Here is a 113365-nt window from a genome sequence, read left to right as displayed (position 1 = left end):
GGTGAAAATATTTTAATCGGGAAAGCCTTGTGATGATTATTATTACAGGGGTTCCCGATTATTTTATGCTTTTATGTTGCGGATATAAGGTTATATAGGAAATTGACCAACGTAAGCAAAAAACAATACTTGATATCAATTTCTTAACTAACTTTCGACGATAAATAGAAATTGACTATTAAACATCTATTTTCAAATGCAGTAGCAACACAACAAATTGCATACATGTATTTAAAGCGAATCCATTGTATTTTCCATAAAAAAGAGTAATTTCGATTTAGACAACAAAACCACTACATAAAACCGCACAAATTATGGATACTAGAAAAATTCTTATTGCAGAGGACGAGGAGGCCAATTTTCTTTATCTAAAGGAAGTTCTTGAAGAGTTTCACCTTGGCATTGTGTGGGCTAAAAACGGAAGAGAAGCCGTTGAATTCACACGCCTCCATAAGCCAATAATTCTTCTATTAGACATAAAAATGCCCATAATGAATGGGCTGGAAGCATTACAGATTATAAAGGCCGAATTTCCTGATATGCCGGTAATTGCACAAACAGCATACGCCATGGATGAAGAGCGAATTAAATGCTTGGAGGCTGGTTGTGACGATTATCTAGCCAAACCTATCCTACCCGATCAAATTATCGAAATGGTTTCTAAATATCTAAAACCCTAACTGACTTATATTTGTAGTTTCTCTACTTTACGCACTTGCCGTTCATAATGAAGTACTTAAAATTTGGGATCATTCTCCTTTTAATGGGATCGTGCCTTACAACAATGGCCTCGACCAGTCATACACCCGATTCCTTATTACCATTTGCACTAAAAGACAAAAAACAAAATATTATCGCAATCCGCAATACTATAAAGCAAATCAATAAAAAGATTGATATAGCGGAGCGCACGAGAGAAACAAAGGTAAAAACGGAGCTGCAACTTCAGCTGAGTGATTTATACCTATCCATTAAAGAGTTTGATTTGGCCCTAATATCAGCCAACAATGCAGCCATTGCAGCTCAAGAAGATGGAGATGATTATCATAGAATGACCGCCTTAACCCAAATGGGAATTTGCTACTATCATCACAACTATAAAACGGAAGCACTCGAATCGTTTTTACAGAGCTTTGAACTGAGCAAACAGCTTAAAGACACCAAACAAATTGCCTTCCTTATTAATGAGATCGGACGTATCCAGCTTGAACTTGGCAACTATGCTGATGCAATGGAGTATGCCCAACAGGCCCTAAATTTCTTTGTTGATGAGAGCAATTTAGAAGGGCAAGGAACATCGCTCATGCTACTGGGATCAATCCATACAAAGTTGGGGAATCTCAAGTTGGCAGAAGATTACCTCAACAAATCAATTTTCATTCTTAAGCGAATCAATAATCCCAATCTGGAAGGAATGGCCAACCTTTACATGGGCGAATTGAAAATATCTCAAAACAAAAACGATGAAGCACTCGAAATTCTCTCTAATGCAGCCAGCCTATTAAGCAAAAAGGATGCCGAGAAAGGAAATCTCGCCATTGTATTGAGACACTATGCAGTGGCCCTTGCCGCAAGTGGCCGCTTAAAGGAAGCCGAAACCATGGCGAGAAATTCATTACTTACACTTGGAAAATCCTATAACATCACTGAACTGGCCAAATCATGGCTAACACTTGCCGACATTCACTTTGATCAAAATAAGATCACTGAATCGCAAAATGCTTACAACCGCTCCCTTGAATACGCCAAGGAGGGCGAATTAAAGGACCAAATGCGCAAGGCCTATTATGGACTCGCAAACGTCTCGGAACAACAAAATCAGCGAGCCAAAGCATTCGAATACCTTAAGGAATATACAAAACTGAATGACAGCATTCTAGGTCTAAACCAACTGAGCCGTGTAAACAATCTAGAAACCCAATTAGCCAGTCTAAAAAAAAATCGGGAATTGGAAGTAAAACAACTTCAGGTGCAGCAAAGGGATTTACAGGTGGTGAAACTCCGAAATAGAATAACCATCTTAATTGCCATCTTATTAATTCTTGCCACAGTTATTTACTATGCTTACCGATTAAATAGGCATAAAAGAGAAGCCAACAGCCGTCTGCTCGAACAAAACTCTGAGATCGAAGCCCAATCGGACGAATTATTACGACAAAACCGTTTGGTTGAAAAACGGAATAAGGATATTACCAATAGTATTGAATACGCAGAACGTATTCAAAAAGCAATTGTTCCTATAATACCAACCCTCGACGGATTACTAAATACATTTGTAGTTTACCTTCCAAAGGATATCGTTAGCGGTGACTTTTATTGGTTTAAACAGCGGGGCGATTTGCTCTATTTTGCCGTTGCCGACTGTACCGGTCATGGGGTTCCTGGAGCCTTTATGAGCATAGTGGGAAATTTCGGTTTAAATAAAATTGTTAGCGAGGACTTGGTCACCGAACCAGCGAAAATTCTTACTTCGCTTCACTCTCTTTTCATAAAAACGCTTATACGAAGAGACCGTTACGACATATTCGACGGAATGGATATTGGCCTATGCGTCCTAAACCTAACTACCCTCGAACTTCAATTTGCTGGAGCGAACATTCCACTTTGCCTAGTGAGAAGCTCAGAGCAAGAAGAACCTTCCGTTTACCATTTGCTAGAAGAATCGCTTAAGCATAAAATGTATATGCTTAAACCAAACAAACAAGCCGTTGGTGCCGATAGTAATTTTAAGCCCTTCGATAATCACACATTGCAACTCTTGCCACGCGATACTCTTTATCTTTACTCCGATGGATTTCCAGATCAATTTGGTGGCGGAAAATTTAAAAAATACCGTACACAAGAATTAAGAAGAAAACTGCTCAACTTTCAACAAAGAACCATGCATAGCCAAAGCGAGATTCTCCTAAAAGAATTCTACAGGTGGAAGGGAAACTGCGATCAAGTAGATGATGTCACTGTTCTTGGCGTCAGGATATCAAAAAGTTACTCCGTTTGACTTACCACAAGATAATCAACCATCACCAAGAAGATCATCAGGAAGGGTACCGATAAAAAATTAATCAAAGTAAACAGCAAACATATCCATAAGGCAATTAAGATATAGTATCTCCGACTCTCAACGCCTTCTATCGCAACTCCAAGTTTTTTCATTTTCCAGAAGTGGCGAGTCTGTACATACAAATATGGACCAAAAGCCAAATCAAAGAGCACCTTACCCGTTAGTGTATCCACCAAATGAAACAAGCCGGACACCGCTATCAATATGGCTGTTAAATAAATAAGGTTCTCACGCTGTTTGCTGCTCATAAAAAAAATTTCCCCAAAATTATCAAATAGAAACGATGGAACACCACACAACCAACCATTTTTTCGAATAATTAATATATACAAATTTCCTATATTTGTCGTTTAACCACCAAAATCAAAACTATGTCGCGCAGTCTCATACTATTGCTTCTACCGCTTGCCCTCGTTACACAATCTTGCAAGACCTCAGAAATAACCATTCCCGACCTTCGGAACCATGTTCAGTTTCTAGCCTCCGATAACTTAAAGGGCAGAGAACCGGGAACTGTTGAAGATCGGTTGGCCGCAAAATATATAAAAGATGCACTACAAGACGATGGTTTAACGATGCTTGGTGAGCGAGGATACCAATTTTTCACGTTTGTTAAGGAACAGAAACTGGGACAGTGTAGCTTCGCACTAGAACAACAAGGCTCACTGGAGTTGGGCAAAGAATTTACCTTATTCCCATTTTCCGGAACCGACTCACTTTCGGCTGAGGCTGTCTTTGTGGGCTTTGGCATAGCCTCAAACTCCCCTACTTTTACATGGGACGATTACCAAACCGTTACCGTAACAGGAAAATGGGTGCTAATACTTCGGGGAAATCCCGGCACAGATACTACCGGCAATCCGTTTGAGCAATATACTGGCGATAGAATAAAGGCATTAACAGCCAAGGAGCACGGTGCTAAAGGTGTAATTATGGTCTCTGGCGTGAGTTTCGATAAGGATGATGCCCTTGTTGATCCGTTAACCAAAGATTATTCGATTGATATCCCTGTAATACAGGTAACACGCTCGGTTGCCAACTCCATCCTGAGTAAGTCGAGCAAAACAATTGAAGCGTTAGAATCCGAAATCAGGCTAAAACAGGAAAGGAATAGTTTCGAGATTAATAGCACTATTTCAGCAAAGGCAGAGTTAAAGAGCATTAAAGAGAAGACCCAAAACGTTGTAGCCATTCTCGAAGGTTGCGATCCTTTATTGAAAAATGAAATTGTAATCATAGGTGGGCACTTCGACCATCTTGGAATGGGTGGACCAAATTCCTCCAGTCGAAAACAGGATACCGTTGCGGTTCATAATGGTGCCGACGATAATGCCTCGGGCGTAGCAGCTATGCTAGAGATAGCCCAAAAAATGGCAAAACAACGCAAACATATTAAGCGAAGTGTAGTGTTCTTAGCCTTTGCCGGCGAAGAGTTGGGCCTGCTCGGATCAAAGTACTTCGTTAACACGCCCATCGTCGACATATCAAAATCACAGGCAATGATTAACCTCGATATGGTGGGCCGAATGAGTCCTGAGAAAATGCTACAAATAGGAGGTGTGGGCACTTCCGATAATGGTCTTAGCATACTTCTGGCCACTGCCAATCCCGACAGTTTAAAATTAGCGACCTCTCCCGAAGGATATGGCCCTTCGGATCATGCCTCCTTCTACGGAAAAAACATCCCCGTATTCTTCTTCTCAACAGGAGCTCACCTCGATTACCACACCCCTTTCGACGATGTGGAGCGTATCAATTTTAACGGGCTCAAGTCAATAACAGAATTTACCTACAACCTAGCGCTTAGCCTTGCAAATGCACCAAGCAAACTTTCATTCAAAGAAGCTGGCCCAAAAGTGAGCAACTATAGTCGCAGCAAAAGATTTAAGGTAACACTCGGTATTATGCCCGATGTTTCAGGGCAGCAAAACAATGGCCTCAGAGCCGATTTTGTAACTGCCGGAAAACCTGCTGCAAGAGGCGGAATGCTTAATGGAGATACGATTATCTCCATCGACGGAAAGGCGGTTAATAATATTCAGGATTATATGGTCCGCCTTGGAGGCCTTAAGGAAGGTCAAACCATTTCGGTGGAGGTGATAAGAAACTCCGAACGCAAAATACTAATTATTAAACTTTAGCATGGTGAAGAAATTAATTTTCTGGACACTCGCTGTGGTATTAACCTTATCGGCAGCAGTTTATCAACGAATGACCGGTCCTACTTACCCGAAAAAGGTAAAGGTTACCATCGAAAATGTAGAAATAAAAGGGAAGTTCCTTCGAAGCGGCAACACGGGCGAAAATGCAATTATTGTGCTGAGCAATATCCCCGAAAACGTATCTGCCACACTATTCTATAAAAGATACCCTACTACGGAGGATTTCAGCCCTCAGCCTTTCGAGAGAAAAGGGTCAAACCTTGAAGCATTTTTACCCTCTCAGCCTGCTGCCGGTAAGCTGCAATACTATGTGCAGGTAGAAAATGAAACAAGTTCGATAGAACTCTATAAAGAGGACCCAATAACTATCCGATTTAAAGGTATTGTTCCTGCCATCATACTCATTCCGCACATCATTTTCATATTCTTTGCCATGCTATTTTCGAGCCTTGCAGGAATTTATGCCTTCGAAAAGATGGATGGATATAAATTGTATGGATGGATAGCCCTAGGCCTTCTGACGCTGGGAGGCTTTATATTTGGTCCTATAGTTCAATATTACGCTTTTGGCGAGGCCTGGACTGGCTTTCCATTTGGATATGACCTTACCGATAATAAAACTCTGATTGCTGGAGTTATTTGGGTTGGGGCACTTCTTCTAAACAATAAAAAGGATAGACCAGCCTATGTTGCACTGGCCGCCATTGCGCTCTTGGTGGTTTTCTCAATTCCTCACAGCATATTTGGGTCGGAACTGAACTACGACAGTGGCAAGGTTATTACTGGAATGATTTTACCACTTTTGGAAAGGTAACATAAAGGCAGGTATATTCAGTATAAGATTCAAAACCATTCTATAATAATCTTCTTATTGTTATTACATTACTAACAAAGTGCCCCCAAGAAAACTCGGGGGCGCTTTTATTTATAGAGAAACCTTTATATGTCAAATTTAAACCCACCTTTAAACCATCGGCCGGGCTGATCGATATTGCCAATATCGGCATAATCTTTATCGAAAACATTGGCAACCTCTCCAAAAATCATCAAGTGTTTGAATGTTTTAAACACCCGAATATCGCAAAGAGTAAAAGGGCTGTAGGAGACTTCTTGGTTTGCTGCCGTTGTAAATGAACCAGCCCTATCCTGATAAGTAGCCTTAACAGTGAACCCAATACCCTTATAAAGTGTCGAGGTCAGATTCATGGCCAACTTTTGCTTCAAATAATCGAGGGAATAGGCGGAGATCAAACCACCCGACTCCTTTTCATTCCTATAATAAGAGTAGGTGACTTGTAACTTTGAGGAGTTGTTGGCTTGCAGAAACAATTCACCAAACGAATACGCCCCTCCTACCTCAATCCCATTGGTGGTAACGTTGGTGAGATTTCGTGTTTTATATTTGGCGTCGGCGGGATCTTTAACCCAATCAATGATATCACTTCCCTCTCGCCTAATGAGCGATAACTGCAATATACTATTTTTAAACGACGATTTTATTCCTACTTCATAGCTAAGTGCATGTTCGGGTTTCAGATCCGGATTGCCTACATTGGTAGGCCCATTATAGTAAAGGTCGGTAAAAGTGGGTAATCGTAAACTCTGATTTATAGAGCCAAAAACACGCGTAGTATTTAAAACTGCGTAACTAGCATCTATTCCAAAGGATTTATCCCAGCCAAAATCAGAATTCCAAAGCGCCATTGCTCCTGCCGAAACCACAAATCCCTGAAAATAGAATGTCTGCTCCAGATTGAAATTAACGTTATGTCGTGCTTTTTGTCGATTGAAGAATCCATTAGATTCACCAGGAACATCAAGCGTATCAGCGAATAGAATACCCAGAACGTTGCTATAAATATGCTCATAGCGATACTCTGCGCCAATGGAGGTCCGACTGTACTCGGTGTTGTAGTTGCCGTGCAATTTCCCTCCTATTACATCAGTAAGGTGATAGTTGTGGTTTTTATACCAGGAGGCAGGATTATCACGAAAAAGTTCGAATCGATCCTGATGACGGCGCCAATACGCCTGTGTATTAATCGTAAAATCCCAAATAGTTTTCACTTGGCTTATCGAAGAAAAGAACGATTTGGTTCTTTCATACTGATTCGGATATTTGGGCGTATAGAAACTTGCAGCACCAAATCCCTTGTCCGAAAATCCTGCTTGCAGCGAGGTGGTACCTAGCAAAGAAAAAAGCTGGCCATGATAGAACAAACTCCGGGAATTGAAATCGGTATTTGGCGAATACCCGTCGGAGCGAGCATGCGATACAGAAATAAAACTTCTGAAATTATTTTTAGCCCAAGCGGCTGAACCGAATCCATTTAAATACCCATATCCACCTGCAGTAACGCCAACTTTGGCACCGCTGTTTTTTTGCTCGCCCGTAACAATATTTATGGCTCCGGTAAAGGCATTTGGTCCGTAAACCCTAGTTCCTGGACCTTGAAGAATCTCAATCCGATCAACACTTTCAAGATCAAGCGGAAGGTTTAGGTTATGGTGCCCTGTTTGAGGATCAGTAATATTGACACCATTGAGTAGAACAAGCACCTGATCGAAAGTTCCTCCCCTAAGGCTAACATCAGCCTGAACGCCAAGTGCCCCCCTCGACCGAACATCTGCGCCGAGCACCTGCTCAAGCAAGTCTTGGACAGAATGAACTGGTGCGTTGCCTATTTCGTCCCTACTAATGGAAATTACAATCCGGGAGAGTTCCGAATAAACATTTTTCGTTGCTACTGCATTTATCACCACTTCGTTCATGTCCACATTTTTACTGACGGTTAACGAATCGGTAGATGCGAAAGTAAATACAGGCAATGCAACCAGCGTATAGGTAACCGGAATCATCCCAATTTTCACTACACTTCGAAGACTATCCATAATAGCCCATCCCTTATTCGACCATTTGTGAAATACGGCTAGAGAACTTTTTCTAAACATTTTTTTGTTCATTACACTAAGATTAAGTTAAAAACGCGTCAAAAATAGCCTAATTTTATTTGCTAAAATGGTCTCCTGCCGCACAGCACGTTAATGAAAACAAAGAAGTGCTCAAAAATCGTTTAATTCGCATGCAGCGTAAGTGTCACACTAACGTATTTAAGTCGTATGATGGAAAGCAACGATCAACAATACAACTTGCATCAGCATCTGATTGACCGGTGTCGTCGGGGCGACACAAAAGCATTGGAGGAGATTTACAAACTATACTCCAAGGCGATGTATAACATTAGCTTACGAATAGTTCGGGAGCCAGCCGATGCCGAAGATGCAATGCAGGATGCTTTTATTAAAGCTTTTCAAAAACTAGAAACGTTCATTGACAATTCAAGTTTTAGTGCATGGCTTAAGCGAATCGTCATCAACACATCACTAGATATTCTAAGGAAAAAAAGCCGGGTACCGCTTTTATCCGAGGAAGTGCTCACCAATCAGGTTGCCGATGATCCGCGCCAAGAGGCTGAGAATTGGGCTGAAGTTGAGGTAACCTATGGAAGGATAAAGGAAGCAATCGAAAATCTCCCCGAAGGATATCGATTAGTTGTCAACCTTTACCTTATCGAAGGTCTTGACCATGGAGAAATTGGAGAACTACTCGGCATTTCCGATTCAACCTCCCGATCGCAGTTGACCAGAGCCAAGAAACGGTTACAAGAAGTATTACAGAAGAGACAATAACATAGAAGGACATGGACAGCATTGACAAAATCATTAATCAGAATCGGCATTTGTTGGATAACACCGATCCGCCAAGAGGTCACTTTGATCGGTTTCAGGCTAAACTAAAGGGCCAAACCATATTGATTCCAACAAATCACAATTCGTGGATTTACGCAGCAGCAACAGTAGCAATATTGATTTCAATAAGTTTCTGGGGTGTATCAGTATTTAAAAGCCCCTTGATACAGCAACAGTTTACAGCATCCTACAGTGAAATACACGATGTTGAGCGTTACTATCAAGGCCAACTCGATAATAAGATGCAAGCATTCCAGAAGATATACGCCGGAGATAAAAATATTGAGGGAGATGTCAAGGTGGAAATTCAAGAAATGGAAACCACGCGGAAATCCTTAATATACAATTATCAGGTTAATCCAGGTAACGAAAGAATTTTAAACGAGATTGTAAATAACTATCGCCTGCAGATTGAGATGCTTAATGCGGTAATCAGTATGCAGACGAATTCGGAAAACGATTTAAAACTGTAAAGCAATGAAAGCAAACTTTAGTAAACTCGGATACTTCATACTTCTTACGGTAATAGCGCTCTCGGCAAGTACCACATCGTTTGGAAAACCGAACGAGAAGTATACAAAGACAGTTAGCAAATCATTTGCAGCAACTCCACAAACCTATCTGCGCTTGGAAAACAAGTTTGGAACGGTTGCCATAACAAATTGGGATAAACCCGAGATTAGTATAGAGGTAAGCATAGAGGTACAAACCAACTCCAAGCAAGAAGCAGAAACAACCTTAAATGGTATCACCATTCGGTTGAACCAACAACAAGACACCATCATAGCTACAACTATCTTCGACGAAAAATCAGATAAGATAAAAGGAATCTTCAATCTGGGTCAGAATTCAAAGGAGTTTAGCGTTAACTACACCATTAAGCTTCCTAAAGAGACGAACATCATTGTTTCTCAAAAATTTGGGGATGTTAATGTTGATGAAATCACCGGATACGCCGCAATTAATGTAAAGTATGGCAATATTCGTATAAGAAGCCTTTCGCGCGGAAATGTGCAACCCTTAAATAACATTGTGCTCGGTTACGCCGAAGGAAATATTGAGCATTTAGGTTGGTGCTCCATTGATCTTAAGTTCTCTAAACTTAACATAAATAATGGAAAAGCCGCCGTATTGGTTAGCAAACATTCCAATGTTGAGGTCGAAAACATATCAAGTTTAGTAGTTAAGGGGAAATTTGACACCTACCGAATTGGTAATATCAAGAACCTAGTAGCAGAGAGTTCTTATACCGAATTTAAAGTAAAGACTCTCTCTGGAAAGTTGGCAGTCGAAGGAAAATTTGGCGGAATTCGCATTGATCAACTCGCAAACACGTTCGAGGAAGTTCGCATCGACCTCGAACATGCAGGAGTTCGATTGGGAATTGCGCCCGATATATCTTACAAGATTGATGCTACCTCAAACTTTGGAAGCATTAACATATCAGACGATAGCAAGTTAAGCAAAGTGACGAAAAACACCAGTAGCCACACATACGGTAACGTTGGAAATAATCCAAAAGGAACCATCAACATTGTAACTAAGTTTGGCGATATTGATATAGAATAAATTAAGAAATGAATAACGAAAAAGGAGGCAGTCGCCTCCTTTTTCATCTATACTAGTTAATAATTACTTTTGATATCAACCAGAAATGCAGTGAATGAGAGTCAACCTCAGCGAATGAGCCGCATTCGTTATCTTATAAGAGCAGATTAACCAACAGACATTCAGACTGAAAACAATTAGAGTTTCGACAAATCAGTAGAAACGTCAATAAACGCTTGCATGAGGAGCATTTTTTAATACCTTTGCAGCCGCAAAACAAAGGAGAGGTGGCCGAGTGGTCGATGGCGCACGCCTGGAAAGTGTGTAAGCTTCAAAAGGGCTTCGCGGGTTCGAATCCCGCCCTCTCCGCAAAATAAAATCCCGATAAATCGTAAGATTTATCGGGATTTTTGTTTAAACCCACGTAAGATTGTCTCAAAAAAATCACTAAAAGTTCATTTGAACCATCTTGCAATCATGGCAGACCTTCATCAATGCAACAACATTTGTAAATGCTAGATAAAACTAATGCCAATAGGAATACCCATTCTTGGATTATTCTGTGAATTGTTATAAATTGGCTTCAAATGTTTGATAATATTTCCAACAAATAGCTGCATGGATCTAGCCACCTTTCAAAACAAAAAAATACTAATTGTAGACGATAGCCATGTGGAGGTAGAATTCATTGCAAGCATCCTAAATGAAGTTGGATGCCTAACTGCATTTGCCTGCGATGGAACGTCTGCCCTAAAACGACTAAAAACCCATCGCTTCGATTTAGTTTTACTAGATATCGTGTTGCCCGATATGGACGGCTTTGCAGTCTTAGAAAAAATGCAGCAGGATACAGAGTTAAAGGAGATTCCAACCATCTTTCTTACAAGCATTTCTGATAAAGAACAAGTAGTTTTTGGCTTAAAAAAGGGAGCAGTAGACTACATAGCCAAACCATTCCACCCGGAAGAGTTAATTAGGCGAATAAGCATACACCTCCGCCTTAAAACGACTACCGAAACGCTAAAAGGAGAGCTGGCTCTGAAAGATCAGATTGAAACGGCACTATTCCAGAGCGAACAGCTATTTAAAAACTACTTTAAAAATTCGCCATTTATACAACTAGTAAGCAAACTTGAGGACGGTACCATTTTAGATGTGAACGAAGTGTTTCTTAAGACGACCGGGTATTCTATTGAAGAGGCAATTGGTAAAAAAGCCACTGAAATAATCTGGAAAGAAACGCAACGAAAACAAATTGTGGAGGAGATTCTACAGAAAGGATTCATCTCAAACAAAGAGGTGAAATTCACTATAAAAAATGGAGAAGAGAGAATCGCTATTATTTCGATGAACAAGTACATAAGTGGTAACGAAATACTACTTATGACTTCAGGGGTAGATATTACAGAATGGAGAAAACTAGAACAAAAGGTAAAAGATAAAGAACAAACGCTAAGGCAAATTGCCTTAAATATTCCATTACCATTTGTTACTACCGATAAGGAGGGCGAAATAATCTTTTCGAACGAGCAATTCAACAAACTGTTTGGTTACAACAACACAGAGATAAAGTCAATTTACGATTGGTTTTTACAATCATGCCCCGATCCAGAGTATTGCGAAACAACGTATCTCCGGTTGAAAGAGATAATTACAGCTTATGATCCCAATAGCCCAATTCCAACAACAAAGCAAGAGTATAGTATCAAAGCAAAAGATGGTTCAATCCATACGGTTGAACTATACTTGACCAAAGACGAAGAACACGTTTATACCATTTTCAAGGACATAACAGAGGACAAGCAATCCATTCTCCAAATTAAAAAACTATCAGAAGCCATTTACCAAAGCCCTTCCGCCATAGTAATAACCGATCAAAAAGGTATCATCGAATTTGTGAACCCTAAATTTAGTGAGATATCGGGTTTCTCAGCAGTTGAAGCAATGGGGCAAAACCCTCGTCTTTTAAGTTCAGGGAAGACTTCCCTAGAATTTTACAATGAGATGTGGACAACCATTTTGTCGGGAAATACATGGCGCAACGAAATATTGAACAAGAAAAAGAGTGGAGAACTATACTGGGAAGATGTAATTATTTCGCCCGTTTTAAATGAAAACAATAGTATAGTTAACTTTATTGCCATTAAAAACGATATAACTGAGAAGAAAGAGGCCTTGGATGCATTAAAAAACTCAGAGTTAGCACTTAAGGAGGCAAATGCAACAAAAGATAAGTTTTTTTCCATTATAGCACACGATCTTCGAAATCCCATTGGCACCATTAGTAGTTTTGCCGAATTGCTAGTCTCCAATTATGCAACTATGGAGGAAGCAAGAAGAGAAGCAATTCTTGCGCAGATATGCAGCAGCTCCAAGGCGACATTTAATCTACTCGAGAATCTCCTGAATTGGGCAAAATCACAGGTTGGGCAACTCATCGTTAACCGCGATTATTTTTTAGTGTATAACGCTCTGATCGAAGCATTAGAGCCTCTTGCCGACCAAGCAAAAAACAAAGAGATATCCATTTCCACCAAACTCGATAAGGAAATAAAGGCTTATGGCGACAATGATTTGTTTACCACCGTTGTTCGAAACCTTGTTTCCAATGCAATAAAATTTACACCCGTTGGAGGCAAAATAAAAATCGATGTGGTTACCAATGAAGCATATGTTGAGGTATCTGTTGCCGACAACGGGGTTGGTCTGGATCCCCAGAAACTCAATAGCCTCTTTAAGTTGGGAGAGAGTATAACCACCAAAGGAACTGAAAACGAGAAAGGATCCGGAATGGGTCTGTTAATTGTCAAGGAATTTGTCGAGAAGAATGGGGGCGAAATATGGGTAGAGAGCTATCTCAACAATGGATCTACGTTTACTTTCTCTATTCCTCAAGCGCCCATTTTATAACAACTGAAAACCTATAACAGATCATGAAATATATTGGTGCACATGTTAGTGCTGCAGGCGGCGTAGAAAACGCGCCAAAAAATGCTATGGAAATTGGAGCAAAAGCCTTTGCTCTTTTTACAAAGAATCAGCGGCAGTGGAAGGCTGCTCCATTAACACCTGATTCCATAAAAAAATTTAAGGAAGCATGCCAGGCAAATGGTTTTCTGCCGCAGCACATACTACCACATGATAGCTACCTTATAAACCTTGGTCATCCCGATAAGGAGGCGTTGGAGAAATCGCGAGATGCATTCATTGATGAGATGCAACGCTGTGAGCAACTAGGGTTAGATAGACTCAACTTTCATCCCGGAAGCCATCTTAACCAAGTAGATTTGGAAACCTGCATAAAAACTATAGCCGAATCAATAAACATAGCCCTCGACAAAACCAAGGGTGTAATTGCCGTTATTGAAAATACGGCAGGGCAAGGCACCAATGTTGGACACCGATTTGAAGAACTAAAAACTATAATCAATTTAGTAGACGATAAGACGATGGTTGGAGTGTGTATTGATACATGCCATGCATTTACAGCAGGCTACGACCTGCGAACAAAAGAGGAATTTGATGTCACATTTAGCCAGTTCAATAACGTTGTTGGGTTTTCATACTTAAAAGGGATGCACATAAACGACTCCAAAAAAGAGTTGGCCACAAGAGTCGATAGGCACGAAAGCATTGGCAAAGGGTATATTGGCTTTAGCCTATTCGAAACCCTAATGAACGATCCTCGTTTCGACAACATTCCCCTTATCCTTGAAACTCCAGATGATACCATTTGGAAAGAGGAAATTGCGTTGCTTTACGCTATGCAGAAGTAGGAATCATAAAAACCTAAAACAATGAAAAAGGTATACCTTTTGGCATTCGCATTACTAATAGCATCAGCACTTAATGCACAAGAAAAATGGGGAATTGCAATTCACGGTGGGGCTGGGAATATTACTCCTAAAAACCTATCGGGTCCCGATTCTTTAAAGTATAAATCGGCACTCGATTCGGCATTAAGCATAGGTTCTTCCATATTGAAAAACGGAGGTAATTGCGAAGATGCCGTAACAAAAGTAATTTGCTATTTGGAGGATAACCCGCTTTTTAACGCAGGCAAGGGTTCTGTATTTACCTCGGAAGGCAAAAATGAGCTCGATGCTTGCATAATGAAAGGGGAAACGCTTGAATCAGGAGCAGTTGCCGGAGTTGGAGATATAAAAAACCCAATTTTGGCTGCACGAGCAGTAATGGAAAAATCTAGTTCAGTTTTACTTACTGGCATTGGCGCATCCCGTTTTGCGCGTACGGCTGGTCTTGAAATGGTTGATTCCAGCTACTTCTTTACAAAAAAAAGTTGGGAAAGTCTTCAAAAAGCAAAAACAGCTGAAATCAAAGAAAAGCATGGAACAGTAGGCTGTGTTGCCCTAGATATTCATGGCAACCTTGCTGCGGCTACATCAACAGGAGGAATGACCAATAAGCGCCCCGGCCGAATAGGTGACTCACCCATTGTTGGTGCTGGCACTTATGCCGATAACCGAAGTTGCGCCATTTCCTGCACTGGTCATGGAGAATTCTTTATCAGATACACCGTTGCGCGAAGTGTTGCAGCGCTGGTCGAATACCGTGCAATGGACTTAGATGAGGCTGTAAGGCAAATTCTCTGGGAAACGCTAGATCCTGTTGGCGGTAAGGGCGGAATAATTGCCATCGACCGGAATGGGAACATGGTGATGGATTTCAATACACCGGGAATGTTTCGGGGGTATCAATCCTTCAATGGAAAAAAAATCATTGAACTATTTAAGCCATAAAAGATGTAAATGACTAATAGTATGAAACATAATAAATATTTTCAAAAATATATTTTCAAATATTTGGCTCAGAACAGATTTTCTATAACTTTGTGAAAACAATCAGTAATGGTTTTACTGCTACTCAGCATACTATCATCTACAGCAATTTTTGTAGTTTTTAAGCTTTCCGAAAGGCTTAGAGTAAGAGTTCTCCCCATTATCACCATCAACTATACCGTAGCTACATTGCTCGGTTTTTTTTTGGCCAACAAGAAAGAGTTCGCACACAATCCACTATATAGCAATTGGTTGTTAATAGGGATAATCATTGGTGTTTTTTACATTATAATGTTTTTCCTTTTAGCCCGAAGCACTAAGACAGCGGGCATTACTCCCACTACCATTGCCGCTAAGATGTCGGTAATTTTCCCCATCGCCCTTTCAATTGCCATTGAACCCAACGATACGCTAACCCCGATAAAACTATCGGGATTTTTTTTGGCCATTTTTGCGCTAGTTTTAGCAACCTATCGATCGGATAAGAATTCTGGTAAAGAACAAAAACTATGGTTGCCCATTCTAATATTCTTTGGTATGGGGCTCACCGATTCACTCGTAAAGTATGCGCAATCGGTTTATATAACCGACGATTTAAATGCACTCTTTGCCGCCACAGTATTTGCCACCTCAGCAATCATTGGATACACCGTTATCCTATTTAAACCCGAGGATAGAATCAAGCTATTGCAGCCACGAACCATTTTGGTTGGAGCCATCCTTGGAGTGGCAAACTTTGGTTCAGCCTATTTCTTTATTGCAATGCTGAACCACTCCACGCGCTTTCATTTTCTGGATAACTCAACGCTAATAGGCACCAATAATGTTGGGATCGTTCTCGTATCGACCCTCATTGGATTGTTTGTTTTTAATGAAAAATATAGCTGGATTAATAAAGTAGGAATAGCCATATCAATTTTGGCTATCTACACATTAACCATGAACTAAAAATGGCCGAGGATTTATATAAAACCATTTCAAAACCTGCGGAGAGCAACTTCCGCGATCATGCCAGTAAGTTTATTGGTTACCTCTACCCTATTCGAAACGAAGAGGAGGTAAAGCAGATACTTCTGGTATTAAAAAAGCAACACTACGATGCCACACACCACTGCTATGCCTATCGACTAGGTTCGAAAGGCGAAGCTTTCAGGGCCAACGACGATGGAGAACCTTCAGGTACAGCAGGCAAACCAATTCTTAACCAACTACTCTCGGCGCAAATCACCAATGTTTTGGCAGTTGTAGTGCGCTATTTTGGAGGGACAAAACTGGGTGTTCCAGGACTAATAAACGCATATAAGGAAGCCACCAAAGAGGCAATTGGAGCAGCAACGATCATCGAAGAAACCGTAAATGAACGCATGGAGGTTAAGTTCGAATATGCTGCAATGAATGAGGTTATGCGAGTGGTTAAAGATCTAAATTTAACCATTGTGAATCAGGAGATGAACTTGACCTGTATGATGGTTCTGGAAATCAGGCAAAGCCTCTACGCTACGCTAGAGGAGAAGTTATCGAATAAAGAGAGAATAAGTATCAAGAAACTCAAGTAGTTTTTTACCTAAATAATTACACCATGAAAAGTAAGAGCCTTGTTTCGATCACAGACTTCAGTAAAGAAGAATACATCAAAATTCTCAATCTTACCGAAGAATTTGAAAAAAACCCTAAGCAGAAGTTACTCGATGGCTACGTTGTTGCCACCCTTTTCTATGAACCATCTACCCGAACTCGCTTGAGCTTCGAGAGCGCAGTAAACAAGTTAGGTGGTCGTGTGATTGGATTTTCTGAGGCAGGAACCTCTAGCGTTTCCAAGGGTGAAACTATCAAGGATACGATTATGACCGTAGCCAACTATTCCGATCTCATCATCATGCGCAATCCAATCGAAGGAAGCGCTCGCTACGCAAGCGAAGTTTCAAGCGTTCCCATCATAAACGCTGGCGATGGAGCCAACCAGCATCCTACCCAAACCCTACTCGATCTGTATTCCATTCGAAAGACACAGGGTACCTTAGATAATCTAAATATAGTAATGGTGGGCGATCTAAAATACGGAAGAACGGTTCACTCCCTACTAATGGCACTTTCGCACTTCAACCCAACATTTACCTTTATTGCTCCAGCTGAACTTCGGATTCCCTTGGAATACAAAATGTTTCTAGAGAATAAAGGGATAAAATATGCTGAGGAAACTGATCTCCCGGAGAATATAAAGAAGGCCGATATTGTCTACATGACGCGTGTGCAAAAAGAAAGATTCTCCGATCCTATGGAATATGAAAAGGTAAAAAATTCATACATCCTTCGCAATAAAATGCTCGAGGGCACTAAGGAAAACATGAAAGTGCTGCATCCGCTCCCACGTGTAAACGAGATTAATGAGGACGTGGATACCAATCCAAAGGCCTATTACTTTACCCAAGCCCTAAACGGAGTTTATACCAGAATGGCCATTATGTGCTATATACTTGGAATTAAGAAATAGAGTAATTTACCTTTTAAACCAAATCGTCATGAAAATACAAAAACAACTCAGCGTTAGCGCTATTGAAAACGGAACAGCAATCGATCATATACCTGCCGATAGCCTTTTTAACGTAATAAACATACTTGGACTCGATCACTACACAAACCAAATTACCTTTGGAACTAACCTTGAAAGCAAACTCCTTGGACGCAAGGCAATTATTAAGATTGCGGACAAATATTTTGAAGATGCCGATATCAATAAGATATCGCTAGTTGCACCCACCGCAAAACTCAACATCATAAAGGATTATGAAGTAGTGGAGAAAAAAGAGGTACAACTTCCCGAGACCATCGAAGGAATCATTAGATGTGTAAACCCAAAATGCATTACCAATAACGATAAAGTGAAGCCAAAATACTCCGTAGAGTCGAAAACAAAAGTTTCTTTACGGTGCCTTTACTGCGAAAAAATAACCGACCAAGAACACTTCGAATTCTTGTAATCGACCAGTTTGCATAAAGAAAAAGCTCCCAATGGGAGCTTTTTTTATTTTCAAATCAGTTGGGAAAATAGAAAAAATCAGTTGCATTTCTAACGTAATCGATCCATTGATCGAACCATAGCCTCATCGGATGCAATACGGCGTAAAGCCATGAAAGTAAGCAACGCAGCAACTAAGGGAAAAACATCCACATAGCTGAACTTGCTAGCCACGGCAATTGCAGTAGGGGAATTTTGGGCAGCGTTCTCAAAAGCGTTCTTAACCTGAAGTACGAAGTAGGCCAACAACCCAACTAAGCCAATAAGGGCAACAAAATTAAATATACAGAGTCGAATCTGAATCATCCTTCGCTTATACAAAAAGATTGTTCCAACAGAGATAAATGTAGTAAGTGCAGTTAATAACAACAAGGGCCAAGTCCTAATAGAAATGCTTTCGGCGCTATTGCTATGGGTGGAAAAGCCCATTATTCCAAAGGAAAATTCTTGTCCTCCAACAAAAAACGTAGCCAAGGGAGAAAAGAACCAAAATAGAAGAAGAATTGTTGCCCCAGCAAGGTAAAGCGTTTGGATTCTCTGTATCATTTTTCTGTTTTTTTTTACAAATGTAATACAAACCATCGAAACACATTAACCAAACGCTTACACTTTCCCAATATTCATTACAATTTTTTTTATTTTTGAAAATAATGCGATGGTTTTACTATATTTACTGCTTGTTTTAAACCCAAAAATATGAGAGTAATAGAACCATCAGAATTGATTATCAACAAAGATGGAAGTGTATTCCACCTTCACATGCATCCAGAAGATCTTGCTAAAGATGTAATTCTTGTAGGCGATCCAGGACGTGTTGAGCTTGTGGCTAGCTACTTCGAAAAAATTGAGTGTACCAGAAGCAATAGAGAATTCGTCTCAACTACCGGTTATTATAAAGGAAAACGAATCACTGTTCTTTCTACTGGAATTGGAACCGACAACATCGACATCGTAGTAAATGAACTCGATGCCCTGGCCAACATCTCGCTAACCGAGAGAACCGTAAAGAAAGAACACACCAGCTTAAACCTTATCCGCATTGGCACTTCCGGCGCTCTTCAAGGCGATATTCCGGTAGGCTCTTTTGTACTGTCCCAAATGTCCATTGGATTTGATGGCTTGCTAAACTTCTATGCCAACCGCGACAAGGTTTCCGATTTAGAAATGGAGAAAGCATTCACCGATTTCACTTCATGGAACCCGCAGTGCCCTAGCCCATATTTTGTGGCCGCATCGCCAATTCTTTGCGAAAAGATGAAAGCATTCACCATTTCAGGAATTACAATCTCTGCACCTGGTTTTTACGGGCCTCAAGGAAGAGTTCTTCGCCTTCCTCTTGCTGATGGAGAACTCAACGAAAAAATTGAGAGTTTCTCATACAAGGGCCGCAAAATAACCAACTTTGAGATGGAAAGTTCAGCAATTGCAGGCTTATCTCTGCTTTTAGGCCATCAGGCGGTTACAATATGTGCAATTATTGCCAATAGAGTAACAAAAACAGCATTTGACGACTACAAGCCTTCAATAACAAAACTTGTTGAAAACGTTTTGGAAAGTATTGTTTCAAAATAGAGATGAACCCCGAGGCGATTAAAGCTTTAATGACACTTCTTGACGATCCTGAGCAAGAAATTTTTGGCCCAGTTGCCAAAAAGATTCTTGCTCAGGGCGAGGAAGTTATTCCATTCCTTGAGCAAACTTGGGATAGTTCCCTTAATCCGCTTGTACAAGACCGTATTGAGAAATTAATTGCCGATATACAGCAGAAAACGACAGAAGAGGGCCTAAATAATTGGTCAAACGCATTAAATCCTAGACTATTCGATGGGGCTTACTGGACTAGCCGACTAGCCTACCCTGAACTGGATGCAAACCACACCCAACAACTATTAGAAAAAATTAAAAAAGATGTTTGGCTAGAGTTAAACCAAAATCTTACAGCACTTGAAAAAGTTAAGGTGCTAAACTACGTATTATTCGAGGTACATGGTTTTACCAACCACTCCACCAATGTATTCACTCTACCCAGTTCGTTTGTTCACCAAGTGCTCGAAACCCGAAAAGGAAATCCCTACTCATTAGCCGTAATCTATGCAGGAATTGCACAAATGCTCGAACTCCCTATTTATGGAGTAAATCTACCTCGAAATTTTCTTCTAGCGTATAAAGATCCTGTTTACTCACTTATTTCCGATGCACCGAGCAAAAGCAAAGTACTTTTCTACATCAACCCATACAATAAAGGAGCAGTGCTTAGCTATAAAGAGATAGATTACTACCTTGAGCAGCAGAATATGGAAAAAAAGGAGGAATACTATCTCCCCTGCACGAACAAACAAACCATTACACGGCTTATCGAGCATATTATTGCCTCATACCAGAAAATTGGAAATAGTGAAAAGCTGAATGGGATGTTGCGCCTGATCAATATTCTCAATTCTAATTCAATTGATTAGAATGGCAAGCGTAGCTGTGTATTCTTATCCGAACGCTTATCAACCTCCCTTTTCAGAATTTCGAGAACAACTGGTTTGCACCGACCACACCCAGTTGATGCCTTTGTAACCACTTGCACATCAACTATCGATTCCAGCATTTGCTTCCGTATGGCTTTTACCAACTCGGATTTAGATACTTCATAGCATGAACAAATCTTCATTCCTGTTTTTTTTTTTCAAAACTAGATAAATAATTTAGCCATTCCCAAACAAAAAGGGGAAACTTACTTGCCAATTAGAATAATAACAACTACTTTTGCACGCTGTTATTTAATCATTTAATCGCTAAATAGCTATGTTAAACCAGTATGAAACCGTTTTCATTGCCACTCCAGTGCTTTCCGAAGCGCAATTTAAGGAGTTGGTGAACAAATTCCGCGGTGTTATCACCGAGAACGGTGGGGAATTAGTGCATGAGGAGGACTGGGGTCTCCGAAAGTTAGCTTACCCTATCCAAAAGAAATCAACCGGGTTTTACCACCTGATTGAGTTCAAAGCTCCTGGTGAGCTCATTAATACACTAGAAACTCAGTATCGTCGCGACGAGCGTATTATCCGTTTTCTTACGTTTAGAATGGATAAGTATGCAGTGGAGTACAGTATTAAGAAACGTGCGAACAAACAGGAAAAAAAGTTGGAGGAATAAGCCATGAGTACGAACAGTTCAGAAATCAGATATCTTACCCCCCCCACGGTAGAAGTTAAGAAGAAGAAGTATTGCCGTTTTAAGAAAAACAAGATTAAGTACGTTGACTACAAAGATCCTGAATTTCTTAAGAAATTTCTAAACGAGCAAGGAAGAATTCTTCCTCGTCGCCTTACAGGAACCTCTCTGAAATACCAACGTAAGGTTGCTCAGTCGGTGAAAAGGGCTCGTCACTTGGCGATACTGCCATTCGTAACCGATTTGTTGAAATAATAAAATTGGAGGAACTACCATGGAAGTAATATTAAAGCAAGATGTGCTCAACCTAGGGCAGAAGGACGATATTATTAAGGTTAAGGATGGTTATGCTAATAACTTTCTTATTCCTCAAGGATACGCTTCTTTCGCTTCTGTTTCTGCAAAGAAAGTGCACGCTGAGAACCTTCGCCAAAGAGCTCACAAGGAAGAGAAAATTAAGAATGATGCACTCGTAGTTGCTAAAACAATCGAAGGCATTAGTTTAAAAATCTCAACCAAGACTAGCACCACTGGCAAAATTTATGGTTCGATCAACACTCTTCAAATTGCTGAAGCTCTTGAAGAAAAAGGAATTACAATTGATCGTAAGCAAATTATGCTTCCAGTTGACCAAATCAAGGAAATTGGAACATATACTGCAACCATCAAACTTCACAGAGAAGTTAAAATCGAAATCCAAATTGAAGTTATCACAGAATAATTTCAAATGGTTAAATACTAAAAAAGCTGCCCTCGGGCAGCTTTTTTTATTTTAGAGTGCTCTCTACTTCACTGCAATTGTCTCAATTTCGACAAGAACACCAAGAGGAAGACGTACTACTCCATATGCAGCCCTTGCTGGCATTTCCTTTTTATAAATAGTGCCATATACTTCATTCATTGGGGTAAAATTATCCATATCGCTAAGCAATACCGTTGACTTCACCACATCGTCGAAACTGTAACCTGCCGCAGCTAGAATAGCCCCAATGTTCCTAAATACTTGCTCCGTTTGTTCCTTTATTCCACCATCAACTACTTTTCCAGTTTTTGGATCAATCGGAATTTGACCCGAAATGTATAGAGTTCCATTAGCATCCACCGCTTGGCTATAAGGGCCAATGGCCTTGGGAGCACCATCTGTATTAATAATTCGTTTCATAGGTTTATTGATTAGTTTATACTTTATCCGTTAACTATATTTGCTGCAAAATTAACGAAAACTATCCACCTTGCATCAATGAAGATTGTAATTATTGACTGCTTTGACTCATTTACCTATAACCTGCACCACTACCTCGAAGAAATTGTTGACGAGGTAATTACCCTACCCTATTCCCATATTGATAGCAACAGCATTGCTGAGTTTGATCGGATTGTTTTTTCCCCGGGACCAGGCCATATTTACGAATACCCTAAAATCACGGAACTATTAGATCGATTTAAGACCTCCAAACCCATTCTTGGTGTATGTTTAGGCCATCAGATTATTGGAGCATATTTTGGGGCTTCATTAGTCAACTTAGAAACGGTTGTGCATGGTGTTAGCCGACCAACGATTCAAACCATGCCAAATGACTCCCTGTTTCATGGTTTGTCTAACAGTTTCGAAAGTGCTCGATACCATTCGTGGGCAATTCCTTACCCATTGATCTCTGACGATCTATTTGCCACAGCTGTTGACAACGGCCTTGTAATGGCAATAAAGCACAAAGTGTATAACATCAGAGGCGTTCAATTCCATCCAGAATCGATACTAACCCCACAAGGCAAAACAATAATCAGCAATTGGGTAAAACTTTGCTAGAAAACAAAAACGCCCAGAATAGGGCGTTTTTGTGTATACTCTCGACCGAAGACTAAAAGCGTTGATCGATGTTATCGCTCCAGGTCTTTCGCTTATCGTACTTTAAATCCCTAAGCATACCCGATTTTACATTGATTCGGAAGCTATAGCTCTGCCGAGGCCCCATAGGAATCCAATTGAATGACATTTCCCAACAGTGAAGATCTCGATTGATACCCATATTGGTATAGGTAAGCTGGTTGGTTTTAAAATCCCATCCCGAAGAGAAACTCAACTTCCACTTCGGGGTTAGGCTAAGTCCTCCTGAAAAGTTTACAGTCTGATTTATAGTAGACTGAAATTGTGGTTTGGAGTAATTCAAGTTATAATTAAGGCTAATATTCCACGGAACATCAAAATCAGTATAGGCCGATTGTAGCTGGCCATATTGATTATTGTTTTCGCCATACTGTTGCTGAAATGACTCAATTACGGGAGGTACTCCTACCTGACCCTGATTTTGGCCGCTACCTTTCCCCGTTTTACTCTGAAAGGCGAGGCTAAATGATGTGGTGAAATTGGTCAATCGGCCGAGAGACCTGTTCTTTCGATATTGCCATTGATCAATCACGGCACCTTTTTCTGTCAAGGCATAGGGATTAATCAGCCCTCCAAAGTTCAGGGCAAACTCCTTTGTAAGAGATATACGTCCCGAGAAGTTAATGGGAGCCAATTTCATGGAATCAGCCAAAAGGTTATAGGACGATGAAAACCTTAAATTATCAAATATCTTTATCTTTCGCGTCTTCTGGGTTGAATCCTTATCGCTTTTAATCTTCATCTCAAGAATATTATCAAGCGAAAAGCCGATAGCTCCAGATCTATTCGCCGAAGGACCGCCTAATATTCCATTCTGAAAGATAGAATACGTTTGAATTTTCCCCGTTGAATCTTGGACCTGCCCATAGTATCCCCACCCTGGAGTAGAAAAGTCTGGCTTATAGGAGAATGAAACGGATGGCGTCATTAAATGACGAATAGCCTGTACTTTCGATTTTGAGGCAAACATAAACGTTCCATAGATCTTAGTTGACATCCCGGCAGAATAGCTGTATTCCATACCCCTCTTGAAACCAGGAACGGTATCAACTTCGATCAATTTGCTAGTTTCATTATAGGACTTCCGTATAGTCTCGGTATACCAATAATCGGCCATTGAAAGACTAGGCGTAATTGTAAGATACTTTAGCAAAGAAAACGAAGTAGAAACTGGCACTCTATGAACCATTCCATTTTTCATATTTTGCTCCCAATTACCTTTAAAAAGCATCTCCTCCTTGGTTGTATACTGGTTTTGAAGGTTTGTGCTATAGGACACCCCAATCTTCTGGAAAACATTTGGTTTTCCAGCAAAATTCTTTGAACGAAACGGATAAATAGATGCCATATTAAAGGTAACTGTAGGAAAAGAAATAGTTACAGACTCGTCTCTTGTATTCTGGCTATGACTAGCGTTAACCGTCAAACTGAAAGGAGTTCCCACAAAAACTCGTTGATATGCTATACTGGAACTAATTGTGTTATTTAAATAAGCAGATGGATTATAGCTGGCGTAGGTATTATACTTTGAAGTGGTAAAGTTTACGCTGGCATTAAAGCTTGAGTTTGGCTTAAACTTAGCATCCTGAGTATGTGTCCAACGTATGCTATATGTTCCGGTGCTCATGTAATCGGAATCGCCTTTGCTTCCAACAACAAGTTTAACACCAGAGAGGTCGAATGAACCCGAGTATTTATAGCGAATCTTATATGCCGACCTCGCATTCAAATCCCATCCGCCAAAAGAGTAAATACTACCAGTAAGGGCCAGGTCAAAAAATTCGCTCATGCCAAAATAGTATCCACCCTGTTGCAGAAAAAAACCACGGTTATTCTCTTCACCATAGCGTGGGATTAAAATTCCAGAGTGTCGGCCCTTTCTATTGGGGAAAAAACCAAACGGAATTCCAATGGGCATAGGCACGTCTTCAATAACTAAGTAGGCAGGACCAGTAATAATTTGCTTATTTGGAATTATTTTAGCCTTAGTAAGAGCAATGTAGAAGTGAGGATGCTCCGCATCGCAGGTAGTATACTTGCCACCAATAACGTTTACGGTATTATCGGGCATTTTTTTTGTCATCTCACTATGCAGAAAGCCCTCCCCTTGCTTACTAATTACACCATAAATTTTTGCCTTTTTGGAATCAAAATTGTACCGAATGGAATCCATGTTGAACGATTCACTCCCCTCCTTGAAAACAGGTTTTCCAACGATTTTTCCTGTACTGTCGGGTAAACCGTAAGCAAATGCCTCTTTGGTCTCCATATTAAACTCAATGCGAGAGGCCGATAACTCAAGATTCTGATAATTCACCTTAGCGTCTCCGTAAAGAAAGACCTTTTTATTATCAAGAGAGTAGAGAATTGAATCTACAGCCGTAGACTTAACCGGATCTTCAATAAGGGGTTTACTCTTTTGAGTGAGGGTATCCTTGGCGGTACTGTCAACAGTAGAAAGGTTACTGTTGAGTTTTTCTTGAGCATAAACTCTTGCTTGCAGGCTATAAATTATGCAAAAGCCAACAATTATGTAGCAAAAAAGCCTTTTCAATCGAAAATCGTTTATTAATGAAGGAACGATAAAAATATTCGTGCTATTTTTGTGTAGCATTTAGAAATGCCAAATGAAGGTTCAAAACTAGCTAAAAAATACAATTCAACCGCAGAATATAGAATGGTATCCCTTAAAAAAAGTTATAAAGTCAAAACTTACTGGCTGCTTGTAGCTGGATTAATGCTCTTCTTGAACGGAAACGGCCAAGACTATGTATCGAACTATCGATTAAGCAAGGTAGTTATAGACGCTGGTCATGGTGGTCATGATCCAGGAGCTACAAGCAAAAATCTACAAGAAAAAAATGTCACCCTAGCAGTGGCACTCAAGCTCGGCAAGCTCATTGAAACGAATTGCCCTGATGTTGAGGTCATTTACACTCGTCAAACGGACATCTTTGTTCCGCTTGACGAACGGACGCAAATAGCAAATAAGGCAGAAGCAGACCTATTCATTTCCATTCACGTAAACGCAAATCCCAGTTCGAAACCTACGGGAGCAGAAACCTATATTATGGGACTAAGTAAGTCTGTCAGTAACCTTGATGTGGCTATGCGCGAAAATGCGGTAATCACCTATGAGAAAGACTATACTTCAAAATATGAAGGATATGATCCGAACTCGGCTGAATCGTTTATTATTTTTTCGCTGATGCAAAATGCATACTTGGATCAGAGTTCCGATTTTGCAGCCTTAATTCAGAAAACCTTCTCCGATAATGCCCAGCGCAAGGATAGAGGAGTAAGACAAGCTGGATTCTTGGTACTCTGGAAAACCTCTATGCCCTCAGTTCTGATAGAACTTGGCTTTTTATCCAATCCTGAAGAGGAAAAATTCCTCCGCTCCGATGAAGGCCATAATGTGTTGGCGTCGGCCATTTTTAATGCATTCAAAAGTTATAGAGTTCAAAAAGAGCAAACTAGCCGTTTTGTTACGAAACAGCAAAATGCAGAAGAGGCAAAACCGGAAACTGCAATCATTCCCGACAGCTGTTTGCGGTTCCAAATTCAAATCTTCGCCACCTCTCGGCTGCTGAAACCAAATGCTGCCGACTTTAAAACATATAACAATGTATCCATCCTAAAGGCAGGAAACGTATATAAATACACGGTAGGAAACAAAAGCACTTACAAGGAGATCCTTTCGTTGATAGTTGAAGTGAAAAAACAATTCCCCAACTCCTTCGTAATTGCAGTTAAGAATGGGAATCAAATCCCTCTTGATATTGCCATTAAGCAGGCTACGAACTAATGCGCTCACACCTGAATGTATATCACCACTGAAAAGGGCAAATACACGAATCAAAGCATCAAAGTTAAACTAACAAGAAAACCAATGAAGATTGCTAAAGAGATTAAAATAGGCCTATTTGCCGTGGTAATGATAGGAGCCCTCGTTTGGGGACTAAACTTCCTAAAGGGGCGTCAATTATTTCAAAGCGCGCGAGTCTACTATGGCGTTTATCAACGAATTGATGGTTTACAAGAAACTGCACCAGTATTTCTTAATGGGTATCGCGTGGGTACTGTGGAAAAGATTAGTTTGCGCGACCAACAACCAACGTCACTACTTGTCCAGTTCTCCCTCGATAAAGAGGTAAACCTCCCGGTAGAAACAATAGCCCAGATTTACAGTTCCGATTTAATGGGTTCCAAAGCAATTAGGCTTGTTCCCTCATTGCTACCAAATATCTTGCACCCAGGCGATACCCTTATCACCTCAATCGAAGGAGACTTAAAAGAGCAGGTAAGCCTACAAGTGCTTCCCCTCAAGAAAAAAGCAGAAGACCTTATGGCCGATATGCAAGAGGCCATTGAGATGATCAAGCTTATTTTCAACGAAAAATCAAGGAAAAATCTCGAAATGAGTATTTCCAACATAAAACTAACTATGGATAACCTGGAGAGTGCCACCGGTACCATCGATACGATCCTTCGCAATCAACAGGGAAAAGTAGAACGGATAATTATTAACGCTGAAAGTATAAGCAGTAACCTTAAGAACAAAAATGCCCAACTCTCAAACATAATAAACAACTTCTCCGCAATCTCTGATACTCTTGCAAAAACAAGCTTTTCCAGCACAATTACAGAGACAAATAATGCACTCAGGAGTTTCAATGGGGTAATCTCGAAAATATCGAATGGAGAGGGCTCGCTAGGCCTCCTTATAAAAAATGATAGCCTCTACAATAACCTCGATAGCGCAGCAAAACACCTAGATTTACTCTTAAAAGACATCAATAAGAATCCAAAGAGATACGTTAATTTCTCTGTTTTTGGCAAAAAAGACAGTAAATAAAAATTAAAATAATAGGCCCTAATTAATTCTTAATTCCCACTTGAGCCAGAAGCAATCAAAGAATTAATTAACAAGTTATTAACAAACATATACTAATCAAAGCACTGTTTATCAGTGTTTTAATTTTTAGTCAAAAACAAAAAAAATAACTACACAGATTACAAGCAGGTTAAACTATAATTGAAAAATTCAAGTATAAAACTCTTTTTTTTTTAGTTTTTTTTTTACAAACTTGAACTGCTAAAAATATCCAGAGAAAATTTTCGAATACAATGAGTAAGCACGGGGAAGTGTGGAGTAGCTGTCTCAAAATCATTAGGGATAATGTTCCAGCAGCTAGTTATAAGACATGGTTTGAACCAATAGTACCAGTAAAAATCGAGAATAAGATTTTGACCATTCAGGTACCAAGTCCGTTTTTCTACGAGTATCTAGAGGAGCAATACATTGATATCCTACGCAAAACGATTAGGAAAGAACTTGGCATTGAAGCCAAGTTGGAGTATAGCGTTGTTATGGATAACTCTGCAATGGTTGCAGGTACACAAACACCTACAACCGTTAAGTTCCCAACTCAGAGCAAAGGTGACCTAAAAAATCGCCCCATCTCCGTTTCTACTCAGCCATCAGGCGAAAACCAGATTAAAAATCCATTCATAATCCCCGGCCTCAAGAAGTTACAAATCGATCCCCAGCTCAACTCAGACAACTCATTTAGCAACTTTATCGAAGGCGATTGCAATCGCTTGGCAAGGTCAGCAGGATTAGCCATTGCCAATAACCCCGGAAAAACTGCCTTCAACCCGCTCTTTATATATGGAAATAGCGGCTTAGGAAAAACCCACCTAGCCCACGCAATTGGAATCGAAGTAAAAGAGCAATACCCCGATAAGGTTGTTCTCTATGTCAGCGCCGTTCATTTCCAAAATCAGTTTGTTGACGCAATTAAGAATAACTCAAAAAATGACTTCCTGCACTTTTACCAAATGATTGACGTCCTCATTATCGATGACGTTCATGACTTTGCGGGAAAAGAAAAAACGCAGGATACCTTTTTCCATATTTTCAACCATCTGCATCAAACCGGCAAACAACTTATCCTAACCTCCGATAAAGCTCCTGTTGAACTACAAGGGTTGGAACAACGACTTCTATCGCGGTTTAAATGGGGCCTGTCGGCCGACTTACAGGCACCCGATTTGGAAACACGAATTGCCATCTTACAGAAAAAGATTTACAACGACGGAATTAATATCCCCGACGATGTCGTGGAATATCTAGCCTCAAACATTACGGCAAACATCCGAGAACTCGAAGGTGGACTTATATCTCTTCTCGCTCAAGCAACGCTTAATCGAAAAGAGATAACCTTAGATTTAGCGCGCCAAATGATCAATAAACTCGTTAAAAACACCCGAAGAGAAATTTCTATCGATTATATTCAAAAGAAGGTTTGTGAATACTTCAGCCTACCCACGGATGTTCTTCAAACAAAAACGCGCAAAAGGGAGATCGTTCAGGCACGCCAAATTGCCATGTTCTTTTCCAAAAGTATGACTAAGGCATCCCTCTCCTCTATCGGATCTATTATTGGAGGCAAGGATCATGCAACCGTACTCCATGCTTGTAAAACAGTATCTAATCTTATAGAAACGGATAAACAATTCCGGGGTCAAATAGAGGAGTTGGAAAAGAAAATCAAGACCTCATAGTCTTACCTATAAAAAAACAGGGGCGTAACTCAATCAGTTACGCCCCTGCTTTTTTTAAAGAAATAATGACTATAAAACCATCTCGAAAGTAGACGATTCACCCATATCATCAACTTTAACAAAGCCCATTTTTATCAAATAATTGGAGTGCTCCTTATTCCGCGTCTCGGTAATTAAACGCTTAATTCCGTTGGCATCAAAAAAACTTGCATTGTCACGGTAAACAAACCTACCTAACTTAAGGTCGCGATACTCTGGAATTGCAAAGTCAACCGAAATTCGTAGGGTATTATTTGGCAACTTTTCACCGATAAACACACCTGCCACAGCCATATTTCTAAGGACTAGAAGAGAAACGCTTTCGCTTCCCATATTATCGGCCGAAAAGGATGGAAAGTACTTGTTGAGTTCTTCTTTATAGAACTGAAAAAATGCGCCGAGATATCCGTCGGTTGTTTCCACTATTTGTAGCTTAAAAAATTCTTTTTTGTTATAGATTTTAAACAGGTAGTAGATATTTACGAAAACGATAAAACCATTAAATAAACCTACTGGATAGGCATTAATGACAAATCCATAAACGCAAAAAGTTAATGACCCAAAGAGATTAAACCATCGGAGCTTAATAATTGAACTCATTAACAAGGATATAGCCGTAATTACGGAGGCTAAATATCCTAACCATTCTACTAAAGGGATTGTTTCCATCATAAAGGTTAAAATTAAAGTGGACGGCAAAGATAGAAAAAGAGTCTTTCTTTACGCTTTTATGATTAAAAAACTACGTCGATTGCTTAAATGTTTCCATTAAAGCGATTAACTTTTTGGCAGAATTCGACCACTGATAAACCATGGAACGCTCTACCCCTTTTTTGCTAAGCCCTAAAACACAACGCTTATCAATCAAAACTAGCCTTCCTGCTTCAGATACTTCTATAGGATTTTTAGGATCAACTAAAATAGCCGCACCTTGCGCAATTTCAGAAAGAGATGAATTGGCGGTAGTAACAATTGGTACTCCGCACGAAATAGCCTCCATGATATTCAAACACCACTTTTCGTAGTATGAAAGTGCAAAAAATAGTATTGCACCCTTAATCAGGATTGTTTTCTCATTGCCTGTAATCTGACTAATTAAAATAAATTTCTCCGAATTTGCAGAGAACCAATCTTTCCCAACATAAGAAATTACTTCACTCTTTGAAACACCAACCAATACGATAGGTATCCTAACGGTTAACTCTTTAACCATTCGCTTATAACCCAAAATAACCGACTGAGTATTGCACAATGGATTTGGATTACCAATCATCAAAATGTATTTTTCTGGGAGATCAAACCGCTGTTGTACTTGAGCCACCTCAGCCTCAGTAAAACTATCACTCTCACATTGCGTAACTCCAGCCTGAATAACTACTAATTTATCCGTAGGTAAATCCGTAAAATATCGCTTTACAAGATGGTCCATTTCAAAATGGGTCGAGAGAATCAATCGATTACAAGAATAGATTAAACTTTTAGAAACGTAACGCTGGTAAACCGAAGGCTTATTATATGTAAAGTTACCAAACCCATAAAGACTATCCCACAACAGATTACCCCAGTAATAGGGCAGAATATAGAGGTCAGGAATTCCCGGCTTCAAAGGACCTGTAAACCCCAAGTTTAAAAGGACATCACACTTCTCGCGCTTAATGGCTTTAGGCAAGGCCAGCTGATCCCAGAACCAACCACTAATACCGCCCACACGAACATTTTTTAAACGTGCACGATCACTAAATTCAATGGACGGAACATGCCTCGAAAATAAGACATAACTGTTGGAACTATCGCCAGCTATGAGCGCTCTTACAAACTCTTTGGCGACATTTTCTCGAGGAGCATTAATGCTTGAAAATATCTCAGCTGCTGCAATACCGATCACCATGATATAGCGTTTTAAATGTTCTTAGTTTAGAGAACAGATTCAATAATTGTTGGTTCAAAACCAATCCTAAAAATAGGAAAATATTAAACAAAAAAGGCTTATCCAGATGGAAAAGCCTATTTTGCTGAATTGCTTTATTTATTTGGTCTTTTTCTGGACAACAAACCAGGGATTCTGAAGAACAACCTTATTATACATTATTCGCTCTCGAGAATCGAAATCGACAACCTCACAACCCGCAGCCTCGGCAACAGCCTGGCCCGCGGCAGTGTCCCATTCCGATGTAGTGGCCAGTCGAGGATACACATCGGCTTTCCCTTCCGCTACCATACACATTTTTAAACTGCTTCCACGGGATAAAAAGGATATTTCCCCGTGTTGTTCCTTTAACTTCCCCATAAACTGCTCGGTCTCCTTCGACATATGCGAGCGGCTTCCTACAACCGTATAAACCGGTGGGGTTTCACTACAGGGTAACACCATAGACCCATTCAACAACTCTTCAAAAGTAAAAGATGCGGTTAAACTTGGCGTTACTCCCTCCTTTTTATATGCCCCATGAGTATTTTGCCCAAAGTAGAGTTCGCCCGAAACGGGCACGTAAACGATTCCCATTATGGGAAATTGCTTATAAATAAGGGCGATATTTACGGTAAACTCACCATTACGCTTGATAAACTCCTTGGTTCCGTCAAGAGGATCAACCATCCAAAAGTATTCCCATCCCCTACGCTCGTCAAAGATAATATCCCGGCCTTCTTCACTCAATACGGGAATTCTAGTCTTGCCCAATAGGTTTTTTATCTCCTCATGAGCCTTTCTATCGGCAAGGGTTAGCGGGGTAGCATCAGATTTTAAGTTAACCTGAAAGTCGTCGGAGTTGTATACCTCCATTATTAGATATCCCGCTCTAACAGCTGCTGTAGCAGCCGCTGAAGCTAAAAGTTGAAGCTCTTTTTCTTGAATCATGCAATCGTTTTTTTGCTTCTTCGATTAAATTGATCGCAAAGTTAGAACTAATTTACCTAACCAACAATCCTTGTATGAGCGCCCATCTTTAGTGCATATTTATAACAACTTCACAATTAATACTATTGGGAAGAAAAGATAAACCAAGCCCTTTACAAATAAGTACAAACTCAAACCCAAGTATCTGTATACATCTAACTATCTATTACATATAAGCAGATCGTAAAAAGTATGCTGCAAAACAATTTAAATAAGCATTCGGAAGGTTGGAAGAGAAGGCATATTCGGTTAAGTTTACGAGTCTATTTTAATTAAAAAACCATGTCAAATCTATCAAGCCTCAAACCATCAGATGTTTGGAAATATTTCGATCAAATATGCCAAATACCTCGTCCCTCTAAACAGGAAGAAAAAATAGTTGCCTTCCTTATGCAGTTTGCCCAAGAGCACAAACTTGAAGCAAAGTGCGATGAAGTTGGCAACGTTGTCATCTTCAAACCAGCAACACCTGGAATGGAGGGTAAAGAAACGGCAGTTCTTCAAAGCCATCTCGACATGGTGTGTGAAAAGAACAGCGATGTATCCCACAACTTTGAAATGGATCCGATTCAGGCTTACATCGATGGTGCTTGGGTAAAGGCGAAGGGAACTACCCTTGGTGCCGATGATGGAATTGGTGTTGCTGCCCAACTTGCGCTTCTTGCCTCTACAAACGTTCCACACGGCCCAATAGAATGCCTATTTACTATTGATGAAGAAACAGGGCTAACTGGTGCATTCGAGCTTAAAGAAGGATTCTTTACAGGTAAATATCTATTGAACCTTGACTCCGAAGACGAAGGTGAACTTTTCATTGGATGTGCTGGCGGACTAGATACCGTCGTAACTTTTGACTATGAAAAAGCACCAGTGCCAACGGGTAGTATTTGCTTTAGAATTAGTGTTAGCGGACTAAAAGGTGGGCACTCCGGAGACGATATTGACAAAGGCTTAGGAAACTCAATTAAGCTACTTACTCGCTTCTTGTGGAGAACGAATACCAAATACGATCTTCGTCTTGCCAAACTCGAAGGCGGAAACCTAAGAAACGCAATACCTCGAGAAGCTTATGGTGTTTTTACTATTCACCAGGAAGATGTTGAGAGCATGCAAAATGATTTCGCCACCTATTTTACTGACGTAAAAAATGAGTTAAAGACCACCGAACCCAACATTGACCTTAAGTTGGAGAAGATTGCATTACCCGAAATGGTAATTGACGAAACCACACAATATGATCTGTTAAACTCGCTATACGCGTGTCCTCATGGCGTGATTGCAATGAGTCGAGACATTCCTGGCCTTGTGGAAACCTCAACCAATCTTGCGGCGGTTAAGTTTATACAGGACAATCAAATACTTATATCCACAAGCCAACGCAGTTCGGTAAGTTCATCCATTAAGGATATTGCCTACATGGTGGAGAGCGTTTTCCGTTTAGCCAATGCAAAAGTTGTGCATTCGGATGGCTATCCTGGATGGGCCCCAAATACTAACTCAGCAATCATGGGAATTACAGTAGAAGCCTACAAGCGTCTATTTAAAACCCAGCCACAGGTAAGAGCGATACATGCTGGGCTCGAATGTGGATTATTCCTTGAAAAATATCCAGTATTGGATATGATTTCTTTTGGACCTACCATTAAAGGAGCTCACTCTCCCGATGAGCGCTTGGAAATTGCTACCGTTGAAAAGTTTTGGCTGCTTATGCTCGAGGTTTTAAAAAATATGCCCTCAAAAAAATAATTTGCCTATATTGCAAATATAGCGAAGCAACGCCTAACATGATAATGCCCGGAATCTTCCCTAGACTCCGGGCTTACTTTTAGCAAAATGGAATGGATTAACAGTTACTGGATATATTTGCACCAAGCATACCTTACCGGTAATCTTTACCAGTGGGACATCATATCCATTCTCATTATAGCCGGTTTTTTAGTAGGTTTTATAAACACCATTGCCGGGAGTGGAACAGTAATCACCTATTCGCTATTTATGGGAATGGGCATGCCTGCCAACATTACCAATGGAACCATCCGGTTGGGAGTTATACTTCAAACCCTTGCTGCTACATTCAACTTTAAACGGCAAGGTATTCTAGACTACAAGCGGGGACTAAAACTATCGATACCCGTCGCTATTGGTTCCATAATTGGAGCACAATCGGCAGCCTTAATCGACACTAAAATTTTCGAAAAATTGCTAGCATTCATTATGCTTTCTATGATTTTCTTTCTTTTTAGAAGCCCCGACAAATGGATATATGGACAAGTAGCGAAGCAAGAGTTAAAGATAAGCTGGAAACAATGGATCCTGTTTCTTTCCATAGGGTTTTACGGTGGCTTTACACATATTGGCGTAGGAATATTTCTTCTTGCAGGCCTGGTCCTTTCTGCAGGTTATGATCTAGTACGGGGAAATGCTATTAAAATTTTAGCCGTTCTCGTATACAGTCCACTAGCCCTCATTGTATTTATGGTGAACAATCAGGTCGATTATCGAATTGGGCTGATTTCTGCAATTGGAAATGTTTTTGGAGGCATTCTGGCATCCAATGTTGCTGTCACTTGGGGCGCTGGGTTCATTCGATGGTTTCTGACTTCAATAATCTTGCTCTTTGCAGCAAGCAAACTCGGAGTAATTCACTGGATCCAATTGATGCTTTAAAGCGCAAAGAGTGGCTTCAGTTTCCACTCTTTAATAATTATTACTGGCCATTTAATCGTCCAAAGCAACAAAATCGCACTTTCTCACACCACATATTGGGCAAACCCATCCATCAGGAATCTCCTCGAAAGGGGTTCCTGCATCAATTCCACCGTCGGGATCACCAAACTCAGGATCGTATATAAATCCACATACCTTACATCTATATCTCATCGGAAAAGAAAGATTTGTTTTTACAAATATAAAAAAACAGTTGAAAGCATCGTTACTAAAACAGTTTTCTTAAATTGCTTCCAATTTCCACGATGGAAAGCATAGATATATTTTCTAAAAAAAGATAGAAAATAGTATCTATAACCGAATGTTTTTAAAAATACGCACTATGAGATTCTACTACATTATTGCGGTTTTACTGCTAACTGCACTGAGTTTGTCCGGCCAAAGCAAGAAAAAAATTCGAGCCGCTGAGATCCAAGTGAAAATAACGTGGAAAATAGATTACGTCGGAGGTCAAGAAGTTAAGCGTAAAGAAAAAGAAGAAACATTTACCACAAGTGGAGAAATTGCTGAATATATTGAATATGAAAATGATGGATCTACAAAATCACATATTAAATATACGTATTCAGCAGAAGATAACCTTCTTAAGGAAGTAACGCTCGATAAAAATGGGTCGGTAGAGCAAACTATCGAATACACATACAAAGGAAAATTAAAAACGGAGAAGAGAACATTAAATCCAAAGGGAATCCCAATTAGCAAAAAATTATATGAGTATAAGTTCTTCAAGTAAAACGGAGCAATAATGATTCCCCTCGAAGAAAAGTTGCATTGCTTAAACCCAGTAAGATTGTCTGAGATCGACAATCTTAAGCTACTCAATAGAGTTGATAAGAAATACTTGCTTACTGAAACAGAGTTTGTGCAACTTTCGGAAAGGGTTGCAAAAATGGGATACAATGTGCTCACCATCAATAGTAATATTCTTCAGGCATATGAGACGACCTATTACGATACACCAAATCTTCAGTTCTACCTAGACCACCACAATAAGCGATTGAACCGAGTAAAAATCAGGATCCGTAAGTATAACACTACGGGCGATATATTTCTTGAGATAAAGAAGAGGGTAAATAAAGGTGGCGAAACCCAAAAAAAACGGATGCTCCTTGAGGAATGCAACATTGGCGGAGATAAGCAAAATAGATTCATAACAAAGCACTCAGGCCTTCTAGGAATCCAACTTCAACCAGTTGCCAAAACAAATTTCGAACGCGCCACCCTTACCTCAGAGCAATTTATGGAGCGTATTACAATCGATTTCAATTTAACAGTTATTGTCCAAGACCTCTCCTTTAGTTTTAAAGACTTAATCATTCTAGAGGTAAAGCGAGCCAAAGATTCTGGTAACAATGGCATTTCCAATTATCTTAAAGAAAAGCACATACATCCAATATCCTTTAGTAAATATTGCTTAGCAGTGGCAATGTTTCATCCCACCATTAAGCATAATGCATTTAAACCGTTACTTCAAAAACTTAAAACAAACTTTCATGGAAACATTGCTTAGTATGGTCCTACCCACTGAACTCTTTGGCATAAAGCTGTTTGAATTCAACGATTTCTATACCCTATTAATCAAACTTGCTATTACTTTGACAATGCTGATAGTTGTAATAAGGTATATGTACTACCCTACAAACCGCCGTCAGGATTACTTTTTCACCTTTTTTATTATCGGATTTCTGACATTCTTGATGTCATATCTTCTTTCCAGTGTTAAGCTACAGCTGGGATTTGCATTGGGCCTATTTGCGGTTTTTGGCATAATCCGATATAGGACCAACCCCATACCTATTCGTGAGATGACCTACTTGTTTTTGGTAATTGCCCTATCACTTATAAATGCAATAGCCAATAAGAAGGTTAGTTATGCGGAATTACTCTTTTCTAACGTAGCTATTCTTTGTGTAACCTACACGTTAGAAACCATTTGGAGAAACAGCCACGAAAATCAAAAAGAGGTAATTTACGAGAAGATAAACCTCATTCATCCCGAAAAAAGAGGTGAACTACTCGAAGATCTTCGCAACAGAACAGGCCTCAATGTGGTTAGAGTTTCAATAGGAAACATTGACTTTATGCGAGATATTGCTAAGATCACCATATTCTATGATGGCAATGAGCAACAGCATATTCAGGAAGAGAGTGGAGCTGATCAGGATGATGATTAGCCCACAGTTTCGACTAATTTGAACGGAATCTCGAGGAGTGATGCAAAATCCTTCCCGAGATTTTTTATGGTATCGTCATCCTCTTCGTAATACCAATTGACAATTACACTACCGCCAGATTTATGGCACTCTTCAAACGATTTCAGTATATTGAATACAAACCGATTTGATCCACTATTGATGTACTCCAACCGAAAATCAAGACGAGTTAATGGCTCAGGCGATTTAATATACTCCTCAATCCACATCATTACTGGTTGATAAAAAACTATTCCATCTTCGGGAATGGACCGACCACTCATTTTAAGGAGCCCTCGAGAAAAGTTAATACCTGGAGTCTTTGAGGTTTCCTTTATTACTAAGTCGTTTGCAGATGCCATAGCGTTATTTTTTACCTGAACTAAAAATACGAAAAAAGTACAAAAAAACAACAATGCAAAGGTGAGAATTGTTTTTGTTGACCAAACAAAACAATAACAGGATAAATGAAAATAGAAAAGTTCTGCCTAAGCAGAACTTTTCATTGATTTAGCAAAAACTAAATACCTAATTTTTTTCGAATATCGGCAGGAATAGCATTCTTATGTACCATGATATTCATCGTTTTATAGAGAACAAAGGCTTCGGAAGCATAAAAATTACCATTATACTTTCCTTCGGCGCCCCACGAATTCTTAACCATATAATATAGTTTTCCGTTTTGATCCTTTGCACTACCATAAATTAACATGCCATGGTCGTCGGTAGTCTGATAGTTATCAAAAGCTTTTTGGCGAAGCTCTTGAGTAATTGTCTTCTCCATAGCTGGCTTATCGAATGAGTAAAGCATTGCTTGGCGTTCCTTCTCGGTTTTCGAAGACCACTTCAACTTCTCGGATTCATTCATTTCGGAAGTGTTTGCTTCAGGAACAACGGCAACCCCATTATTATAGGAGAAACCCTTTTCACTCACATCCGATCCCCAAGCAATAGTATAGCCATTCTCAATGGAGGCAGAAAAAACACGCTTTAAGTCTTCCAAAGGCAAATTATAGGACTCTTCCCAAATCCAGTTATCAGGAACCTCAAGAATAAACTTTGAGTAGAAAGGGTGATGGGTATAAGATGTTAATGAAATATAGTCGTCTGGGTTAAGACCCAACGATTGTCCGAAACTTTTTGGAGAATACTCCTTTCCATTATAGGTGAATTTTTCAGGTACAGGGCCCAAATATGCATCGAGAATACCATCAAATCCCTTATGCCATGCTGTTGAAAGTTGTTTGTTAGGGTTCTTTATAACGCCGTCGACATAGTCCTTAAGCAAAGCATCTAATTCGCCATGAACATGCTTATCCTGTCCATACTGTAAACCTGAATATGCCACTTCGGGAACATAACCATAGTTCCGAAGAACATAAATGACATCGGCAAAACTTCCACCACCACCAAAATTTAGTCCACCTTGTAGACGGACAAACTTGGTTGCCTTATCGGAATAAGCGTACCTAACAGCCCACATCTCCGAAAGATCTACCTCTGGTTTGCCCATGCGCAAAAGCTCAGACTCAAGAAAAGCAACCGTTGAAAAACTCCAGCAAGTGCCCGAACGGTTCTGGTCTTTTACTGGAGTTATTTTTAATTCCTTAATGGGAGAAAACTGATACCCAGCAGGTGGGGTCGTTTCCTTTTCCTGTCCTACTACAAGTAGTGCAAAGAAACAGGCAATAATTGTTAGCGATAGACTTCTTTTCATGGCATTGAAAAATTGAGTTATTTTTTAGATAATCAGCTGTTGTTGAAAATTATTAATTTGATAGCGTAATCGTGTAAAAGTTTAACCAACGGAGAAAAAATGCAGTCGATAGCAGATCGTTCATTTATGCAGGCTGAATACTAGAATAAATGCTAAATTAGAACCAAAAGCATGACTTCCATAAGCTTATATTTTATAAAAAAGGCCAATCCCTTGCAGGTTTGGCCTTTCAATATCGACGTAAAATACTTTACTTCTTTGCAGGAACTTCTGTCTTGGCTGATTTATCGCAGCAAGGCTTTGCGTCTTTGGTTTCTTTCTTATCGCAAGCCTTTACATCTTTCTTATCACAAGCCTTAGCATCCTTCTTATCACAGCAAGCCTTAGCGTCTTTGCCTTCCTTCTTCTGGCAGCACTCTTTCTTAGTTTCCTTTTTTGCATCGGCTTTGGTATCCTGAGCCGAAGCAGAAAGGCTTAAACTTAAAACTAACATTGCAGCAGAAGCGAAAATTACGATTTTTTTCATAGTAGCGAATTTATTAATTAGTAAAACGTTAAAAATCAAACCTAGTAATTACTTATTAAGACCCAATAAAAATAGTGTTTTTTTTTGATGTCAACAAAATTAAATCGTTTTTACGCAAATATTTCTTATAATCGAAAAATAAATGCGATGACTAACCAATAAAAAAGCACTATAATGGTTCAAATATATGTGTTCTATTCCACATATTCTATTCAGTTCCGTTAATAATTGTTAACAATAAGGGCACTGGAAATAACCCTTAATTATTTCCAGTGACAATATTCGGTTATTTTGATTTATCCGGATCAGAAGGAACCGCTGGCACATCTAATCGAGACTCTATTTCTTTTAATATCAATTCAATGGCTTTATTGAGTTGTTGATCATTACCGGCATACTCTTGAGCAGGATCATTTACAATCTCCACGTCAGGATCAACACCATGACCTTCTATTATATACTGGCCTTTATCTGCTGATATAGACGTAAATTGAGGCACGCGAAGATCGGCTCCATCAACAAACGGAAGCGATCCACTAATACCAACAACACCACCCCAGCTGCGCTGACCCACTAGTTTTCCAAGACCAAGTTGACGGAAACCATAAGGAAAAAGGTCACCATCGGAGGCGGAATACTTATCGATTAGGGCAATTTTAGGTCCAACCAAGGTTTTGTCAGGAACCGGATTCACTTGGGTTGAATTTCTACGCACCGTATACCGGTATGGAACTCGGCTAAGTCGTTCCAGAATCATTGGCGACACGTTTCCACCGCCATTGCCTCTATCATCAATTATCAGCGCCTTTTTGTTCAGTTGAGGGTAGAAATACTTAATGAACTCATTGAGTCCCGCAACGCCCATATCTGGAATATGAATATAACCCACCTGGCCATTCGTTGCCTTATCAACTTTACGAATATTATCCTGAACCCATCTATAGTAGTATAAATCGGATTCATTATCGATAGGTACAACGATAACCTTTCTGGCACCCTCAAGCATTGGCTTACTATTTACAGAAACCTCAACCTGCTTATTGGCCAACCCTACGAGCAAAGAGTAAATGTCCTGAACTGAATTTGTTGGAGTACCGTTAACTGCAACAATGAAGTTTCCTGTAGCAACATTCACACCAGGCTCCATCAGTGGTGACCTCAACGATTCACTCCAGGTTGCACCCTCTAAAATTTGATCGATACGAAAAAACCCGCTTGCATCGCGCGACAATTTAGCACCCAGCAATCCCGTATTAATTCTTGTTGGCTTAACCATATCACCACTGTTGGTATAGGCATGCCCAATGCTTAATTCACCAATCATTTCTCCAATAACATAGGTAAGATCGGCCCTTTGATTTACGTAAGGAAGTAATACCGCATATTTGTCGTGCATATGCTTCCAGTCCACCCCATGCATATTTTTAACGTAGAAGAAGTCGCGCATTTGCCTCCAACTCTCATCAAATATTTGCGTCCATTCCTGATGGTAGTCCACTACCATTTTCATACCCGACAAATCAACTGTCTTATCAATAGATATGGGCAATGAAGGAAGGTCAATTACAGCATAGGTATTGCCCTTTATAACGAGCATTTTTTTATTATTGGCGGATATTTGGTAGCGATATTCTCCTAGGGTGGTTTCCTTCTTCTTTTTTAAATCGAAAAATTTAAGAACACCCTTGTCATCCTCGTAAGTATTATAGTAAACTTTACCATCAACACTACTAATGCCATAATAGTTAGATGGTTCAATGGGAAGTTGAAGAATGCGGGAAGCGATACCAGAAAAATCGATTTTCACCAATTCTGCTGCATTTTGGGCGTCCGATGAACTCTCCTTATCCCCAGTTTTCTTATTCTTGGTTTGTGTCTTAGATGCCTCGGCAGTTGGAGCAGAATCAGGCTTTACTTCACTGTTTTCGGGAGCAAACGGCGATTTAGTATCTTTGGAGAGAAGAACAAGGTAAACCCTACTCATCTTCTGGTAGATATGGTTCCACTCGGTATCGCTATAAGTTGGATTAAAATCCCGATCGGAAATAAATAGAAGGTATTTTCCATCACTCGAAAATGTGGGACTATAGGAAGTATACCAACTGTCGGTAATTGCAGTGATTTCTTTCGATTCGACGTTGTAGACAAAAATTCGATTCATATCGTTTGCCTCACCATCGGCAAGAGCAATCCAGCGTGAATCGGGACTCCATGAATAATCACCCAATCGGCCAAATTCAGTTTTTCGAACTAACGTTACCAATCGCGATTCGATATCGATAAGCTGGAGTTGCCCCTTTTGATCATTCCATAGTATCTTCTTGCTATTAGGGCTCCACTCAAATCCAAATTTGTAAGTGTCGCCGCCGGTAGTAAGTTGATAAGGTGCTGAATGACCATCGGTAGGTTGTAACCATATTTCATACTCGCAGGAAGCATCGGAAAGGTATGCGATCCATCGACCATCAGGTGACCATGATCCGCGGCGCTCGTGAGCATTGGAGGTAGCGGTAAGGTTTCTGGTAATGCCTTCGGTTGCAGGGACTGAAAAGACATCACCTCTTGCGCTGAATAGCACACGTTCCCCATTTGGTGAAACATCAACCGAGAAAATACGCTTGGATGCATCGACCTGCTCCGGCCTACCATTAACGGCATCATCAGCCATTAAAATATTAACCTTTGCAGCAATTTTTGATTTTACATCAAACTTGTAAATAAAACCACCATTCTCAAAAACAATGTTAGCCTTTGAGAAAGAGGGGAACTTAACATCATATTCCGTAAAGTTGGTAACCTTTGTGGTTTGCTTCGTAGAGAGGTTGTAGCAGAATATATTCATGATACGATCACGATCGCTAAGAAAGAAAATCTCCTCTCCTATCCACATTGGGAAGAGGTCTTGAGCCACATTATCGGTAATATTTTCCGTTTTTTTGGATGCAAAATCATAAATCCAGATATCGTCAGCCATACCACCTTTGTAGTATTTCCAAGTGCGGAATTCACGGAAAACCTTATTAAATGCCAGCTGTTTTCCATCGGCAGAGTAGGAGCAAAAACCGCCCTCAGGAAGTGGCAACTCTTCCGAAAGACCACCATTCACAGAAACATTAAAGAGTTGTCCCTTAAAATCGTTAAACGTTTGCTTACGCGAACGATAAACAACACTCTTACCGTCCGGAGTCCACGTCATCACCACATTGTTTGGTCCCATTCTATCCGACACATCGTCACGACCAAGGGTAGCAGTATAGGTTAAACGCTTGGGAACACCTCCAGTGGATGGAATTGTAAACACCTCGGTGTTTCCATCATACTGACCTGTGAAAGCAATTGTTTTGCCATCGGGGGAGAATCGACTGAACGATTCAAAACCATTATGAGAGGTTAACTTTCGGGCTACCCCACCGTTCAACGGAACGGTGAACAGATCGCCGGCATAGGTGAACACAATTTGGTTCTCACCCACAGAGGGGAATCGCAAGAGTCGTCCCTCCTCCTGTCCTTGAGTGCTTAAACCAATTAATATGGCTAAAGCAGATAACAATTGTTTTTTCATACTTGGTTATTACAGTTAGATTTATGAAATTTTAGACTTTAAAAACGAAAATAAGTTTAACAAATTCCAGATCAAATACTAGGTAATGTCCAATACATACCATACATGTTCGAATTACGAAACAATTTACCTATTTTTGTAAAGAATAACCAAACCTAACCACTAATTCATTTTATCATGAAAAGAGTTTTTTTCGTTCTATTTTCAATTGCTATTATTTTTTCGGGATGCAGCAAAGACGACGACGACAAGGCACCGGGAGTTGGTACTATTACCTATAAGGGTGTGACCTATTCAATGCCCCGCGGCTTTATTGATTACTATCCAACCACCCCGTCTTCGACCCCTTACAATTTATCGCTGACCTTACACACAGAAGGACTGAACTATGACGGAATAATTCCAACGGGAACCGGAAGTTATATTGCAGTTGACTTTCTATCAACCTCTTCCAAAGAGATTACCCCAGGAGCATACACAATAAACCATGAAACCATTGCTGGTACAGTCATCGAAGCAGACCTCTACCTCAATGTTGATTTTGCAGATTATGATGCCACTAAGGTTTCAATTGTGAGCGGCACCATAACTGTAGCCAAATCAAATTCTGAGTATACAATTACGCTCAACGGAAAAAATTATAAAGATGAGAGTATAACGGGAACCTATGTTGGTTCGCTAGAATACTTCGTTGTAGAAGATGGAAGAAAATAATCCTCGATGGGCGTGTTTATAAGAAAGCGGTCAATGACCGCTTTCTTTATGTTCATCCTTTACCGATAGCACTTCACAACTAACAATTTATCTGCTTTACAAAAGATATACTCGTAGGTTTGTAATTCAAACACTACATTTGCCCCTCGAAACTGATACCATTTCGATACAAGTATGGTCGATGCATATAGGAACCGGCTACAGAAGGTTGGCACAAAAATAGGCCTTGATGGGTTTATTATTACTCTCCTAGGAATGATTCTGCTGGCCTATATTTGGCCAACGCCCGGAATTAAGCAAGGTATATTTTCATTAAAGGAAATCGCCAACTATGGAGTATCCCTAATATTTTTCTTCTATGGTCTCCGATTAAGCCCGGAAAAGATTAGGGAAGGGCTTGGAAATTGGAGGCTTCACTTGGTTGTCCAGATAACTACCTTCATTCTCTTTCCACTCCTAATTCTGCTACTTGGGACAATTATACCCGTTACGGGTCGAGAAATGTTGTGGCTTGGCGTGTTTTTTGTCGCCGCTCTGCCTTCAACGGTATCGTCTTCCGTGGTAATGGTTTCGTTAGCCAAGGGAAATATCCCTGGAGCGATATTCAACGCAAGTATTTCGGCCCTACTGGGGGTATTTATCACCCCTATTTGGATGGGAGTATTTATCAACACAAGCAATGGGGATCTTGATCTTTCGGTTATTATCTTTAAATTGATACTTCAGGTAATTGTGCCAGTAGCACTTGGTATTCTCCTGCATCCCAAGTTAGGCGCCTTTGCTGACAGGCACAAAAAAACGCTACGAAAATCGGACCAACTCACCATTCTGCTAATTGTTTATACCGCATTCTGCCAGTCCTTTGCCGAAAAGATGTTCAACGGATTTACCATTTTTGAATTATTCTTCCTTGGAATAGGAATGGCCTGTCTATTCTTTCTGATGGCAGGCACCCTCACCGTAATTAGCCGTTTGCTTCGATTTTCGAGGGAGGATAGCATTACTGCACTTTTCTGTGGATCGAAAAAATCGCTCGTGCATGGAACAGTAATGAGCAAGGTCCTTTTTCCTCACTCAGCGGCAGCCGGTATAATTCTTTTACCGTTAATGTTCTACCATGCAATTCAGTTGATTGCCGCGAGTATCATTGCCAAGCGAATGGGAGAAAAAGGGTAAGTTACAAGTGTGGCCATCGAAAAATCCTCATAAACAACTACTCTTCAATAAAAAAAAGATGTATCCGATAAAAGCAGGTGCATAATAACTTCGCTAGATACGGAGGGAAAGCAACATTCGCATTTAAAAAATTACAGTTTAGTAGAGATTATTCTACCTGAAACTTTTTTACCTTGTACGCGAAATCAACCCCCAAACCTATGTATAAAATATTGATAATCGCAGCAAGCACCTTGCTTTTCAGTTGCAATTCAAAACCAAAAACCGTAACAGAATCAGCCCAATTCGTCGATTCTATTACAGTGGTAAACCAAGGTGATGTTTCCTTCGAAACATTCTTTACGCCTAAAACCATGCGGCTGGACTATTTCCACACAGGAAACGCCAAAACCGAGAGTTTTGCCATCGATCAGGCCTTATCGGATGGGCCTTGGGCAGGTAGTAGCAAAATTCTGATTGACAAGTTGGAACTTGGGCCTTACCTATTCGAAGTTATCGATGCTGCATCGAAAGCCCTACTCTACTCCCGCGGATATGCAAGCATTTTTGGTGAATGGCAAACAACACCGGAAGCAGAATCACAATACGGAACATTTCACGAATCTTTACGATTCCCATGGCCATTAAACCCGATCATCGTTAAAATTAAAAAACGGAATACCCTTAACAAATTCGAAACCATATTTACAACAACCGTTGATCCTTCGTCGCGACTTGTGAATCCGGCCGACCGAAAAGCAACAGAAGTTGTTGATGCAATTCAAGTGAATGGCCCTGCTGCCGATAAACTCGATATCGTTATCCTAGGCGACGGCTACTCAAAGGCCGAAATGGCAAAATTCCGAGCCGATGCAAAGCGACTTTCCGCATCCCTAATGAATGCAGAACCGTTTAGAACAAGAGTTCAGGACATTAATATTAGAGCGGTGGAGACCCCTGCCGACGAAAGTGGCGTTAGCCGTCCACACTTTGGAATAAATAAGCGATCCCCACTATCGGTTCGCTACAGCACGTTCGATTCGGAACGATATGCCCTCAGCTACGACAATAAAACTATCCGCGATGTAGCTTCGGCTGTTCCATACGAATTCATGGTTATTCTGATTAACGAAAAGAACTACGGCGGAGGTGGAATATACAATCTATACACAACCGTAGCAGCCGATAATAAGTTTTCGGAATACATTATGATCCATGAAATGGGACATCACATGGCCGCCTTAGCCGACGAATACTATACAAGCAGTGTTTCGTATGAGGCTCCAAACATATCCGTGGAACCATGGGAACCAAATATTACGGCGCTACTTGACAAGCCAAATCTGAAATGGAAAGAATTAGTTTCCGCGACGACCCCCATCCCAACTCCGTGGAATAAAGAGGAGTTTGATAAATTCGGATATGGAATTCAGAAAGTGCGCGATAGTTTACGTAACGCTAAAGTTCCCGAAAACATAATGGAAAATCTGTTTATCCGCCAAATGAATCAGGAGGATGAACTCTTTTCGAAAGAAAAATACCGTGATGTTGTTGGTGCTTTCGAAGGTGCCGGATATACCCCCAAAGGTCTATATCGCTCTCAAATTGATTGCATAATGTATACTAGGCATCAGGTGTTCTGCAAGGTATGCCAGCGAAGTATTCAGCAAGTAATCGATCAATACAGCAAGTAGACAGTCAAAAAAGGAAAGAGTCTCAATGGATATGAGACTCTTTCCTTTTTCATAGTAAATACAGTTTTGCAAAAAAAGAAGGAAAATGCTCGGCTAAATTTTACTAGTTTTGAGTTCATTTTGACACATGGCTATGGATTCAGCAACTGGAACAAAAAAGTTCAAATGGCTCTCGATTACCATTCTCTCAGTATTTCTTATCACCATCTCCTTTCATTACCACCGAAATGAAATAAAAACGTATCCGTCCTATATTCATGCATGGGCTCAGGCCGATCAATACGCGCTTGCACTTGGTTTTACCGAAAACGGTTACGATTTCTTCCATCCCCAAACCTACAACCTCAACAAGCAGTTTCCAAACAATTTCGCCCACCCATATCCTACAGGAGTCACCAGTGCCGATTTCCCAATCCATGCCTATATTCCAGCCCTTTTGATGGGAATAACCGGATCCACATCACCCTTTTGGATGAGAATATACCTTTTGCTATACAGCCTTGTAGGATTGATCTTCCTGTTTCTACTAACTCGTGAAATATCCAAAAATTTTCTTGCGCCCTTTGCGGCAGTAGCATTTGCAATGCTTTCACCAGTTTTTCTATATTACCAAGCGACGTTCCTCCCTACCATACCGTCGTTGGCCAATGCCATAATTGGTTACTACTTCTACGTAATTCATCTTAAGGGAGCCAAAAACCGCCACTTTCTGTTAGCATTAGTTTTCTTCACGCTTGCAACACTAGCTCGAACGCCTTTTGCTATCTTTCTCTTTGCCGTAATATGCCAAGAGAGCTTCTATTTTATTCTAAGAAGAAAGATCGACATACGAAAATGCATTGGATTCCTTACTTCCATACTCTTAATCTTTGGATACTTTCTTTACAACCAGCACCTCCGAAGCCTAAACGGTTCTATCTTCTTAAATCTCCTATCATATACCGAATCATTTGCACAATTTAAATTGCTCCTTTCCGAGGTTATCAATAGATGGGGCAACCACTTCTTTACAAGTTACCACTACCTGTTTTTACTAGGGTTGACCCTAGCAAGTGTCATCATGGTTATAGTCAAGGGACGCGAGAAAGATTCCTTGAGGAATAAATTTGGATTTCAGATTTTAATTGCAAGCGTTGGTTCCATCCTCTATTCATTGCTCATGGCTAAGCAATTTCAATACCACGACTACTACTTTCTGGATTCTTTTTTCCTCCCAATTATCCTTCTCGTAGGATACCTATCGGGGCAATTTCGAATTAAGTCGAAGATCCAAAAAACAATAAGCATAGTAGTAGTATGCATATTTATTGGATTATTTCAGCGCGATGCCCATAAGCGTGTTAAAAGCAGACAGCAAACCGCCATTTGGGATAAAACAGAAGTTTTAGTCCAAGATTTCGCCGATTCAAAGCAGTTGCTCGATAGCTTAAACATTTCAAAAGAGGCAATCATTCTGGTTTTGGAATCACAAACCCCAAACAATGCCTTTGTCCACATGCGGCGGAAAGGGTTCGCCATATTAGGTTCCAATCGAGAAGAAATTCAAAATGCAATAAATTGGAAATACGACTACATTGTGGTTCAGAACTGTATGCTATATCCTGAATTGCTACAGACCTACCCTGAACTATTGGAACAAACAGTGAGAGTTGGAGGAAACGATCACCTAACTGTCCTTAGGAAGACAGTGCCAACAAAAAAGCAGCAGCCATGGGATTTGCTTGGATTAACCAAACGAGTACCAAAACTGCACAGCACTATAAACTTTGACGACCTACCCGAAAGCTATTGGGGTAATTTAGTATCGAAAAGCAATCCATTAGACACAGCAAACAATGTGGGCTATACCGCCCAAAATAACGAATGGAGTTTAAACTTTACCCTAACCGACTCAACACTTAAGTCGTTGCAATCGATTTATCCGGTTTTTAAAGCCAACTTCTTCTCCAATGAAAAAGAGGGTAAGATATTGTTTATTGCCAATTACGAAGTAGGCAATAAATCGGTAAGCCAATATGCATTCTCCATCGAGTTAAATGAACAAGATGCAGGAAAATGGAGATCGATCTCCTATATTTTACCAGCCATACATTATACCAACACAGGAAAACCAAACCGTTACACTGTTTTTCTTTGGAATAGTGATAAGAAAGAATTTTGCTACGATGAAGTATCCATCTCCATATACTAACCATTGCCTCTCTATTGCAAGCGTGCGAGAACGAGTTATGTGGAGCAAAATGTCAACTGTAAAAAACTGCACGCAGAGCCAGCTCTATTCCTGATCGAAAATGGGTGCTGTTTTTAAGTAAGGTTTAGGACACGACACCACGGAAACTTGATTTTTATGGTAAGTCCATATTGCAGGGTAATCTATCGGCGGAAAGGTACAAGTTGCCTAGTAAATCACCAAGGTAAATCTCGAAATAACTCATGCGCATTTGCGAGACTAATCAATCTTCTTAGAGCAATCGATCTAAGACCTTAGGCCAAATCCTTACGACAAGGAAGGTTCTTGTCCAACTATCGACTCTGCATTCGATTTGCCATCGGCATTTTCAGGCTTTGCTTTTAGGGTAAAGAAGAAGGTTGTTCCTTTATCCAATTCGCTTTCGACCCATATTCTTCCACCATTCAGTTCGACAAACTCCTTGGAAAGAACCAATCCTAAGCCGGTACCCATTTCGTTGGAAGTTCCTCTTGTGGTATATATTTGATCGCCGAATATTTTATCAATATCCTCGGGTGCAATTCCAACACCCGTATCCTTCACCGCCACAATAATTTCATCGAACAAAGGACTGGTTGAAATAGAAATTCGATCGCCAGATCTACAAAACTTCACGGCATTCGACACCAAGTTACGAACAACCAGCGAAATCATATCCGTATCGGCATAGACTTCTACATTAGCATTGACTTCATTTACAACTGTAATTCCCTTGTTTTTTGCAGGTTCTATGACCAAGGCTACCTTGTCATCGACAATCTCGAACAGCTCAAACACAACCATCTTAACGTTTATCCGCTGCATTTGGCACCGAGCCCAATTCAGCAGATTCTCGAGCAATGAAGCGGTGTGAGTAACATTCACACTTAGGTCGTTAATGGCATGTTTAAAGTCTTCATCGGAGATAATGCCAGCATTAGCGACATTCATTAGAGTAATGAGCGAACTAAGCGGGCTTCGCAAGTCGTGGGCAATAATAGAAAACAACTTCGTTTTTTGATCATTAATAACGACTAACTCTTTAGCTTGCTGCTCTATCTCTCCCTTTTGCAGCAAAATCTCCTCATTTCGCTGTTTCAAAAGTTTGTTGGCTTTCTTCTTTTCGCGGTAAAAATAGTAGATAAGCGCAGTGAATAGCAAACTGGCAAAAATAATAGCCAAGTATACTCGACGCATCAGCAACTGCTGTGCAATAATTGATTCCTTAAGCAACCTATCCTTATTGAGCAACTCTATCTGAAGTTGCATCTCCTTCGAAATCTCTTGTGCCTTTTCGAGACTCTTCTGGTTCGCGAGTAACTCTTTTTCGGTGAGTTTTTTTTCTGCAACCACTTGTTGAACCTGCAAGTTAGCCAATACTACCTTTTTGGTTGCCTCTTGTTCCTTTTGTCCAACTTCATCTTTCTGGATTTTTTTTGTAATTGCCGAGTAGAGTTCGAAATACTCAGTCGATTTTTTCCTGTTATCGAGTTTGTCGTAAACTTTACTATATACCGAGTAACAAGAACGAAGAAGACGTAAATCGTATAGGGAAGAAGCAATGGTGGTAGCTTCGGAAATGGAATTTAACGCCTCATTATTCTTATTGAGATCGAGATGAACGTTCGCTAGACTGACCATCATGCCTACCACCTCTGCTTTCCGGGTAGTGTTTCGAGCAAGATCGATTCCTTTTGAAAAGTATACAGCAGCATCGGCAGGTCTATTCTGATCGTAGGCCAACATACCCAATTGATTCAGCAAAACAATTACACCCGTAGTATTCCCTCTCTGTTGGTTGTATTTCAGTGCTAACTCAAATAGATCAATAGCTTGCTGTTGGAGGCCATAGTTAAGATAGGTATTTGCCGCCTGATTGTATAACATTACGGCTTGATTAAGATCGCCGCTATTTTTGAAAGCCTCAGCTTTAGAAACAAGTTCAACGGCGGCTTTGCGCTTATCCTCCGGCATGGCACCAACTTGGGCCCAAACACTATCTGCTAAAATAAAAAAAACAAAGATGAAAATAATCTGTACTCGCATATGCACACATCTTTTTACCAAAAGGTAGACTCAATTATTTTAAAAATACTTGCGGCAAATTTAAAACACATTAAGATTGCTCTGGCTTAAGCGATCCTAGTAAGATGGTGTAAAACACAACTTAAGATTCAAAGATAACTATTTTTCATTAGCACAAACCTATTCATCCAATACAAACATTGAAATCAGAGGATGATAGAAAAATCTATTTATTCCACCATTTCGAATAAGCGTATTTAAAAGCCTATCGCATATTCTTAATTCCATTCTGGATTTCAAACGAGAGACGCTGAAAAACCTCCTCTAAAGTTCCAACACCATTCACTTTAATGACTTCATGGAGTTGATTATACTTTTCGATAACTGGAATTGTTTTGTTCTCATATATTTGCAACCGCTTCACAATTTTTGAAGTGGTAGTGTAATAGGACACATCGGCTGTGGAATGGCTTCGCTCGTCAATTCGGCGAATAACCTCGAGAACCGGAACATCCAGTTCAATGCATTGAGATACTGAAGAACCATGCTTTTTAAGCAATCCATCTAAAATGTAGGATTGAACTAAGTTTCGAGGAAACCCTTTAAACAAAAAGCCCTTAGCGTTTTTTGTCTTTGCCAATTTCTTCTCGATAAGCTGAACAACCACCTCATCGGGAACAAATTCGCCCCGCTCAATTATTTCCAAATACTTGAGCGTTACTTCAGGATCATTTTTTAACTCTTCCTTAAGCATTTCACCGGTAGAAACATATTCTAAACCAAATGCTTTGGCGATGGCTTTTCCTTGAGTACTACGCCCCGATCCTGGCGAACCAAAAAGAACAATATTGAATAGACTCTTCGAAAGTTCCGATTGAATGATGTCATCAATATCGGAGGTTACCTTGCCTATTTCTTGACTACCATCCACCTCTAGGTAAACCCCTTTATCCTTGTAAAACTGTAGAACAGGCAATGTTTTCTCCGTATACTCCCTTAATCGCGTGCGAACAACTGTCTCGTTATCGTCGCTGCGTCCTGAAGTAATACCTCTATTTAGCAATCGTTGAACTGAAATTTCCTCATCCAACTTAATGCTTATTAAACGATTGAGTGAAGTATTAAGCTTTATCATCAACCCTTCTAAAATGTAAGCCTGTATGTTGGTTCGAGGAAAACCATCGAAGAGAAATCCATTGGCGTTGGGATTTTCAGTAATGGTATTCTCAATAATCTGAACGATAATTTCATCGCTCACCAACCCACCGGAGGCAATAATATGCTCAGCATCAAGACCGAGTTTAGTCTTGTTGGCCAGCTCATTGCGAAGTAAATCGCCGGTAGAGATATAAAAGAGATTGTACTTTTTTATTAGGAATTCCGATTGGGTTCCTTTACCAGCACCGGGAGGGCCAAAAAGCGCAATGTTTAACATGGGGATTGATTTTTAGGGTTTTCCTTCTGTTGGGTAATTTACTTGCTTACAATTTTTAATAACAGAACAAATCGACACCGAAAATAAGAATTTGTTTTCACTATTTCCTAATAAATTAGTACCCCACACTACAAAATTTAACGTATATATCTATTATTCAAAACATTAAAATGCATTTTAATTCCTAGAGAACAAAATAATCTATCAAATAGTAACTTTAGAAATCGATTGAGTTGTTAACAAATACCCCATGCTGGCTAAACAACTTACAATCTGTAACCATTATTGTAGTAATTATTCATAATCCATTAATTATCTGCCATCAGCATAGTAATAAACTAAAACTATATTTGAACCCGAAAATTATACATGCCACAAACAAGAGTCACCATGAACGCAAAAATATCAGCAATTTCGGCCTATGCCCCTGCAAAACTGGTTACTAACCAAGACTTCGAAAAAACTATTGAAACGAACGACGAGTGGATTGTATCTCGCACTGGTATAAAGGAAAGACATTACGCATCAGAAACTGAATTTACCTCCGATCTCTGCGTGGCAGCAGCTCGCCTGCTCGAAAAAGAGAACAGTGGATCGCTAGCCGATATTGATTTTGTTATTGTTGCCACCATAACACCTGATCAGATATTCCCAAGCGTTGCCAGTCAGGTTACACATCAGCTGGGTCTTAAAAATGCGGGGGCAATAGACATTTCGGCTGCTAGTGCCGGATGGGTTTACGGATTGATCATGGCGCAGAGTTTCATAGACTCGGGTATGTGTAAAAAGATCCTAGTCTTTGGAGGTGAAACCTTAACAAAGATAACCGATTTCACCGATCGTACTTCTTGTATTCTGTTTGGTGATGGAGCCGGGGTAGCAATAGTTGAGAACGGCACCAATGGAAAATTTTATAGAGGCATTACAGGCACCAATGGCGAAGGTGGGAAAGACCTTTATATGACACACCTCTCCAACATAATTAATGGAGAACATGTCATCGATAGTCGCAAGTTAGTTCAAAATGGAAAGGCCGTTTTTAAATGGGCGGTAACAACTATCTCAGAGAAGATTAAAGAGCTTTTGGTTATAAACAACCTTACTATCGAAGAGATAGATTGGTTTATTCCCCATAGTGCAAACATGCGAATTATTGAGGCCATTGGAAGTAACATAGGTATTGGCAGGGAAAAAACGTTGGAAAGCATTCAGCTGTTTGGCAACACCTCCTCCGCCTCAATTCCACTTGCCTTTTATCAAGGAATACGCACTGGAAAAGTGAAAATGGGAGATAAAATTCTATTGTTTGGTTTTGGCGGAGGACTTAGCTATGCTGGCACAATATTGGAAATGTAAATAGATTTTATAAGGGAGAATAAAAGCAGCAAGACGAATCCTTGCTGCTTTTTATCTGAATAGAAGGATGAAGGTTGTTTGCTGAGGTTAGAAATATGCTATGAGGAATTCGAACATGAAGAAGCTCCCAAGTCCTAAATGTATTTGTTCATTGATAGAAGCAGAAACGACTAAAACGGCACCAATCTGAGTCAATACTTTCCAAAAGTATACGCTTGATCAATTAGGAAAAGAACTTCAAATTAATAAAGTGCAATCCGCCATTGAATCTCTATCTTTGTGACGGAATTCATCTCTCAAGCATTCGCATTATGTTCAATACAGCATTTCTACTTTCCCTCCTCACTGCCGTTTCAATTACCTGCTCTGCCAAAGTTGACAATCCAATTAAGTATAAAATATCGTTTCAGGAAAAACAAAATATCCCCTGGGTAGATTCCGTTATGGCCAAACTTACCTTAGAGGAGAAAATAGCCCAACTATTTATGGTTGCCGGGTACTCTTCGAAGAGTCAAGATAACACTGCCCAATTGTTACAACTCGTGAATAAGTACCATATAGGTGGGGTCATTTTTTTTCAAGGTGGTCCAAAGAGTCAAGTGCAGTTAACCAACCGATTACAAAAAAGTTCCAATGTGCCCTTGTTGATTGGCATGGATGCCGAATGGGGCCCATCGATGCGCCTCGATAGCATTATTCGCTTTCCACGTCAGATGATGCTTGGAGCGCTGCAGAACGACAGCCTCGTTTTTGAAATGGGAGGAGAAATTGCAAGGCAACTCAAGCGACTTGGTGTGCATATTAATTTTGCTCCTGTGGCCGATGTTAACAACAATCCAAATAATCCCGTAATCAATACGCGCTCATTTGGCGAAAACAGACAAAACACAAGCAATAAAGCAATTGCATACATGCTTGGCTTACAGGAAAATGGTATTCTTGCATGTGCAAAACACTTCCCAGGCCATGGCGATACCGATAAAGACTCGCACGAGACACTGCCCTCTGTTCTTTTTGAAAAGGATAGACTCGATAGCTTAGAACTTTACCCCTTCCGAAAGTTATTCGATGCCGGAATTTCTTCGGTGATGGTTGGCCACCTCATGGTGCCATCCTTAACCCATTCAAGTACTTTACCCACCTCTCTTTCAGACGAGGTAGTTATCGACCTACTCCAGAAAACGCTAGGATTTAAGGGGCTCATCTTTACCGACGCCATGAACATGAAGGGCGTAAGCAACTACCGAAAACCGAGCAGAGTGAACGCATTGGCCCTTATGGCTGGGAATGATATACTAGTTTACCCCAATGAAATTGGTGAAAGTATCCAGAAAATTGCACGGTATGTTCACCGTGGGAGAATTCCCCATGAGGAAATTGAAGCTAAGTGTAGAAAAGTGCTTACTGCAAAATATTTTGCAGGGCTATCAAAATATACGCCCATCGATACCACCAATATAATCAACGATTTAAACGACACTAAATACTTAGTTCTTAAACGGCGGCTATGCCGCGAAGCGATCACAGTTGTCCGAAACGATTACGATCTGATCCCGTTTCAACAACTCGATACCCTTTCCATTGCCTATGTTGAACTTGATTCCGGAATGGGAACTCCATTTTTAGGAATGCTCAATAACTACGCAAGCATTCATCACTATTCCCTACCGCGCGAAGCCACCAATAATCAAATTGACTCACTGAAGAGGTTACTCCAACCGCATAACCTGATTGTATTTGGCTATCATAACCTTGATGCACGACCACAATTCAACTTCGGAATTCGCCACGAAATGACCGATTTCATATCGGAGACCTCCACCCAAAAAAAAGTGGTTCTTTGCCTCTTTGGATCTCCCTATGCTCTTGAAAAATTCCCGTTGGTAGATTTGCCTGCCTCTATAGTTGTGGGATACGACAATAGCACAGAAGTTCAAGAGATGACTGCTCAAATTCTTTTTGGAGCGATCGGAGCCAAAGGCATGCTACCAGTATCGGCCGGTATAAATTTTCCGGGAGGAAATGGCCTTACAACCGAAGGTGGACTTCGGCTAAGCTACGTAATGCCCGAAGAGATTGGGATTTCAAAAGTAGCAATGGCCAAGATAGATTCCATTGCAAATTTTGCAATTCTTCAAGGAGCAACACCTGGATGTCAAGTATATGCCGCTGTGGATGGCAAAATCTTTTTAAATAAGGGTTACGGAAAGCAAACCTACAACAGTAACGATCAAAACGTTTCATCAGGTACTGTATATGATGTAGCTTCAGTAACGAAAGTAGTGGCGACCCTGCCTATAGTAATGCAACTCTTTGAATCCAAGAAGTTAAGCATTACCGATTCCTTGGGAAAGTTCATTTCATTTCCACGAAACAACTCAAAAAAGAACATTTACACTTGGCAACTGCTTACCCACCAAGGTGGATTAAAAGAGTTTTTACCGTTTCATCTCGATTACCTAACCGCTATTTGGCCAAAGGACAAACTCTATAGCACAGTGCCAAGCGATTCGTTCCCATTGCGTATTTCCTCAGGAAACTACATCAACTTATACTATCAACTAAATCCGACCATCTTTAGTCACCACAACGGTAGAGATTACCCCAACCAAATTGCTCAAAATATTTATGCCATTAAATCACTTAAGGATAGTATCTACAAAAAGATTGACCGCACTCTACAGTATAAAGACATACAATATCGTTACAGCGACCATGGATTCATATACCTACAGCGAATAATTGAAAGCATTACCAAAACTCCGTTGGATTCACTAACCCAAACAAGGTTCTATTGTCCGTTAGGCATGCGCACCACGATGTATAAACCTACGGAGAGTATTTCACCCGACAGTATTGCGCCTACGGAATACGATTTCCTATTTCGAAAACAAGTTGTTAGAGGATTTGTACACGACCAAACAGCAGCATTACTGGGCGGGGTTGCCGGAAATGCCGGAATATTCAGCAATGCCAACGACTTGGGAAAATTGCTACAGGTATTTCTTCAAAATGGTAGCTACGGAGGAAAAACCTACTTCAAACCCGAAACGGTAAAATTTTTCACCTCGGCATTTTCGATATCAAACAGACGAGGATTGGGATGGGATAAGCCCGAGACTATTCCCGGTAAACCCAGCCCAGTTGGATTAACTGTTTCCCCCTCGAGCTATGGTCACAGTGGTTTTACGGGTACCTTAGTATGGGTAGATCCGGAAACTAAGTTAGTGTTCGTATTTCTCTCCAACAGAGTATTCCCCAATGCTGAAAATACTAAGCTTGCAAAAATGAACATTCGAACCGACATGCTGGACGTTTTGGAGGAAGCAGTAAAAGGGAGGAAGTAATAATAGTTGGAAGAAGTTAGACGAAGTCAACGAATATGAGAGGCATTTTAGCTAATTGGTAGTTAGTAATACTACCAAATTAGCAAATGAACTCTCGCCCATTCGAGCCAGTATTTTCAAATTACTAAATCGCCAAATGTGTTTTGAACTTTCAATTACGGCCTTCAATATATAACGAATTACCCTCCAACGCCTCCTCATACCCTTGGATTATTGCCTTTAGTTTCAACTCCATTTTCGAGACAGTATCCTGCATTGGTAAGAGAAGATTAGTCTTCAATAAGCTATCCTTTTTATAATTGAACAGGGAGATTGGCTTATCACCATTAAATTGCAAACAGAAATCACCTTGAATGAGCTGGTATACACCACTCATATAGTTAACCGCAAAGTGAGGATGTTTTGTATCAAAAAGGGATGTTCCATAGCTCACAAATGGCTTAGCATACCCCACTAGGTTAAGAACTGTGGGCATAATATCAGCCTGCTGTGCAACATCATAGCTAATGCCTTTAAAATTGGAATCACCCGGATAGTAAAATATCAGTGGAACATCATAATTACCCACCTTGTTGGCAAAATATGCCCCCATAGGCTGAGCACAATGGTCGGCTGTAAGAACAAAGAGAGTATGACTATACCATGCCTGTTTCTTGGCTTGCTCAAAAAACCGTCTGAGAGCAAAATCGGCGTAACCAATGGTTTTTAGGATAGGCAATTCTCCTTCGGGAAATTTGCCTAAGTATCGGCTCGGAATTGTGTATGGGTGGTGAGACGACAGCGTGAATACAGCAGAGAAAAAAGGCTGCTGGAACGTAGATAGTTTTTCAGCAAAAAACTGTAAAAACTCCTCGTCGTAAATACCCCATCCCCCATCCTCGGCAGCGGGACCTTTATACTCGTTTTTTCCATAGTATTGCCGAATACCTGCAGCACCTGCAAAACTATCGAAACCCATCGTTCCGTTATGCCCACCGTGGAAGAACGAGGAAGAATAGCCCATTTCGCTCAAAAGGCTTGGCAAACTGTTTATTCGGTTGGAACCGTAGCGGGTAGTTATAAAGGCATCGTCGGTAAGGGCCGGTAACGAGGCTAAAATGGAAGGCATGGCTTCAATCGATCGTTTTCCGTTTGCATAAGCATTTTGAAACGACCAACTCTGCGCAGCCAATGAATCAAGAAAAGGAGTATACGATTTTCCACCACCAAAAAAGCCAGTATACTCGCTCGAAAAACTTTCAAGAATTATTACCACAACATTGGGCCTATCCCATCGTGCCAACGACAGAGTGTCGGGTTGGATTCGATGATCAAAATGGGCTAATAATTCATTGGATGTTGAAAAGTATTTCTTCCCACTAATTTCCTTACTATTAAGCGTTTTAAGTATTGTAAAGGGAGAATTCAACACCAATGCTGCATTTTGGGCAGAAGTATAGGTAGTTGCAGTAATTATTCGAAGCGGCTTCATTTGCAAACCTCCTCGTCCACCAACCACCGTTAAGCAAAGAATTACAATGGCGGCCACAAACTGTAATGCCCAATATTTAAAAGAAAAACGTTTCAATTGATTACTCTTGTTTGGATTAGCCTTTGGGTATAAAAACCAAAGCCCTCCTACGGTAATTACCCATAGAAGAAACAGATACCAATAGTCATGCAAGAACTGGGGTAGCATGTTCGAAAAATCTTCCCCAAGCCAAACGGACGAAAACATATCGGCAGTAAGACGTTTATGTTCAAAGTCATAGAATTTTACATCGACAAAGTTTGTTGCCAATGCTGCTCCGTTTACTGCCACAAAATATAATCGAATAAAAAGTTGATACCATCGATTATCCTTAAATGTACCAGGCACAATGTGCATCAGAATCAGCAACAGGTTCAAATAAATAATCGCCGACAGGTCGAACCGCAAACCAGCCATATGCAGTCCTACGACATTCCAGAAATTTTCAATATCGAACCCATGATAGTTAAATGTATAAAACAGTAACCTTGTCAAAGAAAAGAAAAGCATCACCAAACCGATTCGAAAAAACAAAAGCTTTTGATGGTAAAAATAGGTGTTCATGGGATCTGGTTTAAGTTTCGAGCGGCATTAGAAGCACGAGTGCAAAAATAACGAAATTAAGTAAGTTCGAATCTTATGTACTAGATTTGTCTACACGAGGGTGATTAGATGTTGTATAACAAGGTTTAAAGGTGTGATAAAACATATTTTTTTTAGGGATGTAAACGATAGATAGAGTTACTTTTGTAAAATAATCTAAACCCCAAATTTATGCAACCAACCCATATCGAGCACATCGGCATCGCCGTAAAGAGCCTCGAACAAGCGATTCCTTACTGGGAAAACGTTTTAGGATTAAAATGCTACAATCTCGAAGTCGTAGCCGATCAAAAGGTTAAGACCGCTTTTTTCATGGTGGGTCAAACCAAAATTGAGCTACTTGAATCGACCGATCCCGAAGGACCTATTGGTAAATTTATAGAGAAAAAGGGCGAAGGTATTCACCACATGGCATTTGCTGTTCAAGATATTGAGCAAGCACTTGTCGATGCCGAAAGCAACGGCGTTCAGCTAATCGACAAAGCCCCACGAAAAGGAGCAGAAGGTTTATCTATCGCCTTTCTCCACCCCAAATCGACCTTTGGAGTTCTTACCGAACTTTGCGAAGACAAAAACAAGAAATAATTACCGTTCTACTTCAACAACTTCAACATAAACTAAACATCCTTAGGTATGAGCACCAACCAGGACAAAATTAAAGAATTAATCAAGCTACGGGAGCAGGCAAAGCTCGGTGGTGGAGAGAAAAGAATTGAAGCCCAACACAAAAAAGGCAAATTCACGGCCCGTGAGCGCCTCGATATGCTCCTCGACGAGGGCAGTTTCGAAGAGTTCGATATGTTTGTATCGCACCGCTGTATCGACTTTGGATTAGAGAAGGAAAGCTACCTTGCCGACGGTGTTGTTACCGGTTACGGTACCATCGACGGACGTTTGGTTTATGTGTTTTCCCAAGATTTTACCGTTTTTGGTGGCTCGCTATCCGAAATGTTCGCTGCCAAAATCTGTAAGGTAATGGATATGGCCATGAAGGTTGGTGCACCTTTGATTGGAATTAACGACTCAGGTGGAGCACGTATCCAAGAAGGCGTAAAGAGTTTAGGTGGATACGCCGAAATTTTCCAACGTAACATCATGGCTTCTGGAGTTATTCCTCAAATTTCAGCCATTTTTGGACCGTGTGCTGGTGGTGCAGTTTACTCCCCAGCCCTTACCGACTTTATTATGATGACTAAGGACACCAGCTACATGTTTGTGACTGGTCCAAAGGTTGTTAAAACTGTTACCGGTGAAGATGTTACCCAAGAGCAACTGGGTGGAGCATCTGTTCACGCAACCAAATCGGGCGTTGCCCACTTTGTTGCCGAAAACGAGGAAGAGGGAATTCTAATTCTTCGCAAACTGCTTAGTTACCTTCCCCAGAATAACCTTGAGGAGGCTCCTATTATCCCTTGCACCGATCCAATTGATAGGTTGGATGACGCACTCAACGAAATTATCCCCGATAATACAAACAAGCCTTACGACGTTTTGGACGTAATTCACTCCATCGTTGATAATGCCGAGTTTCTCCAAGTTCACCGCGATTATGCTCCCAACATTGTAGTGGGTTTTGCCCGTTTCAACGGCGTGAGTGTAGGAATGGTAGCCAACCAGCCTAAGTATATGGCCGGTGTGCTCGATATCAACTCATCCAGAAAAGCGGCTCGATTTGTTCGCTTCTGCGATGCCTTTAATATTCCAATCGTTACTTTGGTGGATGTTCCTGGATTCCTACCTGGAACCGCACAAGAATATGGCGGAATTATTATCCATGGAGCTAAGTTGCTCTTTGCCTATGGCGAAGCTACCGTTCCTAAGATCACCATTATCCTGCGTAAGGCGTACGGTGGAGCATACGATGTAATGAGTTCGAAACACCTTCGCGGCGATATTAACTACTCTTGGCCAAGCGGCGAAATTGCAGTTATGGGTCCAAAGGGTGCCATTGAAGTACTTCTTAGCCGCGAGTTAAGCAACATTGACGATGAAAAAGCAAAGGTGGCACTGCTTATCGAAAAAGAGCAGGAATACCGTGAAAAATTCGCCAACCCATTTGTTGCAGCAAAGTTTGGCTACATCGACGATGTAATTGAACCCCGCGCTACCCGCTTTAGAATTATCAGAGCGTTACAAGCGCTTGCTACTAAAAAGGATGTCAATCCTCCTAAGAAGCACTCTAACTTGCCACTTTAATCCCTAATGTAAAGCAGTATGAAATTAGTTAAAAAACTTGCATTTACTCTGGGATTGTTCACCTTAACCTATGCAGGATTTGCTCAAAGTGCAAGAGACCTTCGAATTAATGAAGTGCTCCTAATCAACAACTCAAGCTATGTTGATAACTTTGGAAGCCGTAGTGCCTGGGTAGAGCTGTTCAATACAGCTTACAATAAGGTAAACGTAGCCGGTTGCTACTTCACCGACGACATGAGTAATCCCACGAAGTATAGGATTCCAACAAAGGATCAAAATACTGTGGTTGAGACCCGTTCGTTTACCATTTTTTTTGCTGATGGTAAAACTACGCATGGAACATTCCATCTCAACTTCAAGATGGATTCGACCTCAAAGTTTATCGCCCTTTTTGATGGTGATGGGAGAACGCTAATCGATAGCATGAGCATTCCCCAACAAACAGGAGATATTTCTTTTGGACGAATAGCCGATGGGGATGTTGTAATTGGGAAATTAGATAAGACAACACCAATGGCCACAAACATAACCGAAGAGATGGTCTCTCCTGGTACTCGGTTTGCGGCTGCAGACCCTATCGGCATAGGAATGGCTATATCAGCTATGTCTGTGGTGTTTACAGCCTTAATGCTGCTCTATCTATTCTTTAAGTTTATTGGGAAAGCCAATATGACAGCTCAGGTGAAAAAGTCTTCTGGAACTTCAGAGGTTACCCAAAAGGAGATACAAGAGGCAGAGATTTCGGGTGATGTAATTGCGGCTATTTCGGCAGCCCTCTACTTATACGAAACAGAACTGCACGACCAAGAGTCGACTATCCTTACCATAAACCGTGTCACCAAGACCTACTCGCCTTGGAGTTCAAAAATATACGGTTTAAGACAAATGCCACCATTACAAACCCGCAAACCAGAATTTAATCGCTAGCAGGTCATGAAAGAATTCAAATTTAAAATCAACGGAAGCGAATATAACGTTAACATCAATAACGTAGAAGGCAATATCGCCGATCTCGAAGTTAACGGAACACCATATAAGGTTGAAGTCGATAAGGAACTAAAACAGGTAAAAACCCCTAAGTTGGTTCGCCCTGCAGCTGTTCCCTCCACCGATGCTCATCCCTCGTTGGCAAGAACCCAAAGCCCAGGCGTTGCAACTGCCGGAGCGATTAAATCGCCACTTCCTGGGGTTATCCTCGATCTCTATGTAAAAGAGGGCGACTATATTAAAATGGGACAGAAATTGCTTTTACTTGAGGCCATGAAAATGGAAAACAATATCGACTCCGATAAAGAGGGAACCATTAAGGAAATTAAGGTAAGCAAAGGTGGATCCGTTCTCGAAGGTGATGTTCTCATTATTATCGGGTAATAGCCATGGAAAACTCAACTAACTTTTTCACCTTCTTAAAGGATAATCTGGAACAATTCTTGGCATATACCTCATTCTCTAACTTTACGTTAGGGCATGTTGCCATGATACTTGTAGGATTACTCTTTATCTACTTGGCCATTGCAAAGGAGTATGAACCACTCCTACTTATTCCTATCGGATTTGGGATTATCATAGGAAACGTTCCCTTCTACCCAGGCATGCAGGTGGGTATCTACGAATCGGGCAGTGTAATGAACTACCTTTACTTTGGAGTAACAAAGGGGATTTATCCGCCTCTGATATTCCTTGGTATTGGAGCTATGACCGATTTTAGTGCGCTAATATCGAACCCGAAGCTGATGCTTATTGGAGCAGCGGCTCAACTCGGTATTTTTGGTGCATACATGGCGGCTCTAGCAATGGGTTTTTCGCCGGAAGAAGCTGGTGCAATTGGAATTATCGGCGGTGCCGATGGTCCAACTGCTATATTCCTTTCATCACGATTAGCACCAAGTCTTATGGGAGCCATTGCCATATCGGCATACTCCTACATGGCCTTAGTTCCGGTGATTCAGCCTCCCATCATGAAGTTGCTCACCAACAAAAAGGAGCGCCTAATTCGGATGAAAGCACCTCGCCAGGTTTCGAAGTTGGAAAAAATCCTCTTCCCTATTGTTGGTCTGTTGCTCACCACCTTCTTGGTTCCTTCAGGCATGCCACTTCTTGGAATGCTATTCTTCGGTAACTTACTAAAGGAAAGTACCGTAACTAAGCGTTTGGCCGATACAGCTAAGGGCCCGCTCATCGATATTGTTACCATCCTTCTGGGGATAACTGTGGGTGCTTCTACGCAAGCCACTACGTTCCTTACCGGTAGTAGCCTTGGTATATTTGCTATTGGAGCGGCCTCTTTCATTATTGCAACCACAGGTGGAGTGCTCTTTGTTAAGGCCTTCAACCTATTCTTGAAAGAGGGAAATAAGATTAATCCGCTCATTGGAAACGCCGGTGTTTCGGCAGTTCCCGATAGTGCACGCGTTTCGCATATTGTTGGTCAGGAATATGATAAGACCAACTATTTGCTGATGCACGCCATGGGTCCAAATGTAGCCGGAGTTATTGGTAGTGCAGTTGCCGCAGGTATCTTGCTCAGCTTCCTATCATAATCAAGATAGTTTAGAATAGAGGCCGCCCTACAAGGCGGCCTTTTTTTTGTATAATTAAGATTATACGTAATTGACATTTCAGAATAACGAACGTACATTGAAAGAGTTTTTATACATTTGTACAAAACTAAGCTAAATGGAAAATCAGAAACATAACGAAGAGATTGACCTGCTCGATCTATTTAATCGAATGGGGAAGTCCATCCAGAAAGGAATTAATTGGGGGATTAACCTAATTTATCAATTTTTCCTGCTGCTCATCAGAAAAAGCCTCTGGATTTTGACATTTACCTGCATTGGTGTGAGTATTGGTTTACTGCTATTCTTCAACACAAACCGATTCTACACATCGAATATGGTTGCCAAATGCAACTCCACCGAAAATAATATTGTGGTGGACGCAATAAATCAGCTCAACGATTTGTGCATTAACAATAACTTCGAAATGCTAGCTCGCTACCTTGAAACATCGCCACGGCAGGCAGCGCAAATTAAGCTCATTAAAGCCTACTATGGCATTGATATAAACAGAGACTCCATTGCCGATTACATCGACTATTTAGAGACCTATAACGCCAAAGATACCTCTCAACGAATTGTTAGGAATATGGTATTCGTAAAAGTAGAGGTTTTTAACGAGGATGTTTTTTCAGATCTGAGAGATGGTTTGCAAAAATACATATGGAAGAATCCATATATCGCAAAAAACAATGAAGTTCGTAAAGAACAGACTGCCATCATGATCAGTTCAATGGATAGAGAACTAAAAAATTTAGATAGCCTCCAGAAATCCTATCGAAATAACCTGATGCAAAAGTCAGGGAATGGCCAAATGGTATTGCTCAATGAAAAGGAAATTAAACTAATTTATCCTGACATTATTAAACTGGTGTCTCAAAAACAAAAACTTGAGAAATCATTAATCGTAGATCCCGATCCATTGACAATCATTCAAGACTTTACACCGCTGTCAAAAGCAGTAAACCCTTGGACTAAGTATGTGAAATCATGGGGACTTTCCTTTGCACTACTCGGGTTTATATTATCTCTTTTATGGCAATACAAAAGAACAATAATAACTTTAATAGGGCAAAAGCAATATTAAAAAAAGCGGGCTTAGCCCGCTTTTTTTATTTGTATTCTTCAGCAATTTCACTTGCAAGTCAGGTTACAACTCTTATTACAATAGTATCTGATTTGATTAACGATCACATTAAGGTCGAGAAAAGACACACTAGGATTGGTCATTCACTTATCTTATTTTCTAGTCGCTGCGACGTTATGCAGTTATAAAATTTCGGAGGACATCCACAAAAAGACACCTTAACTCACTGCACTTAGTCTCTCAATACTGGGGAAGTAATTGATCTTTTCAATATAAACTTTGTCAGAGACAACCTTTACGAAGGCATATAAAAAAGCCTTCGTAAGATTTAAAATCTTACTTCTTATCGAGCGTGGAATATATAGAGTTTTGACTCACATATTCGGGCACTACCACTTTCATCTTAGTAACGAGCCAAAAGTTGTCCAAATCCTCATCCAGACCAGTCGAAATCTCGTCCATGTACTGCTGAATTAAGTCATGTGGCATCTTTACAATGCTAGCTGTCATTATCTTGGGATGATAGGTTGGCAAGGTATTCTCGCCAGTATTAAGCAACTCCTCATAGAGTTTCTCACCCGGTCGCAGACCTGTAAATACAATCTGCATATCCGTCCCAACCTTATGCCCCGACAACCGAATCATATTCTTAGCCAAGTCGACAATCTTTACACTCTTGCCCATGTCGAAGATAAAAATCTCACCTCCATGACCCATAACGCTGGCCTCAAGCACAAGCTGACAAGCCTCGGGAATAGTCATGAAAAACCGAGTAACCTCAGGATGGGTTACCGTCAACGGGCCACCTTGATCGATCTGTTTCTTAAACAATGGAATAACTGATCCATTTGAGCCAAGTACATTCCCAAAACGGGTAGTGATAAACTGCGTGCGAGCAAATCCACCGAACGATTGGGTATAGATTTCAGCCATCCGCTTGGTTGCACCCATAACGTTTGTTGGGTTTACCGCCTTATCGGTCGAGATCATAACAAATTTCTCGACACCAAACTCGACCGCCAAATCGGCCAAATTTTTTGTTCCAAAAACATTATTCTTAATTGCTTCCCTAGGATTATTCTCCATTAGCGGCACATGCTTATACGCTGCAGCATGGAAAATAACATCAATCTTGAATGCCTCAAAAATCTTCCGCATGCGCAACGGATCAGCAATATCCCCAATCACAACTTCAATTTGATCCTTTCGATCGGGGAATTTCCCTAGCATCTCCAACTCCACGAAGTAAAGCGGTGTTTCTGCCTGATCTAGTAGAATAAGTTTCCCAGGGTAGTAGGAGAACACCTGACGAACAATCTCACTACCAATGGAACCCGCAGCACCCGTTACAAGGATATTCTTACCCTTTAGCGAACTCGAAATCTTATTAGCATCGAGTAGAATTGGTTCCCGCTCCAGCAGATCCTCAATCCGAATCTCATCCACCTTGAGCACCGTTGCGCTACCCTCGGTAAGTTCAGTAAAGTTCTTAAGACTTTTTACCTTTACCCCACGATTCAAGCACATTTGGACTACAATATTCTTTTGCTCAGCCGGAATTTTAGCATCGGCAAATATTAACTGCCTCACATCGTAATCGGAAATAACCCGATCCAACTCCTCTAAAGGAAAAATGGAAAGCCCCTCGATGGTTTTGTGTAAAGCTTTGGTATTATGATCCATAAACCCTATTACCTTATAGGGTAAATCTTGGTCTGACTCCAGCGCTCGTTTTACAGAAACCGAAAAATGCTCTCGGCCATACACCAAAACATTAATTGAAGCTCGATTGCCACCTTGTGTAACCCCATGAATAGTATATTTCGCAAATATTCGAAAGGCAATAAGTAGATAGGAGGTTATAAAGAAGTCGATAATGATAATTGAAAGCGGAACCATTAAAATCCCGGATAACTTATAGTAGCCAAAATTTAAAATAGTAAAAAAAACGTTTCCGAGAAAAATGGTAAAAACAACCCGAATAAGATCCTTAATGCTGGTATACCGAATATACATCCGGTAGGTTCCTAAACTTAGAAATGCGCCAACTCGTACAACTAAGTATATCACGATCGATACGGTGAGGGTATCGACAATTGCAACGGGAATGGAGAAATTGAAACGCAGCAGGTAGGTAATAAATATACCAACAACGCTAATTATAATATCGAGGTTTAGGATTACCCAAGAAGGCACAAAAAGTTGCGCAGCACTTCGAAGCCGATTCTCAACAAAATTAGAGATTGATTCAAACATATATTTTCTGGTTTGGCACAACGAAAGTAGCTTAAATAACTACACAATTGAAGCAATTCGGCTAAAATATCACTGCAATTAGAATTCGTTAAGCAATTTTTGCGTCAGCCGATGCGATTATGATGGCCTAAATCTGTATGTTATAAAGAAAGAAAGCGACCCATCAGGATCGCTTTACAATTTATGCTTTCGATTAACAATATTATTTCTCCAACGATTACAGGAGATACGTCAGTTGGTAGTCGTCAGTATTCAGTCTCCAGTCTTCGGTCTTCAGTCTTCAGTCCTCAGTCCTCAGTCTTCAGTCTTCTGTCTTCTGTCTTCCGACTTCTGTCTTCCGACTTCCGACTTCCGACTTTTTATAAGCCCATTGGCATATTGGCATATTGGCACATTTTCTCCTTATCGAATTGGCATATTGTCCATTTTATTATCTGCAAAATCTGTCGGCACACCTCCTTGAACGAGCTGGCAGTTGATCGATCTGCTGTGCCTTGAATTTTATTTTCAAATTCTCAAATCTTCAAATTAACTCATTAGCATATTGGAACATTGGCACATTAACTCATTATCGAATTGGCATATTGTCCATTTTATTATCTGCAAAATCTGTCGGCACACCTCCTTGAACGAGCAGGCAGTTGATCGATCTGCTGTGCCTTAATTATATTTTCAAATTCTCAAATCTTCAAATTAACTCATTGGCACATTAGTTTCCGCTTTTCTCGAAACCAATACCGTATAGAAAATAGCAAAGAAACCAACCCCAACAACCGAGTTAAGCATACTCTCGAACATAAAGCTGGTGCTGCAAAGGCAAATAAAACCGACCAAAAGCCAATCACGTTTCTTAATCCCAATCCATAATGGCACAAAAAGCATAGCCAACAATGCTAACAACCCAAATATACCAACACCAAGCCATGTTTCAAGGTATTGGTTGTGGGCATTGTGCCTGTATTGCGCGGAAATAGCCATACCTCTACTCTCGTACTGCTTGTGCATTTCATCACGGATATCCCCGGTACCAATGCCCCACACAGGATGATCGTGAATCACTGAGAATGCCGATTTCCATATCCATAAACGAACTGTTGTACCATCCTCCTTATTTTGATTCTTAATACCAACTTGTGCTGTCTTCTCTAATGACTTTGCTGTTTTTGAAATCCGATCGAGCCTTGTAACAACAAAAAATGAAAGAACAAGTAGCGCAACTAGGACTCCCAACCCCAACAGATAACGTCGCTTGGCCAAAACAAGGTAAATAAGCCATACAAAAGCCAACAAACCAAATCCAAGTATCCCCGCTCGACTCTGCAACATGAATAGTGAAGTCATCAAAAGAGTGGCAGTGAGAATCACTACTGTTCTAATTGCAAAACCTTTTCTCCACCATCGATTTAATTCAACACCAATAATTAAAAAAGCAACCAAGAAGTAAAGGGATAAATAAGAGGGATGAATTAGGTAGGAAAAAGTTGAGCCAAAAAAATGGCTATTCATTCCTTTTTCAGGAGTAGGATTAAAAACCCACACTCCATTAACAAAGGTAGAAGTCTGATAGACTGCGTAACCTATAAAATAAAGGGATGCAGCGGCACATCCAAATACAAAAGACCAAAAGAAACTAGCCCTACTCTTTTTGTATATTTCACGATGAAACGGATAAAGTAGTGGTAACAAAAGCAGCGAAAGTTTTATCTGAAAATCAAAGAGGCCTCCCTCTATATCCGAGGACAAAGCAACACCTAACAAGTGAAAGAGATAAAATAGAGCAGGTAAAAGAAGTAGTCCTCTAAACCTATTGGTAGAGTAATCTCTTTTAACGAAATAACTAATAGCAACAAGACATAACCATGCAAAGAGGATTGGAATAAATACATTCATTCCAAATGGCAATGAGAATAAGACTAAATAAAAAACATAATAATCCAGCAAAAGAATTTTTGACATAAATTTATTTCTGTCAAAAAACGAATGATTTGAAAATATGCTCATTAGTCTACACGCTAAATTAAGAACTCGGTTTACTTACCATATCTATGCCACTATAAAAGTTTGCATATCCAGTGCAAAAGTAGGTAAAAAGCAGTTCAGATAGTATTACAAAAACTAAATAGTGCCATAAACCAGAAAATACATTAAGATATAATCTAGTATACTCTTGGCTATATCATAACAACGACTGTATTCTCAGAATTAAAATATAAACCCCAAATCGTATTCGGCAAATTGGGGTAACAGAGGTTACTTCTAGTTTTAAGGCAGACTCTCTTCTATAATATCCAAATAAACCTTATTAACAATTGATTCATTAAATTTTGACTTAACGATTTCACGGCTATTATCACCAAACCTCTCCAAGTCAGCATTCGAAGTATTTATCCCTTTTAGAATAACCTCCTTAAGGCTCTTACTGTTTCGATGTTCACATAGAAAACCATTTACGTTTTCTTCAACAATGTCCCTACAACCAGGAACGTTAGTCGTTATTATGGCTTTGCGACAACTTGCAGCTTCTATAAGAAGCCGCGACAAACCTTCCCTATAGCTAGGACAAACGATAAAATCTGCTAAATCAAAGAAGGTTTCAATATTATCAGTTTTCCCGAGGTATCGAATAAGGCCTAACTGCTCCCATAGTTCAATTTCTTTCTGCGGAACAGCAGTTGGGTTATATGGATCAATAATTCCGCCCAGTAAGAACTCAACATCGGTTATATTGTCTTTTTTCAACTCTTTAATTGCCTCAATATACTCATAAACCCCCTTATCCTTTAGTAGCCTACCAACGAGCAAAAATGTTCTTTTCTTGGTAAATACTTTAGTCGGAATGCAGTATTCATCGGTATCGATTCCAGAACCGGGAACATACCCTGTAATTGAAACTGGCACTAATTTGTGCTTGATAAAGAAAGCAAGGTCATCATTATTCTGGAAAAGAACCATTTCACTTTTTTTCAAAGCCAAACGGTATAACGTTTTTACAAAGAAAGAAGTAATATTGTTATTAATAAGACCTGAACCTAACCCATTAATGGTATTGACAAACGGAATATTCATTACTCCGCAAATAAAGGAACCAAAGATGTTTGGCTTTACAGAGTAAAACAAGACCAGGTCGGGTTTATATACTTTAAAAACGCGTCTTAAGGAGTATATATATTTCAGATTTGTAAATGGATTTCCGCTAGATCTGTCAATAGGCACTATGTGAGTTACTACATCTAACTCATCCAACTTTGAAATTGTGGAATCAGAAAAGTTCTCGTCCGATCCAACAACAGAAACACGATATCCCTTTTCAATTAATGCTTTTATCAGATATTTTCGGAATGTAGGAATAGACCAAAGAATATTTGTACAAATAATAATATGTTTCTTCATCGTGCTATTGGATAGAATTATTTCGAATCAATTTCTTATAATAGAGAACAATGTAAATCATAAAAAACAACAAATTAAATGGTTTTTACCTCCCGAACACAAACGGCAAACATTATCAACAAAAGCCAAGGGTAAGGGTGATAAAAGGTAGAACAGGTAAAGAGATATATGAAGGTGTTTAAAAAGCCGTAAAGGTAAACAAAACGATAAGGAGAATCTATTTTTATGACTCGAAACAGATAAAACCCAAGGAAAACAAATAGAGAAAACAACGATAGCAAACCAGCCTCAATAGCCAGAAACAGATACCAGTTGACAGAGCTAGTTAACCCTTGGCTAGCAAAAAAACCTGGACCAACGCCAAGTATTGGATGGGAAAGCAAATAGGGAAAATCAGTAGCCCAACGATTTAATCGAGAACCATCCAGACCAACTTCTGTTTGAGAAAATTTTTGAAGCAACGGTTGAATGAATGGTATATCCTTTGTAAGAACAATGAATATCATTGAGAAAATAACCAATAATAGAAGTGTAATCCAAATCCAATTCTTCCGAAGAAAGGAGATATTAGTTAAGGTATAAAGTCCAACAGCCAAAACTGCGCCAATTATTGCAATAGCAAAACCTGCGGTGGAAAAGGTAAGAAAAAAACTAACCATCACAATGGTGTAAATAACTATCTTAACGGGTATCCACAACCGAGTTTTATGTAGATGATAAAAAACTAGAGGAACAAAAGTAGTCAGATAGTGAGCCACATAGGTTGGTTCTTCGGTTAAACCATAGCATCGGGGATATCCAAAATAAAATGCATCATGTGGAAAAATCTTAAACATATACTCCTGAATATCTATCCCAAAAATAGTTTGGCTGAAAAACTCAACCAAAATAAAGAGCGAATGAAATATTACTGCAATGCTTAGCGTATTTAGTAGCAATTTATGGGTGGAATACCTAAGAAAAAATAATTTTAGAAGTAGAAAGCCGGCAATAAATACGAAACCATAGGCAACAATATAATTTAATGAATGCCCATTATAATGAGCCAATGCTGCAACTCCCACAAACAAGACTAAGAGTAGAAGAAAAAAATCCTCCCGAAACAATTGTTTGACCGAATATCTTTCCTTGAACCACGAGTAAAGTAGAAAGACCAAAATAGGTAGCAATAGTATATTTGCTATGGTAAAATACCGTCCAAATACAAAGGAACCCGTCCACCCAGCAAAGAAAATATAAAGAACAATTAAAATTCTAGCGACTGTCTTTTCCATTGATATTTGTTTTAAAAAAATGCGAAAGAGGGATTTGTCGATTAACCTGATAGGTGGTTGCAATAAGGAGTATCAGATATGAACACATGGTAACAATCGAAGCTCCAATCATCCCATACCAAGGAATGAAAATAAAATTAAAAATAATATTAAAAAGTGCAGCTATCAGATAGCAGATCATCAACAGCTTAGTTTTTTCCTTTATGGTAAGCATCTCCGAAATAATATTGGAGCAGCCCAGAAAAAATGCTCCCAATGAAACATAGGGAACAATAACGTGCCCAGAAACAAACGCTTTGCCCACAATAAGGGACGATAAATTGTAGTGAAACAAAATAAAGATAATTAGCAAGGGGAGAGCCCCTACAACAAAAAGGAAAAACACCTTTTTAACAAGACGGATAACCGTTGCCTCTTCACCCCGCTCCCACGCCGAATAGATTATAGGAACCAGTGCAGAGGAAATAACTACAGATATTGAATATATCGACTTTTCAGCAATTGAGTAGTTGGCTGCATACAAACCTGCCTCATAGTGAAGCCCATAAAACTTCAAGATAAATTGATCGCTATACATCAGTAGCTGCATGAAAAGGTTAATAAAGAAAATGGGAATTCCATAACTAAGTATCTTACTAGCTATAGCCTTGTTATAGTTAAATAAGCTACCATTTCTAGAAAAATCAATCAAAAAAATAAAGATACTATACGATAGCAGATAGCCTAAAAAGATACCAACCACGCCACTATCAAGCCATAAAAACATGCAGGCCAACGCAAAGCCGAGAATGGGTTGGGCTGCATTTATCGAGAATACCATTTTCAACTTCCGTTGAATCCGAAACTTGGTTACTATTAACTGATATACTGACATCATTACCGTAAGGGCTACGGCAATAATCAAAAGGTATTTAGAGTTAGATACAATATGGAATTTAACCAGTAACAACAGTCCTACTAAGGTGGACAAAAACACTAAGCCTAGGCTAACTAGACTAAGAAATTTAACTGTTTGCGTAAACGACTCTCTTTGGGTTTCATAGGTGGGATAGTACCGTAATAATCCCGCAGCAATCCAAGAATTTACACTAACGCTAATTAGCTGACAAAAAATCATAACCACTGAGTAACTGCTATACTCTTCAGGGGTTAAAAATTTAGTAAAAACAAAAACTATGGCCACCCAAGTTAGTGAAACTAAGGCCTTTGTTACAAAATAGGCAAAGCTGTCTTTCAAAAATAGCTTAAACACAATCCTCAGCGTTTAAAGTTGGTCAGTATAACGTCGAAATAGTGAGACCAAGTGTACTGCTTAAGTTTATCTCGATCATCAATCTTTTTATAGTTGAGCGCTAAATCAATGGAATCAGCAACATCAACCTCAGAATCGGAAGCAGAAATAAATATTCCACTATGGGTTTTGAGGTTGGTGTCAAGTTCTAGGTCTGAAGTGCAAACCATCCTTGTGTCCAACGCTAATGCCTCTAGTGGCGAAATATCAAAATCAGCAACATCGAGGCTGATAAAAACATCACACATCGACTTTACCTTAAAAAGATCTTTCTCAGGAATAAATCCAATAAACTGAACCCTACTCTCTAAACCAAGCTTAACGGTTAAACTCTGCAAGGCTGCTTCCTCTGGCCCCTTACCCGCAATAATCAACCTGCAGTTGGGCGTCTTTATTAAAGAAAAAGATTGAAGTATAAGATCAATGCGCTTTTTCACATTTAACGTGCTGGCCGATAAAACTACTTTTTGATCAAACGCAATTCCAAGTTCCTCCTTTGCTTTCGCAATATTTGGAATATAACTAAAGATATCTGAATTGAAGGCTCCCTTGGCTATTATTGCATCCTTGCCGTAAACTAACTTAACCTCTTTTTTTACCTGCTCCGAAAATACAACTCGCACAAAAGCCTTTCGTGCAGCAAAATACCTCACAACACAAATTATCTCACTTGTAATTACATTTAAAAGCGAGGACTTAGGTCGTTTAAGAGGAATAGTTGAACTATACCCCTTGTATGAGGTTACAATACCTTTCAAATGACGACGAAACATTAATGAATACTTAGCAATATCTTTCGGATATTGATACATTTGGCCAAAAACTAAGTATGCATAAGGAGTGCTAGTAAATATAGATGCAAAATAAACCAAAGCAACATCATAATCGCCCTGTGCTATCATGAACTTTGGTTTCAATAGACGAATTAGCTTAATCAAACTAAAAACGCCCATTAAACGTTCCGCAGCACGTTTAAATACCTTATTGCGTGGTGTATCCGTCTTTCCAATTATATGAATATTTTTACACTCATAGCTACCATCATAAAGAGCAGCCTCATTAAAATGCCAAGTAATTATGTGCACATCGTACCCTTGCTCCCTGTAGTATTTTGCTCCTTCCAAAAGCAATCGTTCTCCCCCAGCAGGAGCCTCTAAACGACCAATAACCCAAACAATTGTACCCTTTTCCATTTTAAATAAATTGTGCCAAATTTCTTACAACTACAATCTGAGATTTTACAACTGTGATTCGCAAATAAATTGAGCCATTCCAGAAACAACCCAACTAAAACCATGTCAGATTCAACAAGTCAACTAACTCCATTTCTTCTAAATACTAAAGCAACAGATTTTAGGGTATCTGTTCGATTTTACCAGAACCGTAGGTAAGCACTTTTTTACCTCCAGCAGAACGTTAATCGAAATAAAGGCTAGGAAAGTATTTAGCTCTGCACAGGTAAAAGTCATTGATTAATTCCCTTTGTAATCGATAATTATTTTGCAGATTGACTCAATATTATCCCTTGTGAGCGCACTACCCGAAGGTAAATAAAAACCATTCTCCGATAGCCAATCAGTTACAGGATAATCCCCCGAACAATCGCAACCATAACTTACTAGTGAAGGTTGAATATTCATCCCCTTAAATAGTAATCGAGTATCCACTCCACACTCATTAAGATGGGCAATTAACTGATCACGTGTTTTACCATACTTTACTGGATCAATAATAATGGAATTCATCCAGAAAACATTGGTGACATAATCTCTTGACTGCTGAAAAGTAATTCCTTGCACACCATATAAAAATTCAGTATAAAGCATATGGTTGGTAATACGCATTTCTTTATATTCATCAGCTCTTTCGACTTGTGCAAGCCCAATTGCAGCATGAATGTTGGATATGCGGTAATTAAATCCAATATCGTGGTGTAGATAGTTGCGAGGTGCATCCAACGGAAAGCACATATTTTTGAAGTAAAGTGCTTTTTTGTATAACTCTTCACTATCGGTAACAATCATACCACCTTCGCCAGTGGTTAAATTCTTATTAGCAAAGAAACTAAAGGATGTAATATTAGCTAGCGTCCCAACTTTTCGTCCCCGGTAGATAGCCCCATGCGATTCAGCAGCATCCTCAATTACAATCAGCTTATACTTTTGGGCAAGAGCGTTTATTTCATCCATATCACAAGGATGACCAAATATAGAAACGGGCATGATTACCTTTGTTCTACTGGTAATTTTCTCCTCTATTTTACGAATATCAATATTCCAAGTTTGGGGATCAGCATCAACAAATACGGGAATTGCACCAGCATAGCAGGCTGCAAAAGCAGTGGCAATCATTGTAAAATTGGGCATGATCACTTCATCCCCCTTCCCTACGCCAGCAGCCACTAACGCTAAGTGAAGTGCCACGGTTCCATTGGTTACACCAACGGCATATCGAGCGCCACAATATGCAGCAAACGATTCCTCAAATGCCTTGACATATTTTCCAGAAGAAGAAATCCATCCAGTCTTCAGACAATCATCCACATACTTTAGTTCATTCCCGTTAAGAAATGGTTCACAAACTGGTATAAATTCCATTTTACAATAGCTTTAGTTCCGACGATTCAACAGCAGAAAACCGCACTTTATCCATCTCTCCAAGGTAAGGCCCCTGTTTTACCTCAATCATCTCAACCTCTTCAAGCATTTGAAAACCATGTCCGCCACCCGCTAAAAGTATAACATCGCCCGGAACCAAAACTCTACTTTCCAAATAGACCTTGGATGCTGAATAGAAATCAACCCTCAGACGACCTTTTTTTATGAGCAAAACCTCCGAGGTATAAAATATCTCTCGTTTTATCGAATTATGGACGTGTGGTAATATTTCCTTTCCTTTCTGATGCTTCATAAAAGCCACCTGCTGTGGCGAATTATCATCCGTAAAAAAAGAGACACCATCAGCTGAGTAATTGTTACGGATTATTAAACCGAGAAACTCTTCACCATTATATATCTTATCAACCATAAACCAATTAAAAAATAAAAACTACCAGTATCTTTCAGTCTTAAAACCGTTATCGGAAAGAAGTTTTTGCCCCTTAAAGTAATGGAGGTCTGAATTAACCATCTCTACTGCAAGATTATGAACAGTATGAACAGGTTTCCATCCCAATAACTTATAGGCCTTGGAGGCATCGCCAAGAAGTAAATCAACCTCAGTTGGCCGAAAGTAAAATGGATCAACACCTACAACTTCGGCTCCAATTGGTAACTGAAATTCTAAATTGCGACACGCTGATACAATTCCTTTTTCTTTTACACCTTCACCCACAAATTCTAGATCAACACCAATTACGTTAAAAGACATCCGCACAAACTCACGAACTTCAGTTGTAACACCTGTTGCTATGACAAAATCCTGTGGTTCATTGTATTGAAGAATACGCCACATAGCATCAACATAGTCCTTTGCATGTCCCCAATCGCGTTTAGCAGAGAGGTTTCCCAACAGCAACTTAGGCTGCATACCTAAGGCAATTCGAGCTACTGCTCGAGATATTTTACGAGTCACAAAAGTTTCCCCTCGAATTGGACTTTCGTGATTAAATAGAATACCATTGCAGGCAAACATATTGTAGGCTTCCCTATAGTTTACCGTAATCCAGTATGCATACATTTTAGCAACAGCATAAGGACTGCGAGGATAAAAAGGGGTATCCTCGTTTTGTGGAATAGCCTGTACCTTACCATACAACTCGCTAGTAGATGCTTGATAAATCCGAGTTTTGTCTGTTTTTTTCAGCAAACGAATAGCCTCGAGCAAACGAAGAGTTCCAAGGCCATCAGCATTCCCTGTATATTCAGCAATTTCAAAGCTAACATGAACGTGGCTCATTGCAGCAAGGTTGTAGATCTCATCGGGGTTCGTCTCCTCAATTAGACGAATTAGATTTGGAGAGTCGGTAAGATCACCGTGATGCAGGAACAAGTTTGTCTTCTCTAAAAGCGGATCTTTGTAAAGATGATCAATACGATCGGTATTGATTAAGGAGCTACGTCGCTTTACCCCATGTACAATGTAACCCTTATTGAGAAGAAATTCGGCCAAATAAGCTCCATCTTGACCTGTAATACCTGTAATTAGTGCAGTTTTTGCCATTCGATAATAATTATCCTCTTAACTGAAGCGCAAAAATACCAATAAAAAACTATCCAATAGTGGATAGTTGCATGTAAACGTTAATAAAAAAAGAAAGCCTCCGAGTAATTGCTTCTGAAAATCAAAAAACGAATCTTCATTATGGATGTATGCAAGTTCTAAGTGAGTGTCTAAAATTTAACTATCAGCACATTACGCTAAATATGATAATATCTAAAATTTAATGGCAAGACTTAGAATGAGACAAGGCTTATTCTATTTAAACCAATACTACTTTGAGTAATCATGTAGGATTGATATAGTTAACTTGCAATATAAACTGGAATACCGATTTTCTATATCTTCATGGTTGTATTTTTCTCCTACTTTTGAAATGGAAAACGTTTATCCACCATTTTCATAATTAGGTATAAGTAAGCGAGGTTAATTCCTAAAAATATTAGTGAATAGATTGGATAACGAATAGCCAACCACACCAGTCCCAATATGGAGAAGTTAATAAGAAGAGAATAAATTACAGTCTTTTGATGGCTAAATCCAGACTGCACAATACGCTGGTAGGCATGCTTTTTGTGAGCCTTAGAAAGGGTTTCTCCGTTTCGCCAGCGGCGGAAAAGCGTAAGCGAAGCATCAAACCAAAACAGAGAAGTGAGCATAAGCCAAATAATAATTGACGAATCACCACTGTTTTGGTAATAAACAGCAAAGACCCCTATGGTAAATCCAAGAAGAGTGCTCCCCACATCGCCCATAAATATTTTTGCAGGTTGCCAATTCCATACCAAAAATCCTGCTGTTATAGCGGCAAGCAATACAGGGGCAATACCCCCAAATAGCAAAAAGAATGAGAATCCAATGAAAATCACCTCAGCGCTAATATAACCATCGATACCATCGAGAAAGTTGAACAGATTAGTAAACCAAACTATACCTATAATGGCAATAATACTAAATAGATATGGCACCGTAAGCAAACTAAACCCAACGTCGATACTATTTAGTCCACCCAGAAAGATAAGCGCCAAGGTTGCCGAAGCAGTTTGAATAAAAAGACGTAGTTTAGGGGATATAGTAAAGACATCATCTACAAGGCCAATAACAGAAATAGGTATGCCGCAGAGTAGGGCAGAGAAAAGTGCTAAATCAATATCCTTTTGAAAAAAAAGAAAACCAATTGCTAAAAACCAAGTAATTGCAATAGCAATACCCCCGCCCCTAGGTGTGGGAATTGAGTGGGAGCTACGCTCGTTGGGCTCATCAAGGATGGACTTATTTAAAGCCCATTTTCTTACAAAATAGGTCAAAACTAAAGATGCAAAAAAAAATACGAAGCAAAAAAATAAAACATTCATACCTTATTTTCTTCTAGTTTTATACCATTTTACCATTTCACAAATCCCCTGCTCGCTTGAATATGGAGGCGTAAAATTAAGAACCTTATTCGTGTTGCTATTATCTAAAACCAGAGAACCGTATAGCCGATATGTTATAGAGGGCAGTATTCTTCTCACTCCAGCCAATATAAACTTTGGGACTTTAAGTAAACTCACCTTCCGGTTAAAACCAGCAGCAATTAACTTTATCATCTCTGAAGTGGACAAAGGAGATCTATCACCAGCAATGAAAATACCGGAAGCCTGTTCTTCAATTATTTTCGTCAAAAGAGCCACCAAGTTACCTATATACACTACAGATCTTTCATTGCGAATATCACCAAGAGGTAATAAGGGGAACCTTTCAACCAACCTAATTAAACTAAACATATTCGCCTTCACTCCTGCTCCATATACCAGAGGCGACCTAACAATCGCAACCTTGAAGTTATCATCTTCAAGCCCTCTAATTAGCAATTCCGCCTCATACTTACTTTTACCGTAGGGATCTGATGGAGCACAATCTGATACTTCAGACCAGGAACCTCCGTTTGCAGTTGATTCTCCATATACCTTAGCGGTGCTCATCAATACAAACTGCTTTACACCTTGCTCCTTAGCACTTTTTGCAACATTGAAAGCTAAATCACGGTTTACCTTAAAATACTGCTCTTCCGGTGCTCCCTTCATTTGATGAACAAGAGCTGCAAGATGAAGAACAGAATCTATATTATTAAAATTAATTTTATCAGTTGTTATGGATAATAAATCGATCTCAGTAATGTTAAACTGCTCCGAATTTCTTATGAAGTTTGAACCAACAAAACCGGAGGACCCCGTAACTAGCAGTCTATTTTTCATATAATTTCTCAATTTCGCTCCAGATAATTTCTTGATCAAAATACTTAGTTACAAAATCCCGACCATTACGACCATGTTCATTTGCAATAGATGGATGATTTAGATAATACTCAATCCCATTGGCAATTGAGATACTAGAATTCTCAACAAATATACCGGTAACATCCTCAATTATTGAATCAATACAGCCAGTGACTCTTGTTGTAAGGATCGGTATTTGCATTGATGAAGCTTCAAGAACACTTGTTGGAAAGCCTTCCCGAAAAGAAGGCAAAACATAAACATTCATTAAAGCATAATAGTATTCAATATTTTCATTTATAAATCCTGTGATTATAATATCTTTATCTTTTTGTATTTGATTTACTATATCAATTGGTAATGAATCACGTTGTTCAAACATACCCACTAGCAATAATCGAAAATCATTACCTGGATTACTCTCCTTAACCAAGTCAAACGCTTGAATTAGTTGAACAATACCCTTATCGCATACCAACCTACCACAGTAACCAATTACTATTGAATCTTTTCCCAACTCCAACTTAGTTCGTAATTCCTGACTTTTTTGAAGATTAATTTGGAATGGATTAAATACCTTAATAATATCAATACCAGTACATGTTCCTTTACCTAAAATGAGTTGTTTATCAGCCCTATTTAATTTATCGACCAAACTCCTCTTATAAACAGAAGGACTAACACAAACTATGTCCGTAGCACAAAAAGCAGTTATTCGATCTAAAGTAACTAATAATTTTCGTTTAAAACCTGTTGAAGTTTCATATACCAAACCATGACGAAAATATATACGTTTGGGAACTCTCAATAGGTATGCAGAAAGCATTGCCAACAAACCACCTTTGGGAGTATGGCCTACAACTATATCGATTTTACTAACCTTAATATACCGACATATTTTAAAAATCGCGATTAAATCTTTAATAGGCCTAATCGCACGGAGAATATTGACTTCAGAATAATTAAACTTCATTTTATCAGCATAATCACTCAAGAGTATTGACGGGCTGCAAATTACATGAAGATTATTCCCTTTGTTATTGAAATAAATAAACTGGTCACCTATAAAATATGGTAAAGTAAAATAGATATTAGTGACATGCAATATATTCTTCATTTAGAAAATAATTTAATTAACTAAGAGAGGCCTTGTAAGTTAAGATATAGTCTCGTGCAATTTTATCAATTGGGTAAATATCGATTATTCTTTGCCTTGATAAACGTCCTATTTTTTTACTCTCTTCTAAGGATAAGTGAACCATTTCAGATAATCCTTTATATAGAGCATATGAATTTCGTGGTGAAACAACCCTACCAAAAGAACCCATAATTTCTCTTACATCTGAAACATCTGTAGCCACAACAGGTAATGAAGCCAACATGTATTCGCCAATAACGTTAGGAAATGCTTCAGTAAATGATGACAATACACCAATATCAAATCCTGAAATAACTTCAAAAACTTTATTAGTCGTACCAAAAAAGTGAACATTTGAGGCTAAACCAGCTTCTGAAATAAATTTTTTAAATTCGGAATCAAATAGATCACCAACCAAAATAAGATGGGCATTAGAAAAATCTACAACTAATAACTTAAATGCATCTATCAAATTATAATGATCTTTCTGTGGATGAAATCTAGCGACCATTCCAATTAAAACAACATCCCCAGATAATTTAAAATGCTCAAGGAGTTTACTTCTAGCCAAATTTTTATCTATTATATCTGGTATAGAAAAACCATTGGGTATATAAATGACCTTAATCAATGGATAACTAGATTTACCCAAAAAAAGCACCTCATGTTTTGAGTTAACAATAATACCACTAGTAAGTTTGGATCCTAGTTGTAGGATTTTAAATAAAATTCTGTTTCGAAAGTTAAGCGATAACCATTCTTTAGTCGAGCATCGGACATTCCAAAACAACTTTATAGAAGGACGAAACAACTTTACAAGCAAACCAATAATTTCTGCATGATACATCCAACTTTGAAGTATATCTGGCTGATAATCCTTTACAACTTTAATTAAACGATAACTAGCTCTGATAACATTAAAAGATTTTTTATTAAACAGAGGATAAACGTTATTACCCCTTTTAAGTAAAGGACTAAGTGGACATCTATCAATCAAAACAACAATCCGATGCTCATTATCGGAATCCTCGTTAATAATCTTTATTAACATATTCTCAGCACCACCATAATCTAAAGACATAATAATATGTAATATTTTCATCTAGATTGAATTAAATTATAAGAAAAAAAACACCTAATTACAAAAATGGTAAAAATGTGTATATGACTTCAAATAGAACTAAAACAGACGCAATCAAGGTGCTTAATATTTTAAAACTCTTATTTGTTACTTCAAAACCAGATGCGACTATAATATAAAAAAGTGGCATAAACATAGTCTTATGTCTAATTTGCATTGATAATTGCGAAAACACTAAATTAATGAACAAATATCCAATTACAACAATTACAAACAATCGATTTTTCTTATTTCCAAATAAATATGACAAAGAGCGAACAAAATATTGCAAATAGAAAATAAACATCAATGAAAAGAACGCTGACAATAAAAGTCTAATTGTAATTGAATTACTATACCAAATATCATTTAAAGTAAAAAAAGGTGAGCCAAAGTAAAAAACAAAACCTAAAGGAACTCTTAGTATCATCGGCAATCCATATATGAAACTAGCAGCGGAATGATCTGAACTACTTGAATTAATAAATCCAAGAAATTCTTCTCTGAAAAATATATTATCAAGTATTTTATAATTATTTAAAAAAATTATAGTTGCCGGTAATGATAGGATAACAAGGACTGAAATTAAGAAAAGAAGCCATACTCTTCCTTTAAATTGAACTTTAGAGGAATCATCATTCCGACTAAATATTAAAATCATAAAGAGAAAAAACAATAGCCCAATGCATGAACTTATTCGGAAATAAAACATCAAGGTAAAGACGCAAATAAGCAACAAATACCTTCTTTCAATGAGAAATAATAGACCTGCAATAAATAGCATTGCAGTCCACCCATCGCGTATTAAAACTAAACCATTAATAAATAATATTGGACATATCGAGGTAAAAAGAAAAGATAAATTACTTACTTTTTCTGAAAGGCCAATACACACAGCAAACTTTCTAGTAAGTATTGGGATAAAACTTAATGCAAATACATTTACAAAAAGAAGATCAATTAACTTTACATTCTTATATAATGAGATTAAATTAACAAATATCTGTAAAAACACAGAATAATGATGCATAAAGTTACTTCTATCACCACGATAACTTACGCCATTATTAGTTGCCTCTTGAAAAAAGAATAAATCATCAGTGCCACCATGTATTCCTTCTCCTGTACAACCAATATTCTGAGGAAATTGACAATACTGAAACCAATAAATTAAAACAGTTACAATAGTATAAAAAGAAAATAATAAAATAACATCTTGAAAACCTTTATCTTTAAAAATTAACAGATAAGAAACAACTGTAATAAGAATGAAAAACAAAAAAGTAAAAACACTGAGAAAATCAATAGACATAACTGACATAATCGCTAAAAGGAATAACACAATAGCGTTACTTCCTTTAGTCTTAGGCCAGACAAATAAATATGAACCAAAATTCATTTTAACTACAATTTAAACAATCTATTCTTAATCTTATAATATAAATGTCTCACATATTCCTTCCTTAACTTTAACAATTCTTTACGTTCACTAAAAACAATAGGTGTATGCCGAAACACAGAGAATATACCATCTTCATAACCAGAAGTTTGAGGTAAGTTGTAACTTATACTATTTTTTTTAGATAATAAATACTCCCATAATTCTACATGCTTTCGAGTATAATCCATCCAATTCCAACTTTCAACAGACTTTACTAGACTATATCTCTCATTTTGAATACTAATAAATATGTCGACTAATTCATTATACGTTGAGAATGGATGTGTTATTCCATTAATTGCATCTAAATGATATCCCTGCGGCGTTGTAATTGTCTTAACACCAGCACTCAAGGCATCTACAAATCCCATTTGACCTTCATCCTGGCCCATATATAAATAGTAATCCAAACTCGGAATCAGTTTTACATATTTATCATAGTCAAAGTCGCTTTCATACTCAACCACAAAGTTATTACTGATAAGTGTAGCTACCTGTTTATCCCAATTTCGGCCCATTATACGAAACATGAATACATTAGGATCTAACAATTCAGCCAAGTTATCAAGAAAAACTTCGCGTTTTCGCCCATCATCTTGAACCATGCAGGTAATACCAATAACAATCTTTCTCGGCTTAATTACACCATCATGGGCAGGATTAATATATGATAGTTTATCTTTACTAATACCCAAAGAAACAAGTTTTACCATTGTTTCATGCGACATACAAATCCCCATTTGAGCAACATCTAATTGCCTCTTAATCAAATTTAGTTTAGATGAATCATCAATATGTGTAACCATTAAAGTGTCAATACTTGAGGGCTCACCGTTAAAGTTTATGTATATAATATGGTGATTAATATCACAAAGAGGATCACTACACTTACTTATTTTTGATTCAATTCCAAGTCGAGTAAGATTCTCGTGCATTTTCTTAGCAAACTTGCCTAAAATCCATGCATTAACATCTTCGTAACAAATGATATTTATCTTCATAGTATAAAAATAAAAAAACGATTAATAATTAGTTAATTTTGCAATCCAAATTTATTGACAAAATATGTTGAATAAATAAGTTCGAAAACAGTCAATTACCGGTAACCAAGCTTAACTTTAATATAGGTAGTCAGTTGAGACATTTCCTCAATCTTAAATAACAGGCCAAGAATATAAAACAATAGCAAACCAAATATAAAAGCGAATAAAGTATTAACATAACTAAACAAACTGAAAAATGCACAAAACTTATATACGCTAAAAAACGATATAAAAGAAACAACTGTAACTCTTAACAAATCAATGGAAATCTTATTAAGGCTCAACCTTACTACATATTTATTAATATATAGAATAGAGATAATAATATTCACAATGCTTGAAATAGATAAAGCCACAGCCAATCCCAAATACGAATAGGAAATAGAAAGGTAATAACCCAGAAAAAGATATAAAACGAGTTCGATTGTTGCAATAATTGAAATAGTCCATGTATTTGCTGAAAAATAGAATACTTTAGCAACAACATTACCAAGACTTTGAGCAATAAAAGCCCCCATCATCAAACAAAGTCCCAAACTAACAGCATTTGTTGAATTATGGTCAAATGCACCTCGCTCAAGAAGTAGTTTTACGATAATATCACCCCAAAAAAAAACAATAAAAGTAATTGGTATAGTTAATAAAAGAATTATTCGTGTGGCTTTAACAACTAATACACCAACTTCGATCTTTCTATCCTCAATCCAATACTTAGATAACAAGGGAAACAGACTTACTGCAATGCCTCCTGATGTAATTGTAGCCATAATACTTAATAATTGATTTCCATATCCCAAATATGAAATGCTTCCATTAGGCAAATTTGAAGCTAACATCCTCTCGAAAACAGGAGTAAAACGAAAAATAAATCCAAATAAAAAAAGTGGTGTAGCTGTTTTAAAAAGCATTAATAAATGCCTATTATCGCCTCCCCTTAAAGTAAAGCGATAGTTTACTTTGCGCAAAACATTAGACAACAGAATAAAAGATAGAAAACTACCAACTGTATAACCATAAGCTAAACTAATGATTCCAAATCTGCTTGTAAAGAAAAATACAAATAAAGTACTAATAGTTGGAATAACAAGAGGGATTAAAGCAGGTTTTAAAAAATAATTATTAATTTGATAAATAGAAACGAAAAAACTGCTTAAAATGAAAAATAGAGTAGAAGGAATAACTGCAATTAAGATTTTGGATGTATAATGTATTTGTGCTTCTGAAAAACCAGGAACAGATGTTCTAATGATTGATGTTGAAAAAAACATGCCAAATAAAACAACAAATAAAAGTAAAACTCCAATCACTAAAAAAACTTGAGTCAAAAACAAATTTAAACTATTTTCATTCCCTTCTCTTTCAATCTTTTGAAATCTAGTCAGAAATACGTATCCAATAGAGCCAACAAAAACAGCATTTAAATACATCGGAATAACAAGTGCCGCAAGATATGCATCTCTCTCAAATGAAGTACCATAATAATACGCAATAACCAACTGAGAAATAAAATTCAATACAATACTTAAGACAGAGATAATTGTAATTTGAATTGTCGACTTAAATAGATGAGTATTGTTCTTCATCAATTAATAATATTCATTAATTACAATACGAGATAGAAATTATAACGTCAAGAAATTATTTCGAAAACTTTACTATTTCAAATGCGATTCTTTCAATAACTTCTTTAGAAAGCGAACTTCCGGACGGTAAATAAAAACCATTATCCGAAAGATCCGTTGTAACTGGATAATTTCCATTGCAATCACATCCATATTCAATCAATGATGGCTGAACATGCATCCCCCTAAAAAGTAAACGCGTATCAATATTCTGATTTTTTAAATGCATGACTAACTCATCTCGAGATCTGCCATATTTTTCAGGATCAATCAAAATAGCATTCATCCAAAAAACATTAGTTACATAATCCTTAGATTGCTGGAAACTAATTCCATTAACACCTCCCAAAAGATTAGTATAATTCTGATGATTTCTTATTCGCATCTGCTTATACTCATCAGCTTTCTCAACTTGCGCCAAACCAATTGCAGCATGAATATTAGACATCCTGTAATTAAACCCAATATTATGGTGTAAATAATTACGAGGTGAATCAAGCGGGAAGCACATATTCTTAAAATACAACATTTTACGATACAGTTCTTCATTATTGGTAACGAGAGCACCACCTTCCCCTGTTGTAAGATTCTTATTTGCAAAAAAACTGAAGGAAGTAATATCAGCTAATGTACCAACTTTCCTACCTTTGTAGTCAGCTCCATGCGATTCAGCAGCATCTTCAATCACCATTAAACCATATTTCTGTGCCAGTGCATTAATCTCATCCATATCACATGGATGACCAAAAATTGAAACAGGCATTATTGCCCTTGTTCGCTTGGTAATTTTGGCTTCAATGAGATTCACATCAATATTCCAAGTCAATGGGTCTGCATCCACAAATACCGGTATTGCACCTGTATAGCAAATTGAAAATGCCGTCGCAATCATTGTGAAATTCGGAATAATTACCTCATCATCCTTACCAATACCAGCTGCCACTAAAGCCAAATGAAGCGCAACGGTACCGTTCGTAACTCCAACAGCATATTTAGCATCACAATATTTTGCAAATGATTCTTCAAAAGCTTTGACATACTTCCCAGTTGATGAAATCCAACCAGTATTTAAACAATCATTTACATAATCCTTTTCATTACCATTAAGAAATGGTTCGCAAACAGGTATAAATTCCATAACTATTTCAAATTAATATTTGTAACATCTACTGCACTAAAACGAACCTTATCCATTTCACCAAGATAAGGACCTTGTTTAACTTCTATCATTTCTATTTCCTCAATTACAAAAAAGCCATGACCTCCTCCTGCCAGTAAAATAACATCGCCGGCATAAAGAGTTCTACTTTGAAGATAAACTTTAGATGATGAATAAAAATCAACTCTTAGTATTCCACTTTTCATAATTAAGACTTCTGAAGTAAAAAAAACCTCACGTTTTACTGAGTTGTGGACGTGTGGCAATATTTCCTTACCTGCTGGATGTTTCATAAACGCCACTTGCTGTGTAGCATCATCATCAGTAAAAAAAGTAACTCCAGCCGAAGTGTAACGATCCCTAACAATTAAACCTAATAACTCTTCTTCGTCAAAAATTTTTTCTAACATAAGTCAATAATATTACCAATATTTTTGGGTTTTATATCCATTATCAAGTAACAACTTCTGCCCTTTAAAATAATGGAGATCTGAAGCAACCATCTCCTTTGCTATATCACGAACAGTATGAACTGCTTTCCAGCCCAAAAGTAGTTCTGCCTTAGTTGCATCACCTAATAGTAAATCAACTTCAGTTGGTCTAAAATAGAACGGATCAACAGCAACAACTTCTGCCCCATACGGCAATTGGTATTCACTATTATTACAACATTTTACTAATCCTTTCTCGTTAACACCTTCCCCTACAAATTCAACTTCAACACCTAACTCATTAAAAGCCATTCTAACAAACTCTCTAACCTCAGTGGTAACACCCGTCGCAATAACAAAATCCTGAGGTTCATGGTATTGAAGTATCCTCCACATCGCATCCACATAATCTTTGGCATGACCCCAATCACGTTTTGCTGAAAGATTTCCTAACATTAATTTGCTTTGCATGCCTAAACCTATTTGAGCAACTGCTCGGGTAATTTTGCGGGTAACAAAAGTTTCTCCCCGTATTGGGCTTTCATGGTTAAAAAGGATGCCGTTACATGCAAACATACCATAAGCTTCTCGATAATTTACTGTTATCCAATAAGCATACATTTTTGCAACAGCATACGGGCTTCGAGGATAAAATGGAGTATTCTCATTCTGTGGAATAGCCTGTACCTTACCATACAATTCGCTAGTAGAAGCTTGGTATATTCGAGTTTTATCCGTTTTCTTAAGCAAACGTATTGCCTCAAGTAACCGCAAAGTACCAAGTCCGTCAGCATTCCCAGTGTACTCAGCAATTTCAAAACTAACATGAACATGGCTCATTGCAGCCAAATTATATATTTCATCAGGATTCGTCTCCTCTATAAGACGAATTAAATTGGGCGAATCGGTAAGATCTCCATGATGAAGATACATGTTAGTATGCTCCAATAATGGATCTTTATAAATATGATCTATCCTACCAGTGTTTATAAGAGAACTTCGTCTCTTCACCCCATGAACAATATATCCTTTATTTAATAGATATTCTGCAAGATAAGCTCCGTCTTGACCAGTTATTCCTGTTATTAATGCAGTCTTTGCCATTTAGTAAAAATATTAGAATCCAAATTAAATCATCAAATTCGCTTAGTCTTCAACAATAAGATATATGATCGGATCGGAAACAAGTTGAATAAGAAGACTACCTCTTCGCATACATCCCCTCATAATACTTCTGATAGTCGCCACTGGTTAGCCGGTTGAGCCATGCCTCATTTTGCAAATACCAATCGATGGTGAGTTCAATGCCTTCCTCAAATTGTAGTGAGGGTTCCCAGCCCAGCTCATGCATTACCTTGTTGGCATCGATGGCATAGCGCAAATCATGGCCTGCCCTATCGGTAACGTAGGTAATTAGCTTCTCGGAGGTTCCCGCTTCACGCCCCAACTTACGATCCATTATGGTGCAAACAGCCTTAATAATGTCGATGTTCTTCCACTCGTTGAATCCGCCAATATTGTAGGTTTCCCCAACCTTGCCGTTATGGAATACGGTATCAATGGCACGAGCATGGTCAATTACGTAGAGCCAATCGCGCACATTTTCGCCCTTTCCGTAAACAGGCAAAGGTTTGTTGTTGCGGATATTATGAATAAATAGAGGGATAAGCTTTTCAGGGAACTGGTTTGGTCCGTAGTTGTTGGAGCAGTTCGTAATTACCACGGGCAGCTTAAATGTGTTGCCATAAGCCCTTACAAAATGATCGCTACCGGCCTTTGAGGCAGAATAGGGCGATTGGGGATCGTAGGGGGTTGTTTCAAAGAAGAAGCCTTCATGCTCCAACGATCCGTAAACCTCGTCGGTTGAAACGTGGTAAAACAGGTTACCCTCCATGTTGCCCTTCCATGTCTCCTTGGCTGCTTGCAACAGCGAAAGGGTTCCCATAATGTTGGTTTGGGCAAAGGAGAACGGATCGGTAATGGATCTATCCACGTGCGATTCAGCCGCAAGGTGTATTACCCCGTCGATGCTATGCTCCGCAAAAAGTTTTAGCATCTGCGGGTAATCGCAAATATCGGCCTTAACGAACTTATAGTTTGGGGCATTCTCAATGTCGGTCAGGTTTTCCAGGTTACCGGCATAGGTCAACTTATCAAGGTTGATTATATTGGTATTTGGATACTTATTTACAAAAAGTCGAACTACGTGTGAACCAATAAATCCGGCACCACCGGTTACAAGAATATTTTTTGACATAGTCGGTATTTTTTGGTTTATGCACAAATTTTCTAGTATAAACTATCGGCATAACTAAATGCAATAGCCTCTTCAAATGTAGGTAGAGTTTTATCCTTCTCCGATAGAATTACCCTACTCAAATCAATTGGCCATTGAATATTAACCGTAGGATCGTCCCACTTAAATGCTCCCTCATGATTGGGAACAAAATAGGCATCGCACTTATAAAGAAAAGTAGCCTCCTCTGAAAGGGTAAGAAAGCCATGCGCAAAACCGCGTGGAACAAATAGTTGCCGCTTATTTTCAGCCGAAAGTTCTACGGCCACATACTTCCCGAATGTTGGCGAACCCGTACGCATATCCACTGCCACGTCTAAGACCTTACCCTGCACAACCCTAACGAGCTTCGATTGGGTATAGGGAGCCAGCTGGTAGTGCATACCGCGTAGCACACCAAACTGTGAATGGGACTCGTTATCCTGAACAAAGGTGGTATTGCACACCTTTTCAATAAAATTTTTATGTGAATGCGATTCGAAAAAGCAACCACGGCTATCGCCAAAAACCTTTGGTTCAATAATCTTAACCTCAGGAATGGAAGTTTCTATAACGTTCATGCTATGCTAAATGTAAGATTTGAGGAGAAAAGACCGAAGTCCGAAGACTGAAGACCGAAGACCGAAGTCCGAAGTCGGGAGTCCGAAGACTGAAGTACGAAGTCGGGAGTCGGGAGTCCGAAGTCGGGAGTCCGAAGTCCGAAGACTGAAGACTGAAGACTGAAGACTGAAGACTGAAGACTGAAGACTGTAGACTGAAGACTGAAGACTGAAGACTGAAGACTGTAGACTGAAGACTGAAGACTGAAGACTGAAGACTGAAGACTGAAGACTGAAGACGGGAGTTGCCATAATAGTTCAGCGATACTCAGATTGGAACATCCTAAAAATCTAACCACCACCTATTTCTTCTCCACTAAACCAACCAAGTACTGTCCATACTGGTTCTTAATCATGGGTTTTGCCAGCTCCAAAAGGCGCTCTGCGGATATCCAACCCTTACTATAGGCAATCTCCTCTAAACAAGCAATTTTGAGGCCTTGGCGGTGCTCGATGGTTGCTACATAGTTGCTGGCTTCAGCCAACGACTCATGCGTTCCGGTATCGAGCCAGGTAAATCCACGCCCCATCAGCTCAACACTTAGGCGATTTTGCTTTAAATACTCCTGGTTTACCGTGGTAATCTCCAGCTCGCCCCTGGCCGAAGGTTTAATGTTCTTGGCCACCTGAACCACATCGTTGGTATAGAAGTAGAGCCCCACCACCGCATAGTTCGATTTAGGCTGCAGAGGCTTCTCCTCAATGCTGGTAACCCTACCGTTGGCATCGAACTCGGCAACGCCATAGCGCTCGGGATTGTTCACCCAGTAGCCGAAAACAGTGGCCTTTCCGTGCTTTTCCACATTATCCTTTGCACTTTCGAGCAGACCAGTAAAGCCGTGCCCATGGAATATATTATCGCCCAACACGAGGCAAACGCTATCGGAGCCTATAAACTTCTCACCAATAATAAACGCTTGAGCCAATCCGTCGGGGCTAGGCTGCTCTGCATAGGTCAGGGAAACACCACAATCGGAACCATCGCCCAGCAAGCGCTTAAATCCGGGCAGGTCGTCAGGAGTTGAGATGATTAATACCTCCCTTATCCCAGCCAGCAGAAGCACCGATAGCGGATAGTAAATCATGGGTTTATCGTAAATGGGGAGCATTTGCTTCGAAACTCCTTTGGTAATTGGGAAAAGGCGTGTGCCTGCCCCTCCTGCTAAAACGATACCTTTCATAATCTACTGGTTTATGGTTGTTTATTGGGTTTTAAGCGATTGGTAGTACCATTCGGCCGAGCGTTGTAACCCCTCCTTAAAGAGGCATAACGGGGTGTATCCCAAAAGCCGTTGGGCTTTCTCTATGCTAGCCAGCGAATGGCGCACATCCCCTTCGCGCTCGTTGCCATATATGGGGAAAATGGTATGAATTTCTTCATCATACTCTCCCAAAAACTCCTTAAGGTTAGCAATAAGCTGATTCAGAGTGTTTTTCTCGCCGCAGGCCACGTTATAAACCTGGTTTATGGCATCGGGATTAACAGTAGCGGCGGCCAGCTGGTTAGCCAGCACCACGTTGTCGATAAAAGTAAAATCGCGGGAATGGTTTCCATCCCCATTAATTACGGGTTGTTCGTGATTAAGCAGCTGCTTCACAAACTTGGGAATTACAGCTGCATAGGCACCTTCAGGATCTTGTCGGCGTCCAAAAACGTTGAAATATCTTAACCCAATGGTTTCAATGCCATACAACTTGGAGAAGTTGTCGGCATAGAGCTCATCGGCATATTTGGTAATGGCATAGGGCGAAAGAGGCTTTCCTATTTGATCCTCCACTTTTGGAAGGCCGGGGTGGTCGCCATAGGTAGAGGAACTGGCTGCATAAACAAATCGTTTGATACCCGACTCCTTGGCGGCAAAAAGCATTCGAACAAAGCCACCCACATTAACGTCGGTGGTGGTAATAGGGTCTTTAATGGAACGGGGAACGCTTCCCAGCGCTGCTTCATGAAATACAACATCAACCCCATTCACAGCCTTTAAGCAATCGTCGTAGTTGCGAATATCCCCTTCAATTAGGGTAAAGTTTGGATTACTTATAAATGAAGAGAGATTCTCCCGCTTACCGGTAGAAAAGTTATCTAAACAAACAACATGGTTTCCATCACCAAGCAAGGATTCACATAGGTTGGAACCGATGAAGCCGGCACCGCCGGTAACGAGGATATGTTTATTGGTGAGTGATTGGAAGGACATATGCTTATTTTTAAAGTGATAAAATAGTTACAAGTAACAAAAAAGTGACAATAGATAACTAAAGTTTCCCACATCCAGAGAGCCCATAAACAGGCTACATATTTCATTGATTGAATAAGGCTGAAATGGATGTAAACGATACATTTACAGCAGTATGCAGGTTAAATGTTCGATTTGTATGTTTCTTCGCACTTATCCCAATCGTCCCGTAAAAACGAGAGCAAGGCCAGCAGCTTTCGGCTTGCTTGGCTATCTTGCAGCAACTTTTCTATGAGCTCCTCTATATCCACGTTCAGCAGCTCAACCAGCTGCATCACCATTTTCAGGAATACCGTGATCAACCGCTCCCAGAGCGTCAGCTCCAGCAGGTGTTGCTGCGTTTCCCGGAAGAGATCGCCTAGGGTTTCGTAGGCGCCAAAACGTTTTTGCAGGGTTAGTATCGTATGCGTGACCAAGGCGAGGGTGGCATCGGCAACTTGTCCATCGAAATCGGTATTCTGGGAGCAGCCCAACCGCAGGTACTGCTTGCACTCCTTGAACAAGACCTCGATGGTCCACCGGATCTGATAGAGCTCAATGGCCTGCACAAAGGATAGGGACAAGTCACTCGTTAACAGAATCGTCCATCGGCTCGCGTGGTTGTATTGCATGAGGAAAAGCCGAACCTTTTCGCCCTTATAGTCTGCCGTAATTGCAATGTAGCGCGTGCGGTATTTTCGGGAGTGCTTGGCCCGCTTGCGGTCGAACTTTGCGACGAGCTGGTGCGCGTTCATCGCCCTACCGTCAACCGTATACTTGCGGTTATCCACCTTACACATGCCCAGCACGTGCAGCGCTCTGCCCTTGATGGCCCGAATGGCTTTGATGGTGTAGTCGTTAACAAACCAGCTGTCCATGAGCACGTAGCTGGCCGTAACCCCGTTTTTTACAGCCCGTCGGAGCATGGCCACCGCGTTGTGGTGCTTCTCTTGATCCAGCTCTGTATACCGCTGAGCGGAGGGCGTTCCGGCCTTCCGCACCTTGCTGAACTGTGCCCTTTTTTCCTTTACCGTTAACCCTTGCTTGCCCGTACCTCCCCTTTCGCAGTGCAGCGAAAAATCAAGGGATACAAGGCTTTTTCCATCCCATAGCGCCAGCAGCAGCAGCTTGAAACCAAAGGGGTATCGCTTCGTGACGTGGTTGAATATGCGGCCAACCCGCTCAATGGTTTTTCCGGTTTTCTCTAAATCCGTGTCGTCCAGCACAAAGCAGCGAACGCTCGGGTTACCGTCACCTTTCGCCTGAACGTGGGCGGCAAACTGCTTGGCCAACCCCATCAATAACCCTCTCCAGCGCATCAGCGGGTTGTTCATCAGCCGGTAAAAGGTGTTGTCGTCGATGGCCGGGCACGCGCTCCTACCGGGCTGCTGCATGCGCGCGATGCTGGAACCGTGGAGCCGAAAGGTAATCAGGGATACCAGCAGCTGGGTAACGCTTACCCCTTTGCCCTTTACGGAATCAAAGGGGCGCAAAAAGCGGCTTGTCGTAAAGGCCGTAACGAAGTGGAGGACGCCCTCGCTTGTTTTATCGTCGTTGCAGAGAACGCTTTCTAATTCGCTTACTTTGGCTACATTTGAGGACATAAGTAGTGGAACTATTTGTAATTAGTCTTTTTGTTTGTAACTAATTCAAATATACTTATTTACAGCTAGTTTTCCACTACTTTTTGTGTTTTTTATAGGCTGTATATCAAGGTTTTCCTATGTGGGAAACTTTAGTAGATAATTGCCGGAGAACAGAAAAGGAAATATCCTAACTAGAATGGCCCTTACACAGCTTCGCCTCCTCAGTCACATTGGCGAGACCGACTACTAAAATTGGGAGATCAAAAGTAGATATTTATCGCCAATTGGCAAACAAAATCAACCAAAATGAGGATTCGTCAAGTATTTTCAATTGTTTATCAAGAAGGATCGTAGGACAAATAACTCAAGGTAAGGATTCCAACTGATTATTCTTGGATTTGAAAAAAACAAAGCATATTACAAATTGGAATAAACTATAATAGTTGCGTCTCTTTGTGAAGAAAATAGGTGCTATTTTTAAAATCGCGCAAAATATTACAAGTATTGCCTATAAAACTGCATTAAAAACAAAAATAGGATATTTGAGCAAATTGAGATTCTATAATTTCCAACGTGCGAAAATAATTCACACTGAGTTGCACTGTAAAAACTCAGTGCAACTCAGCGTAATTAAAACATCGCCAAATTATAGGCTCCAGTAAGTAAACGAGTTCACCTTACTCTTGAAAATCCCCTTCACGTCCACAAATACGCAACCCTTGGCAGCATACCTCTTGAACCACTCCTCGGTAAGGCCAACATACTGCTGATGGCTAACGGCAACCAGAATAGCATCGTAAAGGCCAGTGGGTTCAGTGGCCATGGTTATCCCATACTCCTCATGCACCTCGTGAGCATCGGCAAAGGCATCGATTACGTCCACATTAAGTACGCCAAATGAATGGAGTTCCTTGTAAATATCAATCACCTTGGAGTTGCGAATATCGCTTACATTTTCCTTAAAGGTAAAGCCCATGATTAGCACCCGTGCATCCTTGGGATTCTTATCTGCAGCAATCATCTTCTTTACCGTTTGCTTGGCCACGTAGCCGCCCATGGAGTCGTTGGTAAACCGTCCTGCGCTTATTATTTGAGGGTGGTATCCCAGCTGCTTTGCCTTGTAAACAAGATAGTATGGATCGACTCCGATACAATGTCCCCCAACCAATCCGGGGAAGAACTTTAGAAAGTTCCACTTGGTTCCGGCTGCCTCCAGCACCTCATAGGTATTTATCCCCATCCTGTTGAAGATAATGGAGAGCTCGTTCATAAACGCGATGTTGATGTCGCGCTGGGTATTCTCAATAATCTTAGCTGCTTCGGCCACCTTAATGCTGCTGGCGCGGTGCACCCCTGCCTGAATAATCATCTCGTAGGTTTTGGCTATCTCCTCGGCTGATTCGGCATCGCAGCCCGAGGTAACTTTTTTTATTTTCACTAGGGTGTGCTCTTTGTCGCCTGGGTTTATGCGCTCGGGTGAGAACCCCACCTTGAAATCGACCATATACTTCAACCCCGATAGCTCCTCCAAAATCGGCACACAATCCTCCTCTGTGCAGCCGGGGTATACCGTTGACTCATAAACAACGTAATCACCTTTCTTTAGCACTTTTGCAACGGTACGCGTAGCGGCTAAAACCGGCGTTAAATCGGGAAGGTTATGCTCATCGATTGGAGTAGGAACTGCTACCACATAAAATTTCGCTTGGCGCAAATCCTCAGTGCTACATGTTAATAGGATATCGCATCCCTTAAACGCTTCCGATTCCAACTCCTTGCTGGGATCAATTCCCTTTTTCATGAGGTCCACTCGGTCTGGCCTAATATCAAAACCAACAACCGAAATCTTGCGAGCAAACTCGAGGGCAATAGGTAGCCCTACATAACCTAAGCCTATTACGGCTAGTTTTTCCTTTTTAGAAACGAGATCTTGATAAATCATGCTCTATAGTGTTATGGAGGTTTTACTTTTTGCAAAAGGGATGATAATCGCCAGTTAAGCCAGCAGGCTTAAAGTTGCGTATGTTGTAGGCCATTTGAATCGAAGTCCTTGCATCGGCTAGGCCAAACCCCATTCCGGCAATAATATTGCGGTAACTCTCGGTATGCAGATCAGTAAACCCTTCAGAGAACTCGATCTCCTTTCCCTCCATGGTAATAGAGCGGAAGGTGCGCTGCCCTTTAAGCTTGACAGCCTCTGGTATATCGTTATAGTCAACGCTCAAGAACCAACGAACCCGCGCCTTTTTTAAACGTAAAAATCCGGCAGCACGCTCTGGCTCCGACAGGTGAACAACGCTCTCCTGTGGTTCACCAAAAACCCAGCTGAGCATGTCGAAAAAGTGAATGCCAATGTTGGTGGCCACGCCGCCTGATTTTTGAATATCGCCCTTCCACGAAACGAAATACCAGTTACCTCGACTCGTAATGTAGGAAAGATCTACATCGAACACCTTATCTGCAGGGGCCTTGGCCACCTCTTCCCGAAGCGCAATAATTGCTGGGTGCAGGCGAAGCTGCAGTATGGTGTTCACCTTACGGCCCGTCTCCTTCTCAATCTCCTCAAGGGCGTCCACATTCCAAGGGTTAAGCACCAGCGGCTTTTCGCAGATGGCGTCGGCACCCTGGCGCAGCGCAAAGCGGATATGGGAGTCGTGCAAATAGTTTGGCGTGCAGATACTCACATAGTCGATCTTTGTACCCTGGCGCTTCAACTTGTCGAAGTGACGATCGAACCGCTCAAACTCCACAAAGAAATCCGATTTTGGAAAAAAACTATCCATAATTCCTACGCTATCGAACTTGTCGAGCGCAGCAACGAGATTATTCCCGGTATCTTTAATTGCCTTCAGATGGCGCGATGCGATATATCCAGAGGCACCAATTAGTCCAAAATTCAATACTTTTTTTTCAGTCATTACTATGCAATTTTTTCAACAAAACCGTCTTTTAAAATATATCGATCACTGCTTTCGGGGCAAGTGGCCTCCCCTTGGGCGTTAAACACCAGCTTGTGTCCAAACTCGCTCATCCAGCCGGTTTGCCGCGCTGGGTTTCCCACCACCAAGGCGTATGGCTTGACCTCTTTCGTCACCACGGCACCGGCACCAATAAAGGCATACTTGCCAATGTTGTGGCCGCACACAATGGTAGCGTTTGCACCAATGGACACACCCTGCCCAACGATGGTCTTCAGATACTGATCCCTGCGGTTTACAGCACTTCGAGGATTTATAACGTTGGTAAATACCATAGAGGGGCCCAAAAACACATCGTCCTCACAAATGACACCCGTGTATATAGATACGTTATTTTGAACCTTTACATTTTTCCCCAGTATTACTTCAGGCGAAATCACCACATTTTGGCCGATATTGCACCCATCGCCAATGATACACCCAGCCATAATATGGCTAAAATGCCATACCCGAGTGCCCTTTCCAATAATACACCCTGGGTCGATTACGGCCGTTTCGTGGGCGATATACTCCTTTTCCATTGCAATAATCTTTGTTTTAGTTTGAAGGCCTAACGCAACAGTTGTAAAGCGTAACGGTTACAACCATTCTTTTAACAATTCGGCACTCCAATACTTATTCTATTCAAAGTAACTGATAATTGTTGCCGCAATATACTCCTGAACTTCAGCGGTTAACTCTGTATGCATGGGCAGCGAAAAAACACTTCCACAGAGCAGATCTGTAACGGGAAAATCCCTATTTCGGGCGCTCTTTTGGTACTCTGCAAAAGCAACCTGGCTATGGAGCGGAACCGGGTAGTAAACCATAGCAGGAATACCCTTGGAAGATAAATATTTTATCAGTTCGGTCCTATCGCCCTGCAGCAACAGAAGCGTGTACTGGTGAAAAATATGGGTGGAGAAAGTTGCGCGGCTCGGAGTTTTAATTTGTGCACAACCACCAAACAGCTGTTCGTAACGATCGGCTGCATCGATTCTCGCCTGATTATAAGCGTCGAGGTGCTTGAGTTTTACCCGTAGGATAGCCGCCTGAATGGTATCGAGCCGCGAGTTCATACCTATGCGGTCGTGGTGGTAGCGCACCTTCATGCCGTGGTTCGAAATGGAGCGGATTTCCTCGGCCAGCGCATCGTCGTTGGTGAAGAGGGCTCCACCGTCGCCGTAACAGCCCAAATTCTTTGAGGGAAAAAAGGAAGTAGAACCAATGTGCCCAATGGTTCCGGCCTTGACCGTTCTTCCATCAGAAAAGGTATAGTCGGTGCCCAGTGCCTGTGCCACATCCTCGATAACAAATAGGTTGTGCTTGGTGGCAATGCGCATAATCTCCTCCATATTGGCGCACTGCCCAAACAGGTGAACCGGTATAATCGCCTTTGTTTTAGAGGTAATGGCTCGCTCCAGCGCAACAGTATCCATGTTGTAGGAGTTGGCTTCCACATCGACCAATACAGGAGTCAGCCCCATAAGAGCAACCACCTCCACGGTGGCAATAAAAGTAAAATCGGGCGTGATAACCTCATCACCCGGCTTAAGACCAAGGGCCATGAGGGCTATTTGAAGCGCATCGGTTCCGTTGCCGCAGGCAATTACGTGCTTGCTATTTAGGTAGGTGCCCAGCTCCTGCTGAAAATGGGTTACCGCTTCGCCCTTTATAAACGCAGTAGTATCAATAACCTCTTGAATTCCAGAATCAATTTCACTCTTAATCTTAAGGTATTGACCCTTAAGATCGCACATTACTATATTTTCCATGCCGAAGAGTCTATTTTAGCCTACGAAATTACAAATTTTACACAGAGTACCTAAGACATTTGTCATAAAGTTAGGGGAAAACCTTTTGTAAAATCGAATGCCACCATAAATAAAGTGATGAAGAAAGGTGACAAACAAAACCAATACAAGTTACTACCTACAAAAAAAGCTGCCATAAGGCAGCTTTTTAATGGTATTATTGCTCTGTTACTTTGCAAAACTAATTGCACGAGTTTCCCGAATTACAGTAATTTTCACCTGACCGGGATAGGTCATCTCGTCCTGAATCTTTTGAGCGATGTCGTAGGAAAGTTTCTCGGCTTCTTGATCGGTAACCTTTTCGCTACCAACAATAACACGAAGTTCTCTACCTGCCTGAATAGCAAATGTTTTCAGCACACCAGGGTAAGAAAGAGCAAGATCTTCCATCTCCTTCAAACGCTTGATATAGCTTTCTACTACCTCGCGGCGAGCACCTGGGCGAGCACCTGATATGGCATCACATACTTGCACTAGAGGGGCAAGCAAGGTAGTCATCTCAACTTCGTCATGGTGCGAACCAATGGCATTGCAGATTTCAGGCTTCTCCTTATACTTCTCGGCCAACTTCATACCAAGAATTGCATGTGGCAATTCTGGTTCATCGTCAGGCACTTTACCAATATCATGCAACAGACCTGCGCGCTTAGCGAGCTTGGCATTAAGCCCTAACTCCGAAGCCATTATAGAACAGAGGTTTGCTACCTCACGGGAGTGCTGTAGTAAGTTTTGACCGTATGAGGAACGATACTTCATTTTTCCAATTAGCCTGATTATCTCAGGATGGAGACCGTGAATACCGAGATCGATGGTGGTACGTTTTCCTACCTCAACAATCTCCTCCTCTATTTGCTTTTGTACCTTTGCCACAACCTCTTCGATACGGGCAGGATGGATTCTACCATCGGTAACCAACTGGTGAAGGGCAAGACGAGCAATCTCGCGACGAACAGGATCGAAAGCAGAAAGGATAATTGCCTCTGGGGTATCATCCACAATAATTTCAACACCAGTAGCCGCTTCTAGAGCCCGAATATTGCGACCTTCCCGACCAATGATTCTACCTTTAATCTCATCCGATTCAATGTGGAATACAGTAACCGAGTTCTCAATTGCCGACTCAGTAGCAACGCGCTGAATGGTTTGCACCACAATGCGTTTTGCTTCCTTGTTGGCCGTCATCTTTGCCTCATCCATTGTTTCGTTGATGTAGGACATGGCGGCAGTTTTGGCTTCAGCCTTTAAATTCTCAATCAATTGATTTTTAGCCTCATCGACAGAAATACCAGATAGCGTTTCAAGTTTCTCTACCTGCAATCTATGCAAACGATCGAGTTCCTCGGTACGCTTCTCAACGATCTCAATTTGACCAGTGAGGTTACTACGGATGGCATCAACTTCCTTTTTAGTGCGCTGATACTCCTCTTGTTTTTGAGAGAGGGCCGTTTCCTTTTGTTTCAACCGCATTTCGAACTGAACCATCCGGTTGTTTTTCTCATTAAAGACCTTCTCGCTCTCCGATTTTAGTTGTAAAAACTTATCCTTTGCCTGAAGTATTTTCTCTTTTCGAATAACCTCTGCTTCTGTTTCGGCTGCCCTAATTATTGATTGCCGCTTCTTGCGGAGCACAAAGCTGAACAGCAAGTAAGAGACTATAATCCCTCCCAATAAGGCTATGCCTGCCGCTATTATCGTATATACCATAAACACGTTTATATATTGTTAAACAAAAAATGCCCGCAAAGTCCCCTAATGTATTAGAAACCCCAAAAAAAATGGGTGGAGCTGCCAAATAATCTCAACCTTCCAACGTCCCCCGGAGGGAATCCCAACCGAAGTTGGTACTAGGCCTGGTTTCGAAAGTATGAGCTTAACTCCAAAAGCAAAAATGTTGAGTTTCGCCACAATTATAGGAAACTATGCGGGCAATGCTATTTAAAAGAACCTATTTTACGCTCAATAAAATCATCCAAATCCCTCTCCAAATCCGACAAACCTTCCAAAACAGGATTTACATCCATTTTCTCTTCCCGGTCAAGCATTCGAATCACAAACTGTAACGATGCCATCGCCAAAAAATCTTGAGTATCCTTGTCGGTGTATCGCTGCTTATACTGCAAAACCCTATCGTTAATCATCTTAGCCGCTCTTCGAATTTTCTCCTCATCCGATCTGTCGATCTTTAGCGGATAATAACGCTCGGCTACGTTTACCTTTATAGATAGTTTATCTTCCATTCGTCCTTCGGGCTATCGATTTAAAAGGGCAATACACTTGTCAATTTCCCGCACAATTCGGTTAATCTTCAACTTCGCATCATGAGCATCATCACTACCGGAAGCAAATGTTTTTGCCACCATCAATGTTTCCGTTTTTCGTTCCAACTGCTCTATGATCTCATCCTTTTTACGTAACTGCTCTGTGAGTTGTTCTTTTTCTTGTAAGAATTCATTGTTTGAGGCTTGCAACTGCTCAAAGGCATCAAGCAATGTTGATAACTTTTCTCTTAATCGAGTAACAACTACATCGCCAGTTTCGTTCATGGGATCAGTTAATATTAACTACACAAAGTTAGCACAGGTTCTTCAAATAATCAAAAAAAAAATTATACTTGTTCCGCCAAAGTAACATTTTTTTTGAGGTATTTGCTAATTACCGATCAATATAATCTGAATCTGAACTCATTCTATAATTCACAATGAAATCGAAAATATTTTTCTGCACTACTTTTTGCATAGCATTTTCCCTTAACTCACCCCTACAAGCCCAAAATAAAAATGAAGGATTTGGAAATCCACTTCCACAAAGCAGCAGTATTTCGGCAGTTTTTGGAGAACCAAGAAACAACCACTTTCACTCGGGCATTGATTTTCGAACCAACCGCGATACTGGGATGGTTGTTATTGCGCCCTACGACGGATGGATAACAAGAATTAAAGTTGGGTATACAGGATACGGAAACGCCCTTTACCTCGACCATCGAAACGGATATTCTACTGTTTATGGACACTTGGAGAGATTTGCTCCTGTGGTAGAAAAATTCATCGAAGATTGCCGATACATCTCCCAAAAGAATGACTTGGAAGAATTTCCTGATAATGAACGTCTTTGTGTAAAGAAAGGAGATACCATTGCCTATTCCGGAAATACAGGAGGATCAACAGGACCTCACCTCCACTACGAAATCAGAAGGACGAAAACACAAAATCCAATCGATCCTATTGCCAGCGGTTTATATTCCCTACCAGACAATATTGCACCTGAAATAAGTAAACTTATAATTTATGATGTAGTAGAAATTGACGGCTCTTACTTCTATAGGCGGTTTAGTGCGCTCAAAGTTCACAAAGAAAAGGCTGGCGTCTATTCTGTAAATACCGATGGAATTAATGCGCTACCTAAAAACATTGCGTTTGGAATAATGGCCGAGGATAGAATTAACGATCAGAGGGGCACCTTTGCAATTGCTGCTACAACATTACGAATTAATGGAATAGAGCACTTTGCCTATATTATCAACGAGTTTAGCTATACTGAAACCCGATTCGCAAATGCCTTTATCGATTATGCAGCAAAAAAAGAGAAATTTGGGGAAATTGTGAAACTTTTTTCCGAATCCAATTGCCCTCTTTCGATCTATGAGAAAAACGTCAACAACGGCACCGTTGCAGTGGATACAAATAAAAAAACACTGTTTGAAATCAATACAATGGATCATAACGGCAACGAGACCTTTCTTCGATTTTCTTTAGCATCAAAAAGAACAACAGCAAGTTTGCTTCCCTCAATCAGCAACCCAGACCGGATGACGATTGCACTTCCAACAGCACAATCACAACTACACCATAGAGGCGTAAAGGTTACTATACCAGCCAAAGCGCTTTATGGCCCAAGCGTTGTGGAAATAAGAGATTCCGATTTAATAGGATTACAAGCCATAAGCAGATCATTTTCAATCGGACCAAACACCATTCCCCTACAAAAAGCCATAAAGATTGAGGTTAACCTTGGAGCAATGGGGGTTAATACAATGGATAGGATCTACTTAGCAAGACTCCAAGGAGCAAAAGGGATTGCGTTTATTGGGAATGCGATAAACGACTCCACTATTGTAGCAGATACGCGTGAGTTTGGTACGTTTGCGGTTGCTAGAGATACCACCCCTCCCCTGATCAAAACCAAAAACTTTGTTGACGGAGAAGTAGTCTCCGATCAAAAATATCTGTTTTTTGAAATCGACGACTTGGGATCAGGAATTGCCGGTTTCCAAGCATATATCGATAACGAATGGGCTGCTATTGATTATGAACCAAAAGAGAAAACTTTACGGTACAAACTTAGATCAAATCGAGTCCAGCCTGGGATTTCACATATTATTCGAGTTGTTTGTAACGACAACACTGGCAATGTTTCTGAAGTTATAACCAACTTTATCTGGTAAAAATCTTTGCAAGAAGTTAGAGGTTACTATAAATATGGTATTTTAGCCAAACATAAATTACTACCAATATGAATAAAATATTTTTAGCATTAATTGTTTGCCTTACGTCTGTAATGGTAACCCATGCAGCACCTAAGACTCCAAAATATAACAATAAGCAGATAGCCCTTTTTTCTTATACGCTTTCCCTTGATCAACCCGTGCGAGAGGTCCTCAACAAGCATCTCTCCCTCTTTGAAGCGAATCCCAAGGTAGATCCAATTGAAAGAAAGCTCCGTAACCAAATTTATTATCTACTGAAAGAAAGACTTGAGAAGGAAATCGGATTAGTCTTTCTACCTATCGAAAGTTTTCAAAATGCTATCAGTTACGATAATTTTGGATTTCCATCGGATAACATAAGTAGGGTGATTCGAGTTGGTACTTCTCGTCTTTACTATAAAATAGAAATCACAATATCTTCAGGAGATCAAAGTAGTAGCGGCAACTCTTCCAGGAAAAACAAAACCAGCAAAAATGAGGAGCTGGAAGCATTGAACATATTCAGACCATCGATTTCTATTCTGATGACCATATTCAATAATAAGGGTATTATTCCAATTGATAAGTTTCAAGGAATTGGGAGTGCTATCGAGGCGCTTCCAACCGATGCAACTCTCTTAAACGGATTAGTAAACGAAGAACCGTATGAAGAAAGAAACAACTTGATGGGAGTTGCCAACGAAGCGGTCACCGACCTCATTGTTAACATGCAGCTTAAATAGTTTATGCAAAAGGAATTCGTTGCTCTCGGTCTAATGTCTGGCACCTCGCTCGACGGAGTCGATTTGGCACTTTGCCACTTTTCCCTTATCGATGATCAATGGAACTATTCCATTGAGAAGGCAGAAACGTTCCCTTATTCCACTGCATGGGAGAAAAAACTGAGGGAAGCCAACCAGCTTCCCTCCATTGAATTATTACAACTTCATAGTGAATATGGGCAATATCTAGGCACCCTTTGTGATAATTTCTTGAGCCAGAATAACCATCGACCTACGTTGATAGCATCCCACGGTCATACGATTTTTCATCAACCGCATAACGGCTTTACCTTTCAGTTGGGACATGGTAGCGCCATTGCAAACGCGACAGGGATCGACACGGTATGGGATTTCCGCTCGGGGGATGTCTTACTTGGAGGACAAGGCGCGCCGCTGGTTCCTATTGGGGATCGACTGCTATTTCCAGCCTATGATATTTGCCTAAATCTTGGTGGTTTTGGTAATATCTCCTTCCAATCAGGTGAGAATAGAATTGCCTTTGATACCACCGTTGTAAATATGGCTCTCAACGATTTGGCTGGAGAAGTTGGCCAATGCTACGATAAGAATGGAGAACTAGGCAGAAATGGGTCTTTAATTCCCAACTTGCTACAAGATCTTAACGAGTTGGATTATTACTCAACAACAGGGCCAAAATCGCTAGGAAGAGAGTGGTATTTAAGTTCGTTCAAACCAATCATCAATAAGTATCTCAATTATTCAACAGAAGATCGAATACATACCATTTACGACCATATTGCCGATCAAACCGTAAATGCTTTTAAGACTACTGGCGCTCACAATGCTCTTATTACAGGAGGAGGGGCTAAAAACGGGTATTTAATCTCCCTATTGAAATCCAAATCCAGTATACCATTAACGCTACCCGATGAGAGCACGATAGACTTTAAGGAAGCCCTGATTTTTGCTTTTCTTGGTATCCTATTCTTCGAAGGAATTGAGGGTAGTCTTGCATCTGTTACGGGTGCAAGCAGCAACAGTATTGCAGGGGTAGTTTCAAAAGGATGTAAATTAAACCGTAGCTAAACCACCGAACAAATAAACGGTCAAATAGCAGACAAATTAAAGCAGTAAACAAAATCACTCTTACACTATTTTTCAATCTAATAAATTAACATCTAACCCTATACCATGAGAAAAACAATCATCAAAGCCACAAGTGTAGCCCTGCTAGGGTTATTACTTCAGGCAAGTTCAACGATGGCTTGCACCAACTTTTTAATCACAAAGGGGGCCTCGAAGGATGGTTCCACCATAATTTCCTATTCAGCCGACTCGCACGTACTATATGGTGAACTTTACTTCCGGCCGGCTAGGACCTATTCAGCAGGAACCTTTAGGCTCATCACCGAATGGGATACAGGTAAGCCCCTTGGTAAAATTGCTCAGGTAGCACAAACCTACAGTGGTGTGGGCAACATGAACGAGTACCAAGTAACCATTGGTGAGACTACTTATGGAGGTAGAGAAGAACTTGTAGATACTACTGCAATTATTGACTATGGCAGCCTTATCTATATCGCTCTAGAACGTTCGAAAACTGCTCGTGAGGCAATTAAAGTAATGGCAGAACTTATTGCTGAGTATGGATATGCCTCCGAAGGAGAATCATTCTCAATTGCTGACCCAAATGAAGTTTGGATACTTGAGATGATTGGCAAAGGAACGAACATGGTAACGAACAAAAAAACCAAAATTGCATCAAATACAAATAGAGGAGCAGTTTGGGTTGCAGTTCGCATTCCAGATGGTTATGTTTCGGGCCATGCCAACCAAGCGCGTATTCGTCAATTCACCCTCGAGAATATGAAAACATCCATTTCTTCTAAGAATATGGATAAGATCAATGAACCAGGAATCGAAATTGTTTATGCAGCCGACGTAATCACCTTTGCTCGTGAGAAAAAATACTTTACTGGCGAAGACAAAGATTTCAGCTTCTCCGACACCTATGCTCCGGTTGATTTTAGTGCTGCTCGCTTCTGCGAGATACGTGTATGGTCAATGTTCAAAGAAATTAACCCCGACATGCAGCAATACCTTGATTATGTGAAGGGCGAAAACCTACAGAACCGTATGCCTCTGTATGTTAAACCAGACAGAAAAATTTCCGTTCACGATGTAATGACATTCATGCGCGACCATCTTGAAGGAACGGAGTTGGATATGTCGGCCGACATAGGAGCTGGTCCACACCACCTTCCTTACCGTTGGAGACCAATGACATGGAGCTATAATGGCCAGAACTACTGCCATGAAAGAGCCACTGCAACCCAACAAACCGGTTGGAGCTATGTAGCTCAAATGCGCAGCTGGTTACCACGCGAAATTGGTGGTATTCTTTGGTTTGGGGTTGACGATGCAGCTTCTACAGTATATTCCCCAATGTATTGCAGCATGACACGCGTTCCCGAAGCATTTGCTGTTGGTAATGGCGACATGATGACCTATAGCCCAACGTCCGCACACTGGATATTTAACAGGGTTTCGAACTTTGCTTACCTTCGCTACGATGCCATGCACACCGACGTTGCAAAAGTTCAATCCGACCTAGAATCTAAGTATCTGGCACTAACCGCCGCTATCGACAATGGAGCCAAAATGCTTTATGATACCGACCCAAAATTGGCTGTCGAGTTTCTAACAGACTACAGCGTTAACACTGGAAATTCAACAGTAAAACGGTGGGAAGAACTTAGCAACTACCTCCTTGTAAAGTATATGGATGGTAATGTTAAGAAGGAAAAGGATGGCAAGTTTATGGATAATGGCTATGGAATGATGGTTTCCCCAAACCAGCCTGCGCTGCCTGAATGGTGGAAGAAAAAGATTGTGGAAGATACCGGTAACGAGAAAAAAGTTATTGGTGCTGCACACTAGATTAAAAATAAAGAAGGCGGTGATAAACCGCCTTCTTTATTTACACCCAACAAAAGATAAATTATCACCTAAATGCATTTGCATTTAAAGCAAAAAGCGCTACATTTGCGGCTCGAAATGGAATCTCTTACCAGAACTAAGGTGTCTGTAATATTCCACTAACGCTTACCAAACTAACAATGCAATGGAAGAATTAATTAAAATTGCGGAAGCAGCATTTGAGAATGTGGGTCAGAAAGAATACCCAAATTTCAAGAGTGGCGATACCATTACCGTTGATTACAAAATCAAAGAGGGAAACAAAGAACGTGTTCAAAGTTTCCGTGGTGTGGTTATCCAAAGAAAAGGTGCTGGTAAGACCCAAACATTTACCATTAGAAAAATATCTAATGGAATCGGTGTAGAGCGAATTATCCCTATCAACTCTCCCTTTATCGACAAGATCGAGTTAAACAAGGCTGGTCGTGTTCGTCGTGCTAGAATTTTCTACATTAGAAAACTCACTGGTAAGAAAGCTAGAATCAAGGAAAAGAGAATGAAAGTAGAATAAAGAAAATCCCGGGTAACCGGGATTTTTTTTTATCCATTACCCTCCGGTCCTAAGTAATGTAAATACAACCCGAATCGGCAAACAAAAAAACTGGTCTAAAATTCAGTCAATTGTAAATATTATTGGCATTCCCATCGTTTTTTCTCAGCAATATTTGGATAATTGAAGGAATTATCCCTATATTTGCACCCGAAATAATCAAGGCCCCGTAGCTTAACTGAATAGAGCATTTGACTACGGATCAGAAGGTTACAGGTTTGAATCCTGTCGGGGTCACTAGAGGATAAGCAGTAATGCTTGTCCTCTTTTGCTTTTACAGAGTTTCGAAGACAGAGTCAATCAAACCTGAGGCCATTAATCGGTTAAAAGCGATCAGAACAACACAGTCGCTACCAAGATCTAATCCTGAACTGTGATTAAACTTGGGAACAAGGAGCCCATTGTGTAGATAAAACCAAAACACTACCAATAAAACGGATAGAAAGGCCGTATTTAGACACACAAGCAGTAGGTGATTAAAAAAATTGAGCTATATTTGCACTCTCAATAACAACGGCCCCGTAGCTTAACTGAATAGAGCATTTGACTACGGATCAGAAGGTTACAGGTTTGAATCCTGTCGGGGTCACTAGAGGATAAGCAGCAATGCTTGTCCTCTTTTGCTTTTCAACCCATTAGCCAAACAGCAAGACAGGATCATGAGCTTTTCGCGAACTAATCCTGTCGGGGTCACTAGAGGATAAGCAGCAATGCTTGTCCTCTTTTGCTTTTCAACCCATTAGCCAAACAGCAAGACAGGTTCAATGGAAAAGAAGTTATGGAGCGGATCAAGTAGGGAACAACTATGGTAATGCTAACCCGTTCCCCTTCCGATGCGCAAAACGCCCACCGAATCATCCACCTTTTTGATGGAAAGGTTGCCATTGAGCAACCCAACTACCACTATGCAGAGGCATAAGAAATTCAAATAAATACTCCCGACACAAACCGATGCGAGGCTTTGGAACAACCAACGGCCTCGCATTTGTTTTTATTTGATTTTTGACGAGTTATATCATGGGAGTTTGAAATCATTGATCAATTTATACTACCTTAATTGCGTCTTAGGTCAGAATTTGTTTTGAAGCATTAGAGTATTGGGATAGTTCAACCGTAATGATGAAAATATAATGCAAACATAATATCTCCCAAGTATATGAAAGCAAAGCAGCATCAGGAAATTCGCCCCTTAGGTCTTGGTTCATCCATCATTATTGCAGGAATAACGTTGGCGGCACTTTTTGGTACCACCAGTATCGCAATTCCGTGGATTACGAAAACGTTCATGCTCGAACCCATAATTTCTTGGTTTATTGCCTCAAGCGTTATTGTTTTCCTTCCAATGCTTCTCGCCACCATTATACTTGTTAGATTAGAGCAAAAGCACCTCACGTGGCAATCGTTTTTGAGCCGAATCCGGTTCAAAACACTAAAGAGTGAGGATTGGTTGTGGATAGGACTTGGGGTGATCCTTATCCTGATTCTGACGGGATTCATCACCGTCCTTTTAAAAGGTATATTCCCGAATATATCAACACAACCTCCATTTTTGGAGATACCAAAGATAAACTCCGACAACCGTTGGATACTGCTGGCTTGGCTGCCTATGTTTTTTTTAAACATTGTAGGCGAGGAGTTTTTTTGGAGGGGCTATATCTTCCCCAAACAGATCAAAGTATTCGGCAAACATACTTGGTTTTACAATGGTATTATATGGTTGGTGTTCCATATTCCCTTTGGACTTAATCTCATTATAATTCTTCTTCCTACCCTATTTATTACCACCTTTGCCTACCAGAAGACCAACAACGTAAAAGTTTCCATAGCTATTCACGCAATAATAAATGGAGCAGGATTTTTAGCCGTAACTCTTGGTTATATTTAACGTCAAATGAACAACCTTGGCACTTTTCTCGCGACCAAAGGCTTAACCTTTTTGCAGTTTGGATTGATTGCAGTATTACTCCTACTTGGACCAATAGTTGCCCATCGAAGTTATCTGCTATTAATCCTACAAGTTTCGGGTATGGTGCTTGGAATCATAGCCATTTTTGCAGTTGGGTTGAATCAATTCTCGGCATATCCTACCCCACGAAACGGGAGTAAACTCATAACGGCTGGGCCATTTAAAATCATCAGAAATCCAATGTATTTAGCGGTATTCCTTTTTACTGTCCCCATCACCCTTGATGGCCCGTCGATGATAAAGGCGGTAGGAATGGTGGCCCTAGCAATAGTAATACTCGCCAAGATTTCGGTTGAGGAGCGATTGCTTGAGAAGCAGTTTAGTGAGTATGAAATTTATAAAAAGCGTAGTTGGCGCTTAATCCCATTTATATATTGATTTGAAAAAAAACGGCCGCGTCCAACAAAGACACGGCCGTTCAACGTTGAAATGAATCAACTACATATTTTTAACCGTATAGGTAGACTCTCGTTCTTTTGCCTTTTGCACCCAACCTGGTACAACTTCCTTCAAAAAGCCTTGTTTTTCTTTTCGAAGCGACTTCATATCGAGGCCAATAACCTCCTGGGCCTTTGCCTTGGTTGATATATCGGGCATTGTAGGTTCAATCAAGACACCGTGCACAGCCAATACACGAGCCAGTGCAATGCGGGCATCCTGAGCTTTTTCAATTCCGTGACCTATAATGCGTGCTGTTTCTAACGGTGCATGGAATGATCCGCCATGGCTAGCCGCCACAAAATCCCACCGCCATTGTGCAGCACGAATTAGTTGGAGAACAGGTGCCATCTCTTTTTCTGTTGCACCTTTATCCCAAGCAGTTTTAGCTTCGAAGTGGGTTCGAGCAAGAATTTTCTCAAGGGTCACTCTGTTTTCGGCCACTTTTGCTTGACGCTCGTAAACATTCGCCACCAACTTTTGGGTTTCTTCACGGTGACAAACCTGGCAAGTGTTAGCCACATTTTGAAGGGGGCTGGTAGCGTGGTGACTGGTAAACTTTACGCCGCCCTCATTTACATACGGCATGTGGCAATCGGCACAGGATACACCTCTATCGTGGTGAACTCCGGTTAAGTATAATTCGTAATCGGGGTGCTGAGCCTTTATCATAGGTGTACGGCTAAGGGAATGCGTCCAGTCGGAGAATTTAGTAGAATCGTAATACGCCTCCATCGATTCCATGGAAGTTCCCTTATCCCAAGGAAAGGTTAGATACTTACCTTCGCCCTTAAAGTAGTATTCCACATGGCACTGTGCGCAAACCAACGATCGCATCTCTTGATGTGTTGCTTTTGTAATATCTTTCCCTTGACGAGCGAAGGCTTCAATCAATGCTGGCCGAGTAATAATCAGATTCATATTCTTAGCATCGTGACAATCGCCGCATCCTATTGGGTTAACGATTTGTGGCCCCAATGCGCCCCACTTCATTTTATAAAACTCGGTAGGTCCTATCTCAGCCATCATACGGGGAACATCGGGGCTTTTGCAAGTCCAGCAAGTACCCGGCATGGGTCCATCGTGATCGTCTTTTGGCGCACCAGTACGAAGTATATTCCGAACGTCGGTAATGGCATAAAAGTGACCGCGGGGTTGATTATACTCCTTTGAGAAAGGATAACCAGCCCAAAGAACAACTAGTTCCGGATAAGCCTCAAGCATATCGGTCTTTCCAGAACCGTTAAACTTACTTTTGAAGGTTGTATCGCTGGTTTTTAGATAGGTATTATACTCCCGTGGGAAGTTCTGGCCCCAAACCTCATTCCTTGGCTCATTTTGAGGATACTCAACCATAGGAGTATAAGCAAAAACCGCTTCCGCACGTCTTTCGATAATGGAGGAGGCCAACATGCCCAATAAGAAAACGACACCCGCCGTTCCTAAAAAGAGAGCCCATCCGAGCCATGGTTTTTCTTTAATCTTATCGCTAATGGTCTTCATATGAATAGGGTTTATAGGGTTCTATTTCTTGTTGGTTTTTTCCTGTTGTATCATCTTCTTCAACCAAGATGGCACAGGACTTTGAGGTAGCGGCACTCGTGCATTGGGCGTGGAAGAGAGTCCATTTACGCGTCCATGGGGTGTATCCCGGTGACACTCCCAGCATAAGCGACCCTTTCGAACCTCTTCAATCATTGGATTTACACTTGTAGTGGTGGCATCGGCAAATAGCTTCTCGTGGCAGCGGATACAGTTCGACTGTACGGCCCACTTACCCGCATCTTTAATCTGAATAACCTGAGGTTCGGCCCTTAAGGTAAATAGGGTTGCATGGCGCATTCCGTCCTTAGCCTTAAAGTAATACATATTAAATACATTATTGTGGGGGACATGACAATCGTTGCAGGTAGCGTAGTTGCGATGAGCGCTGTGACTCCATGTGGAATACTGCGGTGCCATTATATGGCAATTGATACAGGTTTCCGGATTATCGCCTAAATAACTATGAGCCTTTGACAGGTAGAAAGAGAATGCACCAAGACCAAAAAATATCCCAAGGAGAATAACAACTATGAAGTGCCATTGTCCTGGAGGTAAAAAGAAAGAGAGAAGTCTTTTCATGCAGAATTACCTTATATTACTATTGACACAACAAGCGATATCATAATCAAATTATCACTTAGGCAATATAGGATTGTTTCTCAATCGTAACAAGAATATTACAATCATTCGTTTTACCAATCGTTTATAAATAATTAGTCTAGATTAAGCAGTGGGAAAGCCTACAAATGTTACTACATCCCTACTATTGAAAGTGGAAATATTTCTACTCAGGCTCTCCAATAACAATAGTTCGGTAAGATTTATGCCGCAATTTTACCGTAATCCAACAAATCATTGACGATTTTTTTATTTTTTGCGGTGTTTGGGTTTATTGCAAACATACACATAAATCGTTCCAGTAGCAACGCGTTGTTATATAGAGTTTTGTAATTAGCCATTGAGAACGTTTTTTGGAGGTTATCCTTGTTTGAGAGCCAGTCTTGCTTGGCGATATTTACCGCTGTTAGAGCCGCGTTAAAGTGGAAATCGAGCTTATTCTTGCTCCTAGCCTGACAGGTGGTAAGCCCGGTGAACTGCTTGGCATCTCGGTAGAGGAATTCTATTTGAAATC

At 40.1% G+C, this 113365-nt stretch carries 98 protein-coding genes, 3 tRNA genes and 1 pseudogene; 51 read left to right on the top strand and 51 right to left on the bottom strand.

Annotated features, from left to right (window positions below; all coding sequences use genetic code 11):
• Window positions 1-314: 314 nt before the first annotated feature.
• Both BLS65_RS01235 and BLS65_RS01230 read left to right on the top strand, forming a co-directional pair.
• Entirely contained in the window at window positions 315-680 is a 366-nt protein-coding gene (locus BLS65_RS01235; RefSeq protein ID WP_092434527.1) for a response regulator, read from the top strand.
• A 47-nt stretch (window positions 681-727) separates the two neighbouring features.
• Complete coding sequence (locus BLS65_RS01230) at window positions 728-2998, top strand: SpoIIE family protein phosphatase (protein WP_092434524.1); 2271 nt, start codon at window positions 728-730, stop codon at window positions 2996-2998.
• Here BLS65_RS01230 and BLS65_RS01225 read toward each other — a convergent pair.
• Window positions 2986-3309: a hypothetical protein gene (locus tag BLS65_RS01225; protein ID WP_125869720.1), complete on the bottom strand. Its 324-nt coding sequence runs from the start codon at window positions 3307-3309 to the stop codon at window positions 2986-2988. The two genes, BLS65_RS01230 and BLS65_RS01225, sit on opposite strands and share 13 nt — an antisense overlap.
• A gap of 123 nt (window positions 3310-3432) precedes the next feature.
• Between BLS65_RS01225 and BLS65_RS01220 the strand changes: the two genes are divergently transcribed.
• Both BLS65_RS01220 and BLS65_RS01215 read left to right on the top strand, forming a co-directional pair.
• Window positions 3433-5202, top strand: coding sequence for a M20/M25/M40 family metallo-hydrolase (locus tag BLS65_RS01220; protein ID WP_092434518.1), 1770 nt, complete (start codon window positions 3433-3435; stop codon window positions 5200-5202).
• A 1-nt stretch (window position 5203) separates the two neighbouring features.
• The gene (locus tag BLS65_RS01215) at window positions 5204-6037 is read left to right on the top strand and encodes a hypothetical protein (RefSeq protein WP_092434515.1); all 834 of its coding nucleotides are present in this window, start codon (window positions 5204-5206) and stop codon (window positions 6035-6037) included.
• 125 nt (window positions 6038-6162) lie between these two features.
• Here BLS65_RS01215 and BLS65_RS01210 read toward each other — a convergent pair whose 3' ends face one another.
• Window positions 6163-8187 carry a TonB-dependent receptor plug domain-containing protein gene (locus BLS65_RS01210; protein ID WP_092434512.1) on the bottom strand — a complete coding sequence of 675 codons (2025 nt, stop codon included), beginning with the start codon at window positions 8185-8187 and terminating at the stop codon, window positions 6163-6165.
• 156 nt (window positions 8188-8343) lie between these two features.
• Here BLS65_RS01210 and BLS65_RS01205 point away from each other — a divergent pair, with 156 nt between their 5' ends.
• The 11 genes from BLS65_RS01205 (at window position 8344) to pyrI (ending at window position 18298) form a co-directional block, all read left to right on the top strand.
• Window positions 8344-8913 carry an RNA polymerase sigma factor gene (locus tag BLS65_RS01205; protein ID WP_092434510.1) on the top strand — a complete coding sequence of 190 codons (570 nt, stop codon included), beginning with the start codon at window positions 8344-8346 and terminating at the stop codon, window positions 8911-8913.
• An 11-nt stretch (window positions 8914-8924) separates the two neighbouring features.
• A complete protein-coding gene (locus BLS65_RS01200; protein WP_092434507.1) occupies window positions 8925-9446 on the top strand; it encodes a hypothetical protein in 522 nt (173 codons plus the stop codon).
• A 4-nt stretch (window positions 9447-9450) separates the two neighbouring features.
• Window positions 9451-10542, top strand: coding sequence for a DUF4097 family beta strand repeat-containing protein (locus BLS65_RS01195; protein WP_092434504.1), 1092 nt, complete (start codon window positions 9451-9453; stop codon window positions 10540-10542).
• Window positions 10543-10802: 260 nt separating this feature from the next.
• A tRNA-Ser gene (locus tag BLS65_RS01190) sits at window positions 10803-10890 on the top strand.
• Window positions 10891-11139: 249 nt separating this feature from the next.
• Window positions 11140-13431: a hybrid sensor histidine kinase/response regulator gene (locus BLS65_RS01185; protein WP_092434502.1), complete on the top strand. Its 2292-nt coding sequence runs from the start codon at window positions 11140-11142 to the stop codon at window positions 13429-13431.
• Window positions 13432-13454: 23 nt separating this feature from the next.
• Complete coding sequence (gene nfo / locus BLS65_RS01180) at window positions 13455-14297, top strand: deoxyribonuclease IV (protein WP_092434499.1); 843 nt, start codon at window positions 13455-13457, stop codon at window positions 14295-14297.
• A gap of 21 nt (window positions 14298-14318) precedes the next feature.
• Window positions 14319-15281, top strand: coding sequence for an isoaspartyl peptidase/L-asparaginase family protein (locus BLS65_RS01175; protein WP_092434496.1), 963 nt, complete (start codon window positions 14319-14321; stop codon window positions 15279-15281).
• Window positions 15282-15389: 108 nt separating this feature from the next.
• Window positions 15390-16268, top strand: coding sequence for a hypothetical protein (locus tag BLS65_RS01170; RefSeq protein WP_092434493.1), 879 nt, complete (start codon window positions 15390-15392; stop codon window positions 16266-16268).
• A gap of 2 nt (window positions 16269-16270) precedes the next feature.
• Window positions 16271-16876 (top strand): IMPACT family protein, encoded by a 606-nt coding sequence (locus tag BLS65_RS01165; RefSeq protein ID WP_092434489.1) that lies wholly within the window; start codon window positions 16271-16273, stop codon window positions 16874-16876.
• A 23-nt stretch (window positions 16877-16899) separates the two neighbouring features.
• Entirely contained in the window at window positions 16900-17811 is a 912-nt protein-coding gene (gene pyrB, locus BLS65_RS01160) for an aspartate carbamoyltransferase (RefSeq protein ID WP_092434486.1), read from the top strand.
• Window positions 17812-17839: 28 nt separating this feature from the next.
• Window positions 17840-18298: an aspartate carbamoyltransferase regulatory subunit gene (gene pyrI / locus BLS65_RS01155; RefSeq protein ID WP_092434483.1), complete on the top strand. Its 459-nt coding sequence runs from the start codon at window positions 17840-17842 to the stop codon at window positions 18296-18298.
• Window positions 18299-18387: 89 nt separating this feature from the next.
• On the opposite strand, the gene BLS65_RS01150 is transcribed toward pyrI, so the two are convergent.
• Window positions 18388-18882: a DUF4293 domain-containing protein gene (locus BLS65_RS01150; RefSeq protein ID WP_170829959.1), complete on the bottom strand. Its 495-nt coding sequence runs from the start codon at window positions 18880-18882 to the stop codon at window positions 18388-18390.
• A 150-nt stretch (window positions 18883-19032) separates the two neighbouring features.
• Between BLS65_RS01150 and BLS65_RS01145 the strand changes: the two genes are divergently transcribed.
• Window positions 19033-19908, top strand: a complete 876-nt coding sequence (locus tag BLS65_RS01145; protein WP_092434478.1) for a nucleoside phosphorylase — start codon at window positions 19033-19035, stop codon at window positions 19906-19908.
• Window positions 19909-19937: 29 nt separating this feature from the next.
• Window positions 19938-20792 (top strand): transglutaminase-like domain-containing protein, encoded by an 855-nt coding sequence (locus BLS65_RS01140; RefSeq protein WP_170829958.1) that lies wholly within the window; start codon window positions 19938-19940, stop codon window positions 20790-20792.
• Here BLS65_RS01140 and BLS65_RS01135 read toward each other — a convergent pair.
• Window positions 20789-20995, bottom strand: a complete 207-nt coding sequence (locus BLS65_RS01135; protein ID WP_092434472.1) for a (2Fe-2S)-binding protein — start codon at window positions 20993-20995, stop codon at window positions 20789-20791. The genes BLS65_RS01140 and BLS65_RS01135 overlap by 4 nt on opposite strands.
• A 134-nt stretch (window positions 20996-21129) precedes the next feature.
• Here BLS65_RS01135 and rpsF point away from each other — a divergent pair, with 134 nt between their 5' ends.
• The 3 genes from rpsF to rplI are packed head-to-tail and all read left to right on the top strand — an operon-like array spanning window position 21130 to window position 22219.
• A complete protein-coding gene (rpsF, locus tag BLS65_RS01130) occupies window positions 21130-21480 on the top strand; it encodes a 30S ribosomal protein S6 (RefSeq protein WP_092434470.1) in 351 nt (116 codons plus the stop codon).
• Window positions 21481-21483: 3 nt separating this feature from the next.
• Window positions 21484-21753 carry a 30S ribosomal protein S18 gene (gene rpsR, locus BLS65_RS01125; RefSeq protein WP_092434467.1) on the top strand — a complete coding sequence of 90 codons (270 nt, stop codon included), beginning with the start codon at window positions 21484-21486 and terminating at the stop codon, window positions 21751-21753.
• A gap of 19 nt (window positions 21754-21772) precedes the next feature.
• Window positions 21773-22219 carry a 50S ribosomal protein L9 gene (rplI, locus tag BLS65_RS01120; RefSeq protein WP_092434464.1) on the top strand — a complete coding sequence of 149 codons (447 nt, stop codon included), beginning with the start codon at window positions 21773-21775 and terminating at the stop codon, window positions 22217-22219.
• Window positions 22220-22282: 63 nt separating this feature from the next.
• Here the strand turns inward: rplI and BLS65_RS01115 are convergent, their stop codons facing one another.
• Complete coding sequence (locus BLS65_RS01115) at window positions 22283-22660, bottom strand: RidA family protein (RefSeq protein ID WP_092434459.1); 378 nt, start codon at window positions 22658-22660, stop codon at window positions 22283-22285.
• 78 nt (window positions 22661-22738) lie between these two features.
• Here BLS65_RS01115 and BLS65_RS01110 point away from each other — a divergent pair, with 78 nt between their 5' ends.
• Window positions 22739-23305: an anthranilate synthase component II gene (locus BLS65_RS01110; protein ID WP_092434456.1), complete on the top strand. Its 567-nt coding sequence runs from the start codon at window positions 22739-22741 to the stop codon at window positions 23303-23305.
• A 52-nt stretch (window positions 23306-23357) separates the two neighbouring features.
• Here the strand turns inward: BLS65_RS01110 and BLS65_RS01105 are convergent, their stop codons facing one another.
• On the bottom strand, window positions 23358-25937 hold the full coding sequence (locus BLS65_RS01105; protein ID WP_125869719.1) for a putative LPS assembly protein LptD: 2580 nt from the start codon (window positions 25935-25937) through the stop codon (window positions 23358-23360).
• A 123-nt stretch (window positions 25938-26060) separates the two neighbouring features.
• Between BLS65_RS01105 and BLS65_RS01100 the strand changes: the two genes are divergently transcribed.
• The 3 genes from BLS65_RS01100 to dnaA all read left to right on the top strand — a co-directional run bounded on the left by BLS65_RS01100 (window position 26061) and on the right by dnaA (window position 29953).
• Window positions 26061-27191: an N-acetylmuramoyl-L-alanine amidase family protein gene (locus BLS65_RS01100; RefSeq protein WP_092434534.1), complete on the top strand. Its 1131-nt coding sequence runs from the start codon at window positions 26061-26063 to the stop codon at window positions 27189-27191.
• A gap of 84 nt (window positions 27192-27275) precedes the next feature.
• Entirely contained in the window at window positions 27276-28241 is a 966-nt protein-coding gene (locus BLS65_RS01095; protein ID WP_170829957.1) for an MlaD family protein, read from the top strand.
• A gap of 272 nt (window positions 28242-28513) precedes the next feature.
• On the top strand, window positions 28514-29953 hold the full coding sequence (gene dnaA, locus BLS65_RS01090; RefSeq protein ID WP_092434446.1) for a chromosomal replication initiator protein DnaA: 1440 nt from the start codon (window positions 28514-28516) through the stop codon (window positions 29951-29953).
• Window positions 29954-30022: 69 nt separating this feature from the next.
• Here dnaA and BLS65_RS01085 read toward each other — a convergent pair whose 3' ends face one another.
• The 3 genes from BLS65_RS01085 to cysQ form a co-directional block, all read right to left on the bottom strand.
• Window positions 30023-30664, bottom strand: coding sequence for a YgjV family protein (locus tag BLS65_RS01085; RefSeq protein ID WP_092434443.1), 642 nt, complete (start codon window positions 30662-30664; stop codon window positions 30023-30025).
• Window positions 30665-30734: 70 nt separating this feature from the next.
• Window positions 30735-31880 (bottom strand): glycosyltransferase, encoded by a 1146-nt coding sequence (locus BLS65_RS01080; RefSeq protein WP_092434440.1) that lies wholly within the window; start codon window positions 31878-31880, stop codon window positions 30735-30737.
• A gap of 138 nt (window positions 31881-32018) precedes the next feature.
• Window positions 32019-32849: a 3'(2'),5'-bisphosphate nucleotidase CysQ gene (gene cysQ / locus BLS65_RS01075; protein WP_092434439.1), complete on the bottom strand. Its 831-nt coding sequence runs from the start codon at window positions 32847-32849 to the stop codon at window positions 32019-32021.
• Window positions 32850-33170: 321 nt separating this feature from the next.
• Here cysQ and BLS65_RS01070 point away from each other — a divergent pair, with 321 nt between their 5' ends.
• Together BLS65_RS01070 and BLS65_RS01065 are read left to right on the top strand one after the other, a co-directional pair.
• Window positions 33171-34634: an aminoacyl-histidine dipeptidase gene (locus tag BLS65_RS01070; RefSeq protein ID WP_092434436.1), complete on the top strand. Its 1464-nt coding sequence runs from the start codon at window positions 33171-33173 to the stop codon at window positions 34632-34634.
• An 87-nt stretch (window positions 34635-34721) separates the two neighbouring features.
• Window positions 34722-35555: a sulfite exporter TauE/SafE family protein gene (locus BLS65_RS01065; RefSeq protein WP_092434433.1), complete on the top strand. Its 834-nt coding sequence runs from the start codon at window positions 34722-34724 to the stop codon at window positions 35553-35555.
• A 51-nt stretch (window positions 35556-35606) separates the two neighbouring features.
• Here BLS65_RS01065 and BLS65_RS01060 read toward each other — a convergent pair whose 3' ends face one another.
• Entirely contained in the window at window positions 35607-35768 is a 162-nt protein-coding gene (locus BLS65_RS01060; protein WP_092434431.1) for a rubredoxin, read from the bottom strand.
• 169 nt (window positions 35769-35937) lie between these two features.
• Between BLS65_RS01060 and BLS65_RS01055 the strand changes: the two genes are divergently transcribed.
• The 3 genes from BLS65_RS01055 to BLS65_RS01045 are packed head-to-tail and all read left to right on the top strand — an operon-like array spanning window position 35938 to window position 37789.
• Window positions 35938-36348 (top strand): hypothetical protein, encoded by a 411-nt coding sequence (locus tag BLS65_RS01055; protein WP_125869718.1) that lies wholly within the window; start codon window positions 35938-35940, stop codon window positions 36346-36348.
• Window positions 36349-36360: 12 nt separating this feature from the next.
• The gene (locus tag BLS65_RS01050; protein WP_092434426.1) at window positions 36361-37125 is read left to right on the top strand and encodes a polyphosphate polymerase domain-containing protein; all 765 of its coding nucleotides are present in this window, start codon (window positions 36361-36363) and stop codon (window positions 37123-37125) included.
• Window positions 37109-37789, top strand: a complete 681-nt coding sequence (locus BLS65_RS01045; RefSeq protein ID WP_170829956.1) for a DUF4956 domain-containing protein — start codon at window positions 37109-37111, stop codon at window positions 37787-37789. The genes BLS65_RS01050 and BLS65_RS01045 overlap by 17 nt, the downstream gene beginning before the upstream one ends.
• Here the strand turns inward: BLS65_RS01045 and BLS65_RS01040 are convergent.
• The 4 genes from BLS65_RS01040 to BLS65_RS01025 all read right to left on the bottom strand — a co-directional run bounded on the left by BLS65_RS01040 (window position 37786) and on the right by BLS65_RS01025 (window position 43612).
• A complete protein-coding gene (locus BLS65_RS01040; protein ID WP_092434420.1) occupies window positions 37786-38169 on the bottom strand; it encodes a DUF1987 domain-containing protein in 384 nt (127 codons plus the stop codon). The genes BLS65_RS01045 and BLS65_RS01040 overlap by 4 nt on opposite strands.
• Before the next feature lie 158 nt (window positions 38170-38327).
• Window positions 38328-39524, bottom strand: coding sequence for a C1 family peptidase (locus BLS65_RS01035; RefSeq protein ID WP_092434417.1), 1197 nt, complete (start codon window positions 39522-39524; stop codon window positions 38328-38330).
• Window positions 39525-39774: 250 nt separating this feature from the next.
• Window positions 39775-40050 carry a hypothetical protein gene (locus BLS65_RS01030; protein ID WP_092434413.1) on the bottom strand — a complete coding sequence of 92 codons (276 nt, stop codon included), beginning with the start codon at window positions 40048-40050 and terminating at the stop codon, window positions 39775-39777.
• Window positions 40051-40336: 286 nt separating this feature from the next.
• Entirely contained in the window at window positions 40337-43612 is a 3276-nt protein-coding gene (locus BLS65_RS01025) for a S41 family peptidase (RefSeq protein ID WP_092434410.1), read from the bottom strand.
• 177 nt (window positions 43613-43789) lie between these two features.
• On the opposite strand from BLS65_RS01025, the gene BLS65_RS01020 reads away from it, so the two are divergent.
• The 4 genes from BLS65_RS01020 to BLS65_RS01005 all read left to right on the top strand — a co-directional run bounded on the left by BLS65_RS01020 (window position 43790) and on the right by BLS65_RS01005 (window position 49366).
• Entirely contained in the window at window positions 43790-44326 is a 537-nt protein-coding gene (locus tag BLS65_RS01020; RefSeq protein WP_092434407.1) for a hypothetical protein, read from the top strand.
• A gap of 174 nt (window positions 44327-44500) precedes the next feature.
• Complete coding sequence (locus tag BLS65_RS01015) at window positions 44501-45502, top strand: bile acid:sodium symporter family protein (RefSeq protein WP_092434404.1); 1002 nt, start codon at window positions 44501-44503, stop codon at window positions 45500-45502.
• A gap of 200 nt (window positions 45503-45702) precedes the next feature.
• On the top strand, window positions 45703-47175 hold the full coding sequence (locus BLS65_RS01010; protein WP_092434401.1) for a M64 family metallopeptidase: 1473 nt from the start codon (window positions 45703-45705) through the stop codon (window positions 47173-47175).
• Between the two features lie 133 nt (window positions 47176-47308).
• Entirely contained in the window at window positions 47309-49366 is a 2058-nt protein-coding gene (locus BLS65_RS01005; RefSeq protein ID WP_170829955.1) for a glycosyltransferase family 39 protein, read from the top strand.
• A 306-nt stretch (window positions 49367-49672) separates the two neighbouring features.
• On the opposite strand, the gene BLS65_RS01000 is transcribed toward BLS65_RS01005, so the two are convergent.
• Both BLS65_RS01000 and BLS65_RS00995 read right to left on the bottom strand, forming a co-directional pair.
• The gene (locus tag BLS65_RS01000) at window positions 49673-51430 is read right to left on the bottom strand and encodes a tetratricopeptide repeat-containing sensor histidine kinase (protein WP_092434395.1); all 1758 of its coding nucleotides are present in this window, start codon (window positions 51428-51430) and stop codon (window positions 49673-49675) included.
• 244 nt (window positions 51431-51674) lie between these two features.
• A complete protein-coding gene (locus BLS65_RS00995; protein ID WP_092434393.1) occupies window positions 51675-52844 on the bottom strand; it encodes an adenylate kinase in 1170 nt (389 codons plus the stop codon).
• Between the two features lie 390 nt (window positions 52845-53234).
• Here BLS65_RS00995 and BLS65_RS00990 point away from each other — a divergent pair, with 390 nt between their 5' ends.
• Both BLS65_RS00990 and BLS65_RS00985 read left to right on the top strand, forming a co-directional pair.
• Entirely contained in the window at window positions 53235-54200 is a 966-nt protein-coding gene (locus BLS65_RS00990; RefSeq protein WP_092434390.1) for a ketoacyl-ACP synthase III, read from the top strand.
• 311 nt (window positions 54201-54511) lie between these two features.
• Complete coding sequence (locus BLS65_RS00985; protein ID WP_092434387.1) at window positions 54512-57547, top strand: serine hydrolase domain-containing protein; 3036 nt, start codon at window positions 54512-54514, stop codon at window positions 57545-57547.
• A 151-nt stretch (window positions 57548-57698) separates the two neighbouring features.
• On the opposite strand, the gene BLS65_RS00980 is transcribed toward BLS65_RS00985, so the two are convergent.
• On the bottom strand, window positions 57699-59621 hold the full coding sequence (locus tag BLS65_RS00980) for an LTA synthase family protein (RefSeq protein WP_092434385.1): 1923 nt from the start codon (window positions 59619-59621) through the stop codon (window positions 57699-57701).
• A gap of 210 nt (window positions 59622-59831) precedes the next feature.
• Between BLS65_RS00980 and mce the strand changes: the two genes are divergently transcribed.
• The 6 genes from mce (at window position 59832) to BLS65_RS00950 (ending at window position 65501) form a co-directional block, all read left to right on the top strand.
• Window positions 59832-60245 (top strand): methylmalonyl-CoA epimerase, encoded by a 414-nt coding sequence (gene mce / locus BLS65_RS00975; RefSeq protein WP_092434382.1) that lies wholly within the window; start codon window positions 59832-59834, stop codon window positions 60243-60245.
• 48 nt (window positions 60246-60293) lie between these two features.
• Window positions 60294-61856 carry an acyl-CoA carboxylase subunit beta gene (locus BLS65_RS00970; RefSeq protein WP_092434379.1) on the top strand — a complete coding sequence of 521 codons (1563 nt, stop codon included), beginning with the start codon at window positions 60294-60296 and terminating at the stop codon, window positions 61854-61856.
• Window positions 61857-61874: 18 nt separating this feature from the next.
• The gene (locus tag BLS65_RS00965; RefSeq protein WP_092434376.1) at window positions 61875-62783 is read left to right on the top strand and encodes an OadG family transporter subunit; all 909 of its coding nucleotides are present in this window, start codon (window positions 61875-61877) and stop codon (window positions 62781-62783) included.
• A gap of 6 nt (window positions 62784-62789) precedes the next feature.
• Window positions 62790-63227 (top strand): acetyl-CoA carboxylase biotin carboxyl carrier protein, encoded by a 438-nt coding sequence (locus BLS65_RS00960; protein ID WP_092434373.1) that lies wholly within the window; start codon window positions 62790-62792, stop codon window positions 63225-63227.
• Window positions 63228-63232: 5 nt separating this feature from the next.
• A complete protein-coding gene (locus BLS65_RS00955; protein WP_092434370.1) occupies window positions 63233-64396 on the top strand; it encodes a sodium ion-translocating decarboxylase subunit beta in 1164 nt (387 codons plus the stop codon).
• A 136-nt stretch (window positions 64397-64532) separates the two neighbouring features.
• Window positions 64533-65501 (top strand): hypothetical protein, encoded by a 969-nt coding sequence (locus BLS65_RS00950; RefSeq protein WP_092434367.1) that lies wholly within the window; start codon window positions 64533-64535, stop codon window positions 65499-65501.
• A 336-nt stretch (window positions 65502-65837) separates the two neighbouring features.
• On the opposite strand, the gene BLS65_RS00945 is transcribed toward BLS65_RS00950, so the two are convergent.
• The 24 genes from BLS65_RS00945 to BLS65_RS00830 form a co-directional block, all read right to left on the bottom strand.
• The gene (locus BLS65_RS00945) at window positions 65838-67757 is read right to left on the bottom strand and encodes a polysaccharide biosynthesis protein (protein ID WP_092434364.1); all 1920 of its coding nucleotides are present in this window, start codon (window positions 67755-67757) and stop codon (window positions 65838-65840) included.
• Between the two features lie 693 nt (window positions 67758-68450).
• Window positions 68451-69713, bottom strand: a complete 1263-nt coding sequence (locus BLS65_RS00940; RefSeq protein ID WP_170829954.1) for an O-antigen ligase family protein — start codon at window positions 69711-69713, stop codon at window positions 68451-68453.
• A 306-nt stretch (window positions 69714-70019) separates the two neighbouring features.
• Window positions 70020-71147 carry a glycosyltransferase family 4 protein gene (locus BLS65_RS00935; RefSeq protein ID WP_092434359.1) on the bottom strand — a complete coding sequence of 376 codons (1128 nt, stop codon included), beginning with the start codon at window positions 71145-71147 and terminating at the stop codon, window positions 70020-70022.
• A 74-nt stretch (window positions 71148-71221) separates the two neighbouring features.
• The gene (locus tag BLS65_RS00930; RefSeq protein ID WP_092434356.1) at window positions 71222-72421 is read right to left on the bottom strand and encodes an O-antigen ligase family protein; all 1200 of its coding nucleotides are present in this window, start codon (window positions 72419-72421) and stop codon (window positions 71222-71224) included.
• Complete coding sequence (locus tag BLS65_RS00925) at window positions 72402-73673, bottom strand: lipopolysaccharide biosynthesis protein (protein WP_092434353.1); 1272 nt, start codon at window positions 73671-73673, stop codon at window positions 72402-72404. The genes BLS65_RS00930 and BLS65_RS00925 overlap by 20 nt, the downstream gene beginning before the upstream one ends.
• A 5-nt stretch (window positions 73674-73678) precedes the next feature.
• Window positions 73679-74905 (bottom strand): glycosyltransferase family 4 protein, encoded by a 1227-nt coding sequence (locus BLS65_RS00920; RefSeq protein ID WP_092434350.1) that lies wholly within the window; start codon window positions 74903-74905, stop codon window positions 73679-73681.
• A 279-nt stretch (window positions 74906-75184) separates the two neighbouring features.
• Entirely contained in the window at window positions 75185-76309 is a 1125-nt protein-coding gene (locus tag BLS65_RS00915; RefSeq protein WP_092434347.1) for a DegT/DnrJ/EryC1/StrS family aminotransferase, read from the bottom strand.
• 1 nt (window position 76310) lies between these two features.
• Complete coding sequence (locus BLS65_RS00910; RefSeq protein ID WP_092434344.1) at window positions 76311-76739, bottom strand: cupin domain-containing protein; 429 nt, start codon at window positions 76737-76739, stop codon at window positions 76311-76313.
• 21 nt (window positions 76740-76760) lie between these two features.
• Window positions 76761-77873, bottom strand: a complete 1113-nt coding sequence (gene gmd, locus BLS65_RS00905) for a GDP-mannose 4,6-dehydratase (RefSeq protein ID WP_092434341.1) — start codon at window positions 77871-77873, stop codon at window positions 76761-76763.
• A 362-nt stretch (window positions 77874-78235) separates the two neighbouring features.
• Window positions 78236-79177 (bottom strand): MraY family glycosyltransferase, encoded by a 942-nt coding sequence (locus BLS65_RS00900; RefSeq protein WP_212590470.1) that lies wholly within the window; start codon window positions 79175-79177, stop codon window positions 78236-78238.
• A 51-nt stretch (window positions 79178-79228) separates the two neighbouring features.
• Complete coding sequence (locus tag BLS65_RS00895; protein ID WP_092434335.1) at window positions 79229-80107, bottom strand: NAD-dependent epimerase/dehydratase family protein; 879 nt, start codon at window positions 80105-80107, stop codon at window positions 79229-79231.
• A complete protein-coding gene (locus tag BLS65_RS00890; protein ID WP_092434332.1) occupies window positions 80097-81245 on the bottom strand; it encodes a glycosyltransferase family 4 protein in 1149 nt (382 codons plus the stop codon). The genes BLS65_RS00895 and BLS65_RS00890 overlap by 11 nt, the downstream gene beginning before the upstream one ends.
• A gap of 16 nt (window positions 81246-81261) precedes the next feature.
• A complete protein-coding gene (locus BLS65_RS00885; protein ID WP_092434329.1) occupies window positions 81262-82368 on the bottom strand; it encodes a glycosyltransferase in 1107 nt (368 codons plus the stop codon).
• 37 nt (window positions 82369-82405) lie between these two features.
• Complete coding sequence (locus tag BLS65_RS00880) at window positions 82406-83785, bottom strand: hypothetical protein (protein WP_092434327.1); 1380 nt, start codon at window positions 83783-83785, stop codon at window positions 82406-82408.
• Window positions 83786-83790: 5 nt separating this feature from the next.
• Window positions 83791-84828 (bottom strand): hypothetical protein, encoded by a 1038-nt coding sequence (locus BLS65_RS00875; RefSeq protein ID WP_092434324.1) that lies wholly within the window; start codon window positions 84826-84828, stop codon window positions 83791-83793.
• A 95-nt stretch (window positions 84829-84923) separates the two neighbouring features.
• Complete coding sequence (murJ, locus tag BLS65_RS00870) at window positions 84924-86453, bottom strand: murein biosynthesis integral membrane protein MurJ (protein ID WP_092434321.1); 1530 nt, start codon at window positions 86451-86453, stop codon at window positions 84924-84926.
• A gap of 55 nt (window positions 86454-86508) precedes the next feature.
• Window positions 86509-87630: a DegT/DnrJ/EryC1/StrS family aminotransferase gene (locus BLS65_RS00865; RefSeq protein WP_092434318.1), complete on the bottom strand. Its 1122-nt coding sequence runs from the start codon at window positions 87628-87630 to the stop codon at window positions 86509-86511.
• A 2-nt stretch (window positions 87631-87632) separates the two neighbouring features.
• Window positions 87633-88061 (bottom strand): cupin domain-containing protein, encoded by a 429-nt coding sequence (locus tag BLS65_RS00860; RefSeq protein WP_092434315.1) that lies wholly within the window; start codon window positions 88059-88061, stop codon window positions 87633-87635.
• Between the two features lie 12 nt (window positions 88062-88073).
• A complete protein-coding gene (gene gmd / locus BLS65_RS00855; RefSeq protein ID WP_092434312.1) occupies window positions 88074-89186 on the bottom strand; it encodes a GDP-mannose 4,6-dehydratase in 1113 nt (370 codons plus the stop codon).
• A gap of 97 nt (window positions 89187-89283) precedes the next feature.
• Window positions 89284-90339, bottom strand: coding sequence for a dTDP-glucose 4,6-dehydratase (gene rfbB / locus BLS65_RS00850; RefSeq protein WP_092434309.1), 1056 nt, complete (start codon window positions 90337-90339; stop codon window positions 89284-89286).
• A gap of 32 nt (window positions 90340-90371) precedes the next feature.
• Window positions 90372-90938, bottom strand: a complete 567-nt coding sequence (gene rfbC, locus BLS65_RS00845; protein WP_092434306.1) for a dTDP-4-dehydrorhamnose 3,5-epimerase — start codon at window positions 90936-90938, stop codon at window positions 90372-90374.
• Between the two features lie 341 nt (window positions 90939-91279).
• A complete protein-coding gene (rfbA, locus tag BLS65_RS00840; protein WP_092434303.1) occupies window positions 91280-92158 on the bottom strand; it encodes a glucose-1-phosphate thymidylyltransferase RfbA in 879 nt (292 codons plus the stop codon).
• 21 nt (window positions 92159-92179) lie between these two features.
• On the bottom strand, window positions 92180-93175 hold the full coding sequence (locus tag BLS65_RS00835; RefSeq protein ID WP_092434300.1) for an SDR family oxidoreductase: 996 nt from the start codon (window positions 93173-93175) through the stop codon (window positions 92180-92182).
• Window positions 93176-93336: 161 nt separating this feature from the next.
• Window positions 93337-94686 carry an IS4 family transposase gene (locus BLS65_RS00830; RefSeq protein ID WP_449441469.1) on the bottom strand — a complete coding sequence of 450 codons (1350 nt, stop codon included), beginning with the start codon at window positions 94684-94686 and terminating at the stop codon, window positions 93337-93339.
• Here BLS65_RS00830 and BLS65_RS18150 point away from each other — a divergent pair.
• Window positions 94586-94822, top strand: coding sequence for a hypothetical protein (locus BLS65_RS18150; protein WP_170829952.1), 237 nt, complete (start codon window positions 94586-94588; stop codon window positions 94820-94822). The two genes, BLS65_RS00830 and BLS65_RS18150, sit on opposite strands and share 101 nt — an antisense overlap.
• A 603-nt stretch (window positions 94823-95425) precedes the next feature.
• Here the strand turns inward: BLS65_RS18150 and BLS65_RS00825 are convergent.
• The 7 genes from BLS65_RS00825 to BLS65_RS00795 form a co-directional block, all read right to left on the bottom strand.
• Window positions 95426-96718 (bottom strand): nucleotide sugar dehydrogenase, encoded by a 1293-nt coding sequence (locus tag BLS65_RS00825; RefSeq protein WP_092434531.1) that lies wholly within the window; start codon window positions 96716-96718, stop codon window positions 95426-95428.
• A 25-nt stretch (window positions 96719-96743) separates the two neighbouring features.
• Window positions 96744-97697 carry a Gfo/Idh/MocA family oxidoreductase gene (locus BLS65_RS00820; protein ID WP_092434295.1) on the bottom strand — a complete coding sequence of 318 codons (954 nt, stop codon included), beginning with the start codon at window positions 97695-97697 and terminating at the stop codon, window positions 96744-96746.
• A gap of 2 nt (window positions 97698-97699) precedes the next feature.
• Window positions 97700-98278, bottom strand: a complete 579-nt coding sequence (locus BLS65_RS00815; RefSeq protein ID WP_092434292.1) for an acyltransferase — start codon at window positions 98276-98278, stop codon at window positions 97700-97702.
• A 99-nt stretch (window positions 98279-98377) separates the two neighbouring features.
• Complete coding sequence (locus BLS65_RS00810) at window positions 98378-99511, bottom strand: DegT/DnrJ/EryC1/StrS family aminotransferase (protein ID WP_092434289.1); 1134 nt, start codon at window positions 99509-99511, stop codon at window positions 98378-98380.
• A gap of 207 nt (window positions 99512-99718) precedes the next feature.
• Window positions 99719-101254, bottom strand: a complete 1536-nt coding sequence (gene rny, locus BLS65_RS00805) for a ribonuclease Y (RefSeq protein WP_092434285.1) — start codon at window positions 101252-101254, stop codon at window positions 99719-99721.
• A 227-nt stretch (window positions 101255-101481) separates the two neighbouring features.
• A complete protein-coding gene (locus BLS65_RS00800) occupies window positions 101482-101787 on the bottom strand; it encodes a cell division protein ZapA (protein WP_092434282.1) in 306 nt (101 codons plus the stop codon).
• Window positions 101788-101799: 12 nt separating this feature from the next.
• The gene (locus BLS65_RS00795) at window positions 101800-102093 is read right to left on the bottom strand and encodes a hypothetical protein (RefSeq protein ID WP_092434278.1); all 294 of its coding nucleotides are present in this window, start codon (window positions 102091-102093) and stop codon (window positions 101800-101802) included.
• A 155-nt stretch (window positions 102094-102248) separates the two neighbouring features.
• Here BLS65_RS00795 and BLS65_RS00790 point away from each other — a divergent pair, with 155 nt between their 5' ends.
• The 9 genes from BLS65_RS00790 to BLS65_RS00750 all read left to right on the top strand — a co-directional run bounded on the left by BLS65_RS00790 (window position 102249) and on the right by BLS65_RS00750 (window position 110628).
• Window positions 102249-103991, top strand: coding sequence for a M23 family metallopeptidase (locus BLS65_RS00790; protein ID WP_092434274.1), 1743 nt, complete (start codon window positions 102249-102251; stop codon window positions 103989-103991).
• Window positions 103992-104059: 68 nt separating this feature from the next.
• The gene (locus BLS65_RS00785) at window positions 104060-104755 is read left to right on the top strand and encodes a hypothetical protein (RefSeq protein ID WP_125869716.1); all 696 of its coding nucleotides are present in this window, start codon (window positions 104060-104062) and stop codon (window positions 104753-104755) included.
• A 3-nt stretch (window positions 104756-104758) separates the two neighbouring features.
• Complete coding sequence (locus tag BLS65_RS00780; protein WP_092434268.1) at window positions 104759-105841, top strand: anhydro-N-acetylmuramic acid kinase; 1083 nt, start codon at window positions 104759-104761, stop codon at window positions 105839-105841.
• A 105-nt stretch (window positions 105842-105946) separates the two neighbouring features.
• The gene (locus BLS65_RS00775; RefSeq protein ID WP_092434265.1) at window positions 105947-107695 is read left to right on the top strand and encodes a dipeptidase; all 1749 of its coding nucleotides are present in this window, start codon (window positions 105947-105949) and stop codon (window positions 107693-107695) included.
• Window positions 107696-107879: 184 nt separating this feature from the next.
• Window positions 107880-108245, top strand: coding sequence for a 50S ribosomal protein L19 (gene rplS, locus BLS65_RS00770; protein WP_092434262.1), 366 nt, complete (start codon window positions 107880-107882; stop codon window positions 108243-108245).
• 202 nt (window positions 108246-108447) lie between these two features.
• Window positions 108448-108521 (top strand) — tRNA-Arg (locus BLS65_RS00765).
• Between the two features lie 278 nt (window positions 108522-108799).
• Window positions 108800-108873, top strand: a tRNA-Arg gene (locus BLS65_RS00760).
• A gap of 567 nt (window positions 108874-109440) precedes the next feature.
• Window positions 109441-110169 (top strand): CPBP family intramembrane glutamic endopeptidase, encoded by a 729-nt coding sequence (locus tag BLS65_RS00755; RefSeq protein ID WP_092434259.1) that lies wholly within the window; start codon window positions 109441-109443, stop codon window positions 110167-110169.
• Window positions 110170-110175: 6 nt separating this feature from the next.
• Complete coding sequence (locus tag BLS65_RS00750; protein ID WP_092434256.1) at window positions 110176-110628, top strand: methyltransferase family protein; 453 nt, start codon at window positions 110176-110178, stop codon at window positions 110626-110628.
• Between the two features lie 60 nt (window positions 110629-110688).
• Here BLS65_RS00750 and nrfA read toward each other — a convergent pair whose 3' ends face one another.
• The 3 genes and pseudogenes from nrfA to BLS65_RS18145 all read right to left on the bottom strand — a co-directional run.
• Window positions 110689-112191 carry an ammonia-forming cytochrome c nitrite reductase gene (gene nrfA / locus BLS65_RS00745; protein ID WP_092434254.1) on the bottom strand — a complete coding sequence of 501 codons (1503 nt, stop codon included), beginning with the start codon at window positions 112189-112191 and terminating at the stop codon, window positions 110689-110691.
• 21 nt (window positions 112192-112212) lie between these two features.
• A complete protein-coding gene (nrfH, locus tag BLS65_RS00740; RefSeq protein WP_092434251.1) occupies window positions 112213-112812 on the bottom strand; it encodes a cytochrome c nitrite reductase small subunit in 600 nt (199 codons plus the stop codon).
• Between the two features lie 242 nt (window positions 112813-113054).
• Window positions 113055-113365: pseudogene (locus BLS65_RS18145) on the bottom strand (transposase); the annotation flags it as partial.

Origin of the sequence: Williamwhitmania taraxaci (assembly GCF_900096565.1) — a bacterium.
GTDB classification, from domain to species: domain Bacteria; phylum Bacteroidota; class Bacteroidia; order Bacteroidales; family Williamwhitmaniaceae; genus Williamwhitmania; species Williamwhitmania taraxaci.
The sequence above is the reverse complement of the archived record's forward strand: the minus strand, read 5'-3'. Positions and strand labels throughout refer to the sequence as shown.

What these genes read in the sequence shown, in the direction of transcription:
- BLS65_RS01235 (WP_092434527.1), top strand. Translation starts at nt 315, where the DNA reads ATGGATACTAGAAAAATTCTTATTGCAGAGGACGAGGAGGCCAATTTT.
- BLS65_RS01230 (WP_092434524.1), top strand. Translation starts at nt 728, where the DNA reads ATGAAGTACTTAAAATTTGGGATCATTCTCCTTTTAATGGGATCGTGC.
- BLS65_RS01225 (WP_125869720.1), bottom strand. Translation starts at nt 3,309, where the DNA reads ATGAGCAGCAAACAGCGTGAGAACCTTATTTATTTAACAGCCATATTG.
- BLS65_RS01220 (WP_092434518.1), top strand. Translation starts at nt 3,433, where the DNA reads ATGTCGCGCAGTCTCATACTATTGCTTCTACCGCTTGCCCTCGTTACA.
- BLS65_RS01215 (WP_092434515.1), top strand. Translation starts at nt 5,204, where the DNA reads ATGGTGAAGAAATTAATTTTCTGGACACTCGCTGTGGTATTAACCTTA.
- BLS65_RS01210 (WP_092434512.1), bottom strand. Translation starts at nt 8,187, where the DNA reads ATGAACAAAAAAATGTTTAGAAAAAGTTCTCTAGCCGTATTTCACAAA.
- BLS65_RS01205 (WP_092434510.1), top strand. Translation starts at nt 8,344, where the DNA reads ATGATGGAAAGCAACGATCAACAATACAACTTGCATCAGCATCTGATT.
- BLS65_RS01200 (WP_092434507.1), top strand. Translation starts at nt 8,925, where the DNA reads ATGGACAGCATTGACAAAATCATTAATCAGAATCGGCATTTGTTGGAT.
- BLS65_RS01195 (WP_092434504.1), top strand. Translation starts at nt 9,451, where the DNA reads ATGAAAGCAAACTTTAGTAAACTCGGATACTTCATACTTCTTACGGTA.
- BLS65_RS01185 (WP_092434502.1), top strand. Translation starts at nt 11,140, where the DNA reads ATGGATCTAGCCACCTTTCAAAACAAAAAAATACTAATTGTAGACGAT.
- nfo (WP_092434499.1), top strand. Translation starts at nt 13,455, where the DNA reads ATGAAATATATTGGTGCACATGTTAGTGCTGCAGGCGGCGTAGAAAAC.
- BLS65_RS01175 (WP_092434496.1), top strand. Translation starts at nt 14,319, where the DNA reads ATGAAAAAGGTATACCTTTTGGCATTCGCATTACTAATAGCATCAGCA.
- BLS65_RS01170 (WP_092434493.1), top strand. Translation starts at nt 15,390, where the DNA reads ATGGTTTTACTGCTACTCAGCATACTATCATCTACAGCAATTTTTGTA.
- BLS65_RS01165 (WP_092434489.1), top strand. Translation starts at nt 16,271, where the DNA reads ATGGCCGAGGATTTATATAAAACCATTTCAAAACCTGCGGAGAGCAAC.
- pyrB (WP_092434486.1), top strand. Translation starts at nt 16,900, where the DNA reads ATGAAAAGTAAGAGCCTTGTTTCGATCACAGACTTCAGTAAAGAAGAA.
- pyrI (WP_092434483.1), top strand. Translation starts at nt 17,840, where the DNA reads ATGAAAATACAAAAACAACTCAGCGTTAGCGCTATTGAAAACGGAACA.
- BLS65_RS01150 (WP_170829959.1), bottom strand. Translation starts at nt 18,882, where the DNA reads ATGATACAGAGAATCCAAACGCTTTACCTTGCTGGGGCAACAATTCTT.
- BLS65_RS01145 (WP_092434478.1), top strand. Translation starts at nt 19,033, where the DNA reads ATGAGAGTAATAGAACCATCAGAATTGATTATCAACAAAGATGGAAGT.
- BLS65_RS01140 (WP_170829958.1), top strand. Translation starts at nt 19,938, where the DNA reads ATGACACTTCTTGACGATCCTGAGCAAGAAATTTTTGGCCCAGTTGCC.
- BLS65_RS01135 (WP_092434472.1), bottom strand. Translation starts at nt 20,995, where the DNA reads ATGAAGATTTGTTCATGCTATGAAGTATCTAAATCCGAGTTGGTAAAA.
- rpsF (WP_092434470.1), top strand. Translation starts at nt 21,130, where the DNA reads ATGTTAAACCAGTATGAAACCGTTTTCATTGCCACTCCAGTGCTTTCC.
- rpsR (WP_092434467.1), top strand. Translation starts at nt 21,484, where the DNA reads ATGAGTACGAACAGTTCAGAAATCAGATATCTTACCCCCCCCACGGTA.
- rplI (WP_092434464.1), top strand. Translation starts at nt 21,773, where the DNA reads ATGGAAGTAATATTAAAGCAAGATGTGCTCAACCTAGGGCAGAAGGAC.
- BLS65_RS01115 (WP_092434459.1), bottom strand. Translation starts at nt 22,660, where the DNA reads ATGAAACGAATTATTAATACAGATGGTGCTCCCAAGGCCATTGGCCCT.
- BLS65_RS01110 (WP_092434456.1), top strand. Translation starts at nt 22,739, where the DNA reads ATGAAGATTGTAATTATTGACTGCTTTGACTCATTTACCTATAACCTG.
- BLS65_RS01100 (WP_092434534.1), top strand. Translation starts at nt 26,061, where the DNA reads ATGGTATCCCTTAAAAAAAGTTATAAAGTCAAAACTTACTGGCTGCTT.
- BLS65_RS01095 (WP_170829957.1), top strand. Translation starts at nt 27,276, where the DNA reads ATGAAGATTGCTAAAGAGATTAAAATAGGCCTATTTGCCGTGGTAATG.
- dnaA (WP_092434446.1), top strand. Translation starts at nt 28,514, where the DNA reads ATGAGTAAGCACGGGGAAGTGTGGAGTAGCTGTCTCAAAATCATTAGG.
- BLS65_RS01085 (WP_092434443.1), bottom strand. Translation starts at nt 30,664, where the DNA reads ATGATGGAAACAATCCCTTTAGTAGAATGGTTAGGATATTTAGCCTCC.
- BLS65_RS01080 (WP_092434440.1), bottom strand. Translation starts at nt 31,880, where the DNA reads ATGGTGATCGGTATTGCAGCAGCTGAGATATTTTCAAGCATTAATGCT.
- cysQ (WP_092434439.1), bottom strand. Translation starts at nt 32,849, where the DNA reads ATGATTCAAGAAAAAGAGCTTCAACTTTTAGCTTCAGCGGCTGCTACA.
- BLS65_RS01070 (WP_092434436.1), top strand. Translation starts at nt 33,171, where the DNA reads ATGTCAAATCTATCAAGCCTCAAACCATCAGATGTTTGGAAATATTTC.
- BLS65_RS01065 (WP_092434433.1), top strand. Translation starts at nt 34,722, where the DNA reads ATGGAATGGATTAACAGTTACTGGATATATTTGCACCAAGCATACCTT.
- BLS65_RS01060 (WP_092434431.1), bottom strand. Translation starts at nt 35,768, where the DNA reads ATGAGATATAGATGTAAGGTATGTGGATTTATATACGATCCTGAGTTT.
- BLS65_RS01055 (WP_125869718.1), top strand. Translation starts at nt 35,938, where the DNA reads ATGAGATTCTACTACATTATTGCGGTTTTACTGCTAACTGCACTGAGT.
- BLS65_RS01050 (WP_092434426.1), top strand. Translation starts at nt 36,361, where the DNA reads ATGATTCCCCTCGAAGAAAAGTTGCATTGCTTAAACCCAGTAAGATTG.
- BLS65_RS01045 (WP_170829956.1), top strand. Translation starts at nt 37,109, where the DNA reads ATGGAAACATTGCTTAGTATGGTCCTACCCACTGAACTCTTTGGCATA.
- BLS65_RS01040 (WP_092434420.1), bottom strand. Translation starts at nt 38,169, where the DNA reads ATGGCATCTGCAAACGACTTAGTAATAAAGGAAACCTCAAAGACTCCA.
- BLS65_RS01035 (WP_092434417.1), bottom strand. Translation starts at nt 39,524, where the DNA reads ATGAAAAGAAGTCTATCGCTAACAATTATTGCCTGTTTCTTTGCACTA.
- BLS65_RS01030 (WP_092434413.1), bottom strand. Translation starts at nt 40,050, where the DNA reads ATGAAAAAAATCGTAATTTTCGCTTCTGCTGCAATGTTAGTTTTAAGT.
- BLS65_RS01025 (WP_092434410.1), bottom strand. Translation starts at nt 43,612, where the DNA reads ATGAAAAAACAATTGTTATCTGCTTTAGCCATATTAATTGGTTTAAGC.
- BLS65_RS01020 (WP_092434407.1), top strand. Translation starts at nt 43,790, where the DNA reads ATGAAAAGAGTTTTTTTCGTTCTATTTTCAATTGCTATTATTTTTTCG.
- BLS65_RS01015 (WP_092434404.1), top strand. Translation starts at nt 44,501, where the DNA reads ATGGTCGATGCATATAGGAACCGGCTACAGAAGGTTGGCACAAAAATA.
- BLS65_RS01010 (WP_092434401.1), top strand. Translation starts at nt 45,703, where the DNA reads ATGTATAAAATATTGATAATCGCAGCAAGCACCTTGCTTTTCAGTTGC.
- BLS65_RS01005 (WP_170829955.1), top strand. Translation starts at nt 47,309, where the DNA reads ATGGATTCAGCAACTGGAACAAAAAAGTTCAAATGGCTCTCGATTACC.
- BLS65_RS01000 (WP_092434395.1), bottom strand. Translation starts at nt 51,430, where the DNA reads ATGCGAGTACAGATTATTTTCATCTTTGTTTTTTTTATTTTAGCAGAT.
- BLS65_RS00995 (WP_092434393.1), bottom strand. Translation starts at nt 52,844, where the DNA reads ATGTTAAACATTGCGCTTTTTGGCCCTCCCGGTGCTGGTAAAGGAACC.
- BLS65_RS00990 (WP_092434390.1), top strand. Translation starts at nt 53,235, where the DNA reads ATGAACGCAAAAATATCAGCAATTTCGGCCTATGCCCCTGCAAAACTG.
- BLS65_RS00985 (WP_092434387.1), top strand. Translation starts at nt 54,512, where the DNA reads ATGTTCAATACAGCATTTCTACTTTCCCTCCTCACTGCCGTTTCAATT.
- BLS65_RS00980 (WP_092434385.1), bottom strand. Translation starts at nt 59,621, where the DNA reads ATGAACACCTATTTTTACCATCAAAAGCTTTTGTTTTTTCGAATCGGT.
- mce (WP_092434382.1), top strand. Translation starts at nt 59,832, where the DNA reads ATGCAACCAACCCATATCGAGCACATCGGCATCGCCGTAAAGAGCCTC.
- BLS65_RS00970 (WP_092434379.1), top strand. Translation starts at nt 60,294, where the DNA reads ATGAGCACCAACCAGGACAAAATTAAAGAATTAATCAAGCTACGGGAG.
- BLS65_RS00965 (WP_092434376.1), top strand. Translation starts at nt 61,875, where the DNA reads ATGAAATTAGTTAAAAAACTTGCATTTACTCTGGGATTGTTCACCTTA.
- BLS65_RS00960 (WP_092434373.1), top strand. Translation starts at nt 62,790, where the DNA reads ATGAAAGAATTCAAATTTAAAATCAACGGAAGCGAATATAACGTTAAC.
- BLS65_RS00955 (WP_092434370.1), top strand. Translation starts at nt 63,233, where the DNA reads ATGGAAAACTCAACTAACTTTTTCACCTTCTTAAAGGATAATCTGGAA.
- BLS65_RS00950 (WP_092434367.1), top strand. Translation starts at nt 64,533, where the DNA reads ATGGAAAATCAGAAACATAACGAAGAGATTGACCTGCTCGATCTATTT.
- BLS65_RS00945 (WP_092434364.1), bottom strand. Translation starts at nt 67,757, where the DNA reads ATGTTTGAATCAATCTCTAATTTTGTTGAGAATCGGCTTCGAAGTGCT.
- BLS65_RS00940 (WP_170829954.1), bottom strand. Translation starts at nt 69,713, where the DNA reads ATGTCAAAAATTCTTTTGCTGGATTATTATGTTTTTTATTTAGTCTTA.
- BLS65_RS00935 (WP_092434359.1), bottom strand. Translation starts at nt 71,147, where the DNA reads ATGAAGAAACATATTATTATTTGTACAAATATTCTTTGGTCTATTCCT.
- BLS65_RS00930 (WP_092434356.1), bottom strand. Translation starts at nt 72,421, where the DNA reads ATGGAAAAGACAGTCGCTAGAATTTTAATTGTTCTTTATATTTTCTTT.
- BLS65_RS00920 (WP_092434350.1), bottom strand. Translation starts at nt 74,905, where the DNA reads ATGGAAAAGGGTACAATTGTTTGGGTTATTGGTCGTTTAGAGGCTCCT.
- BLS65_RS00915 (WP_092434347.1), bottom strand. Translation starts at nt 76,309, where the DNA reads ATGGAATTTATACCAGTTTGTGAACCATTTCTTAACGGGAATGAACTA.
- BLS65_RS00910 (WP_092434344.1), bottom strand. Translation starts at nt 76,739, where the DNA reads ATGGTTGATAAGATATATAATGGTGAAGAGTTTCTCGGTTTAATAATC.
- gmd (WP_092434341.1), bottom strand. Translation starts at nt 77,873, where the DNA reads ATGGCAAAAACTGCACTAATTACAGGTATTACAGGTCAAGATGGAGCT.
- BLS65_RS00895 (WP_092434335.1), bottom strand. Translation starts at nt 80,107, where the DNA reads ATGAAAAATAGACTGCTAGTTACGGGGTCCTCCGGTTTTGTTGGTTCA.
- BLS65_RS00890 (WP_092434332.1), bottom strand. Translation starts at nt 81,245, where the DNA reads ATGAAGAATATATTGCATGTCACTAATATCTATTTTACTTTACCATAT.
- BLS65_RS00885 (WP_092434329.1), bottom strand. Translation starts at nt 82,368, where the DNA reads ATGAAAATATTACATATTATTATGTCTTTAGATTATGGTGGTGCTGAG.
- BLS65_RS00880 (WP_092434327.1), bottom strand. Translation starts at nt 83,785, where the DNA reads ATGAATTTTGGTTCATATTTATTTGTCTGGCCTAAGACTAAAGGAAGT.
- BLS65_RS00875 (WP_092434324.1), bottom strand. Translation starts at nt 84,828, where the DNA reads ATGAAGATAAATATCATTTGTTACGAAGATGTTAATGCATGGATTTTA.
- murJ (WP_092434321.1), bottom strand. Translation starts at nt 86,453, where the DNA reads ATGAAGAACAATACTCATCTATTTAAGTCGACAATTCAAATTACAATT.
- BLS65_RS00865 (WP_092434318.1), bottom strand. Translation starts at nt 87,630, where the DNA reads ATGGAATTTATACCTGTTTGCGAACCATTTCTTAATGGTAATGAAAAG.
- BLS65_RS00860 (WP_092434315.1), bottom strand. Translation starts at nt 88,061, where the DNA reads ATGTTAGAAAAAATTTTTGACGAAGAAGAGTTATTAGGTTTAATTGTT.
- gmd (WP_092434312.1), bottom strand. Translation starts at nt 89,186, where the DNA reads ATGGCAAAGACTGCATTAATAACAGGAATAACTGGTCAAGACGGAGCT.
- rfbB (WP_092434309.1), bottom strand. Translation starts at nt 90,339, where the DNA reads ATGTCAAAAAATATTCTTGTAACCGGTGGTGCCGGATTTATTGGTTCA.
- rfbC (WP_092434306.1), bottom strand. Translation starts at nt 90,938, where the DNA reads ATGAACGTTATAGAAACTTCCATTCCTGAGGTTAAGATTATTGAACCA.
- rfbA (WP_092434303.1), bottom strand. Translation starts at nt 92,158, where the DNA reads ATGAAAGGTATCGTTTTAGCAGGAGGGGCAGGCACACGCCTTTTCCCA.
- BLS65_RS00835 (WP_092434300.1), bottom strand. Translation starts at nt 93,175, where the DNA reads ATGTCCTTCCAATCACTCACCAATAAACATATCCTCGTTACCGGCGGT.
- BLS65_RS18150 (WP_170829952.1), top strand. Translation starts at nt 94,586, where the DNA reads ATGCGCGCGATGCTGGAACCGTGGAGCCGAAAGGTAATCAGGGATACC.
- BLS65_RS00820 (WP_092434295.1), bottom strand. Translation starts at nt 97,697, where the DNA reads ATGACTGAAAAAAAAGTATTGAATTTTGGACTAATTGGTGCCTCTGGA.
- BLS65_RS00815 (WP_092434292.1), bottom strand. Translation starts at nt 98,278, where the DNA reads ATGGAAAAGGAGTATATCGCCCACGAAACGGCCGTAATCGACCCAGGG.
- BLS65_RS00810 (WP_092434289.1), bottom strand. Translation starts at nt 99,511, where the DNA reads ATGGAAAATATAGTAATGTGCGATCTTAAGGGTCAATACCTTAAGATT.
- rny (WP_092434285.1), bottom strand. Translation starts at nt 101,254, where the DNA reads ATGGTATATACGATAATAGCGGCAGGCATAGCCTTATTGGGAGGGATT.
- BLS65_RS00800 (WP_092434282.1), bottom strand. Translation starts at nt 101,787, where the DNA reads ATGGAAGATAAACTATCTATAAAGGTAAACGTAGCCGAGCGTTATTAT.
- BLS65_RS00795 (WP_092434278.1), bottom strand. Translation starts at nt 102,093, where the DNA reads ATGAACGAAACTGGCGATGTAGTTGTTACTCGATTAAGAGAAAAGTTA.
- BLS65_RS00790 (WP_092434274.1), top strand. Translation starts at nt 102,249, where the DNA reads ATGAAATCGAAAATATTTTTCTGCACTACTTTTTGCATAGCATTTTCC.
- BLS65_RS00785 (WP_125869716.1), top strand. Translation starts at nt 104,060, where the DNA reads ATGAATAAAATATTTTTAGCATTAATTGTTTGCCTTACGTCTGTAATG.
- BLS65_RS00780 (WP_092434268.1), top strand. Translation starts at nt 104,759, where the DNA reads ATGCAAAAGGAATTCGTTGCTCTCGGTCTAATGTCTGGCACCTCGCTC.
- BLS65_RS00775 (WP_092434265.1), top strand. Translation starts at nt 105,947, where the DNA reads ATGAGAAAAACAATCATCAAAGCCACAAGTGTAGCCCTGCTAGGGTTA.
- rplS (WP_092434262.1), top strand. Translation starts at nt 107,880, where the DNA reads ATGGAAGAATTAATTAAAATTGCGGAAGCAGCATTTGAGAATGTGGGT.
- BLS65_RS00755 (WP_092434259.1), top strand. Translation starts at nt 109,441, where the DNA reads ATGAAAGCAAAGCAGCATCAGGAAATTCGCCCCTTAGGTCTTGGTTCA.
- BLS65_RS00750 (WP_092434256.1), top strand. Translation starts at nt 110,176, where the DNA reads ATGAACAACCTTGGCACTTTTCTCGCGACCAAAGGCTTAACCTTTTTG.
- nrfA (WP_092434254.1), bottom strand. Translation starts at nt 112,191, where the DNA reads ATGAAGACCATTAGCGATAAGATTAAAGAAAAACCATGGCTCGGATGG.
- nrfH (WP_092434251.1), bottom strand. Translation starts at nt 112,812, where the DNA reads ATGAAAAGACTTCTCTCTTTCTTTTTACCTCCAGGACAATGGCACTTC.